The sequence below is a fragment of the Nocardia asteroides genome (assembly GCF_021183625.1).
Taxonomy (GTDB): Bacteria; Actinomycetota; Actinomycetes; order Mycobacteriales; family Mycobacteriaceae; genus Nocardia; species Nocardia asteroides_A.
Window position 1 is genome coordinate 2,313,653 of record NZ_CP089214.1, and the last position, 111,502, is coordinate 2,425,154.

The window sequence follows — 111,502 nt, forward strand, 5'->3', positions numbered from 1 at the left end:
AGCGCAACCAGGTCCGCTACATCCCCACCGAGCGCGCCGTCGACGCGCTGCCGGTGCTGTTCGAGATGGCCCTGTGGAGCATGGAGCACGAGCCGCGGGCGCAGCCGCTCGAACGGGTCATCACCCGCATCCGCTCCGATCCCGCGGACTACATCGCAGACATCCGCGCCGAGGTCGCCCGCGAGACGGCCGCGGCGGAGCGTTAGCGGGGTCAGCGCATATCGAGATACCACATCGGCGCGATGTCCACGTCGACAAGCATCGAGGCGAACATCGGCGTGACCGTGGCTGCGAGGAGCAGGAAGAACGGAGCGGAGAGCACGGTAAGGACAGCCCCGACGAGGTTCGACGCGGCGGCGAAATCGGGGTCGTCCGGCCGGTAGACGATGGTCATCCGGCTGTCCATCCGAGGCCGGAGACTCACCGCGTCCAGCAACTCGACGACGCGTCGCTGACCGGCCTCGGTGACGAAGGCGACCGTCACAGTGAAGTGATACCGGTCCTCACCGACTGGGTACTCATCGTAGCTGTGGACAACAGCGGTGGCCCGATGCCCCAGCACCAGCAGGCGCACCCGCTCCACGACCTGCCAGACCCTGCTGAGCACCAGGATCGGCACGGCGACGCCGGCGATGATCCCACTGATGCCTATCACCGTTTCGAGCAGCGTCCCCACTCCCGCAGCGTACCGAGCGCAGCACGCGCTGGCGGTGTGACGAACATCTGTCCTCCTGTGTCACCGACTATTTCGCGCATCGGTAGCACCCCTGCGCGCCGCCTGTGCGCGATGTTCACCGGTGACGTCGCGGCGCTGATAGCCAACCAGCCCGAGCAGCAACCGGATCGTGGTCGACTTCCCGGCGCCGTTGGGCCCGAGGAACCCGAACACCTCGCCTGGCCGCATCTTGAGGGTGAGGTCGTCGACGGCTGGGGTACGTCCGAAGCGTTTGACAGGTTCTCGAGCGCGACAGCGGAGACATGCGCGGAAGGGGCGGCCATCAGGAAGCCTTTCGGGTCAGCGAATGCGACATTGCCGACCAGACTTCCCGGCGCACCTGTACCGAAAGGTACTCCCCCACCGCCCCGCGGGAAGGACCGAGCCGCTCCGATCGGCGCGTACAGCGGGCTAGGCTGGGCCCGGATCACGGTGGCGCCGAGCGGTTGCGGGCCGTCGGCTCGCGGGAGGGGACATGACCATGCAACTGACGGACCGGGGCGGGGCGGCGCAGTACCTGAAGATGGCGGTCGGCTGGGACCCGGTGCGGCGCGCCCGCTTCGGCTCCCGCAGCCGCGACATCGACCTCAACGCCGCGGCCCTGCTCTACGCCGATCGGACGCTGGTGGACGCGGTCTACCACGAGCAACTCACCTCCACCGACGGCGCGGTGCGGCACCACGGCGACAGCACCACCGGCGAGGGCAAGGGCGACAACGAGGTCATCACCATCGACCTGACCCGCCTCGGCGCGCACGTCGACGCGATCGCGCTGCTGGTCACCTGCTACACCGGCCAGAGCTTCCCGGAGATCGAGAACGCCTTCTGCCGGCTGCTCGACGGCGCCACCGACCGCGAGCTGACCCGCTACGACCTGTCCGCCGCCGGTCCCGTCTCCGGCCTGCTGATGGGGGTGCTGCACCGGAGCGGCTCCGCGTGGGAGTACCGCGGGCGAGAGCTGCCGCTCAATGCCAAGCATCCGGTCGAGGCCGTGCCCGCGATCACCGCGCAGCTGGGTTGAGCGGCGCCTGAATCCGGCAGCAGCGGCGGGCCGGGTCGGTGCCCGCGTCGGTTGCTGCGGCCCGGATCGTGGACCGAGACCCAACGTCTCGCAGCGGTGCTGCGGACCACCGAATAGCTCACCCGATCCGCTTCTCGCACAGATCCGAGGCAGCAATGCGGGCTTTTCTCGTCGCACTGGTTTTCATCCTCGTGGCCCTCGTCTGCGCTCACGCGGCCGGCCAACGATCTCGTCGCCCGGTACGAGACCGCGGCCGCGCTGCTGTGTCTGCCGCCGGCCGGCTACGCGCTGTGGGTCGCCTTCGACCCGCACGGCAGGATCCCGCTGCCGGTCCTGGCCGGACTGGCCGTCTACTCGATCGCGGTGCTCTCCCTGGCCCGCTACCCGCTGGACAAGCTCCAGCGGTGACCGCCGTTCTCCAAGGAGAGACCCAGCCGTGGGTCCGCCCGGGTTTCGGTCCGGGCGACCCGGGTACCTGCGCGTCGCCGGAAGGAGGACGGAGTGGGGCGCTCCCGCGGGGAAACCCGGGTCGTCGCCGCGCTGATCGCGGTGGCGTGGCTGTGCGGCGGCTGCGCGAGCTGGGCGCTGTCGACGGGCAGCGCGCTCGATCAGGCCGCGGTGCAGACCGAGTCAGAGGTACAGACCCTGCGGCTGGCCGCCACCGCCGCGCTCCAGGAGCCGGCGCCGACGGTGCTGCTGGAGGTGGTCATCGACGACGTCGATGCCGCGCTCGCCGAGGCGGCGGCGAAGGCGTCCGGCGGCGAAGGCGAGCCGGAACGGCGGGCCGCGCTGCTCGCGCTGATCGAAGACGGCCGCCGGATCGTCCCTGACCTGCGCGCGGCGGTGCGGGCGGGCGACGCCGCTGAGCTGCGCAACGGCCGGGACCGCGCCGACGGGGTCGCCGCCGCGCTGGACGAGTGGCGCGGCCGGTGAGGAAACTGCTCGCGCTCACGCTCGGCGTGCTCACCGCCATCGGCGGCTTCGTCGATATCGGCGACATCGTCGCCAGCAGCACCATCGGCGCCCGCTACGGGCTGAGCCTGGTCTGGGTGCTGGCGATCGGGATCGTCTCGATCTGCGCGTTCGCGGAGATGTCCGGCCGGGTGGTGGCGGTGTCGGGGCGGCCGGTGTTCGACCTGGTCCGGGAGCGGCTGGGCCCGCGCACGGCCATGCTGAATCTGGCGGCTTCGTTCCTGGTCACGCTGCTCACCCTGATCGCGCAGATCGGCGGCATCGCGCTGGTGATCGAGCTGGCCAGCGGCATTCCGTACCTGGTGTGGATCGTGCCGATCGGCATCGGCGTGTGGCTGATCGTGTGGCGCGTCGGATTCGAGCACATGGAACGCGCGTTCGGGCTCGCGGGGCTGACGATCCTGGTCTTCGCGGCGTCGCTGTGGTGGCTCGACCCGGACTGGGGTGCGCTCGCCGGGCAGGTACTGCACCCGGCGCCCGCCGCGGACGAGCCGGTGCCGACCTACCTGTTCGCCGCGATCACACTGTTCGCCGCCGCCATGACGCCGTACGAGGTGTTCTTCTTCTCCTCCGGCGGCGCCGAGGAGGGCTGGACCGTGCGCGACCTGCGCGTACAGCGGATCAACGTGATGCTCGGGTTCCCGCTCGGCGGTGCGCTGTCGCTGGCGATCATGGCCGTCGCGGCGGTCGTGCTGCTGCCCGCCGGGGTCGAGGTGGAGACGCTGGGGCAGGCGGTGCTCCCGGTGGCGCTTGCGCTCGGCGTCGCCGGTGGCGCCGCCGCGCTGTTCGGCTTCTTCGCCGCCACCGTCGGCGCTGCCCTGGAAACCGGGTTGAGCTGCGGTTACATGCTCGCGCAGTACTTCGGCTGGTCCTGGGGGAAGGCGCGGAGGCCCCGGCAGGCGGCGCGGTTCCACCTGGTGGTCGCGGTGTCGCTGCTGATCGCCGTGCTGGTCGTGCAGACCGGGCTCGACCCGATCCTGATCACCGAGTACTCGCTGGTCTTCTCTGCGGTCGCGCTGCCCCTGACCTACCTTCCGGTGCTGATCGTGGCCAACGACCGGGAGTACCTGGGCGAGCACGTGAACGGCAAACTGAGCAATGGAATCGGCGTGCTCGCCCTTGTCGTAGTGCTGGTCGCCGCGCTGGCCGCGATACCGCTGATGATCGCGACGGGAATGGGCGCATGAACGACTGGCGCGGGCACCGGGTGGTCGACCTCGGCGGCGAACTGCTCGACCGGCAGATCGTCGGCCCCGACGACGTCGCGATCGGCAAGGTGGACGATCTCACCCTCGCCCGCGCCGCGGACGGAACGTGGCACGTCACCGGGGTGCTGATCGGGACAGCGGCGCTGCTGCCGCACCTGCCCGCTCTCGTGCGGGCGCCCCTGCGCTGGTTCCTGCGCAGGACCGGCTCGGCGACCCCGCGCTGGATCCCGATCCAGCAGGTCAGCGCGCTCGACTCCGCCGTGCACGTCACCGCCGCGGCCCGCGACGCCGCGGTCAGCCCGAGCGAGGCCCTGGTCCGCGCGCGCCTCGCCCGCATCCCGGGAGCGAACAGTGAATGCTAGAGACCTGCTCGGCGCCGAGGTGCGCGACCCGGACGGGCGGTGCGGCTACGTCCTCGATCTGCGCGCGCAGGCCGACGATTCCGGCGCACTGGTCGTCACCGAGATCGTGGTGGGACGCAACCGGATGCGGTTGCTCGGGTACGACCGCAGCGACGAGCGCAGGCCGGTCGTGCTGCGCTGGATACTCGGCGTGGTGCATCGCTCCGCCCGCTGCGTTCCCGACGACGAGATCACCGTCGGGGACGCCGGGGTCCGGCTGCACCGGCCGTGGCGGGACTACCCCGGGCTGCACGAGATCCCGAAGCCGAGCCGGTGACGCGGTCTCCCCGGTAGCCCCGGCCCGCTCTCGCCGGCCATCGACGGCCGCGACCCCGAACTCGGCGGCACCGGGCCGCTGGTACGCGGGCGACACGGTCAGCGACCGATGCGCCGCGGCGGGGTCAGGCCGGGCGGCAGCCGCAGCGCCGGATTCGCGGCCGGGTCGGCCGGGGCGCGGATGTGCGCGGCCACGATCGCCTCGGCGTGCGCGGTCGGGGTGCGGTCGTGCGCGCGGGCCAGCCGGAGCAGCCGCGCGCGGGCGACATCCAGGTCGAGGTCGAAGGATTCGGCGATGATCCCGGTGGCGGTGCCGAGCACGGCGGTACCGGCGAGCACGGTGTCGATGGTGTCGGTGACCGCGACCAGCCTGCCCTCGTGCCTGCCGGTGGAGAGCGCGATCGCGGTCAGATCGGCGAGGATCTGCCCGAAGTCGTTGGGTCGCTCGTTTCCCCACGGATCGGCGGCGTGCACGACCACCGAGCCGAGCGGCAGCGTCAGCGCGGTGATCGGGAAGGCCCGCACCGAGCGCAGCCCCGCCGTCCTCGCCCGTTCCCGGTACGCCCCCCACCTGGCCCCCGGGCCGCTTCCGTCGGCGTCGGAGCGGGCAGCGCCGTCACCGAGGTCGCCGATCATCGCGACGGCGCCGTCGCGGGCACTGTCCATCCCGGGGCCGGTGACGTGCAGGCGCGGGTCGGCGACGCCGCTTCCGTCGCGCATGTACTCGGCCACGATCTGTAGCCCGGCCCCACCGGCCTCGGCCGAGCGCCGATCGGTCAGGATCACCGCCGCCGAGACGGCGTCGAAGCCTTCCTGGGCGTGGTGGGCCACCGAGTGCAGCACCGTCGGGACATCGAAGTCACCGGTCAGCACAGCGGTCAGCTCCGCCACCGCCAACCGCATCTGCGCGGTGTTCATCACTGTCCTCCATCGCTGTCCCGCTGGTCGCGCATGTTCAGCGTGCGCGCAACGATATCGGCGGCTACCTCGCTGATCGATCGCCCGTTGGCGTAGGCGTAGGCCCGCAACCGCGCCAGCGCCTCGTCCGGCGAGACCGCCAGCTGCACCGCGACCATGCCCGCGGCGTTGAACACCACGGTCCTGGAGTATCCGTCGGCCACGCCCGCGCCGCGGGCGACCGCGGCCTCCACCGCGCCCTGCACCCCACCGGCCGCCCGGATGCGGCGCTCCCACTCCCCGCGCAGCGCCGCGCCGACCACGTCCGCGCACGCCCCGGCCGACTCCTGCTCGTCCGCCGAGAGCGCACCGGTCGTGCTGCGGTACAACTCCAGCACCCCGACCGCGCCCTGCGCGCCCGGCACCGGGAACGCGAACACCGCCCGCACCCCGAGGGCGAGCGCGTCGGCGCTGAAGGCGGGCCACCGCGCCCCGGCCGCCCCCGCGCTCAGATCCGGCCACAGCTCCCTGCGATCGTGGTGGTAGGCCTCCACACACGGCCCCTCCCCGACCGTGAACTGCAGCTCGTCGATCTGCTGAGCCAGCGCGTCGGTCGCGTACACCAGCTCCCGCGCCTGCGAGGCGGCGCTGAGCACGGCGACCGCGGCGCCGTCGGTCCCGGTCAGCCGCACCGCCGAGGCGCACACGGTGCCGATCCCGCGCCACAGCTCCTCGCCACCGCTGCCGGTCGGGCCGGACCGCGGTTCGGCAGGCTCCTCACGCCAGGTTTCCTCCACACCGGCTCCATCCCTCGATCATCGGAACACTACTCGTCCGTCCGCCCCCCGGACGCGGGGATCAGCGCGGCAGCAGCAGCTCGTCGCAGCTCAGGTCGATGCACACCTTCCTGCACCGGCAGGCACAGCGGGGCGAAGGCTGACGAGTTCCCGTCCGGGCCGGGACTCCCGCAGACTGGAGGGATGGAGCAACGAGGGGACGCACGGCGGAGGTGGCTCCGGCCGCGGACGCTGGTGCGCGTGGGAGCGGTATCGGCGCTGGCGGTAGCCGTGCTGGTGGCGAGTTCGGTGGGGTGGATCCGGTGGCGCGGGGCCGGGGACGACCACTCGGTCGCGTCGGTGCCCGCGGCGGATGTGGCGATTCTGTTCGGGGCGCAGATCTACGAGGAGCGCGGGGTGCCGTCGCCGTACCTGGCGGCGCGGCTGGATATCGGGCGCGAACTGCTGGCGGCGGGGAAGGTGAAGGCGCTGCTGGTCACCGGGGACAACAGCACGCCGGATCACGACGAGCCGACCGTCATGCGGGACTACCTGGTGCGCGGCGGGGTGCCGGAGCGCAAGGTCGCGCTGGACTACGCGGGGTTCGACACGTACCAGTCCTGCGTGCGGGCGAAGGAGATCTTCGGGGTCACCAGCGCGATCGTGGTGACGCAGGACTTCAGCATGCCGCGCACGATCGCGCTGTGCCGGACGGCGGGGATCGAGACCGAGGGGGTCGCCGACACCGGGCAGCCGCGGAACGGGATCTGGTGGAAGTGCTGGATGCGCGATCAGCTGGCCGCCGGGAAGGCGGCGCTGGCGATGATCACGCGGCCCGACCCGATGTTCCTCGGCAACCGGGAGACGAGTGTGCGGGACGCGATGAACGCTCCGTAGTGGTCAGCGGGTAGCGGCGGGAACGACCAGCACCACGAGGACGATGCCGTCGGCTCCGTAGACGTACATGGTCTCGGGCAGCTCGAAGGTGTACGGATCCAGCCGGACGGTGCCGCCGTTCACCACCAGGTGCGGCGGCGCGGGCGACCAGGCCGCCGGGTCGTAGACGACCCGCGAGATCGGCCATGACGCGGGCTGCAGCGCGGTGATCAGCTCGGGGAGTTCCGTGCCGAGGTCGCCGGAGCGCGGCCACCAGGTGGCATCGACATAGCCGCTCGGGTCCGGATGCTGGGCGAAACGGGACGCGGGTGCAGGTGACGGCGCCATCGGACGCTCCCGTCGCGGCCGGGGAAGGGCCGGATCGTAGATCCGGCGACGACGCAGCCTCTACTGGTCAGCGTCCGGGTTCCCGCCGGATACCGCCGACCCTACGCCCCGCGCGCAGCGGGCCGGGGCATCGACAGGCGGGTAGGCCGAGGGTGTCTCTGGCTCGCCCATCGGCAGCGGGCTATCGAACATGGGCGAAATCTCCTTCGTCCAGGCGTGCTCGGCGGAGAGGCAAAAGTCCGTGCCGATAAAACCTGCGGCCCGGGTCGCTCCGAGGGGGGCGGCACTCCGATCGCCCGGCATTTCTCCGCCGAGCGGAATTTATTGCGCAGCGCTGCGAAAGATGCCGATCGGCAGATCGCCCCCGGCGCTCTAGACTGAGGAAAAGGCTGCGACCCTCGCCTTCTTCCTGTCCCTGACCCCGGCAGTCGAATACCGCGGGTGGCGCCGAGACCATCTCTTGACCGGTAGCGCCCTCGAACGATCGAGGCCCGCTTCCGCGATCCGATGTCTCGTCCGCACCATCCCCTCGACTCGCAGGAGTACGGATGCAGAGAATCCGCGATCGGTGGCCGTTCTCGGCCATCGGCTTCAGCGCCCACGGCCCGCCTCGAATACCGTCGGATACGGCTTTCGCCGAACCGGTATTCCCCGGCGGCCGCCGCCACCTCGCGGCCGGCCTCGCGTGGAGCCTCGTCTGCACCTACCTGCTCGCCGAGATCGTCTCCGCCACCGCGTGGCAGATGCCCTACAGCTTCCGCCACGACACCATCAGCGATCTCGGCGTCACCACCTGCACGCCCCACGCGTGCTCCCCGCTGCACCTGATCATGAACGCGACCTTCGTCGCGCTGGGAATGGTGACCATCGCCGGGGCCATCGGCTTCCGCGACTACATACCGCGCGGCCCGCGGCAGTGGTCAATCGTGGCCCTCGCCGTCGTCATCGGCACGAGCACGGCCGCCACCGGTGTCTTCCCGTCCAATGACGGCATCGTGGTGCACGCCCTCGCGGTGCTGCCCGCGATGGTCTCCCGCCACATCGTGCTGGCCCTGCTCGCGATCTGGCTGTGGAAGAAACGCAGGCTCGCGGCGGTGTGGTCGGCCTTCTGCGCATCGGTCGGAATCACGGGCACGGTCCTGATGGTCGTCGGTCTCGAGATCGGCATCTCCGAGCGGCTCGTCTTCTACCCCCTGCCGACCTGGATGGTCGTGATCGGGGCCGCTATCGTGCTCGCCTTTCTCCGAAACGCCGTGCGACGACCCACGATAATTCCGGGGCCGAATTCAGGGACCTGAGTTTTATTCCGAATTCTGCGGGCGCAGTGTGGAAATTATCGGAAAGCGACGCTTCGCATGACGAGGCCGATCCGCGTTCACTTCCGATTCCGGGTCCTGCACGCGGGTGAACCCCGCCTCGATCCAGCTGCCGTGCCGGGAACTGGACTCCCCGCGGACCGCGCGCTCGACCCGGCGGGCCAGGTCGCGGCGGTCGGAGCCGGGCAGTTCGCGCGGTTCGAGCACCACCTCGGCGACCATGCCGCGGGCGCGGAGCACCCGCGCGGCGGAGGTGGTGAAGCCGTCGTCGCCGATGAAGGCGGGGACGGTGCAGGGGTTGCCGTTCCCGTCGCGGTAGGCGAGGCGGACCGGGTGGACGGGGGTGCCCGCGTCGATGGCGGCCTGGAAGAGAGCGGGGCGCAGGGAGCCGTAGGCGCGGCCGCACCAGGTGGTGCCCTCGGGGAAGGCGGCTACTCGGTCGCCCGCTTGCAGGCGGTCGCGGAGCCGGCTGACGACGTCGGGGAGTTTGCGGAGGCTCTCGCGTTCGATGGGGATCACGCGCATGCGGACCGCGAGCTTGCCGAGAACGGGCCATTCGAGCATGTCGGCTCGGGCGACGAAGCCGAGGGGCTGTACCGCTGCCAGGACCAGCACGTCGGACCAGCTGATATGGCCCGCGATGATCAGCGCGCCCTGGGCGGGTTCGGCGAATCGCGTCCGCTTCGCGGCTCGGCCGGATGTGCTGCCCGAGCCGGGCCGCGAGGCGTTCGGTTTCGGCGCGATGCTGCCGATGTCGACCGCGGCGCCGGCCGACCGCGGGTTGTCGCGGTTGTCGATCACCGAGAGCCGGATGCCGAGGACGCGCAGCATGGCGCGGGCGTACCCGCGCTGCACCTGCTCCCGGCGGCCCGCGGGGGCGAGGCCGTTGACGACCGGAAAGCTCAGCAGCAGCCCGGCGACCCCGGCAATCCGGGCCGCCATCCGGACGCGGCCGACCCGATCCCCCTCGTCGATGCACCCGCTGCCGCACGGGCAGTCGGGCATCCAGGAGTGTGCGGCAGCCGCCCTCGGCGCGGCGAAGATCTCGGTCACCACGGCGATCAGCCTCCGAAGCCGGCGGCCGCGTCCTGCAGCCGATTCAGGTAGCGGGTGTTGATGGTCGGGAGGCCGAGCATCACGACGAAGTCCGCGACGGCGAAGTCGGGGTCGTGCGCGGGCTCGCCGCAGACCTCGGCGCCGAGCCGCAGGTAGCCGCTCATCAGCGGCGGCAGCTTGGGGCGGCGGGGGGCGGGCAGCTCGTCCAGCGTCCGCCCGTCGACCACCACCGGGTTGTACGGCCGGACCCGGCGCTCGCTCGCGTGCTTCGCCATGACCTGGTCGCGCACGCCGCGCACGTTCACCCCGGCCGGGTCTTCCGGCCGGTCCCGCATCGGGACCGAGACGCAGCCCATGACCCATTCGTGCCCGGTGAGCTGGATGTAGTGCAGGATGCCCGCCCACATGAGGGTGACCACCGAGCCGTTGCGGTGCTTCGGCAGCACACAGGCGCGGCCCATCTCGACGATCCGGTTGCCGTGCGGGTCGAGCGCGCTCAGGTCGAATTCGGTGGCGGTGTAGTAGCCGCCCGCGGCCGCGGCCCGGTCCGGGGGCAGCATGCGGTAGCAGCCGACGTACTCGCCGGTGGCCTCGTCGCGGACCAGCAGGTGGTCGCAGAATTCGTCGAAGCGGTCCGCGTCGAGGCCGGTGCCGGTGTCGGGGATCGAGAAGCCGGGCTCGTCGGCGAAGACGCGGTAGCGCAGCCGCTGCGCGGCCTCGCGGTGCTCGGCATCGGACGAGACGACCAGCGCGTAGCGGGCTCTTTCCACCCCCGCGTCCGACGGTCGAGCCGGGGCTGTCAGCACGGACGAGATTGTCATGTACCCGATGAACTCACCCGGAAACCGCGCAGCGGCGTCCGCGTGGTGTCAGGAGCGTGCCCGTTCGGTTAACGAGATATTCGTCACTCCGGCTGTTCACCGGCCCGTCGGTGCCGGTTCGCCCGCCCGTGCCGCCGCCGATGCCGGGTGCCCGAAATGCGACGATCGCGCCGTCCGAGGGGGACGGCGCGATCGGTCGCGTGGGTCAGGCGGCCAGGCGTTCCCGCTCCAGCGCGGCGATCTCCTCCGGCTCGACCTCGTCGAAGCCCGGGCGGCCGGTGCCGATGAAGGCGACCAGCCAGGAGACGACGGCGGCGAAGCGGTTGCGGAAGCCGACCAGGTACAGCAGGTGCACCGCGAGCCACATGAACCAGGCGATGAAACCGCGGAAGGTGATGCGCTCGTTGAGCTTCACCACGGCGCTGAACCGGCTGATCACCGCCATGCTCCCCTTGTCCCAGTAGTGGAACGCGGTGCCGGGCTGCTTGCGCCTGGCGATGACGTCGGCGACGTGCCTGCCCTCCTGCATGGCGACCGGCGACTGCCCCGGGTAGCCGTTCAGCGAGGTCATGTCGCCGATGGCGTAGATGTCGGCGTAGCCGGCGACGGTCAGGTCCGGGTTCACCAGCAGCCTGCCCGCGCGGTCGGTGGCGACGCCGGTGGCCTCGGCCAGCACCGTCGCGAAGCCGCCAACCTGCACACCCGCCGACCAGACCACGGTCTCGGCCGGGAGCGGGCGCTGCACGCCCGCCTTGTCCTTGACGGTGACCTCGCCGTACTGGATGTCGGTGACGAAGGTGCCGAGCAGCACCTCGACGCCGCTCTCGGCGAGCGTCTCCTTGGCGTACTCCGAGAGCCCGCCGCCGAAGGGCGGGAGCACGGCGCCCGCGCCCTCGACCAGGGTCACCGAGATCTCCTGGTGGTAGTGGCGCTTCGCGAGCTCCTTCAACTGCCCCGCGACCTCGACGCCGGTCGCGCCCGCGCCGACCACGACGAAGCTGAGCAGCTTGCGCTTGGTCTCGGCGTCGGCGTGCTTCGCCTCCGAGAAGACCCGCTCGATCTGTGCGCGCAGCGCCTTGGCGTCGTCGATGGTCTTGAGCGAGAACGTCTTCTCCGCGAACTCGTCGCGGCCGAAGTAGGACTGGCTGGCGCCGGTGGCCGCGATCAGCGAGCCGTAGCGCAGCCTGCGCTGGATGCCGTTCGGGGTGGCGTAGGTGAGCACCGCGGTGGCCGGGTCGACGGCGACGACCGTGCCCTGCCTGACATCGGCCTCCTCGTGCCTGCGCAGCACCGAGGCGATGGCCGGGGCGATCTCGCCGGACTCCAGCACGCCGGTGGCGACCTGGTAGAGCAGCGGCTGGAAGAGGTGCTCCCTGGTGCTGGAGATCAGCACGAAGTTGATGCCCGCCTTGGCGAGGCGCTTGGCGGCGGCCAGGCCGCCGAAGCCCGAGCCGACGATGACGACGTCGGCGTGTTCGACGTTCTCGGTACCGAGCGGAGTGGTGTCCGCCCCGCCGGCCAGGACGGGTGTGGTGTCGGCCAACGGCTGTTCCATGATCGGTGTCCCCTCACCAGGTGCGGTGTTCGTTTCCTTCTCTCATTACTAACCGTCATTCATATCGGAGATATTTCACCCGATGGGGCGCATAATCGGGATGACTCTTATCTGGCTTGCTCATGAATAGGGGACTTTGCGTGGAGCTGCGTCAGCTGGCATACTTCGTCGCCGTCTGCGAGGAGCTGAGCTTCAGCCGCGCCGCCGCGCGCTGCTTCATCTCGCAGTCGGCGATCAGCCACCAGATCGCCCGGCTGGAGCGCGACCTCTCGGTCCAGCTCTTCGAGCGCACCACCCGGGCCGTGGTGCCCACCGACGCCACCACCCGGCTGCTGCCGCTGGCCAAGCAGATGCTGAGCCTGGAGTCGGCGATCAGGGCGGCGGTGCGCAGCACCGGCAGCCGGATCCGGCTGGCGGCGAACATGTCGTTCGCCACCCGTTCGCTCTCCGCCATCGCCGGGGCGCGGGAGGCGCATCCGGGGGCGGAGATCGAGTTCGTGATCAAGCCGTTCCGGCAGCGGATCTCGGCGGTCGCGGACGGGGACTGCGATCTGGCGCTGATCCGCGGGTCGGTGGACCAGCCGGGGATCGCGGTGGAGCAGCTGTGGGTCGAGGAGCTGATGCTCGCGGTGGCGCCCGCGCACCCGCTGGCCTGGCGCACCAACGTCACGCTGCGCGAGCTCAGCGACTTCCCTTTGCTGCTGCCGCCGGAGTCGGAGCAGGTACTGCTGCACACCGTGATCCGCTCGGCCTTCGCCGAGCTGCCGGTCGGCCCGACCTACGGCCCCCCGATCCCCGCGGACCACACCGCCACCATGGAGCTGATCAACCATCCGGACGCCTGGACGGTGCTCTACGCGCACAGCCCCACCGACGGGATCGCCACCGTCGAACTCGCCGACCACCGGCTGCGGGTGCCGGTGAACGCGGTGATCCGGGCCGAGGCGCGGCAGTCCCCGGTGCTCAAGACCCTGCTCGCGGCGCTGCACAGCGCGTGATCCGCAGGCCGCGTGCGAGGTCTCGTACGCCCGGCCGGGCCGAACCGACCCTCGAACGACCGGAAGGCCCGGCTCCACGGAGGAGCCGGGCCTTCCCGGGGCAAGAACTCAGCCCCTGTGCTTCTTCACCTCGTCGGTGAGCTGCGGCGCGACATTGAACAGGTCGCCCACGATCCCGTAGTCGGCGATCTCGAAGATCGGCGCCTCTTCGTCCTTGTTGACGGCGACGATGGTCTTCGAGGTCTGCATCCCGGCCCGGTGCTGGATCGCGCCGGAGATGCCGAGCGCGACGTACAGCTGCGGGGAGACCGTCTTGCCGGTCTGCCCGACCTGGAACTGGCCCGGGTAGTAGCCGGAGTCGACGGCGGCGCGGGAGGCGCCGACGGCGGCGCCGAGCGAATCGGCCAGCGCCTCCACCACGGAAAACTTGTCGGCCGAGCCGACACCGCGGCCACCGGAGACGACGATGCTCGCCTCGGTGAGCTCGGGGCGGTCGCCGCCCTCGATGGGATCGCGCGAGGTGATCTTGACGACCCCCTCCTCCTGCGCGGGCACCTCGACGGTGACCTTCTCGCCCGCACCGGCCTGCGGGGCCGCCTCGATGGCGCCGGGGCGCACCGAGATCACCGGCACGTCGCCGGTGGCCTTGGCGTCGACGGTGAAGGCGCCACCGAAGATGGAGTGCACCGCGGAGCCGTCGGAGTTCACCGCGACCACGTCGCAGAGCAGCCCGGAGCCGATCCGGGCGGCGAGCCGGCCGGACACCTCCTTGCCCTCGGCGCTGGCGGCGGTGATGATCGCGGCAGGCGAGGCCGACTCCGAGAGCGCGGCGAGCACGTCGACCTTGGGGGTGACCAGGTAGCCGTCGGCGTCGTCGGACTCGGCGACGTAGATCTTCTCGGCACCGGCCTGGGTCAGCGCGTCGGCCAGCTTGTCGGCGGTGCCGGGGGCGGCGACCACGACGGCGGCCGGCTCGCCCAGCGAGCGGGCGGCGGTGATGAGTTCGGTGGTGACCTTCTTCGGGGCACCCTCGGCGTGCTCGACCAGCACGAGTACTTCAGCCATGTCTTCTCTCTCCTGAAAAGTCCGTGTGCGGGCGGGTGACCCGGATCAGATGACCTTCTGCCCGACCAGGTACTTGGCGATCTTGGTGCCGCCATCGCCCTCGTCGGTGACCTTCTCGCCCGCGGTGCGGGGCGGCTTCGGGGTGGCCGCGGTGACCGTGCTGCCCGCGTTCGCCACGCCGACCGTGTCCGCCTCGACGCCCAGGTCGGCGAGGGTGAAGGTCTGCACTTCCTTCTTCTTCGCGGCCATGATGCCCTTGAAGGAGGGGAAGCGCGGCTCGTTGATCTTCTCGTTCACGCTGACGATGGCGGGCAGGTTCGCCTCCAGCTTGAACACGCCCTCGTCGGTCTCCCGCTCGCCGGTGACCTTGTCGCCGTCGACGGTGAGCTTGCGGAGGTGGGTCAGCTGCGGCAGGCCGAGGTACTCGGCGATGATCGCCGGGACCGTGCCCATGCGGCCGTCCGTTGCCTCGTTACCGGAGATGACCAGCTCGACGCCCTCGATCTGGCCGAGCGCCGCGGCCAGCACGTACGAGGTCTGCACCACGTCGGAGCCGTGGATCGCCGGATCGTTGATGTGGATGGCCTTGTCGGCGCCCATGGAGAGCGCCTTGCGGATGGCCTCGGTGGCCCGATCCGGACCGGCGGTCAGCACGGTCACCTCGCCACCCTGCGCCTCCTTGATCAGCAGCGCCTCTTCGACCGCGCGCTCGTTGATCTCGTCGAGGACGGCGTCGGCGGCTTCGCGGTCGAGGGTGTAGTCACCATCGCTGAGCTTGCGCTCGGACCAGGTGTCGGGAACCTGCTTGATGAGTACGACGATGTTCGGCATCGGTCTTCGTCGACCTCCTTCTGGGGCACGGGTCGGCGGTCGCCCGGTCTGGCGGCGCCTTTCGAATGGCTCGATCCAGGAGATTACCCTACGTTAAGTTACTCGTGGGTAACTTACTCCGAGCGTACCTGTGGAATGCCCGACCAGTAACGTCGGAACGATGACCGAGGCTGTGATCCCTGCCGCATCGGACGCCGATGCGCCCCTGCCGCTCACCGGCGAGCGCACGGTGCCCGGAATCGCGGAGGAGAACTACTGGTTCCGCAGACACGAGGTGGTCTACGCGCGGCTGCTCGACCGCTGCGCGGGCCGCGAGGTGCTGGAGGCCGGCTCCGGCGAGGGGTACGGCGCGGACATGATCGCCGGCGTCGCGCGCCGGGTCACCGGCGTCGACTACGACGAGTCGGCGGTGGCGCACGTCCGCGCGCGGTATCCGCGGGTGGAGATGGTGCGGGGGAACCTGGCCGCGCTGCCGCTGCCGGACGCCGCCGTCGACGTGGTGGTGAATTTCCAGGTCATCGAGCACCTGTGGGATCAGGGGCAGTTCCTGCGCGAGTGCCTGCGGGTGCTGCGCCCCGGCGGCGAGCTGCTGATCAGCACGCCGAACCGGATCACCTTCTCGCCGGGCCGGGACACCCCGCTGAACCCGTTCCACACCCGCGAGCTGAACGCAACCGAGCTGACCGAGCTGCTGGTCGAGGCCGGGTTCACGGTGGCCGAGATGACCGGCGTGCACCACGGCCCCGCGCTGCGGGCGCTCGACGCCAAGCACGGCGGCTCGTTCATCGACGCGCAGATCGAGCGCGCGCTGGCCGGTGAGCCCTGGCCGGAGACGCTGACCGCCGACGTCGCCGCGGTCGGCATCGACGACTTCGCGCTGCGCGCCGACGACATCGACGCCAGCCTGGACCTGGTCGCCATCGCGGTGAAACCGTGACCTCCTCCGTCCCAGGGCAATTCACGCTGGTGCTGCACTCGCACCTGCCGTGGCTGGCCCATCACGGCCGCTGGCCGGTCGGCGAGGAGTGGCTCTACCAATCCTGGGCCGCCTCCTACATTCCGGTGCTCCGGGTACTGGAAGAGCTTGCCGCCGAGGGCCGTTCGAACCTGCTCAGCCTCGGCGTGACGCCGGTGCTCGCGGCCCAGCTGGACGACCCGCACTGCCTCGCGGGCATGCACCACTGGCTCGGCAACTGGCAGCTCCGGGCCGACGAGGCGGCGCTCGCGGGCAAGGTGGCGCTCGGCCGGTACGAGCACCGGCTGGCCACCGCCGCGCTCGCCGACTTCGAGACCCGCTGGCGGCACGGCGCCGCGCCGCTCTGGCGCTCCCTGGCCGAGGCCGGGACGGTGGAGCTGCTCGGCGGCCCGCTGGCGCACCCCTTCCAGCCGCTGCTCGAGCCCCGGCTGCGCGCCTTCCAGCTGGACGAGGGGCTGGCCGACGCCCGGCTGCGCTGGGGGCACCGCCCCGCGGGCATCTGGGCGCCGGAGTGCGGCTTCACCCCGGGCATGGAGCGGGGGTACGCCACCGCCGGTGTGACGCATTTCATGGTCGACGGTCCTGCCCTGCGTGGCGACAGCAGCCTGGGCAGGCCGGTGCTCGACTCCGACGTGGTCGCGTTCGGGCGCGACCTGCCGGTCAGCTACCGGGTCTGGTCGCCCAAGTCCGGCTACCCCGGGCAGGCCGCCTATCGGGACTTCCACCACTACGACCACGGCACCGGGCTGAAGCCGGCCCGGGTCACCGGCAAATCGGTGGCGGGGCCGGACAAGGCCCCCTACGACCCCGCGCTCGCGGCGGCCGCGATCGAGCGCGACGTGGCCGATTTCGTCGGCACCGTGCGCGAGCGGCTGATCGCGGAATCCGATCGGATCGGGCGCCCCGCGCTGGTGGTCGCCGCCTTCGACACCGAGCTTTTCGGACATTGGTGGCACGAGGGGCCGCAGTGGCTGGCCGGTGTGCTGCGCGCGCTGCCGGAGGCGGGGGTGACCGTCGGGACGCTGGCCGGCGCGCGGGCGAACGGCTACGTCGGGGCGCCGGTCGAACTCGCCGATTCGTCCTGGGGATCGGGCAAGGACTGGCGGGTCTGGGCCGGTGAGCAGGTGCAGGACCTGGTCGAGTTGAACGCCGACGTGGTCCGGCTCACGCTCGACACGCTGGACAAACTGCATGCCGGGCGCGGCGAGCACGGGCTGCGCGACCGGGTCGCCGACCAGCTGGTGCGCGAGGCGATCCTGACCGTCTCCAGCGACTGGGCGTTCATGGTCAGCAAGGACTCCGCGGCGGGGTACGCGCGGGAGCGGGCGCACCGGCACGCGCACGCCGTCCGGGAGATCGCGGGGGCCGCCACCGCGGGCCAGCTCGCCAAAGCCGACCGGTTGGCGGCAGGATGGAACGTGGCCGACGGGCTCTTCCCCGCTCTCGACGCGCGACGCCTGGCCGGCCGGGCCTAGAAGGACGCATATGAAGATCTTGATGGTGTCGTGGGAGTACCCGCCGGTGGTCGTCGGCGGGCTCGGCAGGCACGTGCACCACCTGGCGGTCGAGCTGGCCGCCGCGGGCCACGAGGTGGTCGTGCTCTCCCGCCGCCCCACCGGCACCGACGCCACCAGCCACCCCACGCACTCCTTCGTCGCCGAGGGCGTCCTCGTGGTCGCGGTCGCGGAGGACCCGCCGAGCTTCGACTTCGGCACCGACATGCTGGCCTGGACGCTGGCCATGGGGCACGCCATGGTGCGCGCCGGGCTCGCGCTGCACAAGCCGGGCATCGGCGAGGGCTGGGTGCCGGACGTGGTGCACGCACACGACTGGCTGGTCGCGCACCCGGCCGTCGCGCTGGCCGAGTTCTACGACGTCCCGCTGGTGAGCACGCTGCACGCCACCGAGGCGGGCAGGCACAGCGGCTGGGTCGCGGGCCGGGTGAACAAGCAGGTGCACTCGGTGGAGTGGTGGCTGGCGAACGAGTCGGACGCGCTCATCACCTGCTCGGGCTCGATGCAGGACGAGGTGGAGCGGCTGTACGGGCCGGAGCTGCCGCCGGTCACGGTCATCCGCAACGGCATCGACGTGGCGGCCTGGCAGTTCCGCGCCCGCGCGCCGCGCACCGGCCCGCCCCGGCTGCTCTACGTCGGGCGGCTGGAGTACGAGAAGGGCGTGCAGGACGCCATCGCCGCGCTGCCCCGGATCCGCCGCGCGCACCCGGGCACCACGCTCACCGTTGCGGGCATCGGCACCCAGTTCGAGTGGCTGCGCGAGCGGGCGCGGGTGCACCGGGTGGCGCGCGCGGTCAGCTTCGCCGGGCAGCTCGGGCACCAGGAGCTGCTCGGCTGGCTGCACGGCGCGGACGCCATCGTGCTGCCCAGCCGCTACGAGCCGTTCGGCATCGTGGCGCTGGAGGCCGCCGCGGCGGGCATTCCGCTGATCGCCTCCAGCGCGGGCGGGCTCGGCGAGGCGGTTCTCGACGGCGTCACCGGCGCCTCCTTCGAACCCGCCGACGTGGACGGCCTGGTCGACGCGGTGCGGGCGGTGCTGGACGATCCGGCCACCGCGCAGAGCCGCGCCGTCGCGGCCAGGGAGCGGCTCACCGCCGACTTCGCCTGGGACGTGGTGGCGGCCGAGACCGCGCGGGTCTACGCCGCGGCCAAGCGCCGGGTGCGGATTCCGCTGGGCCGCCCCTCGATCGTGGAGCGGCCGCTGCCGGAGCGCGACCCGGAGTAGCGGCTAGGACTCCATCTTCTTCACGATGCGCTGCACCGTGAGCCAGGTGCGGGTAGTGATGTCCTTGCCGTACGCCTTCTCCAGCCAGACCATGAAGTCCGGGGTCTTGCCCGGCTCGCTGTTGTCGATCACGGCGAGGAAGGCGCGGGCCTGCGCGTCGTACCCGATCACCTCGGTGCGCGGGTCGTCCAGCTCGGGGAGCTCGGTGGTCGCGCCGTGCTTGAAGAAGGTGGCGATGAGGTAGCTGCCGCGGCCGTGCTCGCGGCCTTCGAAGGGGTCGCGGTCGAGCAGCGTGCGGAGCTCGGCGTGGCTGCGCACGATGGTGCCGCCGCCGATGCCGAGCTCGGCGCGCAGCGCCTCCTGGATCCGCTCCTCCAGCGCGGGCACGTCGTCGTCGGCGGTATCGAAGACGATATTGCCGCTGGCAAGCACCGAGCCGACCTTCGTGTGGCCGAGACCCTCGAACACGCCGCGGAGCTTGTCGTTGGCCATGTTCTTGTTGCTCGGCATGATGCCGCGGAGCAGGGCGGCGTAGGTGGTCATGCGGCGCCGCCGCCGACCCCGCTCTTCTTGCGCTCGATATCGGCCAGCGCGGCCAGGTACTTCTCCCGCTCGGCGGCGCCCGCCTCCCAGGTGACCTTGCGGTTCTTCACGACCCGGGCCGGGGCGCCGACGGCGATGCTGTAATCCGGGATGTCGCCCCTGACCACCGCGTGCGCGCCGAGCACGCAGCCGCGGCCGACCCTGGTCTCGCGCAGCACGGTGACCTTGGCGGCGATCCAGGTGTCCGGGCCGATCCGCACCGGGCTCTTGACGATGCCCTGGTCCTTGATCGGCAGCGTGATGTCGTCCATCCGGTGGTCGAAATCGGTGATGTAGCACCAGTCGGCGACCAGGGTGGACTCGCCGATCTCGATGTCGAGATAGGTGTTGACCACGTTGTCCTTGCCGAACACCACCTTGTCGCCGATGCGCAGCGAGCCCTCGTGGCAGCGGATGGCGTTGCCGTCGCCGATGTGCACCCAGCGGCCGATCTCCAGCCGGCCCAGCTCGGGGGTCGCGTGGATCTCCACCCCCTTGCCGAGGAACACCATGCCGCGCAGCACGACGTGCGGATTGGCCGCCTTGAACTTGAACAGCCGGTAGTAGCGCACCAGGTACCAGGGCGTGTACGCCCGGTTGGCGAGCACCCAGCGCAGCGAGGCCAGGGTCAGGAACCTGGCCTGTTTCGGATCGCGGCGCCGCGATCCCCGCCAGCGCGAGTGCAGCGGCGCGCCCCACATGCTCGTCACGAAGTCTCCTCCGTCGATCGGTCTTCGGATACCACAGACTAGTCTTGCCCTCGGCCGGTCTCGGCGCCGGCAACGACCACGAGGGGAGAGCAGCAGGTGCGAAGCGGCGGTGCACGTTCGGCGTCCCGGTGGGCGGCTCCCGCTCCGCGCCCGCGTTCGGGCGCAGCCACGCTACCCGCGGCTCCCGGCGCCCGCCGCGCGACGGCGCTCGCCGCCGCGGCGCTGGCCTGCCTCGCGCTCACCGCCTGCGGCACCGACGTCGACGACATCACGCAGGGCCCCGGCTTCGGCTGGACGGCCGCGCACAACGACGGCCGCAACAGCGGCACCACCGCGGTCGAGGGCTCGCGCCAGCTCGGCCCGGCCTGGCAGCGCCCGCTCGGCGGGCCGGTGGCCGCGCCGGTGACGGTGGGGTCGCAGGGGCAGATGTTCGTCACCACCCGGACCGCCAACTGCGCGATCTACTCGTTCCAGATGAGCGGCCGCAAGCGCTTCTGCAACCAGCTCGGCCCGAACGCGATCGCCGCGCCCACGCTGCTCGATTCGGCCAACAATGTCTACGTCGGCGACGACAGCGGCGTGAACTCGGACAATTTCCTCGGCCAGCCGCGCTGGCGCACCCCGGTCGCCGGGGTGCCGGTGACCATGCAGTTCACCGGCGACGGCCACGTCCTCTCGATCACCCAGACCGGCCAGGTGGACGTGCTGGAGCGGCAGACCGGCAAGCGCATGGTGCCCACCGCGCAGCTGCTCGGCGAACCGGACTTCCTGCGCGCCCCCGACCTCACCTGGCCCGCCGCCGGGCAGGGGCTGGACGACTGCGCCACCGGCGGCCCGCGCTGCGCCGTCTCCACCCAGGCGGCGGTGGACGGCGCGAGCGGGCGGATCTACGCGACGGTGTGGGAGCCGGGCCGCCCGGCCGCGGCGCTGGTGGCGCTGCGCTACACCGGCGACCGGATCGAGCGGCTGTGGAGCGCCGAGCTGCTCACCGACGGCGCCGCCGCCGGGCCGACCGTCTCCGCCGACGGCGGCACCGTCTACGTGGGCGACAACAGCGGCAGGCTGCTCGCCCTCGATACCGCCGACGGCCGCACCCGCTGGGCGCACGAGCTGGGCTGGGCCCCGCGCGGCGGGCTCTCGGTCGACGCCGACGGGCTGCTCGTCCCGGCCGGCGACGACGGCTACCTGCTCGCCCTGCGGGACACCGGCGACGCCGTCGAGACCGTCTGGGAGCGCAAGGATCTGGCGCTGCGCGGCACCCCGGTGCAGACCGCGGGCGGCACCGGCTACACGGTGGCCGCGATCGGCGACGGGCTCACCCTCATCACCTTCGACACCGAGACCGGCGCGACCGTCGATTCCGACGTGCTGACAGATGCGCAGGGCACGACCACCGGCACCGCGGTCGGGCCGAAGGGCGAGGTGGTGACGGCGACCAGGATCGGCGAGCTGTTCGTCTTCACGCCGGTGTCGCAGGGGTAGCGCTACACAGGAAGACCGCGGCGGCGCGGCCGATCCTGGTGACCACCAGGGTATAGGGGGTGCGGCCGCTCGGGGCCAGGGTGCGGCGCAGGCGGTCCGGGTCGAGGTCGACGCCGCGGACCAGGATCTCCAGGGGGCCGCAGTCGCGGCGGCGCAGTTCGGCGCGGAGGGGTTTCTCGCGCAGTTCGAAGCGGTCGATGACGCGGAAGCCGCGGGTGCCCGGCGGGACGGTGTCGCCGGTCAGGTAGGCGATCCGGGGGTCGAGCTGCCAGAGCTCGTGCCGGGCGGCGTACTGCCTGACCAGCCCGGCTCGGACCACGGCGCCGTCCGGGTCGACGATCCAGGCGCCGGGGTCGCGCTCGGGGATGTCGTCCGGGTCGGCGTCGGTGAGGGTGCTCGCCGGCTGCCCGGTCCGGAGCACCGTGGCGCGGCGCGTGATCCCCGGTTCGGTGAGCCCAGGCGACCAGAGGCAGGCTTCGCGGACGCCGCCGTCCAGCGAGACCAGTTCGATCTCGCCGGGCCAGTCCAGGCGGGCGAAGTCGAGGCCGGGGGCGCACTTCACGACCAGGTCGCGGCCCGCGTAGGCGATCAGCAGCTCCGGTAGCGGCGGTTGCAGTGCCGCGGGGTCGTGCGTCCGCTTCCCGCCCGCCCGCCGCCCCGGATCGGCCACGATCACGGTGTCGCGGCTGCACGGAACCAGCGCGTCCGCGCGGACGAGCGCCACCGGCCCGAGTGCCGGGCGAGCCGCCTCGGCCGCTCGCTCCGCAGCGGTGCCCGCCCCGCGGACACCGTCCCCGGCCGCTCCGGGCGGAGTCTCGGCCGTGGCGGCGAGGTTGTGCGCCGCCATGTCGAGGCGCACCGGGTCGAGATCGCTGCCGAGGACGGTGGGACAGCACCGCGCGAGGGCGGCGAGTTCGCCGCCGATCGAGCAGGTGACGTCGTGCACCGCGCGCCCGGCGAGCCGGGCCGCCCGATGCCGGGCGACGGCGCTCGGCGTCGCCTGCTGCAGCGCGTCGTCGGTGAACAGCCACTCCCCCGCGCCGTCCAGCTTGACGGCGGCGCGCCGCCGCAGCCGCACCGTCTCCACCAGCGCCGCGGCCGCCGCACCGTGCGCCCGCCTGACCCGGCCGAGATCGGCTAGCAGCGACCCGTCGGTGAGCGGCAACCCGTCCGTCTCGGCCAGCGCCGCACGCCCGGCCGCGCTCGCCAGGAACGCGATATCCGAGCGCGCGAAGGAGTATCCCAACTACTGGGCCGGTGCGCCCGGCTTCACACCGGTGATCATGGCGTTGTAGAAGAAACGCCGCGGCACGATCCGGTGCAGCACCTTCTCGTCCAGCGCGCTCAGCTTGAGCCACGCCTTGTACTGGAACAACCGGTACCGCATGGTGAGCTTCTCGTCCGGCACGGCCGCCTCGAAGGTGCGCACCGGCCAGCCCCAGAGCGCCGCCGCGAACTCCTCGGTATGTGCGAGCGCGTCCACCGCGCCCGCCCGGCGGGCGATGGCCTCCAGCTCGCTCGGCTCGAAGGTGTGCAGGTCGACAACGGCCTCCAGCGCCGCGGCCCGCGACGACTCGTCCAGTTCGGACTGCGGGCGCCGCCAGCCCGCGAGCGCGGGCAGCTTGGTGATCGTGGTGGTGATCTTCCAGGTGATCCGGCCGAGCCAGCGGGCGTAGAAGTTGCCCGCGGTGGTCGGCTCGCCGGCGAAGACGAAGCGGCCGCCCGGCTTGAGCACCCGCAGGCACTCCTTCAGCGCCAGCTCCACGTCGGGGATGTGGTGCAGCACGGCGTGCCCGACCACCAGGTCGAAGGTGTCGTCCTCGTACGGGATGGTCTCGGCGTCGGCCACCCGGCCGTCCACGTCGAGCCCCAGGTGCTCCGCGTTGCGCAGCGCGACCTTCACCATGCCCGGCGAGAGGTCGGTGACCGAGCCGCTCTTGGCGATCCCGCCCTGCATCAGGTTCAGCAGGAAGAAGCCGGTGCCGCAGCCGAGCTCGAGGGCGCGGCCGTAGGGCAGCTCGACCCGGCCCGCCGCGAGGTCGAAGCGGCCGCGCGCGTAGTCGATACACCGCTCGTCGTAGGAGATCGACCACTTGTCGTCGTAGGTCTCCGCTTCCCAGTCGTGGTAGAGGACCTGGGCGAGCTTGTTGTTCCCCCGTGCGGCTTCCACTTCGGCCTCGGTGGCGTGTGGGTTCGGCGCGGGGTCGTCGGGGCGTACCGTCATGAGTTCAGAGCCTACCGTCCGGTTCCCGGTACCTGGTTCGGGCCGTCCGCCGCGTACGCGCCCGCGGCCCGCTGCGGCTCCCCGGTTTGCGCGAGCCCGATCCACGCCGAGATCGCGTGCGCGGAGTGCTGCGCCGGTGCCTCCAGCACCGACTTGGCGGCGGCCACCGCCGCGCCGGGCAGCCCGACGAAGCGCGCGGCCCAGCGGTGCGCGGCGTCGTAGACGTCGTCCGGGGCAACGACCTCGTCCACCAGCCCCAGCCGCAGCGCCTCCTCGGCTTCCACGTAGCGCCCGCTGTAGACGAGGTCGCGGGCGGTGCGCAGCCCGACCGTCCGGATCAACCGGTCCATCCCGGCCGTCGGGACGGTGCCGCGGTGAATCTGCGGCAGCCCAAGCTTGACGTTGTCGCCGACGATCCGGCGGTCCGCGCCGAGCGCCAGCTCCAGCGCGCCGCCGAGGCAGTAGCCGGTGATGGCGGCGACCGTCGGGCACGGCAGCGGCGACAGGCAGTCCAGGTGCCGGGCGTGGTCGCTCGCCAGCGCGGTCGCCTGGTCCGGGCTCCAGGTCGCGATCTCGGCCAGGTCGTCGCCCGCGCTGAAGATCCGCTCGTCGCCGTAGACGACCAGCGCCGCCACCCGCTCGTTCTTCCCCACCCGCCGCGCCGCCAGCGCGATCTCGCGGGCCAGCTGCAGGGTGATCAGGTTGGCCGGGGGGCGGGAGAACCGCAGCACCGCGACCCCGCGCTGCTCCGGCAGCTCCAGGGTGGTGAACTCCGCGGGCGTGTTGTTCGACATGGCTGGCGAGATTACCCGGCCGAACTCCCGGTCAGCGCGCCGAGCCGCGCAGCTCCATGGGGTTCGGCAGGTCGGCGAAGTACCGTTCGTGCTCCGGGAATTCGAGCACCGTGCGGCCGCCCGGGTGCAGCACCACCGGCTCGATCGGCTCGATCACCGGCTGCGCGGCGAGCACCGCGGCGGTGTCCGGGTACCGCTCGATCGCCACCAGCTGCGACCAGGTGGGCGGGAGCAGCACGTCCTGCCCGGCGCGCCAGCGCGCCAGCGCCTCGGCCGGGGTGCGCCAGTGCACCAGATCGGCCTCGGAGGTGGCGCCGTCCGCGCGCTGCCCCGCGGGCAGCACCGCGACGAAGAAGCGGGTGTCGTAGCGGCGGCGCTCGATGACCGGGGTGACCCAGTTGGCCCATGGCCGCAGCAGGTCGGCGCGGAGTACGAGGCCGGTCTCGGCAAGGAAGGCGGCCAGCGAGGTCTCCCGCGACTCCAGTGCGTGTCTGGCGTCGCGGTACTCGGTGGTGTCGGAGACGACGGTCTCGGCGGTGGGGCCCGCGAGCAGCACGCCGCACTCCTCGAACGTCTCCCTGACGGCCGCGCAGACCAGCGCCTGGGCGCGCGGGCCGGTGGTGCCGAAGCGCTCGGCCCACCAGTCCGGGCCGGGCCCGGCCCAGGCGATCTCGGCGTCGGCGTCGGACGGGTCGACCCCGCCGCCGGGGAACACCGTCATCCCCGCGGCGAAATCCATGCCGGTCACCCGGCGCTGCAGGAAGACCTCGGGCCCGGCGGCGCCGTCGCGCACCAGCAGGACGGTCGAGGCGTCCCGCAGCGGGGCGACGGGCTCGGGATCGTTCGGCTCGCTCACCGATTCACCCTAGCGCTTGTTCGGACGGGTCAGCGGTGCCGGTGCTTGCCGGAGCGGCGCGCCCGGCGCGCGAACCAGCGGCCGTCCACCTGGTCCAGCGCGATGGACTGCCGGAAGGCCGCGCTCAGGTTCTCCGCGGTGAGCACGTCGGCCAGCAGTCCCTGCGCGACCACCTCGCCCTCGCGCAGCAGCAGGCCGTGCGTGAAGCCGGGCGGGATCTCCTCCACGTGGTGCGTGACCAGCACCATGGCCGGGGCGTCCGGGTCGCTCGCCAGGTCGCCGAGCCGCTCCACCAGCTCCTCGCGGCCGCCGAGGTCGAGGCCGGCGGCGGGCTCGTCGAGCAGCAGCAGCTCCGGGTCGGTCATCAGGGCGCGGGCGATCAGCACCCGCTTGCGCTCGCCCTCGGACAGCGTGCCGTAGGTGCGGTCGGCGAGGTGCTCGGCGCCGAGGCTCTCCAGCATGTCGAGCGCGCGCTCGGTGTCCACCCGCTCGTACTTCTCCCGCCACCGGCCGAGCACCGCGTACCCGGCCGAGACCACCAGGTCGGCGACCTTCTCGTCGGCGGGCACCCGGGCGGCGACCGCGGCGGAGGAGAGGCCGATGCGCGGGCGTAGCTCGGTGACCGCGACCTTGCCCAGCGTCTCGCCGAGCAGGTTCGCGGTGCCCGCGGTGGGGTGCAGCTCGGCGGCGGCCATCCGGAGCAGGGAGGTCTTCCCCGCGCCGTTGGGGCCGAGCACCACCCAGCGCTCGTCCAGTTCGACCTGCCAGGTGACGGGGCCGACCAGGGTGCGGCCGGACCGTCGGATGGTCACGGAGTTGAAGTCGATGAGGAGATCGGGATCCGGTTGCGACACGGGCTCCATCTTGGACCACGGGCGGTGGCCGCGCCCGGCCACCCTCGGCGCGGTGTGCCCGAAGTTCTCCGGCGGCGCAGGGTGATTGCCCGCGGGCGCGTCGGGGGCGGCGTCGCCGGGGCGCTGCCTGCCGCGGCGTCCGCGGGCCAGGCTCATCCGAGTGCGGGTGGCACGGCGATTACCGTGATGGAACCGGGCGCGACCTCCGTGTACCCGGCGTCGCGCACCGCGACCGCGCCACCACCCGCCTGCAGCGCGAGCAGCTCGCGCCACCGCTCGGGCCCGGCTTCGCGCACCGCGCAGCGGAATTCGTCGCGGGCCCAGCGGGCCGCGGCGGCGAGCGGGAGCGCACCGGCGAGCAGCATGCTCGCGTGCCCGACCTGCGCCGCCGCCTTGCCCACCGTCATCTCGAGCTCCCGGTTCACCCAGAGCACGGGCACGCCGGCCGCCGGCTCCTCCGGTTCGTCGGCGAGCAGCTCGGTGCCGCCGATCTGCAGCCGCCTGATCCGCGGGTCGACCGCGCCGACCGGGCCGGGTACCAGCGCCCGCGCCTGCGCGCCGCGCACGGTCAGCGTGATCCCGGGAACCTCCTGCGCGGCCCGCCACTGCGCCCCGCGCGCCCGCCGCGCCACCTTGCGGATGCGAGCCCGCTTCCAGGTGAGATACCCCTGCTCCCACGGCCCGCCGGGCGCGGTGCGCTCGTCCAGGCAGAGCGCGACCGCGACGGCAGCGGCGGCCGCGAGCAGGTCGCTGCGGGCCGGTGGCTCGATCTTGGGCAGGTGCAGCACCATCTGCATGGCCTGGACCTGTGCCGGATCGGCCGGGTCGGGGGCATTGCCGTAGCCGCGCGCGAGCTCGGCGTGCAGTGCGCTGAAACCCGCTGTCGGGGTTCCGTTCTCGTCCACCCCGAGCTCGGCGCCGACCGGCACGCACGGACAGCTCGCACCCGCCTCACCTCGCGTATCGAAACCGACGTCCTCCACCTCGAACCTCCGTCCGTCACGCAAGCGAAACTCCGTGAGAATACGTGCCGGAGCGGGCGCTCGCCGGGTGAACGGCGGCTCAGCCCAGCGGAACCCGGCGCAGCAGCCCGTCGCGGGCGTCGGCCGCCTCGACCTCGTCGCGGGTCACGCCGAGCACGAAGAGCACCGCGTCCAGGAACGGGTGCGAGAGCGCCGCGTCGGCCACCTCGCGCAGCGCGGGCTTGGCGTTGAAGGCGACGCCGAGCCCGGCGGCATTGAGCATGTCGATGTCGTTGGCGCCGTCGCCGACCGCCACCGTCTGCTCCATCGGCACCCCGGCCTCGGCGGCGAAGCGGCGCAGCGCGGTGGCCTTGTAGGCCCGGTCCACGATCTCGCCGGTCACCCGGCCGGTGAGCTTCCCGTCCACGATCTCCAGCGTGTTGGCCTGCACGAAGTCGAGCTCCAGCTCGTGCGCGAGCGGCTCGATCACCTGCCGGAAGCCACCCGAGACGACCCCGCAGCGGAACCCGATCCGGCGCAGCGTCCGGATGGTGGTGCGGGCGCCGGGGGTGAGCTCGATCCGCTCGGCGACCTCCGCGATCACCGACTCGTCCAGCCCGGCCAGGGTGGCGACCCGCTGCCGCAGCGACTCGGCGAAGTCGAGCTCGCCGCGCATGGCGGCCTCGGTGACCGCGCGCACCTCGTCCTCGACGCCCGCGTGCGCGGCCAGCATCTCGATCACCTCGCCCTGGATCAGCGTGGAGTCGACGTCGAAGACGATGAGCCGCTTGCCGCGCCTGGCCAGCCCGGCCCGCTCCACGGCCACGTCCACCTGCTCGGCCACCGCCACCTCGGCCAGCGCGGTGCGCAGCACCGCGTCCTCGTCGGGCGCGGTGACCAGCAGCTCCATCCCGGTCACCGGGTAGTCGGCGATGCCGCGGATGGAGTCGATATTGGCGCCGAGCTGGGCCAACCTGCGGGAGACGGCGCTGAACGCCCGCGCGGTCACCGGCGCGCCGAGGACCACAACGGCGTGCGTGGAGACCGGCTGCCTGCCGATGGCGGCGTCCACCTCGACGTCGACGGTCATGCCGACGGTGTTCATCGCCTCCTCGACCTCGTCCTGCAGCAGCTCGGGATCGGCCGGGCAGGTGACGAGGACGCCGAGCGTGAGCCTGCCGCGGATCACCACCTGCTCCACGTCGAGCAGGTGCACGCCGTGCCGCGACATCGCCGCCAACAGCACGGAGGTCACGCCGGGGCGGTCGGGCCCGGTGACGGTGACGAGAACGATGGTGTCGGCCACGCGGTTGCTCCAGGGTCGGTCGGGTGCGCTCACGAAACGAGTGTGCACCCGCCGGGGATCGGCGGGTGCACACTCGGCTCAGCTCGATTACTTGGAGAGGACCACCTGGTCCTCGGGCTCGACGAGGTGCTTCTTGGTGCCCCAGCCCACGTGTGCCTCCTCCCGCATCCGGTCGATCATGTGCGGGTAGTGCAGCTCGAACGCGGGGCGCTCGGAGCGGATGCGCGGCAGCTCGTAGAAGTTGTGCCGCGGCGGCGGGCAGGTGGTCGCCCACTCCAGCGAGTTGCCGTAGCCCCACGGGTCGTCCACGGTGACCACCTCGCCGTACCGGAAGCTCTTGAAGACGTTCCAGATGAACGGGAGCATCGAGGCGCCGAGCACGAAGGCACCGATGGTGGAGATGGTGTTCAGCGTGGTGAAGCCGTCGGTCGGCAGGTAGTCGGCGTAGCGCCGCGGCATGCCCTCCGCGCCCAGCCAGTGCTGCACGAGGAACGTGGTGTGGAAGCCGATGAAGGTGGCCCAGAAGTGCCACTTGCCGAGCCGCTCGTCCATCATCCGGCCGGTCATCTTCGGGAACCAGAAGTAGATGCCGGCGAAGGTGGCGAACACGATGGTGCCGAAGAGCACGTAGTGGAAGTGCGCGACCACGAAGTACGAGTCGGTGACGTGGAAGTCCAGCGGCGGGGAGGCCAGGATGACGCCGGAGAGGCCGCCGAAGAGGAAGGTGACCAGGAAGCCGAGCGAGAAGAGCATCGGTGATTCGAAGGTCAGCTGGCCGCGCCACATGGTGCCGATCCAGTTGAAGAACTTCACGCCGGTCGGCACCGCGATCAGGAACGTCATGAAGGAGAAGTAGGGCAGCAGCACCGCGCCGGTGGCGTACATGTGGTGCGCCCACACCGCGATCGAGAGCGCCGCGATCCCGAGCGTCGCGTAGACCAGGGTGGTGTAGCCGAAGATCGGCTTGCGCGAGAAGACCGGGAAGATCTCCGAGACGATGCCGAAGAAGGGCAGCGCGATGATGTAGACCTCGGGGTGCCCGAAGAACCAGAACAGGTGCTGGTACAGCAGGATGCCGCCGGTGGCCGGGTCGTAGATGTGGCCGCCCAGGTGCCGGTCGTACGCGAGGCCGAAGAGCGCGGCGGTGAGCAGCGGGAACGCGAGGATGACCAGCACCGAGGTGACGGCGATGTTCCAGGTGAAGATCGGCATCCGGAACATGGTCATGCCCGGAGCGCGCAGGCAGACGACCGTGGTCAGCATGTTGACACCGCCGAGGATGGTGCCGAGGCCGGAGACGGCCAGGCCCAGGATCCACAGGTCGGTGCCGACGCCGGGCGAGTGCAGGATGTCGGTGAGCGGCACGTACGCCGTCCAGCCGAAGTCCGCCGCGCCGCCGGGGGTGACGAAGCCCGCGGTCGCCATGGTCGCGCCGAACGCGTACAGCCAGTAGCTGAAGGCGTTCAGCCGCGGGAAGGCGACGTCGGGGGCGCCGATCTGCAGCGGCAGGATGATGTTCGCGAAGCCGAACACGATCGCCGTCGCGTAGAAGAGCAGCATGATCGTGCCGTGCATGGTGAACAGCTGGTTGAACTGCTCGGGCGAGAGGAACTGCAGGCCCGGGCGGGCCAGCTCGCCGCGCATCAGCAGCGCCATCAGGCCGCCGATGAGGAAGAAGCTCATGGAGGTGGTCAGGTACATGACACCGAGGACCTTGGGGTCCGTGGTGGTGACCATCTTGTAGAGGAACGACCCCTTCGGCCCGACACGGGCTGGATACGGCCGAGACGCTTCCACCTGTTCGACCGGGCGGGGCTCAACAGCAGTCACTGATCCTCCTCGTTCGCGTGCGCTCCCCAGATCGTAAACCTTATGGCCGGGGCGGTCCGACTCCGGTCCTACTCTGTGTCGTATTTCCGTTCCGGGCCGATGCGCGGGTGGGTACTACCCACTCCGCCTGTACCCTCACCCGCATGCCGGTGAGTGCCCGCGTCCGCAGCCGATTCCCGTCCGCCAGCCCGCGCACCCTGGCGGTGCTCGCCGCGGGCACGCTGCTGCTGGCGGGTTGCGGTCAGCAGACCGACGATGCGAGCACGATCATCCGCACCACGACCAATATCGCGGGGGCGGGCGTGGTCGGGCTGGAGCGCGACACCAGCCAGGCGTGCCCGCTGCCGAGCCGCCCGGACCCGGGGCCGGGCACCCGCGCGGTGACGCACACCGGCGGGGTCGCCCAGGTGCCCGCCGACCCGCAGCGCATCGTCGTGCTCGGCACCCCCGCGCTCGACGCCGCCTGCGCGCTCGGGCTCTGGGAGCGGGTCGTCGGCACGACCAGCCCGGACGGCCCGCAGCCCGACTACCTGGGCTACGGGGTCAAGCGGATCCCCTCGGTCGGCCCGGACGGCGCCCCCGACCCGGCCCGGATCGCCGAGCTGGACCCGGACGTCATCATCGGCACCCAGGGCCAGGGTGACTACGCCGCGCTCGCCGCCGTCGCCCCCACCGTGCTGGCCGGGAGCGGCAGCGGCTGGGCCGCCGAGTTCGTCGGGCTCGCGGCCGGGCTCGCCCGCGCCGAGGTCGCCGAGGCGGCGCTGGCCGGGTACCGCGCCGACGCCCCCGCCACCGGAGCCGAACCCGCCGTCGCCGCCGCGCAGTCGCAGGCATCGGTGATCCGGTTCGGCGCGGACAGCATCACCGTGCAGGGCACCGACACCTTCGCGGGCGGCGTGCTCGCCGACATCGGGGTGCGCAGGCCGCAGAACCAGCGCGGCGCCTCCTTCACCGTCGGCGCGGACGACCTGGACCAGGTCGACGGCGACATCGTCTTCGTGCTCTTCGACGGCGCGGCGGGCCGGGAGTACGGCGAATCGGTGCTCCGCTCGGACGCCTGGAAAGAGCTCGGCGCCGCCACCGACCAGCGGGTCTTCGCGGTGGAGGACCCGGTCTGGCACGGCAGCGGGCTGGTCGCCGCCCGCGCCCTGCTCACCGATGTGCGGCAGAACCTGAACGGCTACGTCACCGGGTGACGCAGCCGCCATCGGCTCAGAACTCCCAGTCCTCGTCTTCGGTGTTCACGGCCTTGCCGATGACGTAGCTGGAGCCGGAGCCGGAGAAGAAGTCGTGGTTCTCGTCGGCATTCGGCGAGAGCGCGGAGAGGATGGCCGGGTTCACGTCGGTCTCGTCCTTCGGGAAGAGCCCCTCGTAGCCGAGGTTCATCAGCGCCTTGTTGGCGTTGTAGCGCAGGAACTTCTTGACGTCCTCGGTGAGCCCGACCTCGTCGTACAGATCCTGGGTGTACTCCGCCTCGTTCTCGTACAGCTCGAAGAGCAGCTCGAAGGTGTAGTTCTTCAGCTCGTCGCGCTCCGCCTGCGAGACCAGCTCCAGGCCCTTCTGGTACTTGTAGCCGATGTAGTAGCCGTGCACCGCCTCGTCCCGGATGATCAGCCGGATCATGTCCGCGGTGTTGGTCAGCTTGGCCCGCGAGGACCAGTGCATCGGCAGGTAGAAGCCGGAGTAGAAGAGGAAGCTCTCCAGCAGCGTCGAGGCCACCTTGCGCTTGAGCGGATCGTCGCCGTTGTAGTACCCCAGCACGATCTCGGCCTTGCGCTGCAGGTTGCGGTTCTCCTCCGACCAGCGGAACGCCTCGTCGATCTCGCGCGTCGAGCAGAGCGTGGAGAAGATCGAGCTGTAGCTCTTCGCGTGCACCGACTCCATGAACGCGATATTGGTGAGCACCGCCTCCTCGTGCGGAGTGATCGCGTCCGGGATCAGGCTCACCGCGCCGACCGTGCCCTGAATGGTGTCCAGCAGCGTGAGCCCGGTGAAGACCCGCATCGTGAGCTGCTTCTCGTCCGGCGTCAGCGTCGCCCAGGACGGGATGTCGTTCGACACCGGCACCTTCTCGGGCAGCCAGAAGTTGCCGGTCAGCCGGTCCCACACCTCGGCGTCCTTCTCGTCGGGCACCCGATTCCAGTTGATGGCCGACACCCGATCGATCAGTTTCATGCTGCAGCCTCCGGTCCAAGTCGTGGTCCCGAGAACACTACCTCTTGTGGAGGGAGTCGCTTCGCAGCACAAGAACTAGTGGCATGAATGTCGCGATTACCCCGCATAGGGTGGCTCCAGGCATTGCCGCCCCGGCGGTGCCGGGAGGGGGAGAACCGTGCTTCGACGACTGCTGTCGCTGATCGCCTGCTGCCTGGCGCTGTCCGGTTGCGGGCAGGCCGAAGCGGACTACTGGTCTGCGCGGCCGACCGGGGACGCCGAGCTGCGAGCCCTGCTGGAGCGGGCCAGGCTCATCGATGTCTGCGCGCTGCTCGGTGCAGGCGACCTCGCCGAGGCGGGGTTCGGCGAGACCCCCGTTCCCGCGGGGTTGGATATCTGCGGGATCATCACGGACGATCCCGCAGTCGGCGTCGTCTGGCAGGTCACCACGGCGAACGGCCCGCTGGAGCCACAGGAGGATGCCGTCGCCACCACCATCGACGGCGCCCCGGCCGTCGTGCGCGAGACCACCCCGGAGCCGGGCGGGCCGCGGCGCTGCGAGACGACCGTGCAGCTCGGCGCGGTACTCGAGCTGGACCTGGACCTCGCCTCGCGGAACGCGGAGAGCTGCGCTCCGGCCACCCGGCTCGCCGCAGCGGCCGCCGCGGGCTGGCGGGCGGAGCCGCGCCGGGCGAGCACCCCGTTCGCGAACACCGATCCCTGCGCGGCCACCGCGGCGCTCGGCGTCCGGCCCAGCGCTGCCCGGCTGTGGGAGTGCGGGTTCGAGTACCAGGGGCAGCGGTTCCTGCTGACGCTCGGTGAGGTGGGCGAGCAGGAGCTCGGCGCGGTGCGCTTCGAGATCGACGGGCACCCGGTGCATTGCGAAGAGCACGAGGGGGGCCCGTTCGTGAATCCTCTGCACGTCCCCATCGGGCCGCCGCTGCCCGCTACCCGCTTCGATGAGGAGACCGGGCCGCGGCGGGCGGCGCTGAGCCTCTCCACGATCCAGTTCGAAGGCCCGGCTGAAATCGTGACCGACGTCCTCCGCGCCGCCGTCCCGCTCGCGGCCGGGTAGTGCGCGTCATCGGCTGTCCCCGCCGGATGGTGCCGCGCTCAGGTTCCCGGCCGGGTACGCCGCCGGTCCATCTCGGCCCTGATCAGCGCTCGCGCCGCCGGTCCGCGAAGTTGGTCATCGATACCTGATACGGGGCATCGGCGGGGACGATACCGAGCACGACTCTCGGCATGCCGATGATCGCCAGCAGCCGGTCGAGCTGGCCGACCATCGTCAGGTCGGTGCCGACCGTTGTCCGCAGCGCCTGTTCGGCCAGGACGAAGTGGAACCGATGATTCCGGCGGTACAGGATCTGTTGCCGCTTCAGGCGTTTCGCCACGCCCCGGTCGATATCGTCGGGAACCTGCTGGAACTCGATGACACGTCGCAGGACGCCCTCCGCGTACTCGGCCGTCTGGAGCAGACCAGGTATCAGGAACGGGTGGTAGACCCGCATGACCTCTGTCTCGGCCTCGAGCGCGAGCGCCGCCTGCTGGCGTCGTCTCGTACCGCCGCCGAGCAGGCGCCGCCATTCGACCCACGCCGTCGCCAGGGTCATGGTGTGCCGCACCGTCGGGTGAGCGCATCTCCTACCAGCGCTCGAGCGGCCGCACCGGTAACGGATTGAGCAGCCAGCATGTCGAAGGCGCGGCCGTAGATCGCGATCTCCCGGGGCTGGGTGATCGTCAACTCGGCCGTGGCACCTTCGACCTTGACCGAGCGGTTGTCGAACATGACGAAGTTCTCCACAGCGGCTTTGGCCTCGGTCATCAGGGGGACGATGCCGAGCGTCACCCGCGGCATCCCGATGATCGAGCGGAGCCGGTCCAGCTGGCCGGCCATCACGGAGTCGTCTCCGACTGTGGTGTACAGCGCTTGCTCGGCGATCAGGAAGTGGAATCGGTGCGAGCCTCGGTAGAGGATGCGCTGGCGATCCATCCGGGCCGACACACCTTTCTCGATGTCATCGGGCACCTGGTAGAACTCGACCCCGTACCGGAGGATCGCCGCCGCGTAGTCCGCCGTCTGGAGTAGCCCCGGAATCACCTGGGGCTGCCAGTTGCGGATGATCTCGGATTCCGCCTCCAACCTCAGCGAGTGCCGCTGCCGCTCTCTGGTGCCGGTAGCGAGCAGCCTTCGCCATTCGATGTAGGCGGCGTTCAGGTTCTTCAAACTGGCGAGAAGATCGGCCAGCTGATCTTCCGCCCCGCAATGGGCGCAGTACGCCCGCAGGTCGGCATCGGACGGCTTGATCCTGCCGTATTCGATCTTCGAGCACTTCGATTCGTGCCAGCCCGCACGCCGGGCAAGCTCCCGAGCGGTGACGCCCGATGCCTGCCGCATCTCCCGGAGTCGCTGCCCGAGCGCTTCCCGTTGTTCGTGAACCGGCCCGGTCACCGCTGACCAAGCGTGTAGTCGACATATGGAACGGCGGTCGACCACAGTCGCTGGACTGCCGCGTCGTAGTACGCGCAGAGACCGGGGTCGTCGGTGACCGCGGCCCCCGCGGGCTCGCCGTCGCGCCCCCTCAAATTGAAGGCAACCAGGTTGCCGTCGATCAGCCAGACATCGTCGGCGGGCACCGCGGAGACCGAATGTCTGGGCACGTACCGAACGTCCTCCCCCACCGCGATGTTGTCCCCGGTCTCGGCGAGGAGCCATCGGTGGTAGTCCGACAGCGGCTCGGTGACCACCCGTATTCGGGCGACGGTCACCCCGCCCGTGCGCAGCCCTGCCACCAGCTCGGCCCAGACGTTCCAGCCGGGGTCCGGTTCGCTGTCTCGTGGCTCTCCGGCGAGAAACCGCCGAAGCGGCTCGGACTCGGCAGGAACGGCGTAGGTGTCACCGACTTCCAGGTGCAGCACGGACCGACGGGCTCGTCCGAGCAAGTCCGGCCACGGGCTACCGGTCTTCAACTCCATAGAACGTCCTCCGGTGCTTCGGTACCTCGATGCAGGTTTCACCGGGCGCAAGCTCCACCCGAACGAGCAAGTCCGGTTCGATGACCGGACGCCCGGTGATGAAGAACGTCCCGTCATCGGCGTCGGTCATCGTCGCACCGAGGTAGGTATCCGGTTCAGCGAACCCCAACAGCAGGTGCGGTAGGCGCACGGTCCCCGTTCCGGGTTCGGTTTCCCAGCCGATGACCACATACGTGTCCCTGTCGGTCGCGTACAGCGTCGGGCAGTCGCCGGTTTTGCTTCCGCCCCGGCCGAGTAGACGCAACAGCATGGGTGTCCCCCCGTCTATGGACGTGCTATGGCTTGCACGTCGTCATGTTCATAGTCCCTCATCGAAGTCACATCTGGCCTGTGATTTTTCAGTTTGTGCAAGTTCGTGCAAGTCAGTGGATCTGTTCGGTTCGGTGTTCGTAGCGTCCTGCCCAGCGCTCGGCACCGGTGCCAACTCCTGGTGTCGAGCGCAAACCAGTCAACGAGGGGGGAAGCGTTCGCCGTCGCGCTCCGCACCTGGGACGGGCCGATCACGGAGCGTTCGAAGGTCTCGATGACGCTGGGCGAAGCACTCGCGATTGCAGACGGCCGGGACCGGTAGAAGATGGCACTCTCCCCAGCTCCTGACGAGCCGGATGTGCATCTCAGCATCCGGCTCGGCGGAATACCGCTGGATTTCGTTGCCTGCCTGACGGCAGCGTTGATCTTCGTACAGGAACACGCGGAGCGCCGGTATGTGGATGCGGTGAGCGTCGATACCGACTGCGCCCCACTGTTTTCCCGCCTGCCGAACGAGCGCCTGTATATGACGAAATGAGCCGGTTTGCGGCGAATTCGTCAACGGCCGGGCGGCGGACCGCCCGGTGGCATTGCACCGGGACCTCCTTGCGCCCCCGGACCTCCCCCGCCGACCGGCGGCGCCTGCTGGGACTGCATGTTCTGCGACTTTTCCGCGACCCCGATCGTGATCGCCACCTGCATACGATCACTCGGCGAGCCGGTGACGGTCGCGAGTTCTGCGTCCCACCCGTCGCCGAAGACATTGTCGGAGTCGAGCGAGACCCGGGAGAGGTTGCTGACGCTCTGCGCGTACCCGGAGTCGGCGGCGAAGACCTGCTCGCTCGCATCCTGCGGGAGGGCGATCTGCGAGGTGAGGCGGGCGTTCTCGCCCGCGACGGCGACGTCGAGCGAGTCGTAGACCTCGAAGTGGATGTGCGGCCAGCGGCCGGAGTAGCAGGCCGGGAAGATGGAGGTGAAGGTGACGGTGCCGTCCGCGTCCGCGACCTGGACTCCGCGCAGATAGTTCTGCTCGGTGATGTTCTTCCCGTACAGCGAGTACTCGCCGTCCCGGTCGCAGTGCCACACGTACACCGCCGTGCCGGCGCCGGCCGCGCCGGAGTTCGCCAGGTCCTTCAGGGTGATCCGCAGCGTCATCGGCACTCCCTCGGCGGTGCCGGTGAAGCCGCCGAAGCTGGTGGTGATGTCGCTGCGCACCACGCCGGACTGCACCAGCACGTTGGGCCCGTTCGAGCCGTCACCCGGGTACGGCCCGGCCGTCTCCTGCGGTGCCGCGGCGACGGACGTACTCGCCGTCGTGGTCGAGGTCGTCGAGGTGTCCGAGCCGGACGCGCACCCGGCCGCGGCCAGCCCCGCCACCCCCGCACCGAAGAAGAACAGTGCCCTTCGGCGCGTCATGGTGCGCAGGTCGTGCGCCAGCCCCAGATCGTGCTCGTGTCGCTCACCCATGCGAGCCCCTTTCGTCGTTTCCGCTGGGCAGGAGCGACAGTAAGGGCCGGGTCCGGCACGAAGCTGGCTGCGCGCTGGGAGAATACTGTGTGTCGGCGGCTCAGATCCCGAGCACCAGCTTGGCGATGCTGAAGTAGAGGATAAGCCCGGTGGCGTCGACCAGCGTGGTCACCATGGGCGCGGAGACCACCGCCGGGTCGATGCGCAACCGCTTGGCGAGCAGCGGCATCATGCCGCCGATGGTGGCGGCCCAGGCACAGATCAGCACCAGGGTGAGCCCGACGACGACGGCCACCCTCGGGCCGACGAAGAGTCCGCCGATCGTCACACCGGCGACGGCCAGCATGCTGCCGAGCACGAACCCGACCCGGCACTCCCGCCAGATCACCCGGAACAGATCACCGCCGCGCACCTCGCCGACCGCGACCGCGCGCACACACGCCGTCGCCGCCTGGGCTCCGGCATTGCCGCCCGCGCCGATGAGCAGCGGGATGAACAGCGCGAGCTGGGCCGCCTGCTCGAGGGTGCCCTCGAAGAAGTCGGTGACGCTCACGGTCAGGGTGGCGGCGACCAGCAGGAGCAGCAGCCAGAGCGCGCGGTAGCGCGCCAGCTGGAAGACCCCGGCCGCCATGTAGTGCCCGGCCCACGGCGCGGAGCCCGCCTGCTTGGCGACGTCCTCGCTGTCCGCGGCCTCGATCACCTCGACCGCGTCATCGATGGTGAGCAGCCCGACCAGCCGGTCCTCGCTGTCCACGACCGGCAGGTCGATGACGTTGGTCTCGCGCATCACGCGGGCGGCGCGCTCGGCGGAGTCGGTGGCGCGCACGAAGGCGGGCTCGGTGCGGACCAGGTCGGCGACCAGGGCCTCGGGGCCGCTGAGCACGAGTTCGCGCAGTTCGACCACGCCGGTGAGCCTGCGGCCGGTGTCCACCACCGGCAGGGTGTAGACGGTTTCGGCACGGCCACCCTTGGCGCGCACGGTCTGCAGCGCGGCGGCCACGGTGAGGTCGCGCGGGAGCGCCACCACCTCGGGGGTCATGTAGAGCCCGACCGAGCCCTCCGGGTAGCCGAGCAGCCCGGCGGTCATCCGGCGTTCGCGCGGGCTCAGCCCGGCGAGCACCTTCTTGGCGACGGTGGCGGGCGCCTCGCGCAGCATGCGGGCCCGGTCGTCCGGGGCCATGTTCTCGATCAGGTCACGGAAGCTCTTGTCCCGCAGCCCTTCCAGGATCTGCTGCTGATCGACCGGCTCGAGCTCCTCGAAGACGGCGAGCGCGAGATCCTTGTCGAGCAGCCGGAACGCCATGCCCGCGCGGACGGCGTCCATGCGGGCGAGCTGGTCGGCGATGGCGTGCGGCGAGTGGTTGCCGAGCCAGTCCAGCGCGGCGTCGGCGCGGCGCGTCTCCACGAGTTCCTGCACGGTGTCCGGCAGCGAGAGCGCCGGGCGTACGTCGATGACATCGGTTTGCGACATGGGAGATCCCCTCGGCACGAGGCAATGGGTGAGCGAGTTCTAGGACTGCGTCACACCGCGAGGCACTACCCAACGCGCGCACCCGACGGGAAAGCCGGGGGATCGGAATGATCAGAGCGAAGGGGCGGCGCCGCGCGGCCTTCGACTGGGAGGTTCACTGCACATGACAGTCCACCTCCTCGTTCCGGGTGCGGGGCGAATGCCACCGCGGGAATCAACGTGGGCGAGAGTACACCGCCGCGCTGCGGATTTCACCTCGTGGCGCGGATGCGGTGACGGCGCTCATAGCGTGCGCGCGTGCACGTCGATCATGTGCGTGATGCCGAATTCGCGGCCGTGCACCGCCTTTCCGATCAGACGGCGACCACCTGATCGGTGACCGCGACACGCAACCTGCGCAGCCCGTCCCGGATCCGGCTCTTCACCGTGGAGAGCGGAATGCCGAGGTGGTCGGCGACCTCGGTGTAGCTGCGGCCGCCGTAGTAGGCGAGCGTGATGGCCTCGCGCTGCACGGGGGTGAGCACCCGCATGCCGTCTACCACCGAGCTCGCCTCCAGCCGCCGGGTGACCGATTCGGTGACCACGTCGTGATCCACCGGCCGGTGCGCGTGACCGAAGACCAGTTCGCGCGCGGAGGCGGCGGTCTCCCGGCGCACGCGGTCGACCGCGCGCCGGTGGGTGAGCATCAGGAGCCAGCCGGTCGGGGTCGACATTCCGGCGTCGTACCGCGCCGCCGTCTGCCAGACCTGCAGGTACACCTCCTGGGTGATCTCCTCCGCCGCGGCCCGGTGCCGCACCACCCGCAGCGCGAGACCGTAGACCCTGGGGCTGGTGGCGCGGTAGAACTCGGTGAACGCGGCCCTGTCGCCGACCGCGACGGCCGCGAGCATCGCGTCCAGCTCCGCCCGCTCCATCGTTCCGCCGACCGTGTGCGCTCGCGTCATTCCCGCTGGTCCCTTCGTCCCGGGCGCATCGAACACCCGTTTGCTCGCCGACTGCCCCCGCTACCCTCCCGCAAACTCTCGCACCGGCAGACCGATTCCGCCCCGGTTTCGGCCGTGATCGGAATTGCGCGCGCCCGGCGCCGAATCGTTGCCCGCGCGGCGCCGGCTCGACAGAGTGGAGGATGGGCGCGTGTGCGCCCGACACGCGACGACACACGAGGAGAGTGCTGTGCGCTTCGGAATCTTCGTCCCGCAGGGGTGGCGGCTGGATCTGGTCGGCATCGACACCGCCGCGCAGTGGGGGGTGCTGCGGGATCTCGCCGCGCGCGCGGACGCGAACCCGGTCTGGGAGTCGCTGTGGGTCTACGACCACTTCCACACCGTGCCGGAGCCGACCGAGGAGGCCACGCACGAGGCGTGGACGCTCATGTCGGCCTTCGCGGCGACCACCTCGCGGATCCGGCTGGGTCAGATGTGTACCGCGATCAGCTACCGCAACCCCGCCTACCTGGCGAAGGTCGCCGCCACCGTGGACGCCATCTCCGGCGGCCGCACCGAGATGGGCATCGGCGGCGGCTGGTACGAGCACGAGTGGCGCGCCTACGGCTACGGCTTCCCGACCGCCGGTGAGCGGCTCGGCAGGCTGGACGAGGGGGTGCAGATCTTCCGGCAGGCCTGGAGCACGGGCAGCGCCACGCTGGACGGCAAGTATTACCAGGTAGACGGGGCCAGGGTGTACCCGCTGCCGCTACAGGAGGGCGGGATCCCGCTGTGGATCGCGGGCGGCGGCGAGAAGAAGACGCTGAAGATCGCCGCCAAGTACGCGCAGTACACCAACTTCGCCGGCAACGACCCGGCTGAGTTCACCCACAAGTCCGAGATCCTGCGCGGGCACTGCGCCGACGTCGGCACCGACTACGACGCCATCGTGCGCAGCTCGAACTTCAACGTCGTGGTCGGCGCGACCGAGGCCGAGGTCGAGGAGCGCACGAAGGCGATCGCCGACCGGCTCGCGCCCGCGCTCGGCGCGGAGAAGGGGACCGGGTACATCCGGAACCTGTCGGCGGGCGGGGCCGCGGTCGGCACGCCGGAGCAGATCATCGAGCGGCTGACGGCGCTGGGGAAGCTGGGGCTCGGGTACGCCATCTTCAACTTCCCGGAGTCGGCGTACGACACCAGCGGGATCGAGCTCTTCGAGAAGGAAGTGCTGCCCGCGCTGGTCTAGTCGCGGTAGCGGGCGGCCAGCGCGGCGGCTCGCTCGCCGAGTGCGGTTCGTAGCGATCGCGGGGCGATCACCTCCGCGTCCGCGGCGAGCTGCCACAGGGCCCATTCGGCGTGCCGGCGGTCCTGGAAGGTGAGTTCCAGGTGGAGCAGGCCGTCCGCGTCGAGGTGTTCGGCGTGGACGGCCAGGGCGGTGTCCGTCAGCTCTGCCCGGCGGGCCGGGGTGAGCCGCACCCGCACCGCGAGTTGGTCGCCGCCGGTGCGGAACCGGCTCCCCCGCTCGCGCCAGATCTGTTCGAGGTCGACGCCTTCCGGGCGCTGTGCCGGTTCGTCCAGCGCCTCGGCTGCGAGCACCCTGGACAGTTTGTAGGTGCGGTCCTCCCCCGCTCTGAGGGCGAGCAGGTAGCGCTGGTCGCGAGCGGTGACCAGGCCGATCGGGTCCACCGTGCGCCACCGCGGCGCAACGCCGGTTGCCGCGTAGTGGATGCGCAGCCGGTGCCCGGTGACGACCGCGCGGCGGATTTCCGCCATGACCTGAGCCGGGATGTCGTCGCGGGTGCGCCTGCGCTTGAGCAGGTCCGTCTCGGGTTCGTGCAGGAGTCGCCGGGCTCTCTCGCCCGCAGCGGCCGCGTGGCTATCCGGCAGCGCGTCGGCCACTTTCCGCAGTGCCGACGCGAGCGCGGGCCCCAACCCGAAAGCTCCCGCACCGGAGGTGAGCAGGGCCAGCGTCTCGTCGTGGTTGAGCCCGGTGAGCTCGGTCCGGAAGCCGGGGAGCAGCGCGAACCCACCGTGCCGACCGCGCTCGGCGTAGACCGGGACCCCGGCGGTGGAGAGCGCCTCGATATCGCGCAGCACTGTCCTGGTGGAGACCTCCAGCTCACGGGCGAGCGCGGGCGCGGTCATCCGGCCGCGGCTGCGGAGCAGCAGGACCAGCGAGACCAATCGGTCGGCGCGCACGGCTCGAAAATACCCGACAGAGGATGTCGTGATTCGTTGCGAGGCTGATCCGCATGGAACGAACCGCGATCAACCCCGTCACCTGGTCCCTGCCGCTCGGCTTCAACCAGGCCGAGCTGGTCACCGCCCCCACCCGGACCCTCTACTGCTCCGGCCAGACCGCCATGAACGCCGACGGCGAACCCCAGCACCCCGGCGACCCGGCCGCCCAGCTCGCCCTGACCCTGGACAACCTGGAAGCCGTCCTCGCCGCAGCAGGCATGGGCCTCCCGAACCTGGTCCGGCTGAACGTCTACACCACCGACGTCGACCTGCTCTTCCAGCACTACGGCGTCCTCGCCGCCCGCCTCGGCGCCGCGGGCATCGCCCCCGCCACCACCATGCTCGGCGTGACCCGGCTCGCGGTCCCCGGCCAGTTGGTCGAGCTGGAGGGGACCGCCGTGGATTGAGCTACACGGCGACCACGGTCAGCAGCGGATGCAAACCCGTGAAGTCGGCCGCATTGCGGGTGAACAACGGCAGGTCGTTCGACGAGGCGATCGCGGCAATCATCAGATCCATCCGGCGCGGCTTGGGGCTTCGCCCCGCGGAGACGACCAACTTCGCCATCGAGGTGAATCGACGCGCTGCCGTCGCAGAGAACGGCAGCGCGTCGACCGCGTGCTCGATCTCCAGCAGGCGTTCGGTCCGGAGTGCCAGCGTCGTCGGATCCGCCGCCAGGGCCACCCCCAGCCCCAGCTCCGCGAGCGTGACCGTGCTGATCCGCGCCTCGGTCGGCAGGTCGGCCTCGGAGAGAAGGGGGAGATCGATCAGCGTGCAGGTGTCGAGCAAGCCGACGGGGTAGCGGAACCTCGCCCCCGGCTCAGTCATCCAGCCGCTCCTCGCCGAAGACCGCGTCGATCTCCGCCCGCTCCTCCGCCCCGCTCGCTTGACCGGCGAACCTGGCGAGCCGCCGCCGCAGCTCGGCGGTGGTCGGGGTGCGCGGCCGGGTGATGGGCCGCAGTTCGCCGACCGGCTGCCCGTTGCGGGTGATGACGAAGTCCTCACCCGCTTCGAGCGCGTCCATCACGCCCGCACTCCCGTTGCGGAGTTCGGCCTGGCTGATCGTCCTGGTCATCTCCCCAGCGTAGCCACGAATGCTATAGGTGGCTATAACAATCGAGAGCGCCCGCCGGAGAGACGTGCGGCCCGGGTCACAGCATGCAGCTGACGCAGCCCTCGACCTCGGTCCCCTCGAGCGCCATCTGCCGCAACCGGATGTAGTAGAGCGTCTTGATCCCCTTGCGCCACGCGTAGATCTGCGCCTTGTTGAGATCGCGCGTGCTTGCGGTGTCCTTGAAGAACAGCGTCAGCGAAAGCCCCTGGTCCACGTGCTGGGTGGCGGCGGCGTAGGTGTCGACGATCTTCTCGTAGCCGATTTCGTAGGCGTCCTCGTAGTACTCGAGGTTGTCGTTGTCCATGTAGGGGGCCGGGTAGTAGACGCGGCCGATCTTGCCTTCCTTGCGGATCTCGATCTTCGACGCCACCGGATGGATGGAGCTGGTGGAGTGGTTGATGTAGGAGATCGAGCCGGTGGGCGGGACGGCCTGCAGGTTCTGGTTGTAGATGCCGTGCTCCATGACGGAGGACTTCAGCTCCAGCCAGTCCTGCTGGGTGGGGATGTGCACGCCCGCGTCGGCGAAGAGCTGCCGGACGCGGTCGGTCTCCGGCTCCCAGGTGCGCTCGGTGTACTTGTCGAAGTACTCGCCGCTGGCGTACTTGGATTCCGGGAAGCCGCCGAAGTACGAGCCACGCTCGATGGCGATCCGGTTCGAGGCGCGCAGGGCGTGGTAGACAACCGTGTAGAAGTAGATGTTGGTGAAGTCGATGCCCTCGGGCGAGCCGTAGTGGATGTGCTCGCGGGCCAGGTAGCCGTGCAGGTTCATCTGGCCGAGGCCGATGGCGTGCGAGGCGTTGTTGCCCTGCTCGATGGAGGGCACCGAGAAGATGTGGGTCTGGTCGGAGACGGCGGTGAGCGCGCGGATCGAGACGTCGATGGTGCGCGCGAAGTCGGGCGAGTCCATCGTCTTGGCGATGTTCAGCGAGCCCAGGTTGCAGGAGATGTCCTTGCCGACGTGGTCGTAGGACAGGTCGTCGTGGTAGGTCGACGGCGTCGAGACCTGCAGGATCTCCGAGCACAGGTTGGAGTGCGTGATCTTGCCCGCGATCGGGTTGGCGCGGTTCACGGTGTCCTCGTACATGATGTACGGGTAGCCGGACTCGAACTGCAGCTCGGCGATGGTCTGGAAGAACTCGCGGGCCCGGATCTTGGACTTGCGGATCCGCTTGTCGTCGACCATCTCGTAGTACTTCTCGGTGATGTTCACGTCGGCGAACGGCTTGCCGTAGATGCGCTCGACGTCGTACGGCGAGAAGAGGTACATGTCCTCGTTGTTCCGCGCCAGCTCGAAGGTGATGTCCGGGATCACCACGCCGAGCGAGAGGGTCTTGATCCGGATCTTCTCGTCCGCGTTCTCCCGCTTGGTGTCGAGGAAGCGGTAGATGTCCGGGTGGTGCGCGTGCAGGTACACCGCGCCCGCGCCCTGCCGCGCGCCGAGCTGGTTGGCGTAGGAGAAGGAATCCTCCAGCAGCTTCATGATCGGGATGACGCCGGAGCTCTGGTTCTCGATCTTCTTGATCGGGGCGCCGTGCTCGCGGATATTGCTGAGCAGCAGCGCGACCCCGCCGCCGCGCTTGGAGAGCTGCAGCGCGGAGTTGATCGAGCGCCCGATGGACTCCATGTTGTCCTCGATGCGCAGCAGGAAGCAGCTCACCGGCTCGCCGCGCTGCTTCTTGCCCGAGTTCAGGAAGGTCGGGGTGGCCGGCTGGAAGCGGCCGGTGATGATCTCCTCGACCAGCTCGACGGCGAGCTTCTCGTCGCCGTCGGCGAGGGTGAGCGCGACCATGCAGACCCGGTCCTCGAAGCGCTCGAGATAGCGCTTCCCGTCGAAGGTCTTGAGCGTGTACGAGGTGTAGTACTTGAACGCGCCGAGGAAGGTCGGGAACCGAAACTTCTTCGCGTAGGCCTGCTCGAACAGCCCCTTCACGAAGGAGCGGCCGTACTTCTCCAGCACCTCGCCCTCGTAGTAGTTCTCCTCGACCAGGTAGTCGAGCTTCTCGTCGAGGTTGTGGAAGAAGACGGTGTTCTGGTTGACGTGCTGCAGGAAGTACTGCCGCGCGGCCTCCCGGTCGCGGTCGAACTGGATGCGTCCGTCCGCGCCGTAGAGGTTCAGCATCGCGTTCAGGGCGTGGTAATCGAGGCCCTCTCCGGCATCTCCGCCGCGGACCGGGGGCTGCTCCAGGCGGGCTGACTTTCCGGCCGGTGCTGTCGTTGCTGTTGCCAAAACAATCCCAATCCTTCGCGGACGCGGTCCACGTCCTCTGCGGTTCCCATCAATTCGAAGCGGTAGAGGTACGGAACCGCGCACTTGCGCGAGATCACCTCGCCCGCAAAGCAAAACGTCTCGCCGAAGTTGGTATTACCCGCGGCGACGACCCCGCGCAGCAGGGCGCGGTTGTGCGGATCGTTGAGGAACTGGGCCACCTGCCGTGGCACGAATTCCTTGTCGGAGCGGCGGCCGTCGAGGTGCTTGCCGCCGCCGTAGGTGGGGCAGATCAGCACGAACGGCTCGTCCACGCGCAGCGTCTCGGAGAGGTGCAGCGGGATACGCCGGGCGGGCAGCGCCAGTTTGGTCACGAAGCGGTGGGTGTTCTCCGATGCGCTGGAGAAGTAGACCAGTCCTGTCACGACACCCTCCTGGAATGGGGCCGCCTGGCGGCCCCGCGGCTCAGGCCGCGACGGTGGCGAGCGCCTTGATCCGGTCCGGCCGGAAGCCGGACCAGTGGTCCTCGCCCGCCACGACGACGGGCGCCTGCAGGTAGCCCAGCGCCATCACGAAATCACGGGCGTCGTCGTTCTGCGAGATGTCGACGATGCTGTAATCCACCCCGGCCTTGTCGAGCGCCTTGTAGGTGGCATTGCACTGGACGCACGCGGGCTTGGTGTACACGGTGATGGTCATTTGATGTCCCTCTCATCCACGGCCGAATGTCCCTGCGCAAACTTTGGATCCCGGCCCGAACATCCCCTTGACAGTTCCCGCCGGGGGCGGTGGATGGGGTGTGCGATTCGGTACGGCAGACACTACACCTAGTGGCCGACAGAACCGAGCAGCACTAGACCTGGTGAGTCACATCCGTGGAATTAACTCCCAGGACACGCCGAGGACGCTTCCCAAAAGATGTGATCCAGATCACAAAACACGCCCTCGGCAGCACCTCAGCAAACTCTCGCCCCTCGCACATCGCCAGTCACAGCGGACACAGCGCGGCGCCCCGCCCACCGGGGTGGACGGGGCGCCGGGACGGAGTGGAATCAGGCGTCGACGCGCTCGCCGACGGCGCTCACCAGCTCGTGCAGGGTGGCGCCGAGCTGGGTCAGCGCCTCGGCGTCCTCGCGCGGGTGCGCGGCGCCGAAGCGCTCACCGATCCCGCCGAACCGCGCGTGCGCGGCCTCGACCACGGTGCCGCCCGCGACGCCGACCGCCTTGACGGTGTCGCCGTGCGCCCACGCCGCGGCGTTCGGGCTGATCGAGGCGCTCACGATGGCGACCGGCTTGCCCTTGACGGCGCCGGAGCCGTACGGCCGGGAGGCCCAGTCGATGGCGTTCTTGAGCACGGCGGTGATGGTGCCGTTGTACTCGGGGGTGACCAGCAGCAGCGCGTCGGCGGCGGCGACGGCGTCGCGCAGCGACTGCGCGGCGGCAGGCACCGAGCCGGGGACGTCAATGTCCTCGTTGTAGAACGGGACGTCGCCGAGCCCCTCGTACAGCGACACCGATACGCCCTCGGGGGCGGTCTGCACCGCGGCCTCGGCGAGCTGCCGGTTGACCGAAGCGGCGCGCAGGCTGCCGACGAGGACGAGAACGCTGGTCTGGCTCATGACGACTCCTGATGTACTGGGATAGATTCCGTCTGTCCGCAGTAGTAACCGGACCACGGTCCGATTACTTCCCCCGACCCGGAGCCTGGCCTGTGAGCTATGACACACCGAAGGATCGGGCGCCGCTCCCGCTGCTCGGCGCGGTGCCCGAGGTTCCGGTCGTGCGGGCGGATGCCGCGCGCAACCGCAAGCTGCTGCTCGACACCGCCCAGCGGCTGGTGCGCGACGAGGGCGTGCGCAACCTGACCATGGACGAGCTGGCGCGCCGCGCCGGAGTCGGCAAGGGCACCGTCTTCCGCCGCTTCGGCAACCGCTCCGGGCTGCTCATCGCGCTGCTCGACCACTCCGAGCAGAAGTTCCAGGGCGCTTTCCTCTTCGGGCCGCCGCCGCTCGGCCCCGGCGCGCCGCCGGTGCGGCGGCTGGTCGCCTTCGGCCGGGCCCGGCTGCTCGACATCGAGGTGGAGGGCGAGCTGCACCGCGCCGCCGAGTTGGGCGAGGCCGAGCAGCGGTACCGCAACCCGCCCTACAACGTGAGCCGGGTGCACGTCGCCACGCTGCTGCGCGCGGCAGGCGCGCCCGGCGATCCGCGGTTGCTGGCCGACGCGCTGCTCGCCCCGCTGGCCGCGGCGCTGGTCATGCATCAGCTGCACGACCTCGGGTACACCCGGGACGAGATCGCGGACAACTGGGAGACGCTCGCCCGCCGGGCGAGCGGGCCGGAATGAGGAGCGACATGGCAGGGCTGCGCGAACAGATCATCGCCGAGCTCGGGGTGCGGCCCCGGATCGACCCGGAGGCGGAGATCCGCAGGCGGGTGGAGTTCCTGAAGGACTACCTGAAATCGACGCAGGCGAAGGGGTATGTGCTCGGCATCAGCGGCGGGCAGGACAGCACGCTCGCCGGGCGGCTGGCCGCGCTGGCCGCGGCGGAGCTGCGCGACGAGGAGGCCGAGGCGGCGTTCGTCGCGGTGCGGCTGCCGTACGGGGTGCAGGCGGACGAGGCGGACGCGAAGGTCGCGCTCGACTTCATCCGGCCGGACCGCTCGGTGGTGGTGAACGCGAAGCCGGGCGTGGACGCGCTCTCCGCCGAGACCGCGGGCGGGCTCGGCGTCGACGGGCTGCGCGACTTCGTGCGCGGCAACGTGAAGGCGCGGGAGCGGATGGTGATCCAGTACGCCATCGCCGGGCAGGAGAACCTGCTCGTCGTCGGGACCGACCACGCGGCGGAGGCGATCACCGGCTTCTTCACCAAGTACGGCGACGGCGGCGCGGACATCACCCCGCTCACCGGGCTCACCAAACGGCAGGGCGCGGCGCTGCTGCGCGCGCTCGGGGCGCCGGAGAGCACCTGGGCCAAGGTGCCGACCGCCGATCTCGAGGACGACCGGCCCGCGCTGCCCGACGAGGAGGCGCTCGGAGTCCGGTACAGCGAGATCGACGACTACCTGGAGGGGGCGGAGGTGAGCGATGCGGTCACCGAGCGACTGGAGTCGCTCTTCACCGCTACCAGGCACAAGCGCAATCTGCCCGTGGCGCCGCTCGACACCTGGTGGCGGTGAATTTCGGCGTCGTCCGGGGGGCGCCGCGTCACCCGCCGGCGAAGGGCGGGAGGACGTCGACGGTGGGGGTGAGCACGGCGGCGCGGTCCCGGGTGAGCTCGTCGCCGACCAGGTAGGCGCAGGCGTTGAGCATGGCGTCCAGCTCGCCGCCGTAGGCGGCGGCGAGCGCCCCGCGCAGATCGGCGACGGTGGCGCCGGCGGGTAGCGCGAGCGTCTCGCTGTGCTTGCCGACCGCGTCGGCGATCGCGGCGAAGTAGCGGACCTCAACCACCGATGGCTCCCATCGTGCGCTCCGGGGGGACGAAGTCGGCGGCGTCGATGCCGTGCCCCGCCCACTTGTTCCACATGGCCCCGCGCCAGATCTCGGCGAGCCCGGCGTCGTCGACGCCGGTGCGCAGCGCCCGGCGCACGTCGAACTCCTGGTCGCTGAAGAGGCAGGAGCGCAGCATGCCGTCGGCGGTGAGCCGGGTGCGGTCGCAGCTGTCGCAGAACTTGCGGGTCACCGAGGCGATGATGCCGACGGTGGCTGGGCCGCCGTCGACGCTCCAGGTCTCGGCCGGGGCGGCGGGGTCGGAGCGGCCGACCGGGACCAGGTCGAAGCGGGCGCCGAGCACGTCGAGCAGTTCGGCGGCGGTGACCATGTTGGCGCGGGCCCACTCGTGATCCGCGTCCAGCGGCATCTCCTCGATGAAGCGCAGCTCGCAGCCCTGGTCGAGGCACCAGCGCAGCAGGTCGGGCGCACCGGCCAGGGTGGCGCGCATGAGCACGGCGTTCACCTTGACCGGGGTGAGCCCCGCGGCGTGCGCGGCCCGGACGCCGGCGAAGACCGAATCCAGGCGGTCCCGGCGGGTGAGGCGGTGGAAGTCGCGCGCGTCGACGGTGTCCAGCGAGATGTTCACCCGGTGCAGGCCGGCGGCGGCCAGCCCGGCCGCGCGGTGCGCCAGCCCGACCCCGTTGCTGGTGATCGCCAGCGGCACCTCGGGGACGGCGGCGTGGCACCCGGCCACGATCTGCTCCAGATCGCGGCGCATGAGCGGCTCGCCGCCGGTGAACCGCACCTCGCGGATACCGAGCTCGCGCACCGCGAGCGTCACCAGCCGCACGATCTCGGCCGGGGTCAGCAGCTCCTCCTGCGGGATCGGCGGCAGCCCCTCCTCGGGCATGCAGTAGGTACACCGCAGCGAACACTTCTCGGTGATGGAGACGCGCAGGTCGCGCGCGGTGCGGCCGTACCTGTCCAGCAGCAGCGGGGTATCCGGGCGGCCGGCCAGCGAGGGATGCCCGGACCGCACGGCTGGGATCCCCATATCGACCAACGTCACCCCTCCATTATGACGACGGCCGCCATCAGGTGACCGACTAGGCTGAAACCCATGAATTCCCGGCCCGCTCTCGCCCCGGCCCGGTCGGTCGACGAATACCGCGCCACCCTCGCGGAGCTGCTGCGACCGGCCGGGCCGCGGCCGGTGCGGCAGGTCGCGCCCGTCGCGGCGCTGCACGCGCTGCTCGCCGCCGATGTGCACAGCCCGCTCGAGCTGCCGGTGTTCCGCAACTCGGCCATGGACGGGTACGCGCTGCGCGCGGAGTCGGTGCTGGTGACGCCGGTGACGCTGCCGCTGGCCGGGGTGCTCGCGGCGGGCGCCGACGGGCTCGCGCCGCTGCCCGCGGGCGCCGCGGTGAAGGTCATGACCGGTGCGCCGGTGCCGCCGGGCGCGGACTGCGTCGTCCCGGTCGAGGACACCCGCTCGGACGGGGAGACGGTGACCATCGCGCGCGGCCGGAGCGCGGGCGAGTTCATCCGCGAGGCAGGCACCGACGTGCGGCGCGGGGATCTGCTCGTGCCCGCCGGGACCCGGCTCGCGCCGCGGCACGTGGCCGCGCTGGCCGCGGTCGGGCTGGCGACCGTTCCCGTCCTCGCGCCGGTGCGGGCGGCGGTGCTGACCACCGGCGACGAGCTGATGCCCGCCGGGGTGCCGCTGCGGCCGGGCGCGATCTACAACTCGAACGGCGCCGCGCTGGCCGCCGCGCTCGCCGACAACGGCGCCGAGGTGGTGTCGGTGGCGCACAGCACCGACGACCACGGCGAGTTCCGCGCGCTGCTCGGCGCCGCGGTGGCCGCGGCGGATGTGGTGTTCACCAGCGGCGGGGTCTCGCAGGGCGACTTCGAGGTGGTCAAGGAGGTGCTCGGGCCGCTCGGCGGGGTGTTCGGCGCGGTCGCGATGCAGCCGGGCGGGCCGCAGGGGTACACGGTGGTGGACGGGGTGCCGGTGCTCAGCTTCCCGGGCAACCCGGTGAGCACCGCGGTCTCCTTCGAGGTGTTCGCGCGGCCGGTGCTGCGCGAGCTGGCCGGGCTGCCGCCGGTGCCCGAGCAGTGGCTGGCGCTGCGCGATCCGATCCGCTCGCCCGCCGGGAAACGGCAGTACCTGCGCGGTGCGCTGGCGGGCGCCGGGGTGCGGGTGGTGGCCGGGCCCGGCTCGCATCTGGTCGCGGGAATGGCAAGGGCCGATGCGCTGGTGGAGATTCCGGAGGCGGTCACCGAGCTGCCCGCCGGTGCGGTTGTGCGAGTCTGGTCACTGTGAGCGATCTGTCGCACATCGATCGAGAGGGCCGCGCGCACATGGTCGATGTGAGCGCCAAGGCCGAGACCGCGCGTACCGCCACCGCGGCGGGAGTACTGCGCACCACGCCGGAGGTGGTGGCGCTGGTGCGCGCCGACGACCTGCCGAAAGCGGATGTGCTTGCCACCGCTCGGGTGGCGGGCATCGCCGGGGCCAAGAAGACCTCCGAGTTGATTCCGCTCTGCCATCCGATCGCGCTGACCTCGGTGAAGGTGGCGTTCGAGTTCCTGGCGGACGGGATCGGGATCGAGGCCACGGCCAAGACCACCGGGGTGACCGGGGTCGAGATGGAGGCGTTGACCGCCGTCGCGGTGGCGGGGTTGACGTTGCACGACATGGTGAAGGCGGTGGATCCCGCGGCCGTTCTGGACGGGGTCCGGCTGCTCACCAAGAGCGGTGGGAAGCGCGGGGATTGGTCCCGCGAAGCGGAGGTGGCCGACACGGCGACGGCCGCGAACCCGGCCGATGCCGCAAACCCCGCCGACGCCGCGAACCCCGCGGACGCGGCGGACCCGGCCGACGCCGCGAACCCCGCGGACGCCGCGGGCCCGGCCGACCCCGCGGACCCGGCCGACGCCGCGGACGACGTCGCCGCGACCGTGCATGCCGACTCCCCCGCGGGAATCGCCGAACCTCCCGGCGCGCCCGCGCGGAGCGCGGTGGTGCTCGTCGCCTCGACCGGCGTCGCGGCGGGGACGCGCGAGGACCGGACCGGGCCGGTGCTCGCCGACTGGCTCACCCGGCTCGGCTTCGCGGTGCGCGGCCCGCTGGTCTACGCCGACTCCGAGATCGCGCTCGGCCTCGCCGACGCCCTTCGCTTCGAGCCGGAGCTGGTGCTCAGCACCGGCGGCACCGGCGCCTCCCCGACCGACGCCACCCCCGAGGCCACGCTGGCCCTGCTGAACCGGGAGCTGCCCGGGATCGGCGAGGCCATCCGGCGGCACGGCGCCGCGAAGTTCCCGCTGGCCTCGCTCAGCCGGGGCGTCGCCGGGCTGGTCGGCCGCTCGGTGGTGGTGAACCTGCCCGGCTCCCCCGGCGGCGTCCGGGACGGCATCACCGTGCTGGAACCCCTGCTCGACCACCTGCTCGCCCAGGTGGCGGGCGGCGGCGCACACGAGGAGTAACCATGTCGACGACCGAGCCGCAGCACTCCGGCGATGTCCGGCTGGCCCGGATCAGCGAGCAGCCGCTCGACCCGGCCGCGGTCGAGGCCGCCGTGCTCGGCCCCGAGCACGGCGCCGTCGTGGTCTTCACCGGCGCGGTGCGCGACCACGACCACGGCCAGGCGGTCTCCGCGCTGGAGTACTCGGCGCACCCGAAGGCGGAGAGCTTCCTCGCCAGGTGCTGCGCGGAGGTCGCCGCGGCCTCCGGGCTGCCGGTGGCGGCGGAGCACCGGGTCGGCGCGCTCACGATCGGGGATCGCGCGATCGTGGTCGCGGTGGCGGCGCCGCACCGCGCGGAGGCCTTCGCCACCTGCGCGGAGCTGGTGGACCGGATCAAGCTCGAGGTGCCGATCTGGAAGCGGCAGATGTTCGCCGACGGTCTCTCCGAGTGGGTCAACGCCTGCGGGTGAACGTCGGACGAGCGGGCGGATTCCGCCACTCGGGGCGGATCAGGTCGCCGCTCGGCAACGAAAAGGGGTATCCCCGGCGTTCCACGGGCGGGATCGGACAGGATGGGCTGACCGGGTGTCCACCCGGCCGGTGTCCGGACGAGGAGCAGGGGTGAGCACGGATCAGGTTCTGCTGCACAGGTTCGTCATCGAGCAGCTCGCGGCGGCCGGCGTCGACCCGCGCAGGCTGGCCCGCGAGGCCGGGCTCCCCGAGTGGGCGCTGACCGGCGACTCCGGCCACCTGCCGAGCCCCACCTTCTCCCGGCTGTGGGAGGTGGCCGCGCACGCGCTCGGCGACCCGGACGTCGCGCTGCGGGTGGGCGGCAACTTCCAGCTCAGCAGCCTCGGGCTCTACGACTACCTGTTCTCCACGGCGCCGACGCTCGGCGCCGGGCTCGCCACCTCGGACCCGTACGTCACCGCGGTCACCACCAACCACCGGTTCCACCTGCTCGCCGACAACGAGCGCGAGGTCACGCTCTACCTGGACATGCTCGACGGCGAGGGCCCCGGCCGGGACCTGACCCAGCTGTGGGGGTTGATCGCCTCGCTCACCAGGGCGCGGCGCGCGGTGCGCGGGCCGATCGTGCCGCTCAAGGTGGGGCTGCGGCAGCAGGCGCCGAGCAGGCAGGGCGTGTACCGGGAGGCGTTCGGCACCGGCGCGGTGGAGTTCGGCGCCGCCTACGACGGCATCACCTTCCGCGCGGCGGACATGGACCTTCCGCTGGTCACCGCCGATTCGGCGCTGGCCGCCGTACTGCGCCCGCTGGCCGACGCGCTACCGCCGCCGCCACCGCTGCGCGCGGTCTGGCCGCGCCGGGTGGCGGCGGCGCTGGAGCGCGCGATGGACGAGGGCGACGTCTCGCTGGAGCGGGTGGCCCGCGCGCTGGCGCTCAGCCCGCGGACGCTGCAGCGCAGACTGGCCGAGGCGGGCACCACCTGGCGCCGGGAGCTGGACCGGGCGCGCGACGCGCGGCTGCGCCGGGCGGTCGCGGTCGGCCCGATGAACCGGTCGCGGCAGGCGGAGCTGCTCGGCTACTCCGACGCGGCGTCCATGCGCCGGGCCGCGCGGCGCTGGTCGGCGGCGCGCCGGGGGCCGACCACGCTCACACCCTGAGGTAGCTCGCCGCGATCCGCCAGAAGGTCTGCGGCTCCAGGATCTCGAAATCCCAGCTGTCGATCACGCTCTGCACCGAGGTCACGATGGCCGTCACGTCGAAGTCCTCGCGGGTGGCTGACCCCTTGGCCTCCAGCGCGGCGATCACGTAGGCGGTGGCGCTCTCGCAAGTCTGCACGAAGCTCTCCCATCGGTCGCACGACACGGCGCCCGCAGCATTGGACGCCGAATCGACCGCCGCGAAACGAGCCGGAGATGCGCGGGTCCGGCGCGGCGGTCCCAGGGACGAGTCTCGTCGGCGTGTCGCCGGGCCACCAGCACCGAACGCGACAGCCGCCGACCGAACACGCCAAGATCAGGCCGGTTCCGGGGTGTAGCGCCAGAGCCCGAGCAGGGCGTCGGCGCCGAGCGGCTCGGCGGCGCTGTGCTCGGCGGCGGCGAGCCGGGCGCGCAGCGCCGCCTCGTCCAGGCCGGTGCCGATCAGCACGATGTCGGTGGCGCGGCGCTCGCCCCGCGCCCAGGCCACCGGCTCGACGGCGACGTGTCTGCCGACCAGGTGGAAGGTCCACTTGCGGCGCTCCCCGGCGACCGCGACGGCGGCGACGCCCTTGGCGCGGAAGAGCCCGTCCGGCGGATCTTCCAGGAAGGCGACGAGGGCGCGCGGGTCGAGCGGGCGCTCGGTGTGGAAGGCGATGCTGCGGTACCCGTCGTGCAGGTGGGGGTGCGGCTCGGCGGCGCAGGGCTCGGCGAGCAGCGCGTCGAAGCTGAGTTGCTCGGGGCCATCGACGGCGCGGCGCACCGGCTCGTCGAAGAGGAGCCCCGGCGCCACGCGGCCGTGCGTGGTGGCGTGGATCGGCACCTGGCCGACGGTTTCGGCGATCCGGGCGCGCACCGCGTCGGCCTCCAGCGCGCGGTCGATCTTGTTGAGTACCACCAGGTCCGCGAGCCGGAGGTGGGTCAGGAGCTCGGGGTGCCTGGCGCTGGTCTCCGGGAACTGCTCGGCGTCGACCACCTCGACCAGCCCGCCGTAGCGGAGGCGCGGGTTGGCGCTGCCGATCACCATGCGCACCAGGTTGCGTGGCTCGGCCAGGCCGCTCGCCTCGACCACGATGACGTCGACGGCGTGCCTGGATTCGGTGAGCCGGGTGAACATCTCGTCCAGCTCGCCCAGGTCGACGGCGCAGCACACGCAGCCGTTGCCGAGCGAGACCATGGCGTCGACCTGGCCCGCGACCAGCATGGCGTCGATGTTCACGGCGCCGAAGTCGTTGACCACCACGCCGATCCTGGTGTCGCCCGCCGCGCGCAGCAGGTGGTTCAGCAGGGTGGTCTTCCCCGATCCGAGGAAGCCGGCCACGATCAGCACGGGAATCCGCTCCGCCATTCCGTCCACCCTAGTGAACGCGGGCGGGCCGTTCAGTTCGCGGGTTGGGTGAGGGCGCCCGCGAGGCGGTAGGCGAGATCGACGAGCCCCGTGGTGATGTCGCGCTCGTCCAGGCCGAGCGCCTTCGCCAGCGGGCGGAGCAGCTCGAGGACCTGGGTGATCGGGCCCTCCGCCGGGCCGGGGGGTGCGGAGTCCCACGGGTCGACGCCGCGGGCGCGCGGGAGGGACGGGGTTCTGGCCGTTCCGGTGGGCGCCGCCGACGTGGTCGGGGTGGAGGCGCCTGCCTGTGGGACGCCGTCGGGCGCGGTGGTTCCCGGTTCGGGGCCGTCGGGGGCGGTGGTTCCCGGTCCGGTGCGGGCGGGGGCAGCGGAGCCCGGGGCGGCGGGCGCGGGGGGCGTCCCGGCGCGGGCGGGGTCGGTGGGCTGACCGTTGCCGGGCGAGAGCCCGAGCAGGTAGCCGGCGATGCCGGTGGTGATGGCGATGGCGTGCTGCAACTGCCCCTCGGGGCTCTCCAGCACGGCGGCGTCCTCGGGATTCGCGCCGTTGCCCATCTCGACGAAGACCGCGGGCACGTGGGTGAGCGCGGGGCCCGCGATGTCGGCCCTGGTCTGGATGCCCTCCATGGCGCCGCCGTAGGTGGCGGGCGAGAAGCCCGCGCGCACGTAGGCGTCGCGCATGGTGGTGCTCGCGGCGCGCCCGGCGCCGGACTGGGCCCGGTCGGCGTCCGGGTCCGGGATCGGCAGAGCCGGCACGATCAGGTGGAAACCGCGCTGGTCGGCGGGGGCGCCGTCGGCGTGGATGCTCACCGCGAGGGCGGCGCCGGAGCGGTTGGCCGCCGCGGCCCGCTCGTCGACGCAGCCACCCCAGCCGGTGTCGTCGGCCCGGCTCAGCACCACCCGCGCTCCGAGGCTCTCCAGCGAGGACTTGACCAGCTGGGTGACCTCCCAGTTGACGGTGTGCTCGGGCACGCCGTTGAGCGTGGTCATCCCGGTGGTCTGGCAGGGTTTGGTGCCGCCGCGCCCGTTGTCGACCTGCCGGGAGAGCTCCTCGGCGTGCTCGGAGCCCTGGTGGCCGGGGTCGAGGAAGACGGTGCGCCCGGCGAGTTCGTTGTTCGCGGGCTGCGCCTGAGCGGCGGCGGGGGCCAGCGCGAACGCCGACGCGGTGAGGATCGGGGCCAGGACGAGGCGGGTCGTGCTTCGCAGAATGCTCGGCTTCATGTGCGGTCGGCGCTCCGGGGCCGGAACGCCCCTCCCTTCCCATTGGTCACACCACACCCATAGGTCACTGTCGCAACACCCGCCCCAGCCGAACAAGGCGAGTTATCGAACCGTGACCATCCTACGTAACCCCAACGGGTGTGGCCCGAATCTCGAAAACAGCAATTCATGCCCGGAGGCTCTGGTACATCTGACGGGTATGCGCACCACAGCGGCGCTCGTCGCCGGAGCCCTCCTGTCCGTCGCGAGCCTGGTCGGCGCGGGTACCGCCGCCGCCGAGCCGATCACCGTCATCCCGGTCGACAGCCTCTACCTCGTCGGCGAGGAGATCGTGCCCGGCTGGTACGAGGCGCCCGGCACGCCCGACCAGCGCTACGGCTGCGACTGGCGCAGGCTCTGGACCACCGAGGGCGAGCTCTTCGACATGAACCACGTGATCGGCAACGACTTCACCAGGAAGACGCCGGTGCGCGCGGAGATCAAGGCGAGCGACGTCGCCTTCCTCACGGTGAACTGCGGTCCGTGGCGGCTGATCCCGGCGCCGCCACGGACCGGCTCGGCGGGTTAGGCCTTCGCCACCACCAGGTTCGCGTCGGTGGCGGCGTCCGGCACCTCGGTGCCGCGCAGCGAGGTGCCCGCCGTCTCGCGCAGGAAGAACCAGGCGATCAGCCCGATCACGCTGGCGCCCATCATGTAGGCGGCCGGGAAGAGCGACCAGCCGGTGCCCTCGATCGCGGCCTCGTTCACCAGCGGCGCGGTGCCGCCGAAGAGCGCGGTCGAGACGTTGTAGCCGAAGGCGAAGCCGGCGTAGCGCACGTGCGTCGGGAAGATCGCCGGGAAGGTCGAGCTGATGGTGGCCAGCTGCGGCAGGTAGAGCAACCCGAGGACGACGAAGCCGACGACGGCCCACACGATCCCCTGCCCCATCAGCCAGTACATGGGCAGCGCGAAGACGATCAGCCCGAGCAGCGAGACCAGCCACATGGGCCGCCGCCCGACCCGGTCGGAGAGCGCGCCGAAGAACGGGATCGCCAGCATCATGATCAACTGGCCGATCAGCATCATGGCGGTGGTGGTCGACTCCGCGACGCCGACGGTGTTCTGCAGGTAGGTCGGCTGGTAGGTGAGCAGCGTGTAGTTGACCACGTTCAGCGCGACGACCAGCCCCATCAGCGTGAGGGTTTCGCGCCGGTAGGTGACGACCACCTCGCGCAGCCCGGTCGGCGGGCGCTTCGCCTTCGACGCGGCGACCTCCTCGAAGATCGGCGACTCGGCGAGCCGCGAGCGCAGGTACCAGCCGATGGCGCCGAGCGGGAGCGCGATCAGGAACGGGAGCCGCCAGCCCCAGTCGTGCATGGCGTCGGTGCCGAGCACGAGCTGGCAGGCCAGCACCACCGCGGAGCCGCCGACGAAGCCGCCGAGCGTGCCGAACTCGAGGAAGCTGCCGTAGAAGCCGCGCTTGCGGTCGCCCGCGCACTCTGCCATGTAGGTGGCGGCACCGCCGTACTCGCCGCCGGTGGAGAAGCCCTGCACCACGCGCAGCGTGATGAGCAGGATCGGCGCGAGCACGCCGACCTGGCCGTGCGTCGGCAGGATGCCGATCGCGCCGGTCGCGGCGGCCATCAGCAGGATGGTGGTGGCGAGCACCGCCTTGCGGCCGATCCGGTCGCCGAGCGGGCCCCAGACCATGCCGCCGAGCGGGCGCAGCACGAAGGAGACGGCGAAGCCGAGCATGACGCCGAGCGTCCCGAGGTCGCCGGGGAAGAACGCGTCGGCCAGGTAGGTGGCGGTCGCGGCGTAGACGCCGTAGTCGAACCACTCGGTGGCGTTGCCCATGGCCGAGGCCGCGACGGAGCGCTTGAGCGTCCCCGGATCCGCCGTCCCCGTTGCCGGTGGCTTGCTCTCGGTCACAATCGTGTCCTTCCCAGCCCGCGGCTCGGGCCTCGCTTCGGCCAGGAGTACCCGCTCCGGCGCGCGGCACTCCGTGATCATTTCCGGACCATCGAAGTGGCGGGCGACAGCAATTACTCAGCTACCATCGGGTACGTGGTGTTTCGACACCGTGGACCGAGCTGGAGGGTCGTCGCGATGGCGGAACCGAACACCTGGCAAGCCCTGCTGGAAGCCTTCACCGAACAGGCGCGGCGTCGCGCCGAGATCGACGGCGCGCCCGCGCCCGGCCCGCCCCCGCGGCCCGGCGCCACCCCGGCCGAGCTGGCCGCCGCCGAGCAGCGGCTCGGCAGGCCGCTCGACCCGCAGCACCGCGCGCTGCTCGCCACCGCGGACGGCTGGGACGGCTACGCCGACGGCGCCGCGCTGCTCGGCACCGCGGACCTCGGAGGCCGGCGGCACGGGTCGGCCGTCGCGGTGCTCGCCGACTTCTTCGCCGAGAGCGAGGGCCGCTTCCCGGCCGCGCTCGGCATCGACCCGGACCCCGCCGCACACACCCCGGTCGGCGACAGCGCCGACGACGGCTACAACCGCAACCTCTACCTCACCCCCGACGGCTCCGCCTTCGAACTGCGCGCCCGCCGCCCGGTGCTGCACCCCGGCCTGGCCGCGCTGCTCCGGCACCGGCTGCGCGAGTACACCGACCGGGTCGACCGGCTGATGTGGGGGCCGGAGCACGGGCCGTGGGGCCGCGACGTGCACCTCGACCCGCCGCCGGTGGACCGGATCATCGCCGTCATGACCGCGCTCGGCCGGATCGCCGATCCGGAGGCGCCGGTGCAGGCCGGGCCGCCCGCCACCGCGGAGCGGCTGAACCGGCTGGAGCGCGCGCTCGGGGTGTCGCTGCGGCCGGAGCACCGGGCCGTGCTGCTCGCCGCGGACGGACTGCGCTACCCGGGCGGGCAGGTGCTCTCGGTGCCGGAGATCAGGGAGAGCGCGCTGGTCGCGCAGCACACCGCCGCGGGCGACGGGCGTAAGCGGGCCGCGCGGGCGCGGATCAGCCGGGTGCCGACGGTGCCCTTCGCGCTGGCCGGGATCGCGCTGCTCGGCGTCGACGTCCGGGACGGGCGGGTGCACGACCTGCTCGCCGGGGAGCCGGTCGCCGGACCGGCGGGAGAACGGGACGGGACGGTGCTCGGGCACCTGCTCACCGAGTGCGAGGCGCTGTGGCGGGCGGCGGGGCGGCCGCCGCTGCACACGCTCTGCGTGGTGCTCTAGGTCGTGTTGCGAAGTAGCGCGCGCAGGTCGCGTGAGGTGTCCTGGAATCTGTTGACCCGTCGCATGTCCCGGTGAGGTGACGAGGCGAGGTCTCCGGTAGTGGTGTTCAGCGACCAAGCAAAACATCACCCACCGGAGACCTCGTGGCCAGCGTAACGGCCGCGGGGCGAGCGGATCTCTCCGATGCCCAATGGGCTCGATTGGAACCGTTGCTGCCCCGCGCGAAGAAGGCGGGCCGCCCGCCGCAATGGAGCAGACGCCAGCTCATCGACGGAATCCGCTGGCGAACCCGCGTAGGCTCACCCTGGCGCGACGTCCCGCCGCAGTACGGGTCCTGGCAAGCGGTCTACGGGCTGTTCCGGCGGTGGCAGCACAACGGAGCGTGGGTGCTGATCTGGAAGATGCTGCAGGTCTATGCCGACGCCTCCGGTTCGATCCGCTGGCAGCTCAGCGTGGACTCCACGATCGTTCGCGCGCACCAGCACGCCGCCGGAGCCCGGTCGGGTCCTGCCGGTGAGCCCGGCGATCACGGGCTGGGCCGCTCACGGGGCGGGTGGACCACGAAACTACATCTGGCCTGCGAGCAAGGACTCAAACCGCTGGCGATCCTGCTCACCGCCGGCCAAGCCGGCGACAGCCCGCACCTGCCGCTGGTTCTCGACGCGATCGCGGTGCCACGCCGAGGACCGGGGCGGGCACGGCAGCGGCCGGATCGGGTGCTGGCCGACAAGGCCTACTCCTCCCGCGCCAACCGCACCTGGCTGCGTCGCCACGGCATCGCGGCCACGATCCCGAGCCCGGCTGACCAGCTCCGTCATCGCCGCAACCGCGGCAGGGCCGGTGGCCGGCCTCCGGCATGCGATCCGGTTGCCTACCGCGACCGCAACGCTGTCGAACGCGGCATCAACCAGCTCAAACAACACCGCGCCGTCGCGACCCGCTACGACAAACTCGCCGTCCGCTACCTCGCCAGCGTCCACATCGCTGCCATCAACCACTGGCTGCGCGACCAATGACAGCTACTTCGCAACACTGCCTAGGGGCGGGTGAGGGTGAGCACGGTGATGTCCGAGGGGGCGGCGGTGCGAACCGGCGGGCCCCACGCGCCCGCGCCGCGGGTGACGTAGAGCTGGGTGTCGCCGTAGCGCTCGAGGCCGAACAGGGTGGGGTTCGCCAGCCGGGCCAGCAGGTTGCCCGGAAAGACCTGGCCGCCGTGCGTGTGGCCGGAGATCTGCAGGTCGACGCCGTGCGCCCTGGCCTCCTCGATGAAGGCGGGCTGGTGCGCGAGGAGCACGACCGGGCGCGCGGGGTCGCGGCCGGCCATGGCCTTCTCCAGGTCGGGGCCGTTGCCCTCGTCCTCTCCGGCGAGGTCGTTCACCCCGGCCAGGTCGAAGCCGGGCAGCGCGACGCGCTCGTTGAGCAGCACCCGCATGCCGAGTTGCGGCAGGTAATCGACCCACTGCTGGGCGCCGGAGATGTACTCGTGGTTGCCGGTGACGAAGAAGACGCCGTGCGGGGCGCGCAGGTCGGCGAAGGGGGCGACGTCCGGGCGCAGGTCGTCGACGTCGCCGTCGACCAGGTCGCCGACCACGACGATGGCATCCGGGTTCGTGGCGTTCACCGTGTCCACCACGGTGCGGGTGAAGCCCGCGGCCAGCACCGGGCCGATGTGGGTGTCGCTGACCACCGCGAGCCGGAACCCGGCGGCCTCGGGCGGGAGCTTGGCCAGCGGGACGTCGACCTCGAGCACGCGCGGGCCGCGCAGCACGCCGTAGGTGCCGATGCCGACCGTCGCCACCGCGGCGACGGCCCCCGCCCCCGCCAGGGCCCGCGCGATCACCCTGCGGCGGGTGAGTTCGGTCGCGGCGGGCTCGGCGTCGTCCGGCTTACCGCGTCGGGCGGCGATGCGGAGCAGCAGCGGGCGCAGGACCTCGCCGACCAGGACCGCGAGCAGCAGATAGAGGAAGACGACGGCCCAGAGGTAGCCGGGCCAGGCGATGACGCGGACCACGCCGATCGGCAGCCCGGCGCGGGCGCCGACGAAGGTCGCGAGGGTGAGCAGCGGCGCGACCACGAAGAGCACCGTGCCGAGGCGGCGCGGCACCGAAGCGGTGTCGGTCGTGTCCCGCACCAGGCGGACCCAGAGATACCGGTGCAGGGCGGCGAGCAGCGCGAGCACCAGCAGCCCGACGACGACGAACACGATGGCCACCGGGCCGACCCACTTTCCGTTCCGGCCCGTGACCTGCGCACGGACGCCGCCCACCACAGTAGCGACCACTGCGCGGGACGCACCCGCGGCGGTATCATGCGATCCGTGTCGAATCTGCGGATCAGTGAGGCGGCCGAGCTGCTCGGCGTGAGCGACGACACCGTGCGCCGCTGGATCGAGCAGGGCAGGCTGACCGCGATCCAGCTGCCGAACGGCCGCAAGGGGGTCGAGGGCAGGGAGCTCGCCGAGTTCCTGCGCGCCACCGCCGAGGCGCCGGAGCCCGGCGTCACCGTCGCCGCCTCGGCCCGCAACCGGTTCCGCGGCATCGTCACCCGGATCGTCAGGGACACGGTGATGGCGCAGGTCGAGCTGCAGGCCGGGCCGTTCCGGGTGGTCTCGCTGCTGAGCGCGGAGTCGGTGGACGATCTCGGCCTCGAGGTCGGCAAGGTGGCGGTTGCCTCGGTGAAATCCACGCACGTCGTCGTGGAGGTGCCGGAGCGGTGAGCCGCCGGGTCCCCGCCCGGCGGCCGCTGCTGCTGCTGATCCCGGGCCTCGGCGGGGTGGTCTTCCTGCTCGTCCCGGTGGCCGGGCTGCTGGTGCGGGCGCCGTGGCGGGAGCTGCCCGCCCGGCTCGCGAGCCCCGAGGTGGCGACCGCGCTGCGGCTCTCGCTGGTCAGCGCGACGCTTGCCACCGGGATCTGCCTGGTGCTCGGGGTGCCGCTGGCCTGGCTGCTCGCCCGCGGCGAGCTGCCCGGCAGCGGGCTGCTGCGCGCGCTGGTGACGGTGCCGCTGGTGCTGCCGCCGGTGGTCGGCGGCGTCGCGCTGCTGCTGGTGCTCGGCAGGCGCGGGCTGATCGGGCGGTACCTGGACGAGTGGTTCGGCGTGAGCCTGCCCTTCACCACCGCCGCCGTCGTGCTCGCCGAGGCCTTCGTGGCGCTGCCGTTCCTGGTGATCGCGGTGGAGGGGGCGCTGCGCTCGGCCGACCCGAGGTACGAGGAGGCGGCGGCGACGCTCGGGGCATCGCGGTGGTACACGTTCCGCAGGGTGACGCTGCCCTCGGTGCTGCCCGGCGTGGTGGCGGGGGCGGTGCTCTGCTGGGCGCGCGCGCTCGGCGAGTTCGGCGCGACGATCACCTTCGCCGGCAACTTCCCCGGGACCACCACGACCATGCCGCTGGCGGTCTACCTGGCGCTGGAGACCGATCCGGCGGCCGCCATCGTGCTCAGCCTGGTGCTGCTCGCCGTCTCGGTGACGGTCCTGGTAGCGCTGCGCGAACGCTGGATCAGGGGGGCGCTGTGACGCTGCGTGCCCGGCTCGGGGTGACCCGCGAGCGGTTCGGGCTCGACATCGAGTTCGAGGTCGCGCCGGGCGAGGTGGTGGCGCTGCTCGGGCCGAACGGCGCGGGCAAGACGACGGCGCTACGCGCGCTGGCCGGGCTCACCCCGCTCGACTCCGGCGCGGTCCGGCTCGGGGCGCGGGAGTGGGACGTGCCGCCGAAGGTCTTCGTGCCGCCGGAGCGGCGCGCGGTCGGCGTCGTCTTCCAGGACTACCTGCTCTTCGCGCACCTCAGCGCGCTGGAGAACGTGGCCTTCGGGCCGCGGGCGCGGGGGGTGCGGCGGGCCGAGGCGCGGGCACGGGCCGCGGCCGGGCTGGCCGCGGTCGGGCTGGCCGAGCAGGCCGGGAGCCGGGTGCGGGCGCTCTCCGGCGGGCAGGCGCAGCGGGTGGCGCTGGCCAGGGCGCTGGCCACCGACCCCGAGGTGCTGCTCCTGGACGAGCCACTCGCCGCACTCGACGCGGGGACCAGGGTCCGGGTGCGCGCCGACCTGGCCGGGCACCTCGGCGCGTACCGGGGGCACACCGTGCTGGTCACGCACGACCCGCTGGACGCCATGATGCTCGCCGACCGGCTGGTCATCCTGGAGCACGGGCGGGTGGTGCAGGAGGGGCCGCCCGCCGAGGTAGCCCGCCGCCCCCGCTCCGATTACGTCGCCGAACTCGTCGGGCTGAACCTGTACCGCGGGGTCGCGGCGGGCACCGAGGTCGTGGTCGGCCCCGGTGACACCGCCCGGCTCGACGAACCCGGCGACCGCGCCGCGCCCGTGCGGGACCGCGCCCCGGCACAGCACCCCGACCCCGCGCAGGGCACCTTCACCCTGGCCGAAGCGGCCGATGGCGCGGTCTTCGTCTCCTTCGCGCCGAGCGCGGTCGCGCTGCACCCGGAGCGCCCGGCGGGCAGCGCGCGCAATACCTGGCCGGTGACGGTCGCGGCCGTCGAGCAGCACGCGCACAGCACGCGGGTGCGGCTGGACGGCGCGCCCCCGGTGCTCGCCGACGTCACCGCGGCGGCCGTCGCCGAGCTGCGCATCCGGCCGGGTGCCCGGCTCTGGGCGGCGGTCAAGGCGACGGAGATGCAGTGCTACCCGGCCTGACTCAGCTCAGCACCGGCCCGTCCTCGGCCGCCCGGAACAGCGGCAGTGCCGCCGAGTTGCTGCGGAAGACGAAATCTCGCGCGCGGCTGTCGACCTCACCGTCGGTGGCGAGCGAGACCGGCGGCCCGCTCACCCGCACCGCGATCCGCCGCACCTCGCGCCGCACGTAGGTCGGCGAGTGCTCCAGCGTCCCGGTCAGCGTCGACCACACCAGCCGGGTCCGCGAGAAGGGCACATCCGCGCGGAGATAGCGCACGTCGAGCGTGCCGCGGTACATCTCCGGCCTCGACATCGGCACCTGGTGTGCCGGGTGGTAGCGGCCGTTGCCGACGAAGAGCATCCACAGCGCGTTCGACTCGCCGTCGACCTCGGCGTGCACCGGCCGCGCGCGCAGCAGCACCCGGATCATGGCGAGCGCCGCTGCCGGCCACTTGCCGAGCCCGCGCTCCCACTGCTCGCGGATGCGGACGAAGTCCGGGTACCCGCCCAGGCTGGCGGTATTGACGAAATCGCGGTGCTCGCCGCCGTCCAGGTCGACCCGCGCGGTGTCGGCGAGCACCACCTCGCCCGCGTTCAGCGCGGCGACCGTGCGCGCGGGGTCCTCCACCCCGGCGTCCCTGGCGAAGTGGTTCAGCGTGCCGCCGGGAAAGACGGCGAGCGGAAGCCCGTGCCGTACCGCCACCCCGGCGACGTAGGAGACGGTCCCGTCGCCGCCGCTCACGCCGAGCGCGGTGACCCCGCCCGCCGCGATCCCGCGCTCCAGCTCGGCGACCAGGTCGCGCTCGGGGTCGACCTCGAGCACCGTCGCCTCCGGCACCAGCCCGACCAGCTCGTCCGCGAACTGCGCGCCCGCGCCGCTGCCGGAGTGCGGGTTGACCACGAGCAGCAGCCCGCGCCCGGCGGGCACCGGATCGACGTACTCGGCCGGGCCGAGCATGGCCGGCTCGTCGTCGCGCACCGCCCACCAGCGGTGCGTGGCCCAGGCCAGCCCGACGCCGAGCGCGGCGCCCGCCACCACGTCCGACGGCCAGTGCACCCCGATGTGGACCCGGGAGTAGGCCACCGCCACCGCCACCGGCGCCACCACCGCCGCCGCGGGCGGGCACTCCAGCGCGACCCCCGCGGTGAAGGCCGCCGCCGAGGCCGAGTGCCCGGACGGGAACGACGAGGAGACCGGCGGCTTGACCAGCCTGCGCACGAACGGCACCGACTCGTCCGGCGGCCTGCGCCGCGGGAAGAGCGGCTTCGCCACCCCGTTGGCGGTGCCGCTGGCCAGCGCGACGGCGAGCAGCCCGCGGGCGCCGGCCCTGCGCACCGGCCGGTTGCCCGCGAGCAGCATGAGCGTGCCGGCCACCAGCCAGAGCCGGTTCTGGTTCGCACTGGTCGAGAGGAGCCGCAGCGCGCGGTCGGCCCGGCTCGGCCGCACCTCGGCGCTGCGCTCGACCAGCCACTCGTCCAGACTGCTCGCCATGCCCATCGGCCGTGCGAGACGGCGGGCCCGGTGTAACCCCATGCCGCAGAGCCTAGCGACGAACCGGCGCGGGCGATCGGGCTCGGAAACCTTGCGGCAACATCGTGGACTTCATCCCGATGCACGTGCAATGGAACTTACTGGTGCACAAATGCTTTGGATAAGCGATAAAAGGGCCCTTGCGCAACGTGATCTTTACCCGATTGCCATGCCAACCACCCGAAAAGCGAATAATATTGCATCACTGCCAGTTTCGATTCGTGCGTGCGCCACTGTCTGGGCGCCTTTCGTGAGCTCTGCCCGGCACCGGCGCACCGGCGAGACTCCGGAGGAAAGCTGCCATGATCCGCCCCGGCCCCGCGCCGTTACCCGAGCACCAGCAGATACCCGACGGCGAGGAGCCCGCGACCGCGGTCGTCTGGCCGGACCCGAGCCCACTCACCTCCTGGTGGGCCGATGTGATGGCGCGGGAACCGGCCAACGAGAGCTAGCCGACGGTCGAGCTGGGCTGCGGCAGCAGCCCGGCCTCGCGGAATCGGAGCAGGCACCGGTCGATCACCGCGGCGTCCACCGCCGGGCAGGTGATGCCGGTGCCCGCCAGCGCGCGCCGGGTGGCGGTGTCGTCGAGCACCAGGTCACCGACCCCGGAGTTCAGGTCGGCGTAGTTGCCGACGAGCAGCGCCGCCCGCGCCAGATCGTCACCGGGCGCGCCGCCCGCGGCCAGCCGCGCCGCGAGCACCTGCTGCGCCTCGTCCGGCGGCACGGTGCGCAGCGGGTACCCGAGCCGCTCCAGGCCGTGCAGGATCTCCTGGACCGGAGTGGGCGCGGTGTTCACCAGGTGGTACCGCTCCCCCGCCGGGATACCGCCGGTGACCAGCGCCGCGAGTGCGCGCGCCACGTAGTCCACCGGTGCCAGCGAAACAGCGGCCTCCGGCGGCACCGCGGGTGCGATGCCGAGCAGCGCGGCGGCCCTGACCATGGTCCAGAGCGAGTCGTCGGCCGCGATCAGCCCGGTGCGGGCGGAGGCGCCGACCAGCCCGGGCCGGTACACCGCGACCGGGAGGCCGCGCTCCCCCGCGCGCCGGACCAGCTGCTCGGCCACCCACTTGCTCGCCACGTACCCGTGCCGGTTCACCTCGTCGGCGGCCAGCATGCTCCGCTCGGTGACCACTCCGCTGCGGTCCGCGCCGAGCACCGCGTCAAGGGTGCTCACCAGATGCACCGGCACCACCCGCGCGGTGCTCGCCAGCCGGAGCAGCTCGCGGGTGCCGCCGACGTTCGCGGTGCGCAGTTGCTCGTAGGTCGCCAGGTGGTTGACGAGCGCACCGTTGTGCACGATCGCGGAGAGCCGCGCGGCCAGCTCCGCGAAGACCGGCTCGTCCAGCCCCAGCCGGGGCCGGGCCAGGTCGCCGGGGAGCGCGGTGACCCGGGACGCCAGGTCGGCGGTGGCCAGCTCGTAGTGCTCGAGCGCCCGGCGCAGCCTGCGCAGCCCGTCCGCCGGGTCGGCGGCCCGGACCAGGCAGTAGATCGGGCGGTCGGTGTGGTCGAGCAGCTCGCGCAGCAGGTGGCTGCCGAGGAAGCCGGTGCCGCCGGTGAGCAGCAGCGGCCCGGCGGGATCCGCCGGTTCCACCCCGCCGACCTCGATGTCGTCGGCGAGCGCCGCGTCATCGGCGAGCCGGGCGGCGAAGGCGGCCGGGTCGTCGGCCTCGCTCGCCGCGGCCAGCGCCCGCACGGTGGCCCTGGCGAAGAGCGCGCGCGGCTCCACCCGCAGCCCGAGCCGGTCGGCCAGCGCGGTGCGCAGCGTGAAGACCAGCAGCGAGGTGCCGCCGAGCTCGAAGAAGTCGTCCTCGGGGCCGACCTCGCCCAGGTCGAGCACCTCGGCGAAGACCGCGGCGATGGCCTGCTCGCGCGCGGTCATCGGGGCGATCTCGCGGGCCGCGCGGGCGGCGTGCGCGGCCTGCGCGGCCGCCGGGTCGGCGACTGCCTCGCCGCCCGCCGCGGCCAGCACGCCGACCGGGGCGGCCGGGTCGACGAGGGCGGCGGCCAGCACCGCGCGGTACCCCGCGGCGAACCCCTCCACGCTGTCCCGGTCGAAGACCGCGGTGTCGAACCGGAAGACCGCGCGCGGCGGGTTCTCCCTGACGGTGAGGGTGAGGTCGAACTGCGCCGTCGGCTGCGGCACCTCGAGCACCTCGACCCGCAGCCCGGCCAGGGTGAGCGGCGGCGGGGCGGGCAGGTTCTCGTAGGAGAAGACGGTGCGCAGCAGCGGGTGCCCGCCGTCCAGCCGGGGTGCCCGCACCGCCTGCACGATCCGGTCGAAGGGCACGTCGGCCTGCTCGAAGGCGTCCAGCGCGGTGCCGCGGACGGCGGTGACCAGCTCGCCGAAGGTGGCCTCCGGATCGATTCCGGTGCGCAGCGGGACGGTGTTGACGAACATGCCGACCAGGGCGTCCAGCGCCGGGTGGCCGCGGCCGGCCACCGGCGTGCCGATCACCAGGTCGTCCTTGCCGGAGAGCCGGTACAGCAGCACCGCGTAGGCGGCGAAGGCGATCATGAACGGGGTGCCGTCGGCGATGCCGCCCGCGGGGACGTCGAGCGGGATCTCCACCGTGTCGCCCTCGCCCGCGCGCTCCTCGGCCACCCGGGTCGGCAGCGGCAGGCTGTCCGGGACGTCGGTCAGCACCGTGCGCCAGTAGTCGAGCTGCTTCGCCGCGCGGGAGTCCGGGTCGGCCGGGTCGCCGAGCCGCGCCAGCTGCCAGAGCGTGTAGTCGGCGTACTGCAGCGGCAGCGCGGGCAGCTCGGCCTCGCCACCGGCGTGCGCCGCGGCGTAGGCGGCGGTCAGGTCGGCGACCAGCGGGCCGAGCGACCAGCCGTCGGCCGCGATGTGGTGCGCGACCAGCGCGAGCACGTGCTGGTCGGGGCCGAGCCGGAACAGCCGCAGCCGGACCGGCGGGTCCACCGCGACGTCGAACGGCTCCGACGCCAGCGCGTGCAGCTCGTCGCTCAGCTCCCCGGCCGGGGGGCGGGGTTCGAGGTCGAGCCCGGCCAGCACGGCGGAGACCGGCAGCACCTGCTGCCTCGCGCCCGAGCCGGACTCGGGGTAGACCGTGCGCAGCACCTCGTGTTTGTCCAGCACCGCGCGCACCGCCGCGTGCAGCGCGGGCGGCGCCAGCGGGCCGTCCAGCCGGACCGCGACCGGGAGGTGGTAGGCCGCCGAGTCCGGGAGCAGCTGGTTCAGCAGCCAGAGCCGGAGCTGGGCCGGGGCGGGCGGGATCACCTCGGGGCGCTCGCCCGGCACCGGCTCCGGACCGCCGGGATCGGTGCCGAGCAGCGGAGCGAGCCCGGCCACGGTCGGGGTGTCGAAGACCGCGCGGACCGGCACCCGCAGCCGGGCGGCGACCCGGGTGGCGGTGAGCGAGGTGCCGCCGAGCGCGAAGAAGTCGTCGTCCGCGCCGATCCGGCCCTCGGTCTCGAAGACCTCGGCGAAGACCTCGGCCACCCGCTGCTCGGCCGGGCCCGCGGGCGCGCGGAACTCGGTGCGGCCGAAGGTCGGGGCGGGCAGCCTCCCGGTGTCGAGCTTGCCGTTGGCGGTGAGCGGCAGGGTGTTCAGGATCTCGTAGGCGGCCGGGCGCAGGTAGGCGGGGAGCGCGCGGCCCAGCTCGGCGCGCACCGCGGCGAGCTCGATCCGCTCGCCGTCGGCGGGGACGAGGTAGGCGACCAGGTGGGTGCCGGTGCGCGGGTCGGTGTGCGCGGTGACGGCGGCGCGGGCGATACTCGGCAGCGCGGTGAGCGCGGTCTCCACCTCGCCCGGCTCGATCCGGTGCCCGCGCACCTTGATCTGGAAGTCGCCGCGGCCGCGGTAGTCGAGCGCGTACTCACCGTCGATATCGGTGACGGTGACCAGGTCGCCGGTGCGGTAGAGCCTGCCGCCGGACGGGCCGTACGGGTCGGCGACGAAGCGCCCCGCGGTGAGCGCGGGGCGGCCGTGGTAGCCGCGGGCCAGCGCCGGGCCGCCGATGTACAGCTCGCCGAGCACGCCGGGCGGCACCGGGCGCAGCGCGGCGTCGAGGACGAGGGCGTGGAAGCCGCGCAGCGGGGCGCCGATCGTCACCGGGCGGCCCGCGACCAGCTCGCCGATGGTGGCGATGTCGGTCGCCTCGGTGGGGCCGTAGCCGTTGCGCATGGCGCGGCCGGGGGCCCAGGCGTTCACCAGATCGGCGCGGATGGCCTCGCCGCCGACGCCGAGCACCGTCAGCTCGGGCAGCTCGGCGGGGTCGAGGGTGGCCAGCACGGCCGGGGTGATGATCGCGTTGCTGACCCGCTCGCGGCGCAGCAGTGCGGCCAGGTCCGGGCCTGCCACGGTGAAGCGGGAGGCGACAACCAGGGTGGCGCCGCCCGCCAGCGCGCACAGCTGTTCGCCGACGGCCATGTCGAAGCCGGGCGAGGCGTGGTGCAGGGTGATCGCGCCCGGGCGCAGGGCGTAGCGGTCGTGCCGCTCCGCGGCCAGGTTGGCCAGGCCGCCGTGCGTGACCACGACGCCCTTGGGGCGGCCGGTCGAGCCCGACGTGTAGATGAGGTAGGCAGGGTGCTCGGCATGGAGCGGCGCGGTGCGCTCGGCATCGGTGATCGGGGCCGGCTCCGCGGCATCGGCGAGTGCGTCGTCGATCAGGATGCGCGGCATCTCCGCGGGCAACCGGTCCGCGTACTCCGCGGTGGTGAGCGCGAGCGCGGCCCGGCTGTCCTCCAGGACGTAGGCGATCCGCTCCTCCGGGTACCCCGGATCCACCGGGACGAAGGCGCCACCGGCCTTGCTGACCGCCCACACCGCCGCCACCGACTCCGCCGAGCGCTCGAGCAGCGTCACCACCCTGGTCTCCGGCCCGACCCCGGCCGCGATCAGCTCGCGGGCCAGCCGATCGGTCCGCGCGTCGAACTCCTGGTAGCTCCAGCGCCGCTCCTCGTGCACCACGGCGGTGTGCTCCGGCGCCCGCCGCACCGCCGCCGCGATGATCTCGGCGAGCGGCCGCGCCCGCACCGGCGCCGGCCCGCGCCACGGCACCAGCGCGCGCCGCTCGGCCGGGTCGAGCGGGTCGAAGGCGCCGAGCGTCGCGGCGGGGTCGTCGGTGAGGTGCGCGAGCAGCCGCAGGAAGCGGGCATGGTGCGCGGCGAGCTCCGGCTCGGTGTAGCGGTTCGGGTTGCCCTCGAACTCCACCCGCAGCCCGGCCGCCGAGCCGGGGTAGATGTTCAGCGTGAGATCGGGCACCGGCCCGGTGGTGAGCAGGTGCAGCGTCCCGCTGGCAGGGCCGAGCTGCACGGTGGAGTGGAAGTTCATGATGTTGACCGCGGGCCCGAAACCGGCGCCCGCACCGCCGCGATCCCGCTCGATGTCCTCACCGCGGTACCGCTGATGCCGCAGCGCCCCGCCGACCTCGGTGCGGGTCGCCGCCACCAGGTCGGCGACGGCCGCCGCGTCCGGCACCGCGATGCGCAGCGGCACCACATTGCTGACCAGCCCGGCCGCCCGGCGCAGCACCGCGTCGGTGCGCCCGGTCACCGGCAGGCTCAGCGAGACCTCCGGCGTGCCGCTGCTCCGGCCCAGATATCCGGCGAAGGCGCCGATCAGCACCGCCGCCGACCCCGCGGCACCACCCGCCGACTCCAGCGCCGCGACCCGCGCCGGATCCAGGTCGGCGCCGACGATCACCGACCAGGGCGCGAGCTCACCGGGCCGATTCGACAAACTGACCGGATCGGGCAAACCCCTGGCGTGTTCGATCCAATATTCCCGGTCCGTGCGGAACCGCGAGGACTCCCGGTACGTCCGGTCCGCGTCGAGCAGCGCCTGCGGCGAGCCCGGCTCGGGCTCCGGCAGCGTCTCCCCCGCCACCAGCCGACCGTAGAGCTCGGCGTGCCTGCGCGCGACGGTCATCGCGCCGAAGCCGTCCAGCACCAGGTGGTGCACCCGGGTGTAGACCAGGTGCCGCTGCGGGCCGAGCCGCAGGATGGACGACCAGGACGCCTCGTCGGCCGTGATGTCGATCGGGCGGCGCTGGTCGGCGCGCATCCAGGCGAGCGCGGCGGCGAACGGGTCGGCGGCGGCGCCGAAGTCGTGGAAGTCGACCTCGTCGTACTGGTCGTAGTCGAGCCGCTGCCAGGGCGTGCCGTCGGCATCGCGGCCGAAGCGCAGGTAGGAGCCGAATTCACGGGCCGTGTGCCGGGCCGCGAGCGCGTACGCCGCGCGGTCGAGCCGGCCGTGCACATCCACGTACTGGGTGATCGTGAGGGGGACGTCGCCGAGCAGCTGCTGGGCGAACCACACCTCGCGCTGCGCCGATGTCAGCGGCAACGTCGCTTGCGGGCGGGTACTCATGCTTTCCTCGATCTGTCGAACAACGAGGGAAGGGTAGCCTTTCCTGACCCGGCGTGGGAAACCCGATTCTCACCCCCGGCGCTCGTCGTCTTCTAGATTCGGTCGGGTGACCACCGACGCGCGCACCCCCGCCACCGCCCGGATCCACGCCTTCACCGACGACGCGCTCGGCGACCACGACGCCCTCGCGCTCGCCGAGCTGGTGCGCCGCGGCGAGCGATCGCCGGGCGAACTGGCCGCGGCCGCGGCGCGCCGGGCGGAGGCGGTCGCGGAGCTGGCGGCGGTGGCCTACGGGAGCTTCGCCGATCCGGTGTTCCCGGTGCGGGCGGACGGCGTCTTCGCCGGAGTCCCCACCTTCGTGAAGGACAATTCCGACATCGCGGGCATGCCGAGCAACCACGGGACGGCGGCCATCACCGCCGCCCCCGCGCGCGGCACCGACGCCTACGTCCGCGAGTTCCTGAGCACCGGCGCCGTGGTGCTCGGCAAGAGCGCGCTCCCCGAGTTCGGTTTCAATGCCAGCACCGAGCCGGAGTACGGCAGGCCGACCCGCAACCCGTGGAACCCCGACCGCTCCGCAGGCGGCTCCTCCGGCGGCGCCGCCGCGCTGGTGGCGGCGGGCGTGGTCCCCGTCGCGCACGGCAACGACGGCGGCGGCTCGATCCGGATCCCGGCGGCGAGCACCGGGCTGGTCGGGCTCAAGCCGAGCCGGGGCAGGCATGCCGACTCCCGGCTGGCCCGGCTGCTTCCGCTGAACATCGTGAGCGAGGGAATCCTCACCAGGACCGTGCGGGACACCGCCGCCTTCACCGCCGCCATCGAGCGGCGGCACCCGAACCGCGCGCTGCCGCCGATCGGCTCGGTCGAGGGCCCGCCGGAGCGGCCGCTGCGGGTCGGGGTGCTGCTGGAGTCGGCGGCCGGGCCGGTCGCCGACCCGGCCGTGCGGGAGTCGGTGCGCCGGGTCGCCGAGCTGCTGAGCGCGCAAGGCCACCACGTCGAGGACATCGCGCTGCCCTTCGTCAAGGCCATCGAGACGGCGTTCCTGCACTACTGGGCGATGCTCGCGGCGGTGGTGTCGGATACCGGGAAAGTGGCCGACCGGCACTTCGACCGATCCAAGCTGGACGGGCTGACCCTGGGGCTGCGCCGTAAGTTCTACCGCGAGGTGTGGCGCACCCCCGGCGCACTGCGCGCCCTGTCCCGCGCCTACCGCACCTACGAGGCCGAGCTGGGCGGCTACGACGCGGTGCTGGTGCCGACGCTCGGGCACACCACCCCGCCGCTCGGGCACCTCGCCCCCACCGTCCCGTTCGACGAGCTGCTCGACCGGCTGAAGGTCTACGTCGGTTTCACCCCGCTGAACAACATCACCGGCACCCCGGCGATCTCGGTTCCGGCCGGGCTGGCGCCCGCGGGCGTCCCGCTCGGCGTGCAGTTCGTCGGGGTGCGCGGCGCCGAGCGGGTGCTGCTGCAGCTGGCCTACCTGGTCGAGGCCGAGCTGCCCTTCCCGAGGATCACCGCACCCGGCATCTGAGGGCGGACGACCGCACTCGACCAGCGCCGAAGGGATATCCGGTGTGAGACACACAGAACACGAACGACCGTGTTTGTGAACCTTCCCGCCATCGTTTCCGCGAGTGGAAGATCATTCTCGAAGTTCGATACTGTGCGCCCGTTCACCGTGCTTCATCCGCAGATCGAAGGAAGTCCGTGCCCAGAGTTCGAACCAGAGTTCTGATCGTCCTGCTGAGCCTGTTCTCGGCTGGTTCGATCGTGGCGCCCGCGCAGGCGCAGCCGCTGTTCCCGACCCCGGATCCCGATCCGTTCTTCACCTCGCCCGCGAACCTGGCCGACTACGCCCCCGGCGACGTGGTGCGCACCAGGAAGGTCGACTCCGGCATGTACGTCGGGACCGACATCCACCAGGTGGCGTTCCGCTCCAGCAACTCCTCGGACGAGCCGATCCTCGGCATGACGACGGTGCTGCTCCCGATCGGCGTGAAGAACCCGCCGCTCGTCTCCTACCAGGCGCTGATCAACTCCCTCGGCACCCAGTGCAACCCCTCCCGCTCGCTGTTCAACGGTGAACTGCAGGACGCCCCCGGCGCCATGCTGCCGATCGGCAAGGGCTGGGCGATCAGCATGCCGGACTACCTCGGCCCGCACGTCGCCTACGGCGCCGCGCAGCTCGGCGGCCGGATGACGCTGGACAGCGTGCGCGCCGCCAAGCAGGCCACCGAGCTGGGGCTCGGCAATTCCAAGGTCGCGCTGGCCGGGTACTCCGGCGGCGGCATGGCCACCGCGTGGGCCGCCGCCATGCAGCCCACCTACGCCCCCGACCTGGAGCTGACCGCGGTCGCCGCGGGCGGTGTCCCCGCCGACCTGGAGCAGATGGCGCTCTCGCTCGGCTTCGAGCCGCACATCGGCTTCGGCCTCGCCTTCGCCGCCGCCATGGGGCTGGAGCGCGAGTACCCGAACCGGCTGCCGATCAGCGACCAGCTGAACCCGAACGGCCTGTGGTTCCGCGAGTTCACGCACGACGCCTGCCGCCGCTTCCTGCTCTTCCACGGCGCGTACCGCAGCGCCGACCAGATGGCCGCCAGCAAGGCGCTGATGGACTCGCCGGAGGCGCGCGCGGTGCTGCACGAGAACAGCCTGGTCGACTACCCGGGCACCCCGACCGCGCCGATCATGCTCTGGCAGGGCCGGTACGACCAGCTCACCGCCTTCGAGCCGCTGGAGCGGACGGCGAACCGCTGGTGCGCCGCAGGCACCCCGCTCAAGTTCGCGCCGTACGACATCGCCGAGCACATGACCACCGCGGTGGCAGGCTTCGGCGAGGCGTGGAGCTACGTGGAGTCCCGCTTCAACGGTGAGGCGGCGCCGGTCACCTGCTGACGCACGGAAGAACACGAGGAACGGCAGCGGGCCGGGTTCGATTCGAACCCGGCCCGCTGCCCTTCGTACGCTCAGGCCGCCCGGGTCGGCATGAGCGCGCGCAGGATGTCGGTCAGCGTGATCACGCCGAGCAGCCGCTCGTCCCGGTAGACCAGGGCGAGGTGGTTGCGCGAGTCCTGCAGCGTCTGCAGCACCTGATAGGCGGGGGTCTGCGCGGTGAGCACCGGCACCGGCCGCATCAGGTCGCGGGCGCGGGCGCCCGCCGGCGCACAGAGCGTGTCCCTGGCGTGCACGACGCCGATGATCGCGCCGTCCTCGGTCACCAGCAGCCGCAGGTGCCCGGCGGCGCGGGCCCGGTCCCGGATCCGCGCCGGATCGGCGTCCGCGGGCACCGAGCTCGGCTCGGCACCGGCGTCGACCATCTCGCCGACGGTCCGGTCCTCCAGCTCCAGCGCGGCGGCCAGCCTGCGGTGGTCGTGCTGGTCGAGCGCGCCGACCGTCGCCGAGTGCTCGACCAGGTGCCGCAGCGTCTCCGGGTCCTGCCGCGCCGCGACCTCGTCCACCGGCCGCACCCCGACCACCCGCAGGCAGCGGTTCGCCAGCCGGTTCAGCGCCACGATCAGCGGCCGGGTGAACCACATGAAGCCGCGCATCGGAATCGCCAGCAGGATCGCCGACCGCTCCGGGTGCGCGATGGCCCACGACTTCGGCGCCATCTCGCCGATCACCAGGTGCAGGAAGGTGACGACGAACAGCGCCAGCACGAACCCGCCCGCGTCGGCGAGCCCGGACGGCGCGCCGATCGACTCCAGCCCCGGCGTGATCCAGTGGTGCACCGCCGGCTTGGTGATGGCGCCGAGCGCGAGCGTGCAGACCGTGATGCCGAGCTGCGAGCCCGCAAGCAGCACCGACAGCTCGGTGGCGCTGCGCAGCGCGGCGCGAGCCGCCCTGCTGGTGGCCGCGGCGTCCTCCAGCCGGTTGCGCCGCGCGGCGATCAGCGCGAACTCCACCGCGACGAAGAAGGCGCTCGACGCGATCAGCACCGTCGTGACCACCGCGATAACCAGCGGGTCATTCACGGTCGGTCACCACCCGCACGAACAGCGCGGACGGCACGTGCTTGCCGATCGCGATCACCTCGGCCCGGAGCAGCGCGCGCCCGGGATCCGGGTGCAGCGGGTCGTGCTCGGCGGGCAGCGGAACCTCGACGGTCTCGCCGACCTCGGGCAGCCCGCCGTGCGCGGTGATGAGCAGCCCGGCCAGCGTCTCGTAGTCGCCCGCGGGCAGCGGCCGCTCCAGCACCCGCTCGGCCTCGTCCAGGTGGATGTCGCCGGGCAGCTGCCAGCCGCCGTCCACCCGGCGCACGGTGGCCGGGTCGATCGCGGGGTCGTGCTCGTCGGACAGCTCGCCGACCAGCTCCTCGGCCATGTCCTCGACCGTGACGAGCCCGGCGAAGCCGCCGTACTCGTCCACCACCAGCGCCATCTGCTCGCCCGCGTCGGCGAGCCGGTCGAGCACCTCGGTGAGCTGCAGCGTCTCCGGGACCACGACGGCGGGCCGCGCGGCCTCCCCCGCGGTGCCGGCGACGGTGTCGGCCAGCAGGTCGGGCAGGTGCACGATGCCGATCAGGTCGTCACTGGTCTGCCCGATCACCGGGTACCTGGTGTGGCCGCGGCCCATCAGCGCGCGCACGGCGAGAACCGGGTCGTCGGCGTTCACCGTGTCCACCCGCGGCCTCGGCACCATGGCGTGCTCGGCGGTGCGGGTCGGGAAGTCGAGCATCCGGTCCAGCAGCACCGAGAGCCGCTTCGGCAGCTCGCCCGCATCCCGCGATTCGGCGACGATGTGCGCCAGGTCGCGGGTGGTGGCCGAGTGCTCGACATCGTGCACCGGCTCGATCCGGAGCAGCCGGAGCAGCAGGGTGGAGGCGGCGTCGAAGAGCGTGATGAGCCAGCCGAAGAGCCGCAGGTACCAGGTGGTGGAGAGCGCGAGCGCGCGGGCCACCGGCTCCGGCTTCGCGATGGCCAGGTTCTTCGGGAAGAGCTCGCCGAAGACCATCTGCACGACGGTGGAGAAGGCCACCGCGGCGACCGCGCCGACGCCGACCGCGAGCGCGGCCCCGCCGAACAGATCGCCGATGCCGCGGCCGATCAGGGGCTCCGCGACGTAGCCGACCAGCAGGCCGGTGACGGTGATGCCGAGCTGGGCGCCGGAGAGCATGAAGGAGGTGCGGCGGGTGACGGTGAGCGCGCGCTCCGCGCTCGCGTCCCCGCCTGCCGCCCGCGCCGTCAGCCGGGAGCGATCCACGGCCATGTAGGCGAACTCCTGGGCGACGAAGTAGCCGGTCAGTGCGGTGATGGCCAGCACGACCACGATGCCGAGCGCGATGGTCGCGACGGTCAGCATCGGAGTGCTCCGGGTTCAGGCCCGGTTCGGGGCGGTTCGGGTTTTCGACGGCGCGTACGGCGCTTCATGACCTGCTTTCGCTGGAGAAATCGCTGGAGTATCGCCCTGCGGCAACAGCATCAGAATAGGGCAATTCGCCCAGTCACTCCGGTGCCCGACGCCGTTCGGGATGTTCCCCGGCATGCCCACAGCACCCCCGGGGCAAACAAGGAGTCCGATCGGGGCGGATCGATCGTCCCGGTATTCGGTACGGTGGCCTCGTGCTTTCGATCCCCGAAACCGTTCTGGCCTCCGATGTGACGAATCTGGCGCTGCTGCCCGGCTTCCTCGACCCGGTGAACCTGCTCAACTCGTTCGGCACCTGGATGCTGATCGGGCTGCTGGTCGTGGTCTTCATCGAGTCCGGCCTGCTCTTCCCGCTGCTGCCCGGCGACTCGCTGCTCTTCACCGCGGGGCTGATCGTCGCGGGCAAGTCCGCCGACATCGAGCCGTTCGCGCCGCTCTGGCTGCTGCTGATCCTGATCCCGGTGGCCGCCGTCCTCGGCGACCAGGTCGGCTACTCGATCGGCCGCGGCGGCGGCGTGAAGCTCTTCAAGAGCGACGACGCCAAGATCTTCAAGAAGAAGTACATCGTCGAGGCGACGCTGTTCTTCGAGAAGCACGGCCCGATCACCATCGTGCTCGCCCGCTTCGTCCCCATCGTGCGCACCTTCGCGCCGCTGGTGGCGGGCGCCGCGAAGATGAACTACCCGGTCTTCCTGACCTACAACGTGGTCGGCGGCGTGCTCTGGGGCTCCGGGGTGACGATGCTCGGCTACCTGCTCGGGCAGATCGAGGTCATCCGCGACAACGTCGACCTGATCTTCCTGCTGATCGTCTTCCTCTCGGTGCTGCCGATCCTCTGGGAGATGGTCAAGCGCTTCCGCGGCCGCGGCAGGGACGAGGAGCCCGCGGGCGTAGACCCGGAGGCGACGGCGGTGCTGCCGATCGAGACCGGGCAGCAGCGCCCCTGAGCGCAGCGCCCCCGAGCGCTCGGGTTCAGCGGGTGCGGGCCGGTTCGCCGCCCGCCCCCGTCCGGTAACTCCGCGCCACCAGCGCCGACCGCAGGTACCAGAGGCCCTTCACCTGTCCCGGATCGAAGCCGGTGAGCTGGCCGATGCGTTTGAAGCGGTGGTCGATGGTGTTGGCGTGCACGTCGAGCACCCGCGCGGTGCGCTGCCGGTTCAGGTTGTTGCTGATGTGCACGCGCAGCGTCTCCAGCAGCTCGGGGCTGTCGTCCAGCGGGTCGAGCACGGCGCCGAGGCTGGCCCGCGCCGGGCCGGGGCGGGTGAGCTGGTACTCCAGCGCCAGATCCTCGAAGCGGTAGAGCCCGCCGACCAGGTCGAGGCGCGCCACGATGTCGAGCAGCTCGTGCGCCCGGTCCGCCGAGGCCGGGATGTCGTCGGTGTCGCTGTGCACCAGCGTGGCCCGGATCGGCACCTGGGCCGCGGCCGAGAGCCGCTCGACGAACTCGTCGGCGCGCTCCGGGTCGAAGTGCTCCTCGGGGATGAGCACGGTGCCGCCGTCCACGCTGAGCAGCGCCAGCGCGTGGTCGCCGCAGCGGCGGGCCAGCTCGGCCTGCACCCGGCGCAGCTTGCGCCGCGCGACGACGGCGCCGTCCAGCGCCGGGTCCGACTCGTCCCGGTGCGGCGGGACGGCGAGCGCCAGCACGTGGTACGACTCCGCCACCGCGATCCCGCACTCGCGCGCCATGGTCGAGGAGCTGTGCCCGCCGAGCAGCGCGGAGGTGAGCGTGTGCACCGCCGTGTGGTGCTCGTTCACCACGCTGCGCAGCTCCCGCACGTAGGCCAGCGCCACGGTGGAGGTGATGCTGTCCACGATCTCCAGGAAGCGGCGCGCGATGTCCACCATGGACTGGTAGTCGCGGACGGTGGCATTGGCGCTGATCCGGTCGAAGGCCATCTTGAGCCCCTCGTGCACCGCGTGGTGGATGGTGTCGATCGGGATGCCCTCGCGCGCCCACTCGGCGGCGGCGGTGCGCAGCCGCTCGGACTTCTCCGGCGAGGCGTCACCGTCCAGCATCCGCGCGGCGAGTTCGAGGCACACCCTGGTCACCGCGGTGACGTCGCCGCTGATCGCCTCACCGGGCAGCGTGCCGCAGGTCGCGACGGTGCTGACGAAGTGCCTGACCACCTGCCGCGACATGGTGCGGACATCGCCGAGGTGGGTGGAGGCGAGGCGACCCGAGACCACCAGATCGCGCTCCGCCACAGGCTGTTCGATGGTCATACCGTCCTCCCCGGCGGGAATCACGCGCGCCCGCGAAGACCCTTCATGCTGCCGTGACCGGCCCCGGCGGCCAAGATCGATTCCGCACCGGATCGGGCGCTCGATGGTGCACAATGCACCGGTGGGATCGGCGGTCGGCTCGGGTGTACGGCAACCTTCGGCACGCGCGCGGGAGTTGATCCGACAGGGAGCCGAGGTCGCGCTCACCGTGCCGCCGGACTGGCTCGAGGAGCTGCACTCGGCCACCCTCGCCGCCGACGGCATCCGCCCCTACGCCGAGAACCCCCTGCTCATGGCCGCGGTGCGCCGGGTGAACCGGGCGAACATGCTGCACTGGACCACCGCGAACATCCGCGACCCCGGCGCCCCCGTCCCCGTGACGCTAGACCGCGAGCAGCTCGACCTCGCCCGCGGCGCCGCCCGGCTCGGGCTCAACGAGTCGGCGCTGGAGGCGTACCGGGCGGGCCAGGCCGTCGCCTGGCAGCGCTGGATGGCCATCGTCTTCGAGATCACCTCGGACCCACAGGAACTCCAGGAGGTGCTGGAGGTGACCGCGGCCTCCATCGCCCGCTACATCGACGGCGTCATCGAGGCGCTGATGACGGTGGTGTCGGTCGAGCGCGCCGCGCTGGCCGAGGGCACCGACCCGGCGCGCCGCGAACTCGTCACCCGGCTCCTGAACGGCGACCAGGCCGACGTCGCCGACGCGGGCAGCAGCCTCGGCTATCCGCTGGACCGGCACCACACCGCGGCCATCGCCTGGACCGACGGCGCCGAGCTGCCGGACGCCGAGGTCGCCGCGGCCTTCGCCCGCTCGGTCGGCGCGCCGGAGGTGCTCGCGGTGCCGCACTCCGCCGCCACGCTGTGGCTGTGGGCGCCGGGGCCCTCGGTGCCCGATCCGGCCATCCTCAGCGCGGCGCTCGACCAGCTGCCCGGGGTGCGGATCGCCGTCGGCTCACGGGCTTTCGGGCTGGACGGGTTCCGGCGCGGGCACCGGGACGCGCTCACCACCCAGCGGGTGCTGGCCCGGCTCCCCGACCGCAGGCTTGCCGATTTCGCCGCGGTGCAGCTGACCGCGCTGCTCGCGGAGAACACCGAGCAGGCGGCGCGGTTCGTGCAGCAGACGCTGGGTGGCTTCGCCGACGCGAGCCGGGAGCTGCGCGACTCGGTTCTCACCTTCGTCCAGGAGCAGTGCAACGCCTCGCGCGCGGCGACCCGGCTCTACACGCACCGGAACACGCTGCTGCGCAGGCTCGCCCGCGCCGACGAGCTGCTCCCCCGGCCGCTCGCCTCGAACTCGGTGCACGTAGCGGTGGCGCTGGAGCTGCTGCTCTGGCACGGGGTCGGCCGCCCGCCGGGCTGAGCCCGCCCGGCTGAACCCGCCCGCCGGCTGTCCGGCCGCACGCCGCCGCGCGACGGTCAGGAGCGGCCTACCCGCTCCGGCCGGTCGATGCCGCGCGCGAGCGCGTTCGGCCACCAGATGCGCGGCCCGGTGATCGCGAAGAGCGCCGGGATCACGACCGTGCGCACCAGGAAGGTGTCGAGCAGAATGCCGATGCCGACCACGATCCCGAGTTGCGTCAGCGTGATCAACGGCAGCACCCCGAGCACGCAGAACACCGCGGCCAGCACCACCCCCGCACTGGTGATCACCGCGCCGGTGGCGGAGACCGCGCGCACCATCCCGTCGGTGGTCCCGTGCTCCGGCGTCTCCTCCTGCGCCCGCGTCACCAGGAAGATGGTGTAGTCGACGCCGAGCGCCACCAGGAAGAGCAGCGCGAAGAGCGGGGTGTTGGTGTCGAAGGCGGGAAACCCGAAGACGTGGATGCTGAGCAGACTGCCGACCCCGAGCGCGGCCAGCGCGCTGAGCACCGTCACCGCCACCAGCAACACCGCGGCGGGCACCGCGCGCAACAGCGCCAGCAGCACCAGGAAGACCACCGCCAGGATCAGCGGAATGACCACCTTCTGATCGCGCTGCGCGGCATCGCGAACATCCAGCGCCTCGGCATCGCTGCCGCCGACCAGGGGCTCCGCGGCCGGAATCTCGGCGACCGCGCCGCGCAACCGCTCGACCGTCGCGAACGCCTCGTCCGAGGCGGGCGCCGCCTCGAGCACCACGCTCCAGCGCCGCAGCCCGGTGTCGGAATCCCCGGCGGGGGTCACCCGATCCACCCCGTCGACGCCCTCCAGCGCGCGCTGCACCTCATCGCCTGCCGCGGCCCGCGCGACCACCGTGGTCGGGTCGGCCGCCCCGGAGGGGAAGTGCTCGGCGAGCGCGTCGAACCCGTCCACCGACTCCGCACTGACCCGGAACTGCTCGGTCTGCGAGAGCCCGACCTGCGCACCGAGCAGCGCCAGCGCGCAGAGCACGAGCGCGGTGAGCGAGGTCACGGCGACCAGCACCGGCTTGCGCACCACCCCGGCGGCCACCCGGTGCCAGATCCCCTCGGTCGCGCTGTCCCGCTCGTCCACCTTCGGCACGAAGGGCCAGAACACCTTGCGCCCGCAGAGCGCGAGCGCGGGCGGGAGCGCACCGAGCACGAAAACGGCGGCCACGACCAGCCCGGCGGCGGCGAGCGCACCGAGGCTGCGGGTGTTCGGCAGCACCGCGAGCAACAGCACGAGCAGCGCGAGCACCACGGTGGCATTGCTGGCCAGGATGGCCGGGCCCGCACGACGCACCGCGAGGCGCAGCGCCTCCCGGTGATCGGCGTGCCGGTGCAGCTCATCCCGATAGCGGGAGACCAGCAGCAGCGCGTAGTTGGTGCCCGCGCCGAAGACCAGCACGCTGGTGATACCGGAGGTCGACCCGTCGAAGCTGAGCCCGGTGAGCTCGGCCAGCCCGGTACCGACCGAGGTCGCCACCCGGTCCGCCAGCCCGACCACCAGCAGCGGCACCAGCCAGAGCACCGGCGAGCGGTAGGTGGCGATCAGCAGGACCGCGACCACGAGCGCGGTCACCGCGAGCAGCGTGACATTGGCGCCGGAGAAGGAGTCGGCGATATCGGCGCCGAACGCCGGGCCGCCGGTCACCTGCACGGTCAAGTCTCGGGGCAGGCCGTCCCCGGCGGCCGTGCGCAGCTCGGCAACGGCGTCGGTGAGCGCGAAGCCGTTGAGCGCGGCATCCACCGACACCTGGCCGAGCGCCGCCGCGCTGTCCGGGGCGGGGATGATCGGCGCCGCCGGGCCGTCCGCCCGCACCACGCTCGTGCCGCGCATGCGATCGAGCGCCGCGTTCGCCGCGGCCAGGTCGGCGTCGGTCAGCCTCCCGTCGTCCGTCCTGGTCACGACGGCGATGGCGGCGGCGACGTCGGCCCCGGGGAACTCGTCGAGCGCGGCCGCCGCACGCGCCGACTCGGCACTGTCCGGCAGCGAGTTCGGCGCCTGCCCCGCCGAATCGTTCGAACCGATCAGCCCGATCGCGGCGATGCCGGCCAGCAGCAGCGCCACCAGCAGCAACCATGACTTCTTCGCGGAAACCACGGCCGCGTACCGGTCCCAGAAACGCACGGCGCCACTCTCTCAGAAAATTAACTGTTAAGCAACGTAACGACCTCGGTTACCAGGTAAGTACCGGTTTGACCACGTCGCCCGCTCGCTGCGCCGCCAACGCGGCCTCGATCTCGGCGTACGGGAATGTGGTAACCAGCCGCTCCAGCGGCAAACGCCCCTCGCGCTGCCACCGCAGCAGCCGCGGGATGAAGACCTGCGGAATCGAGTCGCCCTCCAGGCAGCCGCGGATCGACTTGCCGTTCAGCACCAGGTCGCCCAGGTCGACCGGCGGCACGCCCTGCCCGAGCCCGACCGCGACCACGGTCGCGCCGGTCGCCAGCGCCGCCACCGCGCCGCCGAGCACCGCCGGAACGCCGGTGGTCTCCAGCGCGTGCGTGGCGCCGCCGCCGGTCAGCTCGCGGATCGCGGGCGGGATGTCGGTCTCGGCGGGGTCGAGCGCCGCCACCGCGCCGAGTTCCAGCGCCAGCGCGCGCCGGAGGGCGGAGGTCTCCACCACGGTCACCGCGACATCGTCCAGTGCGCGCGCCGCCAGCAGCGCGGCCATCCCGACCGCGCCCACGCCGTAGATCACCAGCTGCGCGCCCGGGGCGGGGGCGAGCACGTTCAGCACCGCGCCCGCGCCGGTCTGGAAGCCGCACCCGAGCGGGGCGGCCAGCGCGAGGTCGGTATCCGGCTCGACGACGACGGTGTTGTCCTCGGTCGCCAGCGCGTACCCGGCCAGGCTCGACTGCCCGAAGAAGCCGTCGAGCACCGGCGCGCCGTCCAGCGTCACCCGCGGCCCGCCCTCCGCGCGGCGGCCGAAGTTGTTCAGCGCGGTCGCCTTCCGGCAGTAGGCGGGCCGGTCGGCGAGGCAGTTCCGGCAGCGGCCGCAGTGCCGGAAGGTGAGCACGACGCTGTCGCCGGGGCGCACATCGGTCACCGCGTCGCCCACCGCCTCGACGATCCCCGCCCCCTCGTGGCCGAGCAGCACCGGCCGGTCGGCCGCACCCGCCGCGCGCGAGATCAGATCGGTGTGGCACACCCCCGACGCGACGATCCGCACCAGAATCTCGGTCCCCATCGGCGCGTCGACCTGCACCTGTGCCAGCTCGAACGGCGCGCGCGGGTCGCGCGAGAGCAGCGCGCTGGTCTTCACACCCGCTCCAGCAGGAAGTAAAAGAACTGCCCGTCGGCAAGCACCAGCTCCGGCCGGCCGTTCATGATCCCCATGAGGGTGCGGTCGTCCAGCCACTTGAAGTGATCGAACACCGCACGACCGTCGTAGACCATGGTCGCGGTGGTCTCCCCACGGAACTCGATGTTCCACAGCGTCGCCTCGCCCCCGCCCAGCTCCACATTGGAGAAGAGCGACCCGTCCTCGGCCCGGCAGATCAGCGGCTTGGCGTCGTCCAGCGCATTGAACGTCTTCCCGTACCAGCGGCTCTTCGGCAGCGCCCGGCACAGCGGGTGCCCGGTCTGGAAAGCATCGCCCTTCCACTCCCCGAAAATGTCCTCCGCGCGTGCGGGCTTCAGCCGCCCCCAGAGCTCATCCAGCTCGGCCGGCGCGACCCCACCGCTCTCCGCCCGCAACTGCCGCCACCGTGCTTCGCTCATCAGCCCGTCCTCCAATTCCAGAACCGATTGGTTCGGAAATCAGCGTAGATCCGAACCGGATGGTTCGGCAAGATAGGATCTCGGGATGCGCGCAGCAGGCCACGCCACCCGGGAACGCATCCTCATCGCCGCACGCGCGGAATTCGCGCGACACGGCGTAGCGGGGGCGAGAATCAACCGGATCGCCGCCGACGCACACGCCAGCAAGGACCGGCTCTACGCGTATTTCCCCGGGAAGACCGAGCTGTACGCGGCGGTCACCGAGCAGTGGGTCACCGAGACCACGACCAGCACCGCGTTGCGCGCCGAGGATCTGCCCGGGTATGCCGGTCGGCTCTTCGACCACTTCGTCGCGCATCCCGACGACGCGCGGTTGCAGGCTTGGGCTGATCTGGAGGCGCTGGATCCGCGGGCCGAGGCGGTGCTGCGCCGGGCGACGATGTCCAAGCTGGAGGAGGTGCGGCGGGGTCAGCGCGACGGGCTCGTCACCGCCGACTTCACCCCCGTCGCGCTGCTGCGCATGCTCACGGATCTCACCCGTACCGCCGCGACGCACGCGGTTCAGGCGCGGAATGCGGACGATGCCGTTGGGCGTCAGCGGTCGGCGGTCATCCTCGCCGTGCGCCGCCTGGTCGCGCCGTAGGCATCCTCGAACGGGGGGCGTCACGACCGAAAAACAGGTCAGGCGGTCTATGACCGGGCCTGACCTGCTATTCGAGTAGAGCTGAGGGGAGTTGAACCCTTGACCCCCACACCGCCGGGCACCTACCATCCTTGACGGCTCGGCCCGCTCCGTTCACGGCAATTCACCTCTTGCACCCCGAACTCGCACATGACTGCGTCACGTGTCGGAGGTTCAGTGGACAGCGGTTACGGCTAGCTTGTAGGGGGCTTCCTGGTTCACCCGATCGAAACTGCTCGACCTCTCGGTGATGCACTCCTGATTGATTACTCGTTCCGGGGGCATCGCGCGCAAGTCAGATCGTTCGCCGAAAGGACTGAGGGACTGTGCACTACACGGATTCGAGCTCGGCCGCCTTTTCACTCGGCGGCAGGTGGTGACCGGCGCGATGGAAATCCTCGAACTGACCGACGACTTCTACCAGGATCCGCATGCGACCTACCGGGCGCTGCGTAAGCGCGGTCCCCTGCACCGAATTCGATTGGACGGTGTACTCGGCTGGTTGATCGTCGATCACGAGGTAGCCAAACAGGCCTTCGCGGAGCCGACCATCAGCAAACGCATCGGGTCGCCCGAGGGACAGGCGGTGCTGGCCAAAAACGGTGCAGCCGAGTTGTTCAACACCGCCATCAGCGACAACATGTTGTTCGCCGATCCGCCCCAGCACACCCGGCTGCGCCGCCTCGTGGTCAAGGCATTCGCCGGTCCCGCCATCCGCGATCTCCAGCCGAGAATCACCTCGATCGCCGACACCCTGCTCGATGACATCGGCGCGCGAACGACCGTCGACCTCATCGACAGTTACGCATTCCGGCTGCCGACCGCGGTGATCTGTGAACTGCTCGGAGTCCCCGACGCCGACAAGGAAAAGTTCCGCGCGTGGACCGCCGTCGTCGTCGGCGACTCGGCCACGCTCGAGGAACGCACCGCCGCCGGAGTCAGCTACTTGACCTACCTGACGAATTTGATCGCCGAACGCACCAACGACCCCCGCGAGGACCTGCTCTCCCAACTGATCATCGCGAAAGACCACGAAGACCGCCTGGACGAGCACGAACTCATCGCCATGCTGCTCCTGCTGTTGATAGCCGGGCATGAGACCACCGTCAATCTCATCGGCAACTCGGTACTGGAGCTCCTCCGCGATCCGGCAACGGCCGAGCGGTTGCGCACCCACCCCGAAGCGATACCCGCCTACATCGAGGAGATCCTGCGCTGTCACGGGTCGTTGCACGTGGCGACGGCTCGCTACACCACCGCCCCGATCACACTGGGCGATACGGATATCGACGCAGGCGAATTCATCCTCATCTCGCTCGCCGCTGCCAATAGAGATCCGGCGCGGTTCACCGACCCCGACCGCATCGACCTCGAAAGACCCGAAAGCAGGCACATAGCCTTCGGACACGGCATCCATCACTGTCTCGGCGCCACCCTGGCCCGCGTGGAGGCCACCACCGCGATCTCGCGACTGCTGGCCAAGTTCCCGGAGATGTCGCTCGACGGGGAATTCAGCGATCTGACGTGGCGAAAAAGCCTCCTGATCCATGGCTTGATCAGCCTGCCGGTCCGACCGGCCGGACCCACCGAATCGCATCCCGCATCCAACGCCGACGCAGACCGCCGCCCTCAGTTGGTCTGACCCCGGTCGTCACGAATTCGATATCGGGGGACTACCGCGAGCTGTTCAACGGTCTCGGCCACGGGCCGAAGGCCCAGGTCGACGCGCTCTACAAATAGGCCGGGCAGCCCTTGCTCGACCAAGCCCTTCGGCGGGCAGCCCCTTCCGCTGCCCGCCGGCACACTCAAAAATCGAGAATGTGCGGCAACCCGGCCCGATACCGATCCCGATCCACCGCCTTGGCCCCCTCGAACGCGGGCAGCGCCACCAGCGGGAAGACGTCGGCCCGCGGCTGCGGATCATCGGCCGCGTCCATGACGGCATTCGCCACCATCCGCCCCGACTCGTTCGCCCCCTCCATGGTCGCCAGATCGATATGACTCCGCACGTGATCCCCACCGAAGAACAGGTTCGGAATCGCGCAGTGCGCGTTCGGCCGGTTGTCGTAGGAGCCGATGGTGTTCACCAGCAGCGGCGTCTCGTTGTAGGCGACCCCGCCGGACCAGCTGACACCCGGATCGAGGTGCCACGAGTGGATGTCCTCGTCCCGCAGCCAGCCGGTGTTGGTGTTCAGCCACTCCTTCAACTGCGCCCACACCTCGATCGAGATCTCCTCGGCAGAGCACTGTTTCGCGGTGCGCCCGAAGACGATGCCGGGTGAATCCCAGTCCGAGATGTCCACCGAGAGGCACTCGACGGCGGAACCGTCGCCGTAGCGGGTGGGGAAGTCGCCCACCCACATGGGTGCCTGGCGCAGCGCGGTGAGCGCCCACGGCGAGCCCAGCGCGGCGATGTGCCCCTCCGGCATGCCGGTGGTGCGGCGCAGGAAGTACTGGATGCCGACCATCCAGTCGGTGAGCAGCTGACTCATGCCGCCGAGCTGCGGATCGGCGTCCAGGATGTCGCCGGTGAGCAGCGGGACAGCGCGGTCCACCGGGATCGCGCAGACGTAGTAGTCGGCCTCGACGATGGTGCCGCCGACGACGGCCGAGCTGATGACACCGTTGCCCAGGTTGAGCCGGGTCAGCTTCGACCCGAGCACGAACTGCACCCCGCGCGACATGAGGTACGCGACCCACGGGTCGATCCACGCCTCGTTGGTGGGCCGGTTCAGAATCCGGTCCACCCCGCCGGAGAACTGCGGGATCAAACCGGTCGCGGCCAGCACCAGCGCCTCGCCGATGGTGCCGATGGTGCGCGCCGAGCTCAGGTGCGGCTTGGCCGCGACGGTAATGCGGGTCAGCGCGCTCACCAGGTACTCCTGATACGCGTGCGACTTCCCCGCGGCCCGCATGATCTGCGCCCAGGTGACGTACTCCCACTGCCCGAACCGGCGCTCCTCGCAGGAGCTGAACCACATGGCCATCTGCTTGCCGAAGAAGGCGAGCTCGTGCGGCGGCAGCTCAGGTAGGAAGCTGAACGCGCCGATCATGGTGTTGGCCAGCAGCTCCGGGGTGAGCTGGTCCAGCGAGCCGATCTCGATCGGGGCGAAGAGCGGCGGCCTGCCGCGGAAGCCGGCGACCGTGCCCTCGACCCGGATCAGGTTGTCCCGCACGCCGTTCGGGTTACCGGGGAATGGGATGCGCGCCATGGTGTCCGGGACGTTCTGGTAGCAGCCGGGGAAGAAGCGGAACCCGTGCTCGCCGGGCAGATCCATCCGGCCGCCATGCCCGGTGCCCGGCACGCCCATGCTGCGCGCCTTGCCGCCGAGGTAGGCGGGTTCGTAGACGGTGACCCGGTAGCCGCGCTCGACCAGTTCGTGCGCGGCCGAGAGCCCGGCCATGCCGCCGCCGAAGACCGCGACGGAGCGGCCGCCGGTGTGCAGCGCCGGGCTGCGTAGCGCGGGGCTCGCCTGGGCGGGGCCGGTCAGCGCCGAGCCCGCGGCGACGACGGCGCCCGCGGCTAGCGCGCCGCGCAGGACGTCGCGGCGGGGAACGGTGGTGGACGGGCGGGGCTCCGGCAACGGCACTGTCGCGGGCATGTCAGGCATGGTCGTCTCCTGGCGAGGACGGGGTGAGCGCGGGTTCGGTGGGGCGGGACGGGAGCGGCACCCGGCGGTGCGACCTGCGACGGATGTCGCGGGCCTCGGCGAGTTCGGCGACGGTGTCGCGCGCGGTGCGCGCGACGTCGGCGAGGACCGGGAGCGGGTCGGCGCGCGAGTTCCAGAGTGCCTGCAGCGCAAGCTTTCCCGCGCGCTTCGGGGTGTAGAAGGAGCTGGGGTCGACGGTGCGGGAGAAGATCGCGATGACGGTCTCGGAGATCGCCGGGTCGGTGTCGGCGGCCCGGTAGAGCGCGTGCTCCAGCGGGCTGATGGTCTCGCCGCGGGCGAGCTTGTTGGTCCACTGGTAGATGTCGACGCAGTCGCGCACCCGGGTCTGCTCCCAGTCGCGCAGTGCGCGGTCCAGCCGCTCCGGGTGGTCGAGCACCGGAGCGGCGGCCTCGCCGAGCAGCCTGCCGTAGCGCAGCGCGTCCCGGATGCCCTGCGCGGTCACGGGGTCCTTGAAGTGCCCGGCGTCACCGGGGAGCGCCCAGCCGGGCCCGCTGGAGTAGCGGAAGTAGGAGGCGATGTCGGTGGCCGAGCGCACCCGGCCCACCCGGGTGCAGCCGCGCAGCCGCTCCGTCAGCTCGGGAATGTTCTCGATGGCCGCGGAGTAGCGGGCCTCCGCGGCGCCGACGCCGGCGCGCTCGCCGGTGGCGGCGGGCTGGACCAGGCAGAGCAGCAGGCCGTCGTCGCAGGGGAAGGCGGTGCCGAGGTCGCTGCCGGTGCGCCACTGCGCGGCGATGTGCCGCCAGTCGGCCCTGGAGTCCTTCCAGTAGGCGTAGTAGCAGTCGCGCCCGCTCGGCCTGTGCGCGAACGGCTGGTCGGCGCCGACCAGCCTGGCGACCGTGCTTCGCCTGCCATCGGCGCCGATCACCAGCGTCGCGCGCAGCTCCACCTCGGCGCCGTCGGGGTCGGTGTACCGGACGCCCGCGCAGCGCCCGCCCTCCCAGAGCAGGTCGGTGACGCGGCAGCGTTCGCGCAGCTGCACCCCGGCGGCGACGGCGGTGCGCAGCAGCGCGTCGTCGAGCCCGGTGCGCCGCACGCACATGGCGTAGTCGATCTCGCCGACCGCGGGGAAGCGCGACGCCACCTTGTAACCGGCGATCGCCGCCATGGCGTGCGTGAGCCTCGGCGCGCCGATCGCGGCGACGGCGTCCAGCGCGCCGAGGCGCTCGAGCTCGGCCAGCCCGGAGGGCCAGAGCAGGTGCGTGGAGAGCGTGTCCGACGGGAAGCGGGCGGCGTCGATGGCGACGACCCGGCGGCCCGCCTTCGCCAGCGTCAGCGCGGCCGCGCTGCCTGCGCAGCGGGCGCCGACGACCACGACGTCCGCGCGGTCGATGGTCGTCACGGATGGAGCAGGCATGGGACCGCCTCGACGCTGAGATCGCCCGGTCAGCGGCCCTTTTCGGGGTCGGTCACCGAGTCTCGGACACTATGTCCGATAAGAGTGAGGGCCGAGCGGGAAAAAGTCAACGACCGCGCGCGGAGGGGCAGAATGGAACCCATGCGCGAATCGAATCGACGGATGACGAGCCCGGTGTGCCCTCGCTGACCCGCGTTCCCCGTACCTCGCGGAAGGGTACCGACGACCGGCGCGCGGAGTTCGAACAGCGCGTCCTCGCCGCGGTCGAGGAGTTGCTGGCCGACGGCACGCCGTTCACCGAGATCGCGGTGCAGCGGATCGCCACCGCCTCCGGCTCGGCCCGCTCCACCTTCTACCGCTACTTCCCGGACAAGAGCAGCCTGCTGATCCGCATGGCGGAGCTGGCCACCGCCGACCTCTTCGCCGCCGCCGAGCAGTGGTGGGCGTCGGCGCACACCGACGAGCAGGCGGGCGTCATCCGCGCTATGCGTTCGATGATTACCGGTTTTCGCCAACATCGTTATCTACTGCTCGCGCTCAACGAACTCGCTGCTTACGACCGCGACGTTCGCGAGTACTGGCACACCCGGCTGGCACTGTTCATGGAGATGGTGCGCACCCGGCTGGAGGCCGATCGTGCCGCAGGCCGGATCAGCACGGCGATCGATCCGGCGGCCACGGCGATCGTGCTGACCTCGATGGTCGAGCGTTCGATCACCGTCACGTTCGGCGCGCCGACCGGGGTGGGCGACGGGGCGCTGGCCGAGGCGCTGGGCCGCGGCATCTGGTTCACCGTCTACGGAGACGCACCGGGCCGCTGATCCGCCCGGTAGCTTCGGGCCATGGACCGCGGACCGGCTTGGGCTTGGTCTCTCGCGTGCAGCGCGTTGGCGACACCGCTACCTCGGCGGTGGGCGCACACCCGAGGGGTGGCTGCTGCCGCGACAGCCCTCGCCGACAGGCTCGACTGCGACGGTGACCTACTAATCGCGGCCGCCGTTCTGCACGACATCGGATACGCGCCGCGGATCGCGGTGACCGGCTTCCATCCGCTCGACGGTGCTCGCTTCCTGCGCGATGAGCATCAGGCCGGCGACAGCATGGTGCGCTTGGTCGCCAACCACTCGTGCGCGCTCCTCGAAGCCGAGGAACGCGGGCTGAGCAACGAACTGGCGTCCGAGTTCCCCGCGCACGACGACGAACTTCTCGCCGACGCGCTGATCTACTGCGACATGACCACCACCCCCGACGGCACGACGACAACTCCGGCCGAACGGATAGGCGAGATCGTGGGACGGTACCGCCTCGATTCGATCGTGGGTCGCTTCATCCGGCGTGCCGAGCCGACAATTCTCGCGGCGGCCGCTCGGATCGACAGCGCGCTGTCGGCTCAGCCCAGAAACGGGTAGTTGCCGGACAGGTAGTCGCCGATCTGCTTGCGCATGCTCTGATGGATGTCGTACCCCTCCAGGTCCCGAGGAGCTACGAATGTCACGCCGTCGGCTTCGTCGTTGATCGTCGGTTCTCCCGACAGTGGTCGCCCGATGTAGGTGTTCTCGTACTGCTGGCGCACTTCGCCGTCGGTATAGGCGACGATGTGGTTCGGGTCGCTGTACACGCCGAGAAAGCCAGTGATCTCGGCGGTGATTCCAGTTTCTTCCCGGCATTCGCGGATCGCGCACTCGGCGGCGGTCTCGCCGAAATTCATCGCGCCGCCCGGCAGCGCCCACTGCCCGGTGTCCCGTCGGCGCTGCAGCAGGATGGCTCCGGCTCCATCTGTCACCAGGAGGTTGCATGCCACCACGAGCGAATTCGGCTCGGGTGCCTGCGGGTCGTAGTAGTACTCGATTCTGCCCATGGTGGCCCTCTCGTCACGGTGTCCAGGGCCGTGCTTCACCCCAGATGGCATCGAAGCTCTCGATGTAGTTGTCGAACCACCCGGCATCGCCGACGCGCCTCAGTTGGAATGCCGGATTGGCGCTGGCGGGCTGCCCCCAGATGTGCGGATTGACAATCACGTTGTCGTCGTAGCGAAACAGCGAGTTGTACAGGGTGGTGTCGTGCAGGCGGATCTCACAATGGTCCCCGCCCAGCAGCGGGCGGTAGTAGGTCAGCGAGGCCCGGACCTTCGCGGACAACGTATCGCCGATGCCTTCCTCCGTGCCGCGACGGGCGACGGCCTCGCCGACGGGGTCTCCGAAGCACAGCCGGACCTTGGTTCCCTGTCCGGCTCGTTCGGCGAGCATCTTCACCACCTGCGGGTTCGACTGCACCACGAAGGTTCCCGAGAACACAAGCACGTCGATCCGCTCGGTCGCTTCGCGGAGCAGCGACAGCCACACATCACGCGGTACCTCGGCCCGGTTCGCGTATGTGGCGACCAATTCGAGGTTCTTCGGAACCGGCGGAGTCTCGGGAACCGGTGGCCACAGGAACTCCGCTTCGACCCGGAGATGGCCCGCGACGAGGTGCCGGTGCCGCGGATGCGGTACGCGGCCACCGAGCCACCGCGCGACCGTCTTCGGATCCACCTGACACACCTCGGCCAACACTTCGGGCCGAATTCCCCTCTGGTGCAGCACGGTCTGAAGGCGGACGTTCACGGTGTCCATGGAAGCCGACGTACCGGTGATCGGCAAGGCAATCGCGGGTAGGACGCGGGGAACGTCCCGGGGACGTCCTTCCGGCACGGCCCGAACGCGGTTACGGGGTCCGGTGCCGCCTCGGCACCATGAACCCTCGACCGAGAAACACCGAGGGGGCGACGTGATCGAAGAAGTCACCGGCATTCGCAGGATTCGAATGCTCTACCTGCAACTGCTCTACCGCTGCAATTTCGAATGCGGCCACTGCTTCCACGGCGAGCGCCTGCGGTACCAGGACGCTTTTACCTCCGTGCAAGCGTCCAACCTCATGCGGCTCATGCGGCATGAGCACGGGATCGAGGCTGTGACGCTGCTCGGTGGTGAGCCTTTCGTCTACTCGGACCTGGCGCGGGTCGTCCGGTATGCGAAGCACGACCTCGGCCTGGCGGTCGAGATCTGTACCAACGGCTATCGCATCGCACCGCGCCTGCGGGAAATCGCGCCGTGCCTCGACCTGCTGCGCGTCTCGCTGGAGGGAATCGGCGACACCAATGACCGTATCCGCCGGGCCGGGAGCTATACCGCCGCACTGGAAAGTCTCGCTCTCGCGCGTGACCTGGGCGTGCCGACCGGGGTCACGATGACGGTCAATCGGTACAACATCGGGGAGGTGATCGAGCTGGCTCGCATTCTGGAATCGCTGGGGGTCGCCCAGCTCAAACTGCATCGGCTGCGCCCGATCGGCAATGCGGCCGCACGCCCCGAGATGATGGTGCGTGATTCGACGGAATACTCCGTGATGCGCGAGAAGCTGCGGCGAGCGGTACTGAATATCGAGGTCGTCCTGGATGACGACCTTGCCGAAGGAACCAGTTCGAGTTGCGCGGCCCCGGCTGCGCGCCGCGAAATCGACCGGATCGAGGTGGATCCGCGAGGTGCGCTCACGATGTCGTGCAAAGCAGTCGGCACCGATGCTCAAGCCTTCTGGTACGAGAAGGACGGTGATCGGATCGTCCACCGGCCGGGCCCCGACGACGAGGTGCTGGTCGGCATTCCCGATGTGGTGTACCGCCATGCGTAGACTCCTGCCGTTCGAGAGCATCGAAGGGCTGCCCGGCACCGGGAAATCAACGATCGCGCCTATGCTTGCGGACGCCCGCGGAGCCGTCCTCGTTCCGACCGTCCCGCACTTCTATCAACCGTTGCGTCGAGAGCTGGATGCCGGGGCCAACGTGAACGCGAGAATGTGCTTCTTCCTCTCCGCGCTGTTCACCGCTGCCGACCAGATTCGTCGCTACCTCGACGCCGGGGTACCCGTGGTGGTCGAGAGCTATTTCGCCCGCTGTCTGAGCACACACCGCGTGTATGGAGCCGATGTCGACGTGATTCTGCCCCGTGACCTGCCGTGCCCCGTCTCCTATCAGCTCGTCTGCGAACCGCATGAACGACGCAAGCGGTTGGCCGGCCGCGCGAGGCCGACAACACGGTGGGACACCCTCGCGGAGCAGAACGCGGACCGCCTCGCCGCCGCCCACCACGAATTTCCCGCTCATCGGATCGAGACGACCGCACGCCACCCCGAAAGAATCGTGGAGGCGATTCTCGACCTGAACGCGATCGGGGCCGAGCATGCCCAGCGCTAGCCTGTGGGAGCACACCCTGACCTTCTTCCCGCAATTCCTGCGTGTGGTTGCCGATGAGTGCCCAGCCGAAGCGGTCGTCACCGTGGTCGGAGCGAGCGACGGCAAATTCGTACTGCCGCTGGCGAGCGTCGGGCACCGGGTGGTTGCCATCGACAGTGATCAGGTGGCACTGAACGGCGGCGAAGTGCTGCTGCCGCACTCGGGCGTGACCTACGCGCCCGGATTGGTGGAGCGCTTGGCGGACGTCGGCCTGACCCCGCTGGTTCGGGTGGTCTGCGCCGACTTCCTGGACACCGAACCCGCCGACCTGATCGCGGACGCGGTCTGGACGAGTTGCTCGTGGCATTACAGCGCGAACCACGAACGGCCCCTCGGGGACTTCGTCAGCCGGATGCAACAGGTCGTTCGGCCGGGCGGGGTGTTCGGCGCGGAGTTCATGATGCCCTTCGAATACCGCCACGAGTACGTTGAGCACTACACCACCCCGGACCGGCTGACGAGGTATTTCGACCGCCACCGATGGACGGTCCTGCTGCGGTTGCAGACCGACACATTCACCGAACGTGCGCACGTAGGCCGGTTGCACGATCACCAACACCGGATGGGTTTGCTCATTGCCAAGAGGCACCCAGAGGAAGAAGAGGAAGGCGGGACGCGGCAGCGATGAAACACGAGTACGAAGCCAAATTTCTCACCGTGGACACCGATGCCGTACGGCGAGCGCTGGTCGACCTCGGCGCGACGCGATCTTTCCCGCGAACGCTGCTGACCCGCAGAATTTTCGAGGACGACGCCCTGGAACGCGGTGCCTGGATCCGGCTGCGCGACGAAGGATCCCGGTCGACGCTGACCCTCAAGCGGGTAACCGACGCCACCTCCATCGACGGAACCACCGAGATCGAGACAACAGTGGGCGACCCGCACGCGATAGCCGAAATTCTCACCGCGCTCGGCTCCCGCCAGGTTCGATACCAGGAGAATTACCGCGAGGAGTGGCAGCTCGGCGACCTTGTGTTCGACTTCGACACCTGGCCGGACCTACCGACATTCCTCGAGATCGAGGGCCCGAGCGAGGACGCCGTGCGTTCAGCCGCCGCACGGCTGGAGCTGGACTACGGAGAGGCCAGGTTCGGCAGCGTGGACGAGATCTATCGGAGCGAGGCCGGCCGCGACATCCTGATCGAACCGACCCTGTTGTTCGAGACGGCGTCGCCTACGGCGCGTCCAGGCGGCGCACAGCGAGAATGACAGCCGATCGCTGACGCGCAACGGAGTCGTCTGCTTTCCGTGCTCGACCCGCGGATCCAACGCCTCCAGATCAGCCGACGCCTGCACCTCGCGTCGTCCGGATACGCGACGATCGATCTGGCGACCATGGAGAGGGCCACGGCACTGGATCGGTATCGGTATCGGGCCGGGTTGCCGCACATTCTCGATTCCTGAGAGTGGGTCCGGCGGGCAGCAGTAGGGGCTCAACCGCAGGCGTAAGGGCGAGAACCTGGGTTACTACCCTCCGGCCGCTCGTCGGCGGCGACGCCACCACGGGCGCTTCGTCGCCTTCGGCGGGGGCGGCGCAACCGGTTTCGCGACCGCGCGGGCAGCCCGGCGCTGCTCCTCGCGCTCCCGCCGCCACTCCGCGACCACCGCCTCGACGTCCACGGTGGACACCGGTACCACCGGCCCGGACGGAATTCGCAGATACTCGACGATCCGCCGGTTCAGCGCCACGACCTCGGCGCGCACCTGCTCCTCGGTGGTGCAGTCACGCACCGTCGCCCCGATTCGCTCGGCATCGCGGCGCAGCAGCAGTGGGGTGGGCAGCAGGAGGCCGGTGTCCGCGCCCTCGCGTTGCAGGTAGCCGCGCAGCCAGGCATCTTCCTGGACCGGAGCCCCGGCGCCGGGGATCGGCTTTCCGGAGCCGCGCAGATTCCGCAGCTCCCCGCGCTCCTCCGCCTCCCTGACCTGCTTGTCCACCCAGGATTCGAAGCTCTGCCGCGCCGGTTTCCGCCCCGCGCTCCCGTCTGCGCCCATGCATCCAGGGTACGAAAGGTGTCATCCGAACGACCGACGCCGCGAATTCGCCGCACCCGGCACGATCGGACGGCATGGAGCACGCCGCGATCGTCACGCCCGGCAGGCGCATGGCCGCCTGGTCGCTGGACTTCGGTGTCGTCGTCCTGCTGACCGCCGTGCTCGGCTGGCTGACGCAGTATCGGATCGGCGACTACCTCTCCGATTGGCCGTCGCTCGGGGCCGGCGGCGCGTGGGAGCTCATGGGGTCGGAGGGTGACGTCACCGCGGCGGGGGTCGAGATCGGCTCCGGTGTGCTCGGCGAGCTGATGTCGCTGGTGACGCAGGGTTTTCTGGCATTGATCGTGCTCACCGGGCTGGTGCGCTTCGGCACGCTCGCCTGGACCGGGCACAGCGCGGGCGGGGCGCTGGCCGAGGTCAGGACGGTCGCGCACGGGCCCGACCCGCTGCTCTCGCGCGGCCGGGCGGCCAGGTACGCGATCAGCACCACACTCAAAGACGTCGGGCTGTACGCGGCCGCCTGTATCGCCCTCGTGCACGGCGCCTTCGCGCTCTCCGTGGTGCTCTGGGCGCTGGCCCTCGCCGTCTTGATCGCCGACGCGGTGCCCGCCCTGCGCCCCGGCGGCCGCAGCCTCTGCGACCGGCTCAGCGGCACCGCCCCGACCCGCGCCCGCCGCTACCGCCGAGCCCTCGAACAGAGCGCCCACCTGCGCCGCGCCGGTATCGAGGCTACCCAGCAGGCAGTCGCCGCCGGCCGCCGAATCGCATCTTCCGAGACCGCTGAGCAGGCGAGGGAAGCCGCGGCCGAGCGGGCTCAGCAGGCCAAGGCGACCTCGCGCCGGATCGCCGCCGACGTGACCCGCCGGGTGGAGAGCAGCGACCACGCCAGGCAGGCCGCCGCGACCGGCAAACGCCTCGCGACCGACCTCGCCTCCTCGGAACGCGCCCGCCGGGCGAAGGCCGCAGGCCAGCGCCTCGGCGACCGCCTGCGCGGCACCCGCCCCTGAGCCCGGACCGGCCCACGCCCCCGGCCGAGCGGCGTCACACCGGCTCCGGCACCCCCTCCGGCTCGAGCACCGCACTCGACGGCTCCACGGCGTAGAGCCCTTCGATCTCCGCGGCGTACTTCTCCGCGATCACCCGCCGCTTGAGCTTCAAGGTCAGGGTGAGCTCGTCCCCACCCGTCTCCCAGAACACCGGAAGCACCCGGAACCGCCGCACCTGCTCCACCCGAGCCAGCTTCGCGTTCCCGGCGGCGATACCCGCGGCGATCGCCGCGCGGACCCCGGCATCGGCGGCGAGCGCGGAAGCGGAGGCATCAGCCAACCCGTGCTGCTCGGCGTAGCGCGGCGCCGTCTCGGCATCGAGCACCACCAGCGCGGTGTTGTACGGCCGCCCGTCCCCGATCGCCGCAACGACCCCGATCAGCGGCGTCGCCGCCTTCAGCGTGTTCTCGATCGCCGTGGGCGACATGTTCTTCCCGGAGGCATTGATGATCAGCTCCTTCTTCCGGTCGACCACCCGCAGGAACCCGTCGTCGTCGATGGTCACCACGTCGCCGGTGTGCAGCCACCCGTCGGCATCGACCGCCTCGGCCGTCTTCGCGGGTTCCCCGCGGTACCCCTTCATCACCAGCGGCCCGCGGACCAGCAGTTCCCCGTCGTCGGCGACCTTGGCCTCCATACCGGGCAGCAGCGTGCCGACGCTCCCCAGCTTGGCATCGTCGGGATGGCTGACGCTGCAGATGCAGGCCAGCTCGGACATGCCCCAGATCTCCGCGATCGGGATGCCGAGCCCGGCGAAGAAGCCGAGCGTCTCCGGCGGGATGGGCGCGGCGCCGGACATGGCCCCGCGCACCCGGTCCAGCCCGAGCTTCGCGCGCAGCGGACCGAGGACCAGCGCGTCGGCGCGCTGCCACTCGACGGCCAGCTCCTCCGGCACCGGCGCGCCGGCCAGCTGCCTGGCGCTGCGCCGCGCGGCGACATCGAGCGCCAAGCGCAGCCCGGTGCGCTTCTGCTCGTCCGGCTCGGCCGAGACGGCGAACTCCACCGCGGCGCGCAACTTTTCCCAGACCCGGGGCACCGCGCCCCAGATGGTCGGCCGCAGCTCGGCCAGCGCGGGCGCGATACCGGCCGGGTCGGCGACGCAGGTGACCTGTGTGCCGAAGACCTCCTGGAAGTAGAGCGCGGTGAGCCGGTCGGCGATGTGCGCGGTCGGCATGTAGGAGGTGATGGTGTCGCCGAACCGGATGCCGAGCACCTCCGCCACCGCGTAGGACTCGAAGAGCAGCGCGGCGTGCGTGGTCTCCACGCCCTTGGGGTTGCCGGTGGTGCCCGAGGTGTAGATGAGCGTGGCGACGTCGTCCGGGCGGACGGCCCGCCAGGCGGCGTCGAAGTCGAAGGCCGGGTCGCCGCCCGCGATCAGCTCGGCGACCCCGACGGTGCCGTCCGGCGCCTCGTCGACGCAGACGATGTGGTCCGGCTCGGCGCCTGCCGCCCGCAGCCGCGGCACGTACTGCGGCTCGCAGATCACCACGCGCGCACCGGAATTGCCGAGCACGTGGGCCAGCTGCTCGGGCGCGAGCGTGTTGTAGACGGAGAACGAGGTGGCGCCGAGGTGCTGCGCGCCGACCTCCAGCGGATAGAACTCCACCCGGTTACCCATCATGAGCGCGACGGTGTCGCCCTTGCGCACGCCGAGCGCGGCGAGCCCGGCGGCGACCGCGCGCACCTCGGCGGCGTAGTCGCGCCAGGTCAGCGTCGTGGTGTCGCCGGGGGTGCGCAGGGCGATGTCGTCCGGTGCGCGGGTCGCGGTGTGCTGGAAGGCGGCGACCAGGGTGTCGAAGCGGGGGTGATCGGTGGGTCGGGTCACAGCGGACAACGTACATCGCAACATATTGCATTGCAATGTTGCATTCCGCGGATAGCCGTCGACCGCGGCCGAATCGCACCGGCCGCGGTCGCGGAAGAGGCTCTAGCGCGGGGCCATGCGGATGGCGCCGTCGAGCCGGATGGTCTCGCCGTTCAGCATCGGGTTCTCCACGATGTGCCTGGCCAGCGCGCCGTACTCGACCGGGTTGCCGAGCCGCGAGGGGTGCGGCACCTGCGCGCCGAGCGAGTCGATGGCCTCGTCCGGCAGGGTCGCGAAGAGGGGGGTGTGGAAGAGGCCGGGGGCGATGGTGAGCACCCGGATCTTCAGGCTCGCGAGGTCGCGCGCGACCGGCAGCGTCAGCCCGACGATGCCGCCCTTGGAGGCCGAGTACGCCGCCTGCCCGATCTGCCCGTCGAAGGCGGCGACCGAGGCGGTGTTGATGATGACGCCGCGCTCCTCGCCCACCGGCTCGGTGGCGGCGATGCGCTCGGCGGCCAGCCGGATCACGTTGAAGGTGCCGATCAGGTTGACGCTGATCACCTTCTGGAAGGCCGCGAGCGGGAACGCGCCCTGCTTGCCGACGGTCTTGATGGCGTTGCCGATCCCGGCGCAGTTCACCGCGATCCGCAGCGGGCCCAGCTCGGCGGCCGCGTCCAGCGCGGCGGTCACCTGCTCCTCGTCGGTGACGTCGGCCGCGGCGAACACGACGCCGTCGCCGAGCTCCTTGGCGACGGTCTCGCCGGGCGAGGAGGGCAGGTCGACGATGACGACCTTCGCGCCCTGCGCGTGCAGCTCCTTGACGGTCGCCAGCCCGAGGCCGGAAGCGCCACCGGTGACCAGCGCGACGAGGTTGCTGTCGATCTGCATGGGAGTTCCTTTCTGCTCCGGCCGCGCGTGGTCGACACCGGCCGTGGCATCGAGACTATCCATCGCGACGGCAACAAGTAAACAGCGGTTCGCATAGCGAGACGAAGAGAATGCCATTTCGGCAGCACCGATGTTCGGGCGCATTCACCTATAACAGGTTCTAGTTATAGCACACCGCTTGACCTCGAGCGCGGTAGAGGTTGCACGGTGGAGCCATGACCGAGACGACCGAACGCTGGGACTCCGTATACGACGACGACACCGCGCCGTGGGTGATCGGCCGCCCCCAACCGGCCATCGACGAGCTCGAGCGCGCAGGCGGCTTCACCGGCCGGGTGCTCGACATCGGCTGCGGCGCCGGCGAGCACACCATCATGCTGACCGCGCGCGGCCACGACGTCCTCGGCGTCGACTTCTCGCCGAGCGCCGTCGGCTTCGCCCGCCGGAACGCCGAGGCGAAGGGAGTGCCGGAGGCCAGATTCGCGGTCGCCGACGCGCTCGCGCTCGACCCGCGCGCCACCGGCGCCTACGACACCGTGCTGGACAGCGCGCTCTTCCACATCTGGGGCACCGAGCCGGAGCAGCGGGCGCGCTACGTCCGCTCGCTGCACGGCGTGCTGCGGCCGGGCGGGGTGCTGCGGCTGCTCGCGCTCTCCGACGCCGAGCCCGGCTTCGGCCCGCGGATCGGCGCCGACATCGTGCGCGGCGCCTTCACCGACGGCTGGCAGCTCGTCTCCCTGGAGCCCGCCCGCTACCTGGGCCGGGTCACCCCGGTGGTCGCGGACAATGTCGCCGGGCTCGCGGTCTCACCGGAGGGGCAGGTCGACGCCGCCGCCTGGCTCGCCGAGGTCAGGCGGAGCTGAGCGGGCGAGCCGGTCCACCCGCCGCACCAGCGGCAGCACGAGCAGCAGGCACACCGCGGGCAGCAGGAAGGCCGCGCGCAGCGCGGGCCCGGCCGAGATCAGGCCGGGCAGCACCGCCCCGGCCAGCGCGCCCGCGTAGTTGAAGAGGTTGACGGTGGCGACGATCTCGTCCGAGCGCTCTGGCCGCACCTCGCCCGCCGCGCTGAACGCGATCGGCACCAGCGCGCCCGCGCACAGCCCGGCCGCCGCGAACCCCGCGATCGCGCCGGGCACCAGCGGCAGCGCCGCCACCAGCACGCACCCCGCGAGCCCGGCCGCCACCGCGCCGAGCGCCACCGGCGTCCGGCCGAACCGCAGGACGGCCGCGTCGACGGTCAGCCGCGCGCCGAGCACCGCGGCCTGGTAGGCGGCGTAGCCGAGCGGGGTCACCGCGGCGACCGCGCCGAGCCCGTCGGCCAGGTACACGGTGCTCCAGGTGGAGACCGCCGCGTCCACCACGAAGGCCGCGAAGATCAGCGCGCCGACGATCCGGATGGCGGGCCACGGCAGCGGTCCGCTCTTCTCCCGCTGCCGCACGGCGCGCTCCGGGTCGAAGCCGAGCAGCGCCACCCCGACGTGCACCGCCGCCGCGGCGACCAGCGCGAACACCGCGGGCAGCTCCAGCGCGAGCAACCCGGCGACCAGCAGCGCGCCCGCGATCGCCGCCGCCGTGTACCCGGCGTAGAAGCGCCCGAGGAGCGGCCGCCCGGCCCGCCGCTGCACCAGCACGCCCTGCATGTTCGAGGCGGCGTCGACCCCGCCGAGCCCGATCCCGTACAGCACCAGCGCCACCGCGAAGAGCGGCAGACTCCCGAGCACGGCCGCCCCGAGCAGCGCCACCGCCTGCGCCCCGAGCGCCGCGACCAGCGCCCGCCCGCTCCCCCAGCGCACCGCGATCACCTCCGCCGCGACCGAGCCGAGCGCCGCCGCGAGGACGGTGCCGAGCAGCAGCACCGACACCACCGTGTCCGAGATCCCGAGCCGCTCCTTGAACTCCGGCAGGACCGTGACGATCGCCGCGTACCCGAAGCCCTGCGCGGCGTACGCGGCCGCCACCGGCCGCACGCGCTCCGTCATGCCCGACTCCCCGCGATGAGCTGGACGTTTGTCCAGATGTCGGGCGAGCGTACACCCGGGCGGCGGGACCGGTCAGCCGAAAGGGGAGGCCACATACCAGGAACCGCCGACGACGGCGTGCAGCTCGGCGCCGAGCCCGAACAGCGCGAGCCGCCCCGAGCCGGGCAGCGGCACCCGCTCGATCCGCTCCACCAGGTACCGGTCCCCGGTCAACCGGCCGATCGCGAGCCGCTCCCGCTCCCCCGAGTAGCCGCCGTACAGCGCCACCCGATCCCCGGAGACCGCGAGCGCCTTCGCCCCGGCGATCTCGTCGTTGCGCCAGAGCCTGCTCTGCCCGTCCGCGATCCGAACGATGGGGAAGTCGGTGTAGTAGCAGGCCCACGCGGTCTCACCGGCCAGGGTGAAGGCATAGCAATCGGCCATGCCGGGTCCGTCGAAGCTCCAGACCGGGCGCAGCGCGCGGTCGAAGCGGACGATGCCAGGGTGCCCGATCGGCTCCGGCCCGCCGCCGCCCCAGCCGAAATTGCCGAACACCCCCTCATCGAAGAAGCTGACCCAGATGTCCCCGGACGGCGAGACCGCCACGTCCTCGATCCCGTCGCCGAGCACCCCCGTGCACTCCACGGCCCCGTCCGGGAGCACGACCATCGCATTGTGCTCCGGCCCGCTCGCCGACCAGCGGCACCGGTGCCCGACCACCAGCACGGCGCCGTCCGGCAGCAGCCGCACCGACGGGAACGCGATCGTCAGATCGTGGATCGGCACCACCTCGCGCGGCTCCGGGCCGAAAATTACCACCCGCGCCGACACCGGCTCCTCCGCCCTGGTCAGCGGGAACGACGCTCCACCAGGCGATTCCGTGCGGGCGGTGAGCAGCGCCGCCCCCGCGTCGGTGGTCCACAGGGTCACCAGCGTCCCGTCATATCCGGGCGCGGCGTCGAGCAGACGATCATGCCCGTCGACCGGGCGCGGCTCGGCGCGAAGTTCGAACACGTCCGCATTGTGCCGCACCCGGGGAAACTCCCGTGCCGGGTTTCCTCGCCCGCGATGCGGTTGGTACGGGGTGGGCGGCAGATCGTTCACGAAGGTAGCGGCAGATCGTTCGCCGACCCGACGGCAGATCCATCACCAACCCAGCGGCAGATCCATCAGTAAACTAGCGGCAGATCGATCAGCAAGTGAGCGGCAGATTGATCACCAGGCGACGACCTCGAGGAGCGATCCGCATGCAAACACGCTTCGGGCCTGCGCTTCCGCGCCGAGCGGAGGCCGCTGTCCGCGCAGCGCTGGCCGACACTCGAGTCGTCCTCGTGAACGGCGCGAGACAGTGCGGCAAGAGCACCCTCCTGCGGCTTCTCGTCAAGGACCGCACCGCCGAGTGGCGTGACCTGGACACCGCACTCACCCGGCAGGCCGCGCTCGCCGACCCCGACGGCTTCGTCGACTTGCCCGAGCTGATGGTGATCGACGAGATCCAGCGCAACCCCGAACTGCTGCTCTCGATCAAGGCCCGGGTCGACGCCGACCCGCGGCCGGGCCAGTACCTGCTGACCGGCTCCGCCCGCGTGCTCGGCCTGCACTCGCTGCCGGACACGCTGGTCGGGCGGATGGAGACCATCGAGCTCTGGCCCTTCTCGCAGGGCGAGATCGACGGCACCCCCGACGGTTTCATCGACACCGTCTTCGCCGAGGGCGACCGGGTGCGGCACCACTCGTCGGTCTCCCGCGCCGACTACGCGGAGCGCCTGGTGCGTGGCGGATTCCCGGAGGCGGTGGCGCGCACCAACGACCGCCGCCGCCGCGCCTTCTTCGACTCCTACCTCGGCGATCTCATCGCGCGGGACATCCAGCAGCTCGCAGAGATCGAGCGCGTCACCGAGATGCGCACTCTCGTCCGCCTACTGGTCGCCCGCTCCGGCGGCCTGCTGTCCACGGCCACGCTGAGCAACGATCTCGGCCTGAGCGCGGCCACCGTGAAGCGGTACCTGGCGCTGCTGGAGGAGGTCTTCGTGGTCAAGCGGATTCCCGCCTGGTCCAGGAACATCAGCAGCCGCGCGACCACGACGCCCAAGCTGGCCTTCATCGACTCCGGCATCGCGGCGCACCAGATCGGCGCCGACGCCAGAAGCCTGCTCCGCCCTACCGGCCAGCTCGGCCCGCTGCTGGAGGACTTCGTCCTCTCCGAGCTGGCCCGCCAGCTCACCTGGGCGGACGAAGACGTCGAGCTCTTCCACTACCGCACCCGCGATCAGGTCGAGGTCGACGCGGTCCTGGAGAACCGGCGCGGCGAGGTGGTCGGCGTCGAGGTGAAGGCAGCCTCCACCGTCGGCTCCGACGACTTCCGCGGGCTGCGCCACCTCGCCGAACGACTCGGTGCCGACTTCCGCGCCGGCATCGTCCTGCACACCGGGCAGCAGACGCTGCCCTTCGGGCCGAAGATGCTCGCGATGCCGATCAGCGCGCTGTGGGAGCTGGGGTAACACCCTCACGGGTGGTCGGCAGCGCATCCGCCGACCACCGCGGTCGAGACTCCTCAGTAGGTCGGCGCGAGCAGCATGCCGAGGACCCGCTTGGCCGCCGCGTTGAACCGCCCGAGATTCACCCCGGGCGTACTGGTGACCACCAGCAGCAGCGTCGAGCTCACCGGGAAGACCCCGACGCACCCGCGGTCCGCCTCGAAGACCGTGGACTGCAACCGCCCCTGGTGCAGCAGCCCGGTGAAGTGGTCACCGATGCCGATGGCCGCCGCCGCCATGGCGGAGCCGCGCATGGCGACGGAATCGCCGCCGTCGACTCCGGCCGACGCCGTGTCGGAGGCGACGACCAGCCCGTCCCTGCTGGTCATGACGGCGTGCTCGACCTCGTAGATCTCGTCGCAGGCGCGCTGGAGCAGCCTGCCGACGAATTCCGGGTCGCCGAGCGCGATCTCGGTCCGGTCGAGCGATCTCGTGCCCGGCCGGTGGAAGGGCGCGCTCATAGTTTGATCGCCTGTTCGATGCGGCGTAGCTGGTGCCTGGCGAGCGCGAGGTTGCCGCGCGCCTTGTCCAGGGCCAGGTAGAGGAAGAGCTGTTCGTCGTCATTGCGCACCAGCGGCATGATCAGGTGGTACTGCGTGCCGAGCGTCACCAGGATGTCCTGGACCTCGTCGCCGAGCTGCAGCGCCTCGACCGCGCGGCCCTTGGCCCGGAGCACCTCGGTGTTCAGCGCGCCTGCCATCTCCAGGTCGAACAGCGAATTCCCGCCCTGCTTCGCCAGCAACATGCCGCTCTGCATATCGACCAGCGCGATGCCGATCGCGCCGTCCATGCTCATTCCGTCACGCAGAGCATCTTCGAGCCTCATATTTACCGCACACCCTGAATCGCTCCGCGCTCGAATAATCTCCGAATGCGGAGCGATACCTTTCACTCTTGATCCCACAGAAAAGACAATGCGCGGAAGAAACCAGTCGGTTCCCTCCGCGTCAGCAGCGTAGCAATGCCCCGGCGATCGGTCGAGATGGATGGGAACAGTCACGAAAAGTCACGATCGGGCAACGCGACCGAGACCTTCCATCCCAGACGCGGCGCCCCGCTCCCGGACTCGCTACCCAGAGGTAACAAGGCCGTCCGGCGCTGCGGGGCGACCGCTCGGCCGCCCCGTCGAACCGGGCATTCCAGCCGCATCACGGTTACTGCACGGCCGCAGGAAACTGTCCCGGACACGCTCGGCGAGCTAATCACCGGCTGCCGGGGTCGCATTCCGCCGAACATTCGCGTTCGCTATCAAGAGTGGCGTTTCTCGCCAATGCCGACCATGCGGTATGCCGCCGCCCGGAAACGGTGTGAGGATGCCCGGGTGCATGAAGATATTCGGTGTTCCTATCCGGTCGCCATCACCGCACCGGGAAAGGATTCGGTGGTCGCGGACGCGATCGCCTGGGTGCTGCACGCCTCGCGCGAATTCGGCGGAATTCCGCTGGTCTTCGTTGCCGACGAAGCCAGGGTGCGCACGAGTGCGTGGCTGCGCGCCTTCGTTGCGGACGCGCGGCTCCCGGTCGCCACCGCGCCCGCGCCGGACCGGAACTGGCACGGCGGCGTCGTCCTGGCCGCCTGGCCGCAGGCCGAGCAGCTGGCGACGATCGCCGCCGACCCGCGCACCCGCGGGCTCTGCGTCGTACCGGACGACCTCGCCGAGGTGGGGGTGTGGGCGAAGGCCGCGCACCCGCACCTGCTCGGCGCCGAGGCGGCGCCGAAGTGCGAGCCCGCGCTGGATCCGGTGATCGCCGAGGCGCTCACCACGCTGAGCGGGCTGGTGAACCCCGCAGGCCCGCTGGCCGGGCTGCAATCCCGCCGCGACGCGGTCGCGCTGCTGGTCATCGCGCACGAGGGCGGGCACCGCTGCACCCGCGAGCAGCTCTACGCCTGGTGCCTGGCGCACGGCTGGTCGCAGCGCGCGGCCCGCAGGCTCGCCGCGCTGGCCGCGCACGTGGCCGCCGGCCGCCGCCCGGCCGCACCCGCGGGCCCGTTCCGCTCGGACATCCTCGGGCTGTGGCGGGATCGGGCCGCCACCCGCCCGCACGGCTGCCCCTGCGCCGACCGCTGACCGGCCGCCACCTCGACCCGCTCACACGGCTGCCCCGGTGCCGACCGCTGACCGGCCACCCCGTCGACCTGCTCGCACGGCCGTCCCAGCGGGGACGGACCCCGCGCCCCGTCGACCTGCTGCTCGGCATCTTCCGGACCGAGGGCGCGGCGCTGCCGCCCGACCGCCGGTACGGCACTATCGAGGGCATGAGCCCAGACCCCATCCCGGCGAGCACGACCGAATTCCGCGCGCTCGCGCACGCCCGGCTGGACGGGTTCGAGCGCGCGGAGGTGCCGGAGGCTCCCGGGCTGCGCCGCGCCGCCGTGGCGCTGTGTGTGGCGGCGGAGCCGGAGGGGCCGCTCTCGGTGCTGCTGATCCGGCGCGCCTACCGCGGCCGCAATGCCGGGCAGTGGGCGCTGCCCGGCGGCCGGCTTGAACCGGGCGAAACGCCGCGGGCCGCGGCGCTCAGGGAACTCACCGAGGAGCTGGGCATCACGGCCGAGGAGAGCGACGTCATCGGCGCGCTCGACGACTTCCCGGCCGCCTCCGGCTTCGCCATCACCCCGTTCGTGGTGGCGCTGCGCGACCTCACCGAGCTGCGCCCGGCCCCGGACGAGGTGCACTCGGTGCACCGGGTCGGGCTGCGCAGGCTGGCCGAGCCGGACGTCCCGCACTGGGTCTCCCCCGAGGAGGCCGTCCCCGGCGGCCCGCCGCCCGGCGCCACCCCCGCCCCGGCGACCGGAATCCGTATGCTGCAGATGCGTTTCGGCCCGGGCATGACCATCCATGCCCCGACCGGCGCCCTGCTCTTCCAGTTCCGCGAGGTGGTCCTGCTCGGCCGCACCCCGGGCGAATCGCGGGTCGCGCACTTCGCCCAGCCGGACTGGACGCACCGCTGACACGGCCCGGTTGACCGGGAGCACGCCGGGTAATCCCGGACAGGACAAGGGGGAAGCCGTGACCGTCGTACCGGAGGTACCGCTGGACGCCGTCGTCGCACCGACGGCGCCGGTCCGGCGCTCGCGCGGGCAACTGGCCAGGTACCTTTTCGACCTGATCTTCGACGACACCCTCGCCGACCACGCCGCGACGCTCACCTTCTACGCGGTGCTCGCGGCGCTGCCGACCCTCACCACCATGCTGGCGATCGTCGGCGCGCTGAACCAGTCGGTCACCGATCCGCTGGTGGACGAGTTCCGCACGCTCGGCCCCGGCCCGGGCGCGCAGCTGCTCATCGATACGCTCCATGAGCTGCGTGGCTCGGCGCTCTCGGCGCCGCTGATCCTGCTCGGCCTTCCGGTGACGCTGTGGATCCTGACCCGGTATCTCGGCGCGCTGGTGCAGGGGATCCAGTCCATGTACGGGATCGTCGGCGACCAGCCGCGCAAGCGCACGATCCTGCTGCGCGCGGTGCTCGCGGCGGTGGCGTTCCCGCTGCTCGCCTGCTGCCTGGTCGCGGTGGTCACCACCGGCGAGATGGCAACCGGGATCGGCCGGCGGCTCGGGCTCGGCGAGGAGGTCGCGGCGACGTGGCCGATCCTGAAGTGGCCGCTGCTGCTCGCGGTGATGGCGTCCCTGGTGGTGCTGCTGTACCGGCTGGTGCTGCACGGCCACGGCACCCGCTACCGGCGGCTGGCCCGCGGCAGCCTGCTCGCGCTCACCGTCTGGCTGACCGCCTCCCTCGGATTCACCCTGTACGTCGAGCATTTCGGCTCCTACAGCCGGCTGTACGGCTCGCTGGCGGCGGCCGTCATCCTGCTGGTGTGGGTGTGGATCACGCACTTCGCGCTGCTGCTCGGCGCCGCCTACAACGCCCCCGACCCCGGCGCGGTGCCGCGGCAACCGACCCGCAGGCTCAATCGGGACCGAACGGCCGGCCGCTGAGCCGCTCGGCGGCGCGCCGCTCGTAGGGGCCAGCACCGAGTTAGCGGGCCCGCTGCCGCGCTGCCGCCACCTCGGCAGCCGCGCCCGGCATCCCGAGAATGCCGCGGATCGTGCCGTTGTACAGCCCGGACGGCGACCCGCGGCCCGTGCCTGCGCCCCGGCACGGCAAGCACCGACTCGATCGCGGCCATACCAACTCTGTGATCAACCCGCGGCAACAGTTTTCAGCCGAGCGGGCCGTGCCCGAGCGCGACCCGGCCGCTGAACAGCAGCTGCTTGGCGCGCGGCAGCGGGTGGAAGAGGATGCCGTGCACGTCGCGGTAGCGCCGCTCGATATCGCAGCCGCGCGAGTAGCCGACCCCGCCGACCGTCTCCATGGCCAGCCGCACGGTGGCGATCAGCTGCTCGGCCGCGACGGTCTTGCGGCTCAGGGTGCGCGCGGCGTAGGCGTCGGTGTTCGCGAAGTTCAGGTCGTCCGAACCGGCGAACATGGCGGCGACCACGTCTTCGGCGGTGGTGTGGGCGTTCACCAGCTCGCCGGTCAGTTGCAGGACGTGCTGGTCGGTGCGGCCCGCGACCAGGCGCAGCGCCGTCTCCACCGCGCCGTCGGCGATGCCGAGGTAGGCGGCGGTGATGAGCGGCATGGCTGCGCCGATCACGGTGTTCAGCAGCGGCGGCCAGGCGTCGACCGGGCGGATCAGCGAGACCGCGGCGTCCGGGACGAAGACGTCATCCAGGACGACGGTGTGCGAGCCGGTGGCGCGCAGCCCGATGGTGTCCCAGGTCTGCTCGATCCGGAGGCCGGGCGCGCTCAGCGGCACCGCGCAGTGCAGCACCCGCGGCCCCTCCGGCCCGCTGTCCCAGCGGATGCTGGTCACCAGGATGGTGCCGATCTCGCAGCCGCTGGCCGGCGCCTTGCGCGCGGAGACCCGGTAGCCGCCGTCCACCCGCTCGGCGGTGCCGCTCGACTCCACCCAGTCCGAGGCGCCGGTGCTCACCAGGATCGCGCCTCCCGCGACTTTGGTGAGCACCCCGGAGGCGTCGGCGCCGTGCTTGTGCCGCCACACCTGGGTGGCGACCAGGTGGCTGTGCATGGCGAAGGTGACCGCGGTGGACGGGTCGTACTTGCCGAGTTCGCGCAGTATCGCGCCGATCTCGGCGTGCGTGGCGCCGCCGCCGCCGAACTCGGCCGGGACGCCTGCCCCGATCAGGCCGCGCAGCGTGTCCGCGGGGGCGATCTCCCCGGTGCGGTCGCGCTCGGCGACGCCGGGGAGCAGGGTCTCGCCGACCGCCTTCGCGCGGTCGAGCCAATTCACGGTGGTGGTTTCGATGGTGGTCATGTTTCGAAGTTAGAAAGCTCCGCGATAACCGGATAGTCCAGGAAATGGACCCGTCCGGTACACGAAACAGACCCCTCCGCGAGGTGCCACCCATGCCCGAACCGACCGCAGGCTACGGCCAGTACTGCCCGATCTCCCGTGCGCTGGAGCTGCTCGGCGAGCGCTGGTCGCTGCTCATCCTGCGCGATCTGCTGCTGGGCAGCACCCGCTTCAACGACCTGGCCCGCGGGCTGCCCGGGCTCTCCCGCAGCCTGCTGGCCAAGCGGCTGCGGCAGTTCGAGCGGGCCGGGCTGGTCGAGAAGGCGGGGGTGCGGTACCTGCTCACCGAGGCGGGGACCGATCTGGAGCCGGTGCTCTTCGGGCTGGGTGAGTGGGGCGCCAAGCACACCTTCGGCGCACCGGATCCCAGCGAGCTCGACGCCGACCTGCTGGTCTGGTGGATGCACACCCGGCTGGACACCGCCGAGCTGCCCGGCTTCCGGCACGTCTTCGCGGTGCGGTTCACCGACGACGCGCGGCGGTTCTGGATCGTGGTCGATCGGGGCGCGCCATCGGTCTGCACCACCGATCCCGGGTTCGAGGTGGACGTCACGATCACCGCGGATGTGGCCGGGCTGTACCAGGTGTGGCTGGGGCGGATGCCCCTCGGGCACGCCGTCCGCACCGGGCGGCTGGACTTCGCCGGGCCGAGTTCGCTCACCCGACGGATGCCGAATGTGTTGCGGCTCAGCCCGATCGCGCCCTACCTCGCGGTGCCGCTGCCGGTGGAGGCGAGCGCCTGATCAGCCGGCGCCGAGGGCGGAGAGCACCTTGTCGGCGAGTTCGGGGCGGCAGATCACCAGGTCGGGGAGGTACGGGTCGGGGCGGTTGTAGCGCAGCGGGCTGCCGTCCAGCCGGGAGACGTGCAGCCCGGCCGCCGCGGCCACCGCGACCGGCGCGCAGGAATCCCACTCGTACTGCCCGCCGGAGTGCGCGTACACATCGGCCACCCCGCGCACCACCGCCATCGCCTTCGCCCCCGCCGACCCCATCGGCACCGGCCGACCCGCGACCGCCCCGATCAGCGCCGTCACTCGCGCGGAGGGCCTGCTCCGCGACACCGCGACCCGGATCGGCCCCGGCTCCGCGGGCGCGAGCACCGGCGGCTCCCCGGTGTGCAGCACGATCCCGGCCGCGGGCAGCGCCACCGCCCCGAGCACGGCCACCCCGTCCACCGCGAGCGCGACGTGCACTGCCCAGTCGTCC

General features: G+C 71.6%; 112 protein-coding genes and 1 pseudogene (2 of these 113 cut by a window edge). 50 read left to right on the forward strand and 63 right to left on the reverse strand.

Annotated elements, in window-relative coordinates; genetic code table 11:
* A protein-coding gene (locus LTT61_RS11180) for a winged helix-turn-helix transcriptional regulator (protein WP_233019865.1) crosses the window boundary here: on the forward strand, positions 1-206 show its end. Its footprint begins 220 nt before the window's first position; only the last 206 of its 426 coding nucleotides appear in the window; its start codon lies off the left edge, out of view; its stop codon occupies positions 204-206.
* Between the two features lie 5 nt (positions 207-211).
* Here LTT61_RS11180 and LTT61_RS11185 read toward each other — a convergent pair whose 3' ends face one another.
* Together LTT61_RS11185 and LTT61_RS32650 are read right to left on the reverse strand one after the other, a co-directional pair.
* Positions 212-676 (reverse strand): DUF3592 domain-containing protein, encoded by a 465-nt coding sequence (locus tag LTT61_RS11185; protein WP_233019866.1) that lies wholly within the window; start codon positions 674-676, stop codon positions 212-214.
* Between the two features lie 60 nt (positions 677-736).
* A pseudogene (locus LTT61_RS32650) lies at positions 737-910 on the reverse strand (ATP-binding cassette domain-containing protein); the annotation flags it as partial.
* Positions 911-1,190: 280 nt separating this feature from the next.
* Here LTT61_RS32650 and LTT61_RS11195 point away from each other — a divergent pair.
* The 5 genes from LTT61_RS11195 (at position 1,191) to LTT61_RS11215 (ending at position 4,594) form a co-directional block, all read left to right on the forward strand.
* Complete coding sequence (locus LTT61_RS11195) at positions 1,191-1,736, forward strand: TerD family protein (protein WP_233019867.1); 546 nt, start codon at positions 1,191-1,193, stop codon at positions 1,734-1,736.
* Positions 1,737-2,237: 501 nt separating this feature from the next.
* Complete coding sequence (locus LTT61_RS11200) at positions 2,238-2,669, forward strand: hypothetical protein (protein ID WP_233019868.1); 432 nt, start codon at positions 2,238-2,240, stop codon at positions 2,667-2,669.
* Positions 2,666-3,895 carry an NRAMP family divalent metal transporter gene (locus tag LTT61_RS11205; protein WP_233019869.1) on the forward strand — a complete coding sequence of 410 codons (1,230 nt, stop codon included), beginning with the start codon at positions 2,666-2,668 and terminating at the stop codon, positions 3,893-3,895. The genes LTT61_RS11200 and LTT61_RS11205 overlap by 4 nt, the downstream gene beginning before the upstream one ends.
* Positions 3,892-4,278, forward strand: coding sequence for a hypothetical protein (locus LTT61_RS11210; protein WP_233019870.1), 387 nt, complete (start codon positions 3,892-3,894; stop codon positions 4,276-4,278). The genes LTT61_RS11205 and LTT61_RS11210 overlap by 4 nt, the downstream gene beginning before the upstream one ends.
* Complete coding sequence (locus LTT61_RS11215) at positions 4,268-4,594, forward strand: hypothetical protein (protein ID WP_233019871.1); 327 nt, start codon at positions 4,268-4,270, stop codon at positions 4,592-4,594. The genes LTT61_RS11210 and LTT61_RS11215 overlap by 11 nt, the downstream gene beginning before the upstream one ends.
* Before the next feature lie 98 nt (positions 4,595-4,692).
* On the opposite strand, the gene LTT61_RS11220 is transcribed toward LTT61_RS11215, so the two are convergent.
* Positions 4,693-5,511, reverse strand: a complete 819-nt coding sequence (locus LTT61_RS11220; RefSeq protein ID WP_233019872.1) for a hypothetical protein — start codon at positions 5,509-5,511, stop codon at positions 4,693-4,695.
* Positions 5,511-6,287 carry a GAF and ANTAR domain-containing protein gene (locus tag LTT61_RS11225; RefSeq protein WP_233019873.1) on the reverse strand — a complete coding sequence of 259 codons (777 nt, stop codon included), beginning with the start codon at positions 6,285-6,287 and terminating at the stop codon, positions 5,511-5,513. The genes LTT61_RS11220 and LTT61_RS11225 overlap by 1 nt, the downstream gene beginning before the upstream one ends.
* Before the next feature lie 240 nt (positions 6,288-6,527).
* On the opposite strand from LTT61_RS11225, the gene LTT61_RS11230 reads away from it, so the two are divergent.
* Positions 6,528-7,163, forward strand: coding sequence for a SanA/YdcF family protein (locus tag LTT61_RS11230; RefSeq protein WP_233019874.1), 636 nt, complete (start codon positions 6,528-6,530; stop codon positions 7,161-7,163).
* A gap of 3 nt (positions 7,164-7,166) precedes the next feature.
* Here the strand turns inward: LTT61_RS11230 and LTT61_RS11235 are convergent, their stop codons facing one another.
* Positions 7,167-7,490 (reverse strand): DUF5994 family protein, encoded by a 324-nt coding sequence (locus LTT61_RS11235; RefSeq protein WP_233019875.1) that lies wholly within the window; start codon positions 7,488-7,490, stop codon positions 7,167-7,169.
* A gap of 548 nt (positions 7,491-8,038) precedes the next feature.
* On the opposite strand from LTT61_RS11235, the gene LTT61_RS11240 reads away from it, so the two are divergent.
* On the forward strand, positions 8,039-8,788 hold the full coding sequence (locus LTT61_RS11240; RefSeq protein ID WP_233019876.1) for a DUF998 domain-containing protein: 750 nt from the start codon (positions 8,039-8,041) through the stop codon (positions 8,786-8,788).
* Between the two features lie 3 nt (positions 8,789-8,791).
* On the opposite strand, the gene LTT61_RS11245 is transcribed toward LTT61_RS11240, so the two are convergent.
* From LTT61_RS11245 to LTT61_RS11255, 3 genes are all read right to left on the reverse strand, one after another.
* A complete protein-coding gene (locus tag LTT61_RS11245) occupies positions 8,792-9,862 on the reverse strand; it encodes a lysophospholipid acyltransferase family protein (RefSeq protein WP_233019877.1) in 1,071 nt (356 codons plus the stop codon).
* A 5-nt stretch (positions 9,863-9,867) separates the two neighbouring features.
* Complete coding sequence (locus tag LTT61_RS11250) at positions 9,868-10,683, reverse strand: GNAT family N-acetyltransferase (RefSeq protein WP_233019878.1); 816 nt, start codon at positions 10,681-10,683, stop codon at positions 9,868-9,870.
* A 205-nt stretch (positions 10,684-10,888) separates the two neighbouring features.
* Positions 10,889-12,238, reverse strand: a complete 1,350-nt coding sequence (locus LTT61_RS11255; RefSeq protein WP_233019879.1) for an NAD(P)/FAD-dependent oxidoreductase — start codon at positions 12,236-12,238, stop codon at positions 10,889-10,891.
* Between the two features lie 140 nt (positions 12,239-12,378).
* Here LTT61_RS11255 and LTT61_RS11260 point away from each other — a divergent pair, with 140 nt between their 5' ends.
* A complete protein-coding gene (locus LTT61_RS11260) occupies positions 12,379-13,236 on the forward strand; it encodes a LysR family transcriptional regulator (protein ID WP_233019880.1) in 858 nt (285 codons plus the stop codon).
* 108 nt (positions 13,237-13,344) lie between these two features.
* On the opposite strand, the gene LTT61_RS11265 is transcribed toward LTT61_RS11260, so the two are convergent.
* Complete coding sequence (locus LTT61_RS11265) at positions 13,345-14,301, reverse strand: electron transfer flavoprotein subunit alpha/FixB family protein (RefSeq protein WP_233019881.1); 957 nt, start codon at positions 14,299-14,301, stop codon at positions 13,345-13,347.
* A 45-nt stretch (positions 14,302-14,346) separates the two neighbouring features.
* A complete protein-coding gene (locus LTT61_RS11270; RefSeq protein ID WP_233019882.1) occupies positions 14,347-15,132 on the reverse strand; it encodes an electron transfer flavoprotein subunit beta/FixA family protein in 786 nt (261 codons plus the stop codon).
* 160 nt (positions 15,133-15,292) lie between these two features.
* On the opposite strand from LTT61_RS11270, the gene LTT61_RS11275 reads away from it, so the two are divergent.
* Genes LTT61_RS11275 through LTT61_RS11285 form a run of 3 tightly spaced genes read left to right on the forward strand, consistent with a single transcriptional unit; the run spans position 15,293 to position 18,847 of the window.
* Entirely contained in the window at positions 15,293-16,069 is a 777-nt protein-coding gene (locus tag LTT61_RS11275; RefSeq protein WP_233019883.1) for a class I SAM-dependent methyltransferase, read from the forward strand.
* Positions 16,066-17,583 carry a glycoside hydrolase family 57 protein gene (locus LTT61_RS11280; protein ID WP_233019884.1) on the forward strand — a complete coding sequence of 506 codons (1,518 nt, stop codon included), beginning with the start codon at positions 16,066-16,068 and terminating at the stop codon, positions 17,581-17,583. The genes LTT61_RS11275 and LTT61_RS11280 overlap by 4 nt, the downstream gene beginning before the upstream one ends.
* Before the next feature lie 10 nt (positions 17,584-17,593).
* Positions 17,594-18,847 (forward strand): glycosyltransferase family 4 protein, encoded by a 1,254-nt coding sequence (locus LTT61_RS11285; RefSeq protein WP_233019885.1) that lies wholly within the window; start codon positions 17,594-17,596, stop codon positions 18,845-18,847.
* 3 nt (positions 18,848-18,850) lie between these two features.
* Here LTT61_RS11285 and LTT61_RS11290 read toward each other — a convergent pair whose 3' ends face one another.
* Together LTT61_RS11290 and LTT61_RS11295 are read right to left on the reverse strand one after the other, a co-directional pair.
* Complete coding sequence (locus LTT61_RS11290) at positions 18,851-19,390, reverse strand: DUF1697 domain-containing protein (protein ID WP_233019886.1); 540 nt, start codon at positions 19,388-19,390, stop codon at positions 18,851-18,853.
* Complete coding sequence (locus tag LTT61_RS11295) at positions 19,387-20,139, reverse strand: acyltransferase (RefSeq protein ID WP_233019887.1); 753 nt, start codon at positions 20,137-20,139, stop codon at positions 19,387-19,389. Before LTT61_RS11295 ends, LTT61_RS11290 begins: the two co-directional genes overlap by 4 nt.
* Positions 20,140-20,235: 96 nt before the next feature.
* Between LTT61_RS11295 and LTT61_RS11300 the strand changes: the two genes are divergently transcribed.
* Positions 20,236-21,621, forward strand: a complete 1,386-nt coding sequence (locus LTT61_RS11300) for a PQQ-binding-like beta-propeller repeat protein (RefSeq protein ID WP_233019888.1) — start codon at positions 20,236-20,238, stop codon at positions 21,619-21,621.
* Here the strand turns inward: LTT61_RS11300 and LTT61_RS11305 are convergent.
* The 8 genes from LTT61_RS11305 to ctaD form a co-directional block, all read right to left on the reverse strand.
* A complete protein-coding gene (locus tag LTT61_RS11305; protein ID WP_233019889.1) occupies positions 21,599-22,867 on the reverse strand; it encodes a THUMP-like domain-containing protein in 1,269 nt (422 codons plus the stop codon). The two genes, LTT61_RS11300 and LTT61_RS11305, sit on opposite strands and share 23 nt — an antisense overlap.
* On the reverse strand, positions 22,868-23,845 hold the full coding sequence (locus tag LTT61_RS11310) for a class I SAM-dependent methyltransferase (protein ID WP_233019890.1): 978 nt from the start codon (positions 23,843-23,845) through the stop codon (positions 22,868-22,870).
* A gap of 11 nt (positions 23,846-23,856) precedes the next feature.
* Positions 23,857-24,639: an enoyl-CoA hydratase-related protein gene (locus tag LTT61_RS11315; protein WP_233019891.1), complete on the reverse strand. Its 783-nt coding sequence runs from the start codon at positions 24,637-24,639 to the stop codon at positions 23,857-23,859.
* A 31-nt stretch (positions 24,640-24,670) separates the two neighbouring features.
* Complete coding sequence (locus tag LTT61_RS11320) at positions 24,671-25,495, reverse strand: NUDIX hydrolase (RefSeq protein WP_233019892.1); 825 nt, start codon at positions 25,493-25,495, stop codon at positions 24,671-24,673.
* 29 nt (positions 25,496-25,524) lie between these two features.
* Positions 25,525-26,358: an ABC transporter ATP-binding protein gene (locus LTT61_RS11325; protein ID WP_233020960.1), complete on the reverse strand. Its 834-nt coding sequence runs from the start codon at positions 26,356-26,358 to the stop codon at positions 25,525-25,527.
* 143 nt (positions 26,359-26,501) lie between these two features.
* Complete coding sequence (locus LTT61_RS11330) at positions 26,502-27,278, reverse strand: peptidyl-tRNA hydrolase (protein WP_233019893.1); 777 nt, start codon at positions 27,276-27,278, stop codon at positions 26,502-26,504.
* Between the two features lie 133 nt (positions 27,279-27,411).
* Positions 27,412-28,617, reverse strand: coding sequence for a phosphoserine phosphatase SerB (gene serB, locus LTT61_RS11335; RefSeq protein ID WP_233020961.1), 1,206 nt, complete (start codon positions 28,615-28,617; stop codon positions 27,412-27,414).
* 87 nt (positions 28,618-28,704) lie between these two features.
* Positions 28,705-30,447, reverse strand: a complete 1,743-nt coding sequence (gene ctaD, locus LTT61_RS11340; RefSeq protein ID WP_233019894.1) for a cytochrome c oxidase subunit I — start codon at positions 30,445-30,447, stop codon at positions 28,705-28,707.
* A 143-nt stretch (positions 30,448-30,590) separates the two neighbouring features.
* Between ctaD and LTT61_RS11345 the strand changes: the two genes are divergently transcribed.
* Positions 30,591-31,643 (forward strand): ABC transporter substrate-binding protein, encoded by a 1,053-nt coding sequence (locus LTT61_RS11345; protein WP_233019895.1) that lies wholly within the window; start codon positions 30,591-30,593, stop codon positions 31,641-31,643.
* Positions 31,644-31,659: 16 nt separating this feature from the next.
* Here LTT61_RS11345 and nrdF read toward each other — a convergent pair whose 3' ends face one another.
* Positions 31,660-32,622 carry a class 1b ribonucleoside-diphosphate reductase subunit beta gene (gene nrdF, locus LTT61_RS11350; protein ID WP_233019896.1) on the reverse strand — a complete coding sequence of 321 codons (963 nt, stop codon included), beginning with the start codon at positions 32,620-32,622 and terminating at the stop codon, positions 31,660-31,662.
* 157 nt (positions 32,623-32,779) lie between these two features.
* Between nrdF and LTT61_RS11355 the strand changes: the two genes are divergently transcribed.
* Complete coding sequence (locus LTT61_RS11355; protein ID WP_233019897.1) at positions 32,780-33,676, forward strand: hypothetical protein; 897 nt, start codon at positions 32,780-32,782, stop codon at positions 33,674-33,676.
* Positions 33,677-33,758: 82 nt separating this feature from the next.
* On the opposite strand, the gene LTT61_RS11360 is transcribed toward LTT61_RS11355, so the two are convergent.
* From LTT61_RS11360 to LTT61_RS11375, 4 genes are read right to left on the reverse strand one after another with little or no spacing between them, the layout of a single operon-like run.
* Complete coding sequence (locus LTT61_RS11360) at positions 33,759-34,214, reverse strand: DUF5753 domain-containing protein (protein ID WP_233019898.1); 456 nt, start codon at positions 34,212-34,214, stop codon at positions 33,759-33,761.
* Complete coding sequence (locus LTT61_RS11365) at positions 34,211-35,053, reverse strand: helix-turn-helix domain-containing protein (protein ID WP_233019899.1); 843 nt, start codon at positions 35,051-35,053, stop codon at positions 34,211-34,213. Before LTT61_RS11365 ends, LTT61_RS11360 begins: the two co-directional genes overlap by 4 nt.
* The gene (locus LTT61_RS11370; RefSeq protein ID WP_233019900.1) at positions 35,050-35,577 is read right to left on the reverse strand and encodes a DUF6879 family protein; all 528 of its coding nucleotides are present in this window, start codon (positions 35,575-35,577) and stop codon (positions 35,050-35,052) included. The genes LTT61_RS11365 and LTT61_RS11370 overlap by 4 nt, the downstream gene beginning before the upstream one ends.
* Positions 35,558-35,887 carry a hypothetical protein gene (locus LTT61_RS11375; protein ID WP_233019901.1) on the reverse strand — a complete coding sequence of 110 codons (330 nt, stop codon included), beginning with the start codon at positions 35,885-35,887 and terminating at the stop codon, positions 35,558-35,560. Before LTT61_RS11375 ends, LTT61_RS11370 begins: the two co-directional genes overlap by 20 nt.
* A 357-nt stretch (positions 35,888-36,244) precedes the next feature.
* Between LTT61_RS11375 and LTT61_RS11380 the strand changes: the two genes are divergently transcribed.
* The gene (locus tag LTT61_RS11380; RefSeq protein WP_233019902.1) at positions 36,245-36,424 is read left to right on the forward strand and encodes a hypothetical protein; all 180 of its coding nucleotides are present in this window, start codon (positions 36,245-36,247) and stop codon (positions 36,422-36,424) included.
* 20 nt (positions 36,425-36,444) lie between these two features.
* Here the strand turns inward: LTT61_RS11380 and LTT61_RS11385 are convergent, their stop codons facing one another.
* The 3 genes from LTT61_RS11385 to sigK form a co-directional block, all read right to left on the reverse strand.
* Positions 36,445-37,353 (reverse strand): dioxygenase, encoded by a 909-nt coding sequence (locus LTT61_RS11385; protein WP_233019903.1) that lies wholly within the window; start codon positions 37,351-37,353, stop codon positions 36,445-36,447.
* Positions 37,354-37,453: 100 nt separating this feature from the next.
* The gene (mgtE, locus tag LTT61_RS11390) at positions 37,454-38,824 is read right to left on the reverse strand and encodes a magnesium transporter (RefSeq protein ID WP_233019904.1); all 1,371 of its coding nucleotides are present in this window, start codon (positions 38,822-38,824) and stop codon (positions 37,454-37,456) included.
* A 353-nt stretch (positions 38,825-39,177) separates the two neighbouring features.
* A complete protein-coding gene (sigK, locus tag LTT61_RS11395) occupies positions 39,178-39,768 on the reverse strand; it encodes an ECF RNA polymerase sigma factor SigK (RefSeq protein ID WP_233019905.1) in 591 nt (196 codons plus the stop codon).
* 229 nt (positions 39,769-39,997) lie between these two features.
* Between sigK and LTT61_RS11400 the strand changes: the two genes are divergently transcribed.
* On the forward strand, positions 39,998-40,993 hold the full coding sequence (locus tag LTT61_RS11400; protein ID WP_233019906.1) for an LLM class F420-dependent oxidoreductase: 996 nt from the start codon (positions 39,998-40,000) through the stop codon (positions 40,991-40,993).
* Here the strand turns inward: LTT61_RS11400 and LTT61_RS11405 are convergent.
* Complete coding sequence (locus tag LTT61_RS11405; protein WP_233019907.1) at positions 40,990-41,946, reverse strand: helix-turn-helix transcriptional regulator; 957 nt, start codon at positions 41,944-41,946, stop codon at positions 40,990-40,992. The two genes, LTT61_RS11400 and LTT61_RS11405, sit on opposite strands and share 4 nt — an antisense overlap.
* A gap of 53 nt (positions 41,947-41,999) precedes the next feature.
* Here LTT61_RS11405 and LTT61_RS11410 point away from each other — a divergent pair, with 53 nt between their 5' ends.
* Positions 42,000-42,395, forward strand: coding sequence for a RidA family protein (locus tag LTT61_RS11410; protein ID WP_233019908.1), 396 nt, complete (start codon positions 42,000-42,002; stop codon positions 42,393-42,395).
* A 1-nt stretch (position 42,396) separates the two neighbouring features.
* Here LTT61_RS11410 and LTT61_RS11415 read toward each other — a convergent pair whose 3' ends face one another.
* From LTT61_RS11415 to LTT61_RS11440, 6 genes are all read right to left on the reverse strand, one after another.
* Positions 42,397-42,816: a type II toxin-antitoxin system VapC family toxin gene (locus LTT61_RS11415; protein WP_233019909.1), complete on the reverse strand. Its 420-nt coding sequence runs from the start codon at positions 42,814-42,816 to the stop codon at positions 42,397-42,399.
* Positions 42,809-43,063 carry a type II toxin-antitoxin system Phd/YefM family antitoxin gene (locus LTT61_RS11420; RefSeq protein WP_233019910.1) on the reverse strand — a complete coding sequence of 85 codons (255 nt, stop codon included), beginning with the start codon at positions 43,061-43,063 and terminating at the stop codon, positions 42,809-42,811. Before LTT61_RS11420 ends, LTT61_RS11415 begins: the two co-directional genes overlap by 8 nt.
* 76 nt (positions 43,064-43,139) lie before the next feature.
* Positions 43,140-45,221, reverse strand: coding sequence for a class 1b ribonucleoside-diphosphate reductase subunit alpha (nrdE, locus tag LTT61_RS11425; RefSeq protein ID WP_233019911.1), 2,082 nt, complete (start codon positions 45,219-45,221; stop codon positions 43,140-43,142).
* A 5-nt stretch (positions 45,222-45,226) separates the two neighbouring features.
* The gene (gene nrdI / locus LTT61_RS11430; RefSeq protein ID WP_233019912.1) at positions 45,227-45,733 is read right to left on the reverse strand and encodes a class Ib ribonucleoside-diphosphate reductase assembly flavoprotein NrdI; all 507 of its coding nucleotides are present in this window, start codon (positions 45,731-45,733) and stop codon (positions 45,227-45,229) included.
* A gap of 40 nt (positions 45,734-45,773) precedes the next feature.
* Positions 45,774-46,007, reverse strand: coding sequence for a glutaredoxin-like protein NrdH (nrdH, locus tag LTT61_RS11435; protein ID WP_233019913.1), 234 nt, complete (start codon positions 46,005-46,007; stop codon positions 45,774-45,776).
* Positions 46,008-46,360: 353 nt separating this feature from the next.
* Positions 46,361-46,927: an NAD(P)H-dependent oxidoreductase gene (locus LTT61_RS11440; protein WP_233019914.1), complete on the reverse strand. Its 567-nt coding sequence runs from the start codon at positions 46,925-46,927 to the stop codon at positions 46,361-46,363.
* Positions 46,928-47,019: 92 nt separating this feature from the next.
* Between LTT61_RS11440 and LTT61_RS11445 the strand changes: the two genes are divergently transcribed.
* Positions 47,020-47,652 carry a TetR/AcrR family transcriptional regulator gene (locus tag LTT61_RS11445; RefSeq protein ID WP_420094768.1) on the forward strand — a complete coding sequence of 211 codons (633 nt, stop codon included), beginning with the start codon at positions 47,020-47,022 and terminating at the stop codon, positions 47,650-47,652.
* An 8-nt stretch (positions 47,653-47,660) separates the two neighbouring features.
* On the forward strand, positions 47,661-48,485 hold the full coding sequence (gene nadE / locus LTT61_RS11450; protein ID WP_233019915.1) for an ammonia-dependent NAD(+) synthetase: 825 nt from the start codon (positions 47,661-47,663) through the stop codon (positions 48,483-48,485).
* A gap of 28 nt (positions 48,486-48,513) precedes the next feature.
* Here the strand turns inward: nadE and LTT61_RS11455 are convergent, their stop codons facing one another.
* Both LTT61_RS11455 and moaA read right to left on the reverse strand, forming a co-directional pair.
* On the reverse strand, positions 48,514-48,756 hold the full coding sequence (locus LTT61_RS11455) for a MoaD/ThiS family protein (protein WP_233019916.1): 243 nt from the start codon (positions 48,754-48,756) through the stop codon (positions 48,514-48,516).
* Entirely contained in the window at positions 48,749-49,807 is a 1,059-nt protein-coding gene (moaA, locus tag LTT61_RS11460) for a GTP 3',8-cyclase MoaA (RefSeq protein ID WP_233019917.1), read from the reverse strand. The genes LTT61_RS11455 and moaA overlap by 8 nt, the downstream gene beginning before the upstream one ends.
* 51 nt (positions 49,808-49,858) lie before the next feature.
* Here moaA and glp point away from each other — a divergent pair, with 51 nt between their 5' ends.
* The 4 genes from glp (at position 49,859) to LTT61_RS11480 (ending at position 53,832) form a co-directional block, all read left to right on the forward strand.
* The gene (glp, locus tag LTT61_RS11465) at positions 49,859-51,064 is read left to right on the forward strand and encodes a gephyrin-like molybdotransferase Glp (RefSeq protein WP_233019918.1); all 1,206 of its coding nucleotides are present in this window, start codon (positions 49,859-49,861) and stop codon (positions 51,062-51,064) included.
* Positions 51,065-51,102: 38 nt separating this feature from the next.
* The gene (gene moaCB, locus LTT61_RS11470) at positions 51,103-52,227 is read left to right on the forward strand and encodes a bifunctional molybdenum cofactor biosynthesis protein MoaC/MoaB (protein ID WP_233020963.1); all 1,125 of its coding nucleotides are present in this window, start codon (positions 51,103-51,105) and stop codon (positions 52,225-52,227) included.
* Positions 52,228-52,229: 2 nt separating this feature from the next.
* Positions 52,230-52,676, forward strand: a complete 447-nt coding sequence (locus LTT61_RS11475) for a molybdenum cofactor biosynthesis protein MoaE (RefSeq protein ID WP_233019919.1) — start codon at positions 52,230-52,232, stop codon at positions 52,674-52,676.
* A gap of 151 nt (positions 52,677-52,827) precedes the next feature.
* Positions 52,828-53,832 carry an AraC family transcriptional regulator gene (locus LTT61_RS11480; RefSeq protein ID WP_233019920.1) on the forward strand — a complete coding sequence of 335 codons (1,005 nt, stop codon included), beginning with the start codon at positions 52,828-52,830 and terminating at the stop codon, positions 53,830-53,832.
* Here LTT61_RS11480 and LTT61_RS11485 read toward each other — a convergent pair.
* From LTT61_RS11485 to LTT61_RS11495, 3 genes are all read right to left on the reverse strand, one after another.
* The gene (locus LTT61_RS11485) at positions 53,822-54,010 is read right to left on the reverse strand and encodes a hypothetical protein (protein ID WP_233019921.1); all 189 of its coding nucleotides are present in this window, start codon (positions 54,008-54,010) and stop codon (positions 53,822-53,824) included. The genes LTT61_RS11480 and LTT61_RS11485 overlap by 11 nt on opposite strands.
* Before the next feature lie 177 nt (positions 54,011-54,187).
* Positions 54,188-55,216, reverse strand: a complete 1,029-nt coding sequence (locus LTT61_RS11490) for a CobW family GTP-binding protein (RefSeq protein WP_233019922.1) — start codon at positions 55,214-55,216, stop codon at positions 54,188-54,190.
* Positions 55,217-55,248: 32 nt separating this feature from the next.
* Positions 55,249-56,433: an N-acetylmuramoyl-L-alanine amidase gene (locus LTT61_RS11495; protein WP_233019923.1), complete on the reverse strand. Its 1,185-nt coding sequence runs from the start codon at positions 56,431-56,433 to the stop codon at positions 55,249-55,251.
* 199 nt (positions 56,434-56,632) lie between these two features.
* Between LTT61_RS11495 and LTT61_RS11500 the strand changes: the two genes are divergently transcribed.
* Positions 56,633-57,001 (forward strand): hypothetical protein, encoded by a 369-nt coding sequence (locus LTT61_RS11500; RefSeq protein ID WP_233019924.1) that lies wholly within the window; start codon positions 56,633-56,635, stop codon positions 56,999-57,001.
* Here LTT61_RS11500 and LTT61_RS11505 read toward each other — a convergent pair.
* Positions 56,998-58,425 carry an MFS transporter gene (locus LTT61_RS11505; RefSeq protein ID WP_420094769.1) on the reverse strand — a complete coding sequence of 476 codons (1,428 nt, stop codon included), beginning with the start codon at positions 58,423-58,425 and terminating at the stop codon, positions 56,998-57,000. The genes LTT61_RS11500 and LTT61_RS11505 overlap by 4 nt on opposite strands.
* A 96-nt stretch (positions 58,426-58,521) precedes the next feature.
* On the opposite strand from LTT61_RS11505, the gene LTT61_RS11510 reads away from it, so the two are divergent.
* A complete protein-coding gene (locus LTT61_RS11510) occupies positions 58,522-59,601 on the forward strand; it encodes a hypothetical protein (protein ID WP_233019925.1) in 1,080 nt (359 codons plus the stop codon).
* Positions 59,602-59,744: 143 nt separating this feature from the next.
* On the forward strand, positions 59,745-60,617 hold the full coding sequence (locus tag LTT61_RS11515) for an IS5 family transposase (protein ID WP_233018227.1): 873 nt from the start codon (positions 59,745-59,747) through the stop codon (positions 60,615-60,617).
* Between the two features lie 20 nt (positions 60,618-60,637).
* Here LTT61_RS11515 and LTT61_RS11520 read toward each other — a convergent pair whose 3' ends face one another.
* Complete coding sequence (locus LTT61_RS11520) at positions 60,638-61,813, reverse strand: metallophosphoesterase (RefSeq protein ID WP_233019926.1); 1,176 nt, start codon at positions 61,811-61,813, stop codon at positions 60,638-60,640.
* A gap of 105 nt (positions 61,814-61,918) precedes the next feature.
* Here LTT61_RS11520 and LTT61_RS11525 point away from each other — a divergent pair, with 105 nt between their 5' ends.
* From LTT61_RS11525 to LTT61_RS11535, 3 genes are read left to right on the forward strand one after another with little or no spacing between them, the layout of a single operon-like run.
* Positions 61,919-62,317, forward strand: coding sequence for a TOBE domain-containing protein (locus LTT61_RS11525; RefSeq protein ID WP_233019927.1), 399 nt, complete (start codon positions 61,919-61,921; stop codon positions 62,315-62,317).
* Entirely contained in the window at positions 62,314-63,111 is a 798-nt protein-coding gene (modB, locus tag LTT61_RS11530; RefSeq protein WP_233019928.1) for a molybdate ABC transporter permease subunit, read from the forward strand. The genes LTT61_RS11525 and modB overlap by 4 nt, the downstream gene beginning before the upstream one ends.
* Positions 63,108-64,241: an ABC transporter ATP-binding protein gene (locus tag LTT61_RS11535; protein WP_233019929.1), complete on the forward strand. Its 1,134-nt coding sequence runs from the start codon at positions 63,108-63,110 to the stop codon at positions 64,239-64,241. The genes modB and LTT61_RS11535 overlap by 4 nt, the downstream gene beginning before the upstream one ends.
* 1 nt (position 64,242) lies before the next feature.
* Here LTT61_RS11535 and LTT61_RS11540 read toward each other — a convergent pair whose 3' ends face one another.
* Entirely contained in the window at positions 64,243-65,712 is a 1,470-nt protein-coding gene (locus LTT61_RS11540) for a bifunctional phosphatase PAP2/diacylglycerol kinase family protein (protein WP_233019930.1), read from the reverse strand.
* A 341-nt stretch (positions 65,713-66,053) separates the two neighbouring features.
* Between LTT61_RS11540 and LTT61_RS11545 the strand changes: the two genes are divergently transcribed.
* Positions 66,054-66,203 (forward strand): hypothetical protein, encoded by a 150-nt coding sequence (locus LTT61_RS11545; RefSeq protein WP_233019931.1) that lies wholly within the window; start codon positions 66,054-66,056, stop codon positions 66,201-66,203.
* Here the strand turns inward: LTT61_RS11545 and LTT61_RS11550 are convergent.
* Positions 66,200-72,082, reverse strand: coding sequence for a non-ribosomal peptide synthetase (locus tag LTT61_RS11550; protein ID WP_233019932.1), 5,883 nt, complete (start codon positions 72,080-72,082; stop codon positions 66,200-66,202). The genes LTT61_RS11545 and LTT61_RS11550 overlap by 4 nt on opposite strands.
* Before the next feature lie 106 nt (positions 72,083-72,188).
* Here LTT61_RS11550 and LTT61_RS11555 point away from each other — a divergent pair, with 106 nt between their 5' ends.
* Entirely contained in the window at positions 72,189-73,616 is a 1,428-nt protein-coding gene (locus LTT61_RS11555; RefSeq protein ID WP_233019933.1) for an amidase, read from the forward strand.
* A gap of 176 nt (positions 73,617-73,792) precedes the next feature.
* Positions 73,793-74,980, forward strand: coding sequence for a lipase family protein (locus LTT61_RS11560; RefSeq protein ID WP_420094770.1), 1,188 nt, complete (start codon positions 73,793-73,795; stop codon positions 74,978-74,980).
* 71 nt (positions 74,981-75,051) lie between these two features.
* Here the strand turns inward: LTT61_RS11560 and LTT61_RS11565 are convergent, their stop codons facing one another.
* Complete coding sequence (locus LTT61_RS11565) at positions 75,052-76,059, reverse strand: hemolysin family protein (RefSeq protein ID WP_233019934.1); 1,008 nt, start codon at positions 76,057-76,059, stop codon at positions 75,052-75,054.
* On the reverse strand, positions 76,052-77,386 hold the full coding sequence (locus LTT61_RS11570; protein WP_233019935.1) for a hemolysin family protein: 1,335 nt from the start codon (positions 77,384-77,386) through the stop codon (positions 76,052-76,054). The genes LTT61_RS11565 and LTT61_RS11570 overlap by 8 nt, the downstream gene beginning before the upstream one ends.
* A 269-nt stretch (positions 77,387-77,655) precedes the next feature.
* Between LTT61_RS11570 and LTT61_RS11575 the strand changes: the two genes are divergently transcribed.
* Positions 77,656-78,399 (forward strand): VTT domain-containing protein, encoded by a 744-nt coding sequence (locus LTT61_RS11575; protein WP_233020966.1) that lies wholly within the window; start codon positions 77,656-77,658, stop codon positions 78,397-78,399.
* Between the two features lie 25 nt (positions 78,400-78,424).
* On the opposite strand, the gene LTT61_RS11580 is transcribed toward LTT61_RS11575, so the two are convergent.
* A complete protein-coding gene (locus LTT61_RS11580) occupies positions 78,425-79,675 on the reverse strand; it encodes a PucR family transcriptional regulator (protein ID WP_233019936.1) in 1,251 nt (416 codons plus the stop codon).
* Positions 79,676-79,850: 175 nt separating this feature from the next.
* On the opposite strand from LTT61_RS11580, the gene LTT61_RS11585 reads away from it, so the two are divergent.
* Positions 79,851-81,038 carry a PucR family transcriptional regulator gene (locus tag LTT61_RS11585; RefSeq protein WP_233019937.1) on the forward strand — a complete coding sequence of 396 codons (1,188 nt, stop codon included), beginning with the start codon at positions 79,851-79,853 and terminating at the stop codon, positions 81,036-81,038.
* Positions 81,039-81,094: 56 nt separating this feature from the next.
* On the opposite strand, the gene LTT61_RS11590 is transcribed toward LTT61_RS11585, so the two are convergent.
* From LTT61_RS11590 to LTT61_RS11600, 3 genes are read right to left on the reverse strand one after another with little or no spacing between them, the layout of a single operon-like run.
* Positions 81,095-83,188: an MMPL family transporter gene (locus LTT61_RS11590; protein WP_233019938.1), complete on the reverse strand. Its 2,094-nt coding sequence runs from the start codon at positions 83,186-83,188 to the stop codon at positions 81,095-81,097.
* A gap of 49 nt (positions 83,189-83,237) precedes the next feature.
* Positions 83,238-84,326: an NAD(P)-dependent alcohol dehydrogenase gene (locus LTT61_RS11595; RefSeq protein ID WP_233019939.1), complete on the reverse strand. Its 1,089-nt coding sequence runs from the start codon at positions 84,324-84,326 to the stop codon at positions 83,238-83,240.
* Positions 84,323-84,784: a DUF4334 domain-containing protein gene (locus LTT61_RS11600; protein WP_233019940.1), complete on the reverse strand. Its 462-nt coding sequence runs from the start codon at positions 84,782-84,784 to the stop codon at positions 84,323-84,325. Before LTT61_RS11600 ends, LTT61_RS11595 begins: the two co-directional genes overlap by 4 nt.
* An 85-nt stretch (positions 84,785-84,869) precedes the next feature.
* Between LTT61_RS11600 and LTT61_RS11605 the strand changes: the two genes are divergently transcribed.
* Positions 84,870-85,427, forward strand: a complete 558-nt coding sequence (locus tag LTT61_RS11605; protein WP_233019941.1) for a TetR family transcriptional regulator — start codon at positions 84,870-84,872, stop codon at positions 85,425-85,427.
* A gap of 415 nt (positions 85,428-85,842) precedes the next feature.
* Positions 85,843-87,108, forward strand: coding sequence for a cytochrome P450 family protein (locus LTT61_RS11610; protein ID WP_233019942.1), 1,266 nt, complete (start codon positions 85,843-85,845; stop codon positions 87,106-87,108).
* Between the two features lie 163 nt (positions 87,109-87,271).
* Here the strand turns inward: LTT61_RS11610 and LTT61_RS11615 are convergent, their stop codons facing one another.
* Positions 87,272-89,068, reverse strand: coding sequence for a hydroxysqualene dehydroxylase (locus LTT61_RS11615; protein WP_233019943.1), 1,797 nt, complete (start codon positions 89,066-89,068; stop codon positions 87,272-87,274).
* A 1-nt stretch (position 89,069) separates the two neighbouring features.
* Positions 89,070-90,491 carry an NAD(P)/FAD-dependent oxidoreductase gene (locus tag LTT61_RS11620; protein WP_233019944.1) on the reverse strand — a complete coding sequence of 474 codons (1,422 nt, stop codon included), beginning with the start codon at positions 90,489-90,491 and terminating at the stop codon, positions 89,070-89,072.
* Here LTT61_RS11620 and LTT61_RS11625 point away from each other — a divergent pair.
* Both LTT61_RS11625 and LTT61_RS11630 read left to right on the forward strand, forming a co-directional pair.
* Positions 90,479-91,312, forward strand: a complete 834-nt coding sequence (locus LTT61_RS11625) for a TetR/AcrR family transcriptional regulator (RefSeq protein WP_233019945.1) — start codon at positions 90,479-90,481, stop codon at positions 91,310-91,312. The two genes, LTT61_RS11620 and LTT61_RS11625, sit on opposite strands and share 13 nt — an antisense overlap.
* Before the next feature lie 21 nt (positions 91,313-91,333).
* Positions 91,334-91,900 carry an HD domain-containing protein gene (locus LTT61_RS11630; protein WP_269821875.1) on the forward strand — a complete coding sequence of 189 codons (567 nt, stop codon included), beginning with the start codon at positions 91,334-91,336 and terminating at the stop codon, positions 91,898-91,900.
* Here LTT61_RS11630 and LTT61_RS11635 read toward each other — a convergent pair.
* Positions 91,882-92,349 (reverse strand): NUDIX domain-containing protein, encoded by a 468-nt coding sequence (locus tag LTT61_RS11635; RefSeq protein ID WP_233019947.1) that lies wholly within the window; start codon positions 92,347-92,349, stop codon positions 91,882-91,884. The two genes, LTT61_RS11630 and LTT61_RS11635, sit on opposite strands and share 19 nt — an antisense overlap.
* A gap of 13 nt (positions 92,350-92,362) precedes the next feature.
* Positions 92,363-93,103 (reverse strand): XRE family transcriptional regulator, encoded by a 741-nt coding sequence (locus LTT61_RS11640; protein ID WP_233019948.1) that lies wholly within the window; start codon positions 93,101-93,103, stop codon positions 92,363-92,365.
* Between the two features lie 154 nt (positions 93,104-93,257).
* Between LTT61_RS11640 and LTT61_RS11645 the strand changes: the two genes are divergently transcribed.
* The 4 genes from LTT61_RS11645 to LTT61_RS11660 are packed head-to-tail and all read left to right on the forward strand — an operon-like array spanning position 93,258 to position 95,967.
* Positions 93,258-94,157: a radical SAM protein gene (locus LTT61_RS11645; RefSeq protein WP_233019949.1), complete on the forward strand. Its 900-nt coding sequence runs from the start codon at positions 93,258-93,260 to the stop codon at positions 94,155-94,157.
* The gene (locus LTT61_RS11650; RefSeq protein WP_233019950.1) at positions 94,150-94,719 is read left to right on the forward strand and encodes an AAA family ATPase; all 570 of its coding nucleotides are present in this window, start codon (positions 94,150-94,152) and stop codon (positions 94,717-94,719) included. The genes LTT61_RS11645 and LTT61_RS11650 overlap by 8 nt, the downstream gene beginning before the upstream one ends.
* Positions 94,706-95,386: a class I SAM-dependent methyltransferase gene (locus LTT61_RS11655; protein WP_233019951.1), complete on the forward strand. Its 681-nt coding sequence runs from the start codon at positions 94,706-94,708 to the stop codon at positions 95,384-95,386. The genes LTT61_RS11650 and LTT61_RS11655 overlap by 14 nt, the downstream gene beginning before the upstream one ends.
* The gene (locus LTT61_RS11660; protein ID WP_233019952.1) at positions 95,383-95,967 is read left to right on the forward strand and encodes a class IV adenylate cyclase; all 585 of its coding nucleotides are present in this window, start codon (positions 95,383-95,385) and stop codon (positions 95,965-95,967) included. Before LTT61_RS11655 ends, LTT61_RS11660 begins: the two co-directional genes overlap by 4 nt.
* A 258-nt stretch (positions 95,968-96,225) precedes the next feature.
* On the opposite strand, the gene LTT61_RS11665 is transcribed toward LTT61_RS11660, so the two are convergent.
* Complete coding sequence (locus tag LTT61_RS11665) at positions 96,226-96,750, reverse strand: DnaJ family domain-containing protein (RefSeq protein ID WP_233019953.1); 525 nt, start codon at positions 96,748-96,750, stop codon at positions 96,226-96,228.
* Positions 96,751-96,824: 74 nt separating this feature from the next.
* On the opposite strand from LTT61_RS11665, the gene LTT61_RS11670 reads away from it, so the two are divergent.
* Complete coding sequence (locus LTT61_RS11670; protein WP_233019954.1) at positions 96,825-97,757, forward strand: hypothetical protein; 933 nt, start codon at positions 96,825-96,827, stop codon at positions 97,755-97,757.
* 34 nt (positions 97,758-97,791) lie between these two features.
* On the opposite strand, the gene fadD11 is transcribed toward LTT61_RS11670, so the two are convergent.
* Both fadD11 and LTT61_RS11680 read right to left on the reverse strand, forming a co-directional pair.
* Positions 97,792-99,645, reverse strand: coding sequence for a fatty acid--CoA ligase FadD11 (gene fadD11 / locus LTT61_RS11675; protein WP_420094771.1), 1,854 nt, complete (start codon positions 99,643-99,645; stop codon positions 97,792-97,794).
* Between the two features lie 78 nt (positions 99,646-99,723).
* Entirely contained in the window at positions 99,724-100,488 is a 765-nt protein-coding gene (locus LTT61_RS11680; RefSeq protein WP_233019955.1) for a 3-hydroxyacyl-CoA dehydrogenase, read from the reverse strand.
* Between the two features lie 215 nt (positions 100,489-100,703).
* Between LTT61_RS11680 and LTT61_RS11685 the strand changes: the two genes are divergently transcribed.
* Positions 100,704-101,351 (forward strand): class I SAM-dependent methyltransferase, encoded by a 648-nt coding sequence (locus LTT61_RS11685; protein WP_233019956.1) that lies wholly within the window; start codon positions 100,704-100,706, stop codon positions 101,349-101,351.
* Here the strand turns inward: LTT61_RS11685 and LTT61_RS11690 are convergent.
* Both LTT61_RS11690 and LTT61_RS11695 read right to left on the reverse strand, forming a co-directional pair.
* Positions 101,295-102,467, reverse strand: coding sequence for an MFS transporter (locus tag LTT61_RS11690; protein WP_233019957.1), 1,173 nt, complete (start codon positions 102,465-102,467; stop codon positions 101,295-101,297). The two genes, LTT61_RS11685 and LTT61_RS11690, sit on opposite strands and share 57 nt — an antisense overlap.
* Before the next feature lie 72 nt (positions 102,468-102,539).
* A complete protein-coding gene (locus LTT61_RS11695) occupies positions 102,540-103,460 on the reverse strand; it encodes a hypothetical protein (protein WP_233019958.1) in 921 nt (306 codons plus the stop codon).
* Between the two features lie 233 nt (positions 103,461-103,693).
* On the opposite strand from LTT61_RS11695, the gene LTT61_RS11700 reads away from it, so the two are divergent.
* Entirely contained in the window at positions 103,694-104,947 is a 1,254-nt protein-coding gene (locus tag LTT61_RS11700) for an ATP-binding protein (RefSeq protein WP_332909240.1), read from the forward strand.
* Positions 104,948-105,000: 53 nt separating this feature from the next.
* Here the strand turns inward: LTT61_RS11700 and LTT61_RS11705 are convergent, their stop codons facing one another.
* Together LTT61_RS11705 and LTT61_RS11710 are read right to left on the reverse strand one after the other, a co-directional pair.
* Positions 105,001-105,444 (reverse strand): roadblock/LC7 domain-containing protein, encoded by a 444-nt coding sequence (locus tag LTT61_RS11705; protein WP_233019960.1) that lies wholly within the window; start codon positions 105,442-105,444, stop codon positions 105,001-105,003.
* Entirely contained in the window at positions 105,441-105,773 is a 333-nt protein-coding gene (locus LTT61_RS11710; protein WP_233019961.1) for a hypothetical protein, read from the reverse strand. The genes LTT61_RS11705 and LTT61_RS11710 overlap by 4 nt, the downstream gene beginning before the upstream one ends.
* A 531-nt stretch (positions 105,774-106,304) precedes the next feature.
* Between LTT61_RS11710 and LTT61_RS11715 the strand changes: the two genes are divergently transcribed.
* The 3 genes from LTT61_RS11715 to LTT61_RS11725 are packed head-to-tail and all read left to right on the forward strand — an operon-like array spanning position 106,305 to position 108,917.
* Positions 106,305-107,051, forward strand: a complete 747-nt coding sequence (locus tag LTT61_RS11715) for a hypothetical protein (protein ID WP_233019962.1) — start codon at positions 106,305-106,307, stop codon at positions 107,049-107,051.
* Positions 106,997-107,932 (forward strand): NUDIX hydrolase, encoded by a 936-nt coding sequence (locus LTT61_RS11720; protein WP_269821876.1) that lies wholly within the window; start codon positions 106,997-106,999, stop codon positions 107,930-107,932. The genes LTT61_RS11715 and LTT61_RS11720 overlap by 55 nt, the downstream gene beginning before the upstream one ends.
* Positions 107,933-107,990: 58 nt before the next feature.
* Positions 107,991-108,917 (forward strand): YihY/virulence factor BrkB family protein, encoded by a 927-nt coding sequence (locus tag LTT61_RS11725; RefSeq protein ID WP_233019963.1) that lies wholly within the window; start codon positions 107,991-107,993, stop codon positions 108,915-108,917.
* Positions 108,918-109,141: 224 nt separating this feature from the next.
* Here LTT61_RS11725 and LTT61_RS11730 read toward each other — a convergent pair whose 3' ends face one another.
* Positions 109,142-110,257 (reverse strand): acyl-CoA dehydrogenase family protein, encoded by a 1,116-nt coding sequence (locus tag LTT61_RS11730; RefSeq protein WP_233019964.1) that lies wholly within the window; start codon positions 110,255-110,257, stop codon positions 109,142-109,144.
* Positions 110,258-110,349: 92 nt separating this feature from the next.
* On the opposite strand from LTT61_RS11730, the gene LTT61_RS11735 reads away from it, so the two are divergent.
* A complete protein-coding gene (locus LTT61_RS11735; RefSeq protein ID WP_233019965.1) occupies positions 110,350-111,039 on the forward strand; it encodes a winged helix-turn-helix transcriptional regulator in 690 nt (229 codons plus the stop codon).
* Here LTT61_RS11735 and LTT61_RS11740 read toward each other — a convergent pair whose 3' ends face one another.
* Positions 111,040-111,502: the 3' portion of a 3'(2'),5'-bisphosphate nucleotidase CysQ gene (locus LTT61_RS11740; RefSeq protein ID WP_233019966.1), read on the reverse strand. Its footprint extends 251 nt past the window's final position; the window shows 463 of its 714 coding nt (coding positions 252-714); the start codon falls outside the window, past its right edge; it ends in the stop codon at positions 111,040-111,042.

What these genes read in the sequence shown, in the direction of transcription:
- LTT61_RS11220 (WP_233019872.1), bottom strand. Translation starts at nt 5,511, where the DNA reads ATGAACACCGCGCAGATGCGGTTGGCGGTGGCGGAGCTGACCGCTGTG.
- LTT61_RS11625 (WP_233019945.1), top strand. Translation starts at nt 90,479, where the DNA reads ATGGAGCAGGCATGGGACCGCCTCGACGCTGAGATCGCCCGGTCAGCG.
- LTT61_RS11505 (WP_420094769.1), bottom strand. Translation starts at nt 58,425, where the DNA reads ATGATCACGGAGTGCCGCGCGCCGGAGCGGGTACTCCTGGCCGAAGCG.
- LTT61_RS11545 (WP_233019931.1), top strand. Translation starts at nt 66,054, where the DNA reads ATGATCCGCCCCGGCCCCGCGCCGTTACCCGAGCACCAGCAGATACCC.
- LTT61_RS11275 (WP_233019883.1), top strand. Translation starts at nt 15,293, where the DNA reads ATGACCGAGGCTGTGATCCCTGCCGCATCGGACGCCGATGCGCCCCTG.
- LTT61_RS11410 (WP_233019908.1), top strand. Translation starts at nt 42,000, where the DNA reads ATGGAACGAACCGCGATCAACCCCGTCACCTGGTCCCTGCCGCTCGGC.
- moaCB (WP_233020963.1), top strand. Translation starts at nt 51,103, where the DNA reads ATGGTCGATGTGAGCGCCAAGGCCGAGACCGCGCGTACCGCCACCGCG.
- LTT61_RS11615 (WP_233019943.1), bottom strand. Translation starts at nt 89,068, where the DNA reads ATGCCCGCGACAGTGCCGTTGCCGGAGCCCCGCCCGTCCACCACCGTT.
- LTT61_RS11195 (WP_233019867.1), top strand. Translation starts at nt 1,191, where the DNA reads ATGACCATGCAACTGACGGACCGGGGCGGGGCGGCGCAGTACCTGAAG.
- LTT61_RS11420 (WP_233019910.1), bottom strand. Translation starts at nt 43,063, where the DNA reads ATGACCAGGACGATCAGCCAGGCCGAACTCCGCAACGGGAGTGCGGGC.
- glp (WP_233019918.1), top strand. Translation starts at nt 49,859, where the DNA reads ATGAATTCCCGGCCCGCTCTCGCCCCGGCCCGGTCGGTCGACGAATAC.
- LTT61_RS11250 (WP_233019878.1), bottom strand. Translation starts at nt 10,683, where the DNA reads ATGACAATCTCGTCCGTGCTGACAGCCCCGGCTCGACCGTCGGACGCG.
- LTT61_RS11600 (WP_233019940.1), bottom strand. Translation starts at nt 84,784, where the DNA reads ATGAGCGAAGCACGGTGGCGGCAGTTGCGGGCGGAGAGCGGTGGGGTC.
- LTT61_RS11690 (WP_233019957.1), bottom strand. Translation starts at nt 102,467, where the DNA reads ATGACGGAGCGCGTGCGGCCGGTGGCGGCCGCGTACGCCGCGCAGGGC.
- LTT61_RS11670 (WP_233019954.1), top strand. Translation starts at nt 96,825, where the DNA reads ATGGAGCACGCCGCGATCGTCACGCCCGGCAGGCGCATGGCCGCCTGG.
- LTT61_RS11475 (WP_233019919.1), top strand. Translation starts at nt 52,230, where the DNA reads ATGTCGACGACCGAGCCGCAGCACTCCGGCGATGTCCGGCTGGCCCGG.
- LTT61_RS11680 (WP_233019955.1), bottom strand. Translation starts at nt 100,488, where the DNA reads ATGCAGATCGACAGCAACCTCGTCGCGCTGGTCACCGGTGGCGCTTCC.
- LTT61_RS11655 (WP_233019951.1), top strand. Translation starts at nt 94,706, where the DNA reads ATGCCCAGCGCTAGCCTGTGGGAGCACACCCTGACCTTCTTCCCGCAA.
- LTT61_RS11440 (WP_233019914.1), bottom strand. Translation starts at nt 46,927, where the DNA reads ATGAGCCAGACCAGCGTTCTCGTCCTCGTCGGCAGCCTGCGCGCCGCT.
- LTT61_RS11635 (WP_233019947.1), bottom strand. Translation starts at nt 92,349, where the DNA reads ATGGGCAGAATCGAGTACTACTACGACCCGCAGGCACCCGAGCCGAAT.
- sigK (WP_233019905.1), bottom strand. Translation starts at nt 39,768, where the DNA reads ATGACGCGAGCGCACACGGTCGGCGGAACGATGGAGCGGGCGGAGCTG.
- LTT61_RS11315 (WP_233019891.1), bottom strand. Translation starts at nt 24,639, where the DNA reads ATGTCGAACAACACGCCCGCGGAGTTCACCACCCTGGAGCTGCCGGAG.
- LTT61_RS11730 (WP_233019964.1), bottom strand. Translation starts at nt 110,257, where the DNA reads ATGACCACCATCGAAACCACCACCGTGAATTGGCTCGACCGCGCGAAG.
- LTT61_RS11710 (WP_233019961.1), bottom strand. Translation starts at nt 105,773, where the DNA reads ATGGACGGCGCGATCGGCATCGCGCTGGTCGATATGCAGAGCGGCATG.
- LTT61_RS11705 (WP_233019960.1), bottom strand. Translation starts at nt 105,444, where the DNA reads ATGAGCGCGCCCTTCCACCGGCCGGGCACGAGATCGCTCGACCGGACC.
- LTT61_RS11270 (WP_233019882.1), bottom strand. Translation starts at nt 15,132, where the DNA reads ATGCCGAACATCGTCGTACTCATCAAGCAGGTTCCCGACACCTGGTCC.
- LTT61_RS11500 (WP_233019924.1), top strand. Translation starts at nt 56,633, where the DNA reads ATGCGCACCACAGCGGCGCTCGTCGCCGGAGCCCTCCTGTCCGTCGCG.
- LTT61_RS11495 (WP_233019923.1), bottom strand. Translation starts at nt 56,433, where the DNA reads ATGAAGCCGAGCATTCTGCGAAGCACGACCCGCCTCGTCCTGGCCCCG.
- LTT61_RS11345 (WP_233019895.1), top strand. Translation starts at nt 30,591, where the DNA reads ATGCCGGTGAGTGCCCGCGTCCGCAGCCGATTCCCGTCCGCCAGCCCG.
- LTT61_RS11605 (WP_233019941.1), top strand. Translation starts at nt 84,870, where the DNA reads ATGCGCGCAGCAGGCCACGCCACCCGGGAACGCATCCTCATCGCCGCA.
- LTT61_RS11415 (WP_233019909.1), bottom strand. Translation starts at nt 42,816, where the DNA reads ATGACTGAGCCGGGGGCGAGGTTCCGCTACCCCGTCGGCTTGCTCGAC.
- LTT61_RS11665 (WP_233019953.1), bottom strand. Translation starts at nt 96,750, where the DNA reads ATGGGCGCAGACGGGAGCGCGGGGCGGAAACCGGCGCGGCAGAGCTTC.
- LTT61_RS11490 (WP_233019922.1), bottom strand. Translation starts at nt 55,216, where the DNA reads ATGGCGGAGCGGATTCCCGTGCTGATCGTGGCCGGCTTCCTCGGATCG.
- LTT61_RS11660 (WP_233019952.1), top strand. Translation starts at nt 95,383, where the DNA reads ATGAAACACGAGTACGAAGCCAAATTTCTCACCGTGGACACCGATGCC.
- nadE (WP_233019915.1), top strand. Translation starts at nt 47,661, where the DNA reads ATGGCAGGGCTGCGCGAACAGATCATCGCCGAGCTCGGGGTGCGGCCC.
- LTT61_RS11235 (WP_233019875.1), bottom strand. Translation starts at nt 7,490, where the DNA reads ATGGCGCCGTCACCTGCACCCGCGTCCCGTTTCGCCCAGCATCCGGAC.
- LTT61_RS11240 (WP_233019876.1), top strand. Translation starts at nt 8,039, where the DNA reads ATGCAGAGAATCCGCGATCGGTGGCCGTTCTCGGCCATCGGCTTCAGC.
- LTT61_RS11385 (WP_233019903.1), bottom strand. Translation starts at nt 37,353, where the DNA reads ATGGGTGAGCGACACGAGCACGATCTGGGGCTGGCGCACGACCTGCGC.
- LTT61_RS11285 (WP_233019885.1), top strand. Translation starts at nt 17,594, where the DNA reads ATGAAGATCTTGATGGTGTCGTGGGAGTACCCGCCGGTGGTCGTCGGC.
- LTT61_RS11640 (WP_233019948.1), bottom strand. Translation starts at nt 93,103, where the DNA reads ATGGACACCGTGAACGTCCGCCTTCAGACCGTGCTGCACCAGAGGGGA.
- LTT61_RS11325 (WP_233020960.1), bottom strand. Translation starts at nt 26,358, where the DNA reads ATGGAGCCCGTGTCGCAACCGGATCCCGATCTCCTCATCGACTTCAAC.
- LTT61_RS11360 (WP_233019898.1), bottom strand. Translation starts at nt 34,214, where the DNA reads ATGACCCTGGCGACGGCGTGGGTCGAATGGCGGCGCCTGCTCGGCGGC.
- LTT61_RS11630 (WP_269821875.1), top strand. Translation starts at nt 91,334, where the DNA reads ATGGACCGCGGACCGGCTTGGGCTTGGTCTCTCGCGTGCAGCGCGTTG.
- LTT61_RS11290 (WP_233019886.1), bottom strand. Translation starts at nt 19,390, where the DNA reads ATGACCACCTACGCCGCCCTGCTCCGCGGCATCATGCCGAGCAACAAG.
- LTT61_RS11265 (WP_233019881.1), bottom strand. Translation starts at nt 14,301, where the DNA reads ATGGCTGAAGTACTCGTGCTGGTCGAGCACGCCGAGGGTGCCCCGAAG.
- LTT61_RS11310 (WP_233019890.1), bottom strand. Translation starts at nt 23,845, where the DNA reads ATGACGGTACGCCCCGACGACCCCGCGCCGAACCCACACGCCACCGAG.
- fadD11 (WP_420094771.1), bottom strand. Translation starts at nt 99,645, where the DNA reads ATGTTGCGATGTACGTTGTCCGCTGTGACCCGACCCACCGATCACCCC.
- LTT61_RS11685 (WP_233019956.1), top strand. Translation starts at nt 100,704, where the DNA reads ATGACCGAGACGACCGAACGCTGGGACTCCGTATACGACGACGACACC.
- LTT61_RS11580 (WP_233019936.1), bottom strand. Translation starts at nt 79,675, where the DNA reads ATGACCATCGAACAGCCTGTGGCGGAGCGCGATCTGGTGGTCTCGGGT.
- mgtE (WP_233019904.1), bottom strand. Translation starts at nt 38,824, where the DNA reads ATGTCGCAAACCGATGTCATCGACGTACGCCCGGCGCTCTCGCTGCCG.
- LTT61_RS11550 (WP_233019932.1), bottom strand. Translation starts at nt 72,082, where the DNA reads ATGAGTACCCGCCCGCAAGCGACGTTGCCGCTGACATCGGCGCAGCGC.
- LTT61_RS11540 (WP_233019930.1), bottom strand. Translation starts at nt 65,712, where the DNA reads ATGGCGAGCAGTCTGGACGAGTGGCTGGTCGAGCGCAGCGCCGAGGTG.
- LTT61_RS11510 (WP_233019925.1), top strand. Translation starts at nt 58,522, where the DNA reads ATGGCGGAACCGAACACCTGGCAAGCCCTGCTGGAAGCCTTCACCGAA.
- nrdE (WP_233019911.1), bottom strand. Translation starts at nt 45,221, where the DNA reads ATGCTGAACCTCTACGGCGCGGACGGACGCATCCAGTTCGACCGCGAC.
- nrdF (WP_233019896.1), bottom strand. Translation starts at nt 32,622, where the DNA reads ATGAAACTGATCGATCGGGTGTCGGCCATCAACTGGAATCGGGTGCCC.
- nrdH (WP_233019913.1), bottom strand. Translation starts at nt 46,007, where the DNA reads ATGACCATCACCGTGTACACCAAGCCCGCGTGCGTCCAGTGCAATGCC.
- LTT61_RS11370 (WP_233019900.1), bottom strand. Translation starts at nt 35,577, where the DNA reads ATGGAGTTGAAGACCGGTAGCCCGTGGCCGGACTTGCTCGGACGAGCC.
- LTT61_RS11375 (WP_233019901.1), bottom strand. Translation starts at nt 35,887, where the DNA reads ATGCTGTTGCGTCTACTCGGCCGGGGCGGAAGCAAAACCGGCGACTGC.
- LTT61_RS11620 (WP_233019944.1), bottom strand. Translation starts at nt 90,491, where the DNA reads ATGCCTGCTCCATCCGTGACGACCATCGACCGCGCGGACGTCGTGGTC.
- LTT61_RS11735 (WP_233019965.1), top strand. Translation starts at nt 110,350, where the DNA reads ATGCCCGAACCGACCGCAGGCTACGGCCAGTACTGCCCGATCTCCCGT.
- LTT61_RS11570 (WP_233019935.1), bottom strand. Translation starts at nt 77,386, where the DNA reads ATGCTGACCGTCGCGACCATCGCGCTCGGCATCGTGGTCGTGCTGGCC.
- LTT61_RS11210 (WP_233019870.1), top strand. Translation starts at nt 3,892, where the DNA reads ATGAACGACTGGCGCGGGCACCGGGTGGTCGACCTCGGCGGCGAACTG.
- LTT61_RS11255 (WP_233019879.1), bottom strand. Translation starts at nt 12,238, where the DNA reads ATGGAACAGCCGTTGGCCGACACCACACCCGTCCTGGCCGGCGGGGCG.
- LTT61_RS11700 (WP_332909240.1), top strand. Translation starts at nt 103,694, where the DNA reads ATGCAAACACGCTTCGGGCCTGCGCTTCCGCGCCGAGCGGAGGCCGCT.
- LTT61_RS11650 (WP_233019950.1), top strand. Translation starts at nt 94,150, where the DNA reads ATGCGTAGACTCCTGCCGTTCGAGAGCATCGAAGGGCTGCCCGGCACC.